The organism is Streptosporangium sp. NBC_01469 (assembly GCF_036227305.1).
GTDB lineage: Bacteria > Actinomycetota > Actinomycetes > Streptosporangiales > Streptosporangiaceae > Streptosporangium.
Window position 1 is genome coordinate 9,421,763 of sequence record NZ_CP109465.1, and the last position, 115,343, is coordinate 9,537,105.

The window sequence follows — 115,343 nt, forward strand, 5'->3', positions numbered from 1 at the left end:
AAGATGCGGTCCGCGCACCCCGGGAGCGCCGCCGCTCCGATGACCGGAACCCTCGTGCCGACCCGAGGGGGCTCCCACACGGGCGCCGACCGGCCGGCATCGCGCCTCCGAACGTTTGCGGCCAGGACCATAGCAGGATCGGGCCGGACCGTCCCGGCAACTGCCCACCTCATCTCCGTCGGGCTTGCAGGCGAGATCAGGCTACTGACTCGCCGTCAATTCGGCTCCCTGTTCGGGGACACTCGCTTACTCCACTGTTGCAGGATTCAGTCAAGACACGGGGCCAGCTTTCCATATCACGGCGCCGAGGGTTGACACTCCCGAGATAAGTTGTGGAATGAAAACGCACGTCCTCGCCGACACATCCGGGGGATGCCCCCCGGGAAACTCCGGAGGAATGCGACATCCATGCCCGTTCTTGCCACCCGCCTCGCCGGGCCTTCCGTGACGACCTTCGCCGCACCCTCAGCGCCCTCAGCGCCCTCAGCACCCTCGACGGCCCTCCACGAGCCGGTGACCTCTCACCTGGCCGCCGAGTTCCTCACGGTCCCCCTCGACACCGTCGACAGGTGCGTGGCCGAGGTCTGCGCCTGCGCCGAGCATCTCGGCATCGAGCCGACGGCCGAGGTCGTCGAGCGCGTCGCCCGCGAGCATTTGCTCGCCCTTGTCAACTCCGCGCCGCCGCCCCGCGGTCCCCGGTAGCATCGGGAGCACCCGGCCGTCTTCTACGCACCGTTTGGACCGGGAATGCGAGAAGGTTGGGACGTGAGCGAGGGAAGCGAGCGGGCCAATCAGCGCGGCGGCGGCGTCCGTGATGGGCTCGCGCGCCCGACGGGGGAGGCTGCTTGAGCCGGCGACATCGTCGAGACCCCAGGGAGAGCCAGTCCCCCGAGGCAGTCTTCGCCGAGATGTTGCTCGCCGCTCGCGAGCTACTGGCCGTACGCAGCCCGCTGGACGCCGAGCTCATGGTCTCCGACATGATCGGAGCCTGGTGGGGGCGCCGGCTGCGCCGCGGGGACGCCGAGCAGGTCCTCGGCGAGGGCCTGGTCGACTACGCGGCCAAGGCCGGCTCGCCCGCCGCGCTCACCCTGCTGATCGCGCTGGCCTATCTCGGCACGGCCCGCCAGGCCGCCAAGGCGGAGGGCGCCGCGCTGGCGCTCATGGAGCGCGACGTGGCCAGGCCCCGCTGGGCCGACCGGCTGGGCGTGGTCAAGACGACCGGCTGCTTCGTCTCCCGCGACGCGTACGGCGACCAGGACACCGTGGTGTGCACCTTCGGTTACCGGGGCACCGACAGCGTCGAGGACCGGCACGCGCTGGTGGTGATCGTCGACTACAACATGCGCGGCATCGCCCGTGACGCCTGGGTCTCCTCGCACGTCGACAAGCTGCTGGAGCAGGTCAGGGCCGAGGCCGAGGGCAACCCGATGCTCAGGTTCGGGGAGATCGAGCCGCAGCAGGCCAGGGCGCTGCTCGAATCGGCCATGAAGGCCACCGCCGAGTACGGCCAGCGCAGGACGGCCGTGCCGGTCAGCGACAGCTACAGCGCCTACCACGCCTTCGCCAGGTCCCGGATCAAGGCGCTGCCGCCCGGCAGGAAGCGGCCGGCCCCGCTGCACAGCGAGGCCCCCTACAGCCGCGACCGCCGGGCGATGCTGGCGGCCGAGTTCCTCTCCTCGGACGCGGCCGAGCACCTGTCCGACCCCTCGTCGGCCTCCCGGTGCGCCGATCACATCATCGACTACGGTTGCGACCAGGATTTCGGCCGCCCGCTCCGGGTGAGCCCGACCAAGTGCGAGACGTTCCTCCTCGACTGGCTGCCGCGCAAGGTGATGCTCAGCACCGCCGAGCAGGAGGCGGTGCCGCACGTGCTGGGCGCGTGGGCGCGGTTCGCCGCCGGCCGGACCGGGCTGCCCGACGAGGGGCTGCGGGCCACGCTCGACGCGGTCTGGGAGGCGACGGGCAAGTTCGCCGAGTCCTACCGCGACCCGACGACCTTCGGGCTCGACCGCGACCTGCTCGCCCGGCTGCTGCCGGACGGCGACCTGTCGGCGCTGGCCAGGCGGGTGTTCGCGTTCCCCTTCCTGCAGGGGACGCACGGCGAGATCAAGCTCAGCCTGCTCAACCCGGCCGACGACACCGACCGGCGGATCCTGCTGGGCATCGACCACGCGGGGGAGCTCGACCGGCGCGACTACGACGAGCACCTCGCCTGGCACGAGGAGATCGCCGCCCGGCTCTGGGAGGGCGACCCTCCGCAGCTCTGGGAGGCGGCGCAGCGGCTGCTGGACCTGGGCCACGACCGGCACGACGTGCTGCACGTGCTGATCGAGATCGCCGAGCGCATCGGGGACGACCCCGAGGAGCTGGCCATCGCCCTTGATGACATCGCGGACATTCCCGACGAGCCTCCGGTGTAGGTGAACCATGGTGATCGATCTCAACGCCGATCTGGGCGAAGGCTTCGGGATCTGGCGGCTGGGCGACGACGAGGCCCTCCTCGATGTCGTGACCAGCGCCAACGTCGCCTGCGGATTCCACGCGGGCGACCCGTTGATCATTCGCCGCACGTGCGCGGCGGCGGTCGACCGGGGAGTGGTGATCGGCGCCCAGGTGTCCTACCGGGACCTGGCCGGGTTCGGCCGCCGCGAGATGGACGTCGACCCCGAGGAGCTCTGCGCCGAGGTTCTCTACCAGCTGGGGGCGGTGGACGGCATCGCCAGGGCGATGGGCGGCCGGGTCTCCTACGTCAAGCCGCACGGCGCGCTGTACAACCGGATCTGCCGCGACCCCGAGCAGGCCGGGGCCGTCGTGGCGGCGGTCGCCGACTACGACCGGGACCTGCCGCTGCTGACCCTGCCCGGTTCCGTCGTCCACGAGATCGCCGCCGGGGAGGGGGTCACCACCGTCGTCGAGGCCTTCGCCGACCGCGCGTACACCGGCTCGGGAACGCTGGTCTCCCGCCGTTCCCCCGGCGCGGTGCTGCACGACCCCGGCACGGTCGCGCACCGGGCCGTGCGGATGGCCACCGAGCGGGTGGTCGGGGCGGTGGACGGCTCGCTGGTCCCCGTCGAGGCGCGCTCGATCTGCGTGCACGGCGACACCCCCGGCGCCGTGCTGATGGCCCGTGCCGTCCGCGACGGCCTGGTGGACGCCGGAGTGACGCTGAGGTCCTTCGCGTGAGCATCCGGCGGGCCGGGGAGCACGCGATGCTGGTGGAGACCGGCTCGCTGGAGGTCTCCCACCGGCTGGACGCCCTGCTGCGGGCCGACCGGCCCTGCGGGGTGGTCGAGATCGTGCCCGGCCCCGTCACGGTCCTCGTCACCGCGCCGGGGACCGACCCGGCGCGTCTGCGGGACGAGCTCTCCCGCCTGCTGGACACGGCGTCCGCCGCGGACGCCGCGGTGGCAGCGCCCGCGCCGGAGGTGACCCTTCCCGTCGTGTACGACGGCGCCGACCTCGACGACGTCGCCGCGCTGAGCGGGCTCTCCCCGGGGGAGGTGGTCGAGCGGCACACCGGGCGGGAACTGGTGGTGGGCTGGCTGGGCTTCGCCCCCGGGTTCGCCTACCTCACGGGGCTGGACCCGGCGCTGCACGTCCCCCGGCTGGACACCCCGCGGACCTCGGTGCCCGCCGGGGCGGTGGCGGTCGCCGGCCCCTACTCTGCGGTCTATCCCTCGGCCTCCCCCGGCGGCTGGCGGCTGCTCGGCCGCTCCGCGACGGCGGTGTGGGACGTGGCCGCCGACCCGCCCGCCCTGCTCACCCCGGGGACGCGGGTGCGGTTCCTGGCGGTCGGCGAGCCATGATCGAGGTGATCGCGCCGGGGCCGTACGCCACCGTGCAGGATCTCGGCCGGCCGGGGTACGCCCACCTCGGGGTGCCCCGCTCGGGCGCGGCGGACGAGCCGAGCCTGCGGCTGGCCAACCGCCTGGTCGGCAACCCGGAGAACGCCGCGGGGATCGAGCTGACCTTCGGCGGCGCCCGGCTGCGCTTCACCGCCGGCGCCTGGGTCGCCGTCACCGGCGCCACCTGCCTCCTGGACGTCGTACGGCCGCGCGAGGCGGCCCCTGGCGGGACGGCCCCGACCGCTCCGGGTGGGGCATCCGTGAGCGGGATGTCCATGAGCGGGGTGCCGGCGTCCACGGGCGGGGCGTCCACGGGCCAGGCCCCGCCGGGCGGGGCGTCCGTGGGCGGGGCCCCTCCGGGCGCTGCTTCTCCGGGTGGCGCCTCTCCGGGTGGGGTGATCCGGCGCATGACGGTCTCGCAGGGGATGTGCGCGCCCTTCTGGGTCCCCGCGGGCGGCGAGTTGCGCCTGGGGACGCCCGGGACCGGCCTGCGTACCTACGTCGCCGTCCGGGGCGGTGTCGACGTGCCCGCCACGATGGGGAGCCGGTCGGCCGACTCGCTGTCCGGGCTCGGGCCTCCCCCGCTGCGCGCCGGGACGGTCCTGCCCGTGGGACCGACCGGGGACCTGCCGCCGATCACCGTGGACGCGGCGCCCCCGCCGGAGTCCGGGGCGGGCGTCCTGCGGTTCCTGCCGGGTCCCCGGGACGACTGGTTCGTTCCCGGAGCCCTGGCCACCCTGTGCGCGGGGCCGTACGAGGTCAGCCAGGACAGCAACCGGGTGGGCGTGCGGATGCGCGGCGCCTGCCTGGAGCGGGCCAGGGACGGGGAACTGCCCAGCGAGGGCATGGTGGCGGGGGCCGTCCAGGTGCCGCCCAGCGGCCAGCCGATCGTGTTTCTCGCCGACCACCCGCCGACCGGCGGCTACCCGGTCATCGCCGTCCTGACCTCGGCGAGCCTCGCCGGGGCCGCCCAGCTCCGCCCCGGCGACCGGATACGCTTCCGCCGCGACTGACCGACCGGCGGACGGCCCCCGCCGGGCGTACGGCGATCCGGCGCGAGGAGCTGGCCGCGGGCGGGCTGCCCCACTTGGTCGTCACCGGACCGCCCGAGGCCCGGCTGTCACGGGCCGTACAGGCGGTGGACACCCTTCTGGAGCGGGGCTGGGAGTTCGCGGAACCGCTGTAGGGGCTGCCGGGGACCCTCGCCCCCGGCGTGCGGCGTCGCGGGCCTCGCCCGGCGGGCCCGGGTCAGCGCAGGAGCGCGGACACCCGCTCGATCTCGGCGGCGAGGGCGGCGGCGGGGACCTCCTCAAGGAGGTCGACAGTGATCTTCCTGTCCCTCGCCTCCCAGACCCCGGCCACCCTGCCCTCGTGGATGACGACCGGGGAGATCCAGCCGGCGGCCCGGCTGACCTTCGCCTTCGCCTCGGCGGGCAGGAGGGGCTCCAGGTCGCGCGGGGCGGCCAGGATGTACTGGTCGAAGCCGGGCAGGAGGTGGACCCCGGTGGCGGGCCGGGCCGCGGCCAGGTCGTCGAGGTGCTCGGCGAGCATGACCATCGGCCGGCCGTCCACCTCGATCTCGGCCAGCTCAGGGGTGAGGTCGCGGAACCAGCCGCGCAGCGTCGCCTTGCGGGTGCCCCCTCGGTAGAGCCAGCCGTCGAACGTCTCGGGGGCGCCGGGGCCGTGGGCGCCGAGGAAGGAGCGGAGCAGGCGCACCCCGCCCTCCTCCGCCGAGGGAAGCGCGTCGGGCCAGCCGGGCACCTGGTCGCGGGGGCTGACGAAGGTCACCCGGCCCTCGCGCGGCGGGCCGTAGCAGAGCTCGCCGAGGAAGCTCAGCGGCTTGAGCAGGGCGCCCCAGCCGGAGGTGAGCGCCTCCCTCAGGTGGGCGTCGCCGGTGACCTCGATGACCCTGTCGACCAGCTCCTCGCGGGTGAGGACGCGGCCCGCGAGCGCCTTGGGCACGGCGTCGAGGATGGCGGCGACCTCGGCGGCGGTGACACCTTGGCCGCGCTGCCAGGAGCCCTTCTCCCAGTTGCGCAACGAGCCGAGGACGGCGGCGTAGGAGGCCAGCTCGTCGGCGGGGACGAGGTGCAGGGTGCCGCGTGCCGTCCAGGTCTTGACCAGGCTGCGATCTCGCCACAGGGCACGGTCGATCTCACCGGGATCCGGCCGCGCGCTCCGCACGGCCACCGCCAGGGCGGCGGAGGAGGCCACCTGCGCCTGCACCCCGGTGAGCCTCCGCACGACGGACACCGCGTCGGGCCCGTCGGCCGGGTCGACGAACTGCCGCTTCAGCCGCCAGGCGAGCACCTGGGGCCAGGTCACCGAGATAGTCATGACCAACTTCTACACCCCGCCCCCGACAGAGCACGGCCCGCCCGTGACCACCGCGACGCGGACCGGCGCTCCGGCCTTCAGGCCCGACGGTGAAGGCCCGAACATGCCCCGAGCCAGGTGGTCGTGCCGCTTGACGAACCACCGCGACGCGGACCGGCGCTCCGGCCTTCGGGCCCGGGGATGAAGACACGGGCACTGCCCCGGGCCGGGTGTCGTGCCGCTCGAGGTACTCGGGAATCTCCGGCTTCCGGGGTGGAGCGCACGTCAACGGACGAAGCCGATGTCCTGGTATCTCAGGTCGTAGAAGCCCCGGGCGCCGAAGTTGGCGAGGTTGCTCTTGACCGCGACGTTCTGCGGTCGCTGGTAGAGCGTCACCACGTTGACCGCCTGCCAGATGAGCTTGTCCGCGGCGTTGGTGTCGGCGATGGCCCTGGCGTCGTCGAGGTCGGCGGTCGCCTTGTTCATGGCGGCGTCGATCTGCGGGGAGCCGATGCGGCCGAGGTTGGCGTTCCACTGCCTGGTGCCGTCGGAGCGCCTGACGGCGTCGGCGTACTGGCCGTAGGAGCTGGAGACGGGAAAGGGCGTGCCCACGTACGCGAACGCAGTGATGTCGTAATTGCCGGGAATTATGTATTTGGTGAAGTAGTCGTCCGTGGGCACCGACTGCAGGGTGACCCCGACACCGATCTGGCCGAGCATGTCCTGGACGAGCTCGGCCTCGGATTTGCCGAGCTGCAGGCCAGATGGCAGGACGAAGCGCAGGTTCAGCTCCTTTCCCCCCTTCCTGCGGGTCCGGCCCTCCAGTTTCCAGCCCGCGGCGTCCAGCTCCCTCCCGGCCCTGCCGGGGTCGTACGTGCCGATCTCACCGGCGTTGTCCCGGTAACCCTCCTGGGTGTTCATGAAGAAGTGGTTGTTGAGCAGCACGATCGGCCAGTCGAGGCCCTGGAGGTCCGACTGGGCGATGGCCTGGCGGTTGATGCCCATCGCGATGGCCCTGCGGACCTTCGGGTCGGACAGGACCGCGCTCTCGCCGTTCATCGTGATGTGCCGGAAGTCGGGTCCGGCCGCCTGCCGCACGATCGCGTCCGGGGTGCTCTTGGCCCGCGCGTAGTCGGGCGCGGACGGGCCGATGTCGAAGGTGTCCAGCTCGCCGTTGCTGAAGGCGCCGACCAGCGCGTCGCTCTCCAGGGAACGGTAGATGATCCGGTCCAGCTTGGCCCTGTCTCCCCACCAGCGGTCGTCCCGCGCGATGGTGACGGTCTTGGCGGTCGGGTCGAACGCGACGAACTCGAACGGGCCCGCGGTCACCGGGACGCGGTTCAGCCAGGCGGTGTTGAACGCCTCGGCGGTGGCGTTGGCGCTCCGGGGGTACAGCGGCGCGAACAGCGACTGCCAGTCGCCGAAGGGCTTGGCGAAGGTCACCACGACCTGGTGGTCGTCCCGGCCCCTGGCGACCTTCTCGATGTTCTGGTAGCCGGTGGTGCTCGCCACCCGGTAGTCGGCGTCGCGGCCGTTCAACGCCTGCCATTGGGCGCGGTAGTCCTCCCAGGTGATCGGGGTGCCGTCGGACCACCTGGCGCGCGGGTTGAGGGTCAGCGTGACGACCTGCCTGGGCTCGTGCGCGGTGACCCTGCCCTCGGACAGGTAGTCGGTGTTCGGGGAGATCTTCCCCTTGGCGTCGGAGCGGAAGGGGGAGGGCAGGAGGGCGTCCATGACCCTCTTGACCGTCGCCAGGTTGCCGTCGATGTGGTTGAGGTTCCAGTTGGACGGATACTCGTTGATCCCCCAGCGGAGCACGCCCCCGTCCGCGATCCGGTCTCGGGCGACCGGGTTGACGTCGTAGGCCTTGACCACCGGGGCTGGCCCGCCCGGCTTCCCGCCTCCCCCTCCCCCGCATCCGGCGAGACCCGGTGCGACGGCCATGGCCAGCGCGGCGGCGAGCGCGCCCACGCGCCGGATTGATATCACGGTGTTCCTCCCGGGGCATACGACTGGGCGTGCGGCTGGGCGTGCGAACGGCGTGCGGCCGGCCCGCTCCGGGCCTGCGGCTGGGCGTACGACTGGGCGCGAGTCTGGGCGAACGGCTGGGTCATACGGCGTCGATCCTCTCGGCGAAGTGGCACGAGACGCCGTGGTCGTCCCCGAGCCATCGCACCTGGGGCTCCTCGTCGACGCAGCGTCGCCTCGCGCTCTCGTCGAGGGCCTTGAACAGGGGGCAGCGGGTGCGGAAGCGGCACCCCGAGGGAGGATCGGCCGGGCTGGGCAGGTCTCCCTCCAGCAGGACCCGCCTCCTGGAGCGTTCCAGCACCGGGTCCGGCAGCGGGACCGCCGACAGCAGGGCCCGCGTGTAGGGGTGCATCGGGGTGTCATAGACCCCGCCGACCCGGCCGATCTCGGCGATCCTTCCCAGATACATGACCGCGACCCGGTCGGCGATGTGCCGGACCACGGCCAGGTCGTGCGCCACGAGCAGGTACGACAGGCCCAGGCGGGTCCTCAGCTCCTCCAGCAGGTTGAGCACCCCCGCCTGGATGGACACGTCGAGCGCCGAGACCGGCTCGTCCAGCACGACCAGCCGGGGCTCCAGCGCGAGGGCGCGGGCGATGCCGACGCGCTGGCGCTGGCCACCGGAGAAGTCCTGCGGGTAGCGGGCGGCGTGGCCGGGTTCCAGGCCGACCAGGTCGAGCAGCTCGCCGATCCTCGGCCCCGGATTTCGGGCGCCGTGCGCGCGCAACGGCTCGGCGAGGATGTCGTAGACGGTCATCCTCGGGTCGAGCGAGGCCAGCGGGTCCTGGAAGACGATCTGCATGTCGCGCCGCACGGCCATCCGGTCGCGGGAGCTCATCCGCGAGGTGTCGTGGCCCAGGACCGTGATCCTGCCGTGCTGCGGTGCGGCCAGTTCGAGGATCTCCATCAGGGTGGTCGTCTTGCCGCAGCCCGACTCGCCGACCAGGCCGAGCGTCTCGCCCTCGCGGACGTCGAGACTGACGCCGTCCACCGCGCGGACCGTGCCGACCCGCCGCCGCAGGAGCGTCCCCTTGACCAGGGGGTAGTGCTTGACCAGGTCCTCGACCGCCAGGACCACGTCGCGCCCGGCGCGCGGGCGCGGCGGCTCCTCGGCGGCGGGGGCGACGAGGCCGGTGGAATCGGCGGAGTCGGCGGGGCCTGCCGGGCGCGGGGCGGGACCGGCCGCGCCCCCGGCGGGGCCGCGCACGCCGTAGACCTGGGCGGGTGACCAGCCGGCCGCCTCGATCTCGCCGGAGCGTATGCACGCCGCGAGGTGGCCGGGCGAGCCCACCGGCTCCGGCTCCGGCTCGGCCTCGGCGCACGCCGGTACGGCGATCGGGCAGCGCGGCTCGAACGGGCAGCCCGGCGGCAGCGCCGCCGGTGACGGCGGGTTTCCCCCGATCGGCACCAGCGGCTGCTCCCGGCCGCGGTCGAGGCGCGGGACCGAGCCGAGCAGGCCCATGGTGTACGGCATGCGGCTGCGGTAGTAGACCTCGTCCACCGAGCCGACCTCGACGGGGCGTCCGGCGTACATGACGAGGACCCGGTCGACGAACCCGGCCACCACCCCCAGGTCGTGGGTGATGATGACGATCGCCGCGCCGGTCTCGCGCTGCGCCGTCTTCAGCACCTCCAGCACCTGCGCCTGGATGGTCACGTCGAGCGCGGTGGTCGGCTCGTCGCAGAGGATCACGTCGGGGTCGTTGGCGATCGCCATCGCGATCACCGCGCGCTGGCGCATGCCGCCGGAGAACTCGTGCGGGAACGCCCTGGCCCGCTGCGCGGCGTTGGGGATGCCAACCAGGTCGAGCAGCTCGACGGCGCGCCTGGCGGCCTGGGCGGCACTCACCCGCTGGTGGACGCGGATCGCCTCGGCGACCTGGTCACCGACCCGGTAGACGGGGGTGAGCGCGGAGAGCGGGTCCTGGAAGACCATCGAGACGGTCTTGCCGCGGAACGCGGTGAGCGTTTTCTCCGGAGCGCCCAGGATCTCCCGCCCGAGCAGCCGCACCGAGCCGGTGACGCGGGCGTGCGCCGGGAGCAGGCCCATCACGGCCAGCGAGGTGACCGACTTGCCGGAGCCGGACTCCCCGACCACGCCGAGCACCTCGCCGGGACGGACCGCGTAGCCCATGCCCCTGACCGCGCGCACCGCGCCGGGGCCCGAGCCGAAGGTGACGTCGAGATCGCGCACCTCGAGCACGGGGGCGACCTGGTCCGGCACGGGCGCGTGCCCGCCGGTCCGGCCGATCCGGGGTGTCGTGCCCGAGGGCCGCTCGCTCGTCACCGGTCACCCACTCCTGTGGGACGTGGGGTCGAAGGCGTCACGCAGGGAGTCGCCGACCAGGTTCACCGCGAGCACGGTGACGATCAGCAGGCCCGCGCAGAACCAGAACGTCCAGGGGGCGTAGAGGGCCGTCCGCGCGCCGTCGGCGATGAGGCTGCCCAGCGAGACGTCGGGCGGCTGGATGCCGAAGCCGAAGTAGGACAGGGACGTCTCGGTGAGGATCGCGGCGCTGACGTTGAGCGTGGCGTCGACGACCAGCAGCGAGGACATGTTGGGGATCACGTGCCGGAAGATGATCCTCGTCGGGGGCACGCCCATGAACCTGGCCGCGTGGATGAACTCCCGCTCCCTGAGCGAGATGGTCATACTCCGGACGATCTTCGAGGTGACCATCCAGAGGAAGAGCGCCAGCACCAGCACGAACACCGGCCACTGTCCCCCGACGAAGAGCGGGGACATGACCGCCAGGATCAGGAAGGCAGGGAGCACCAGCAGCAGGTCGGTCAGCCAGGTCAGCGTGCGGTCGGTCCAGCCTCCGAAGTATCCGGCGAAGGCTCCCACCACGGCCGCGAGCGCGGTGCCGACCACCGCGGCGAGCAGGCCGACGATCAGGGACCGCTGCAGGCCGCGCAGCGTGACCGCGTACACGTCGGCGCCGGTCTGCAGGGTTCCCCACCAGTGCTCGGCGGAGGGCGGCGCGAGGAAGGCCGTGAAATCCTTCGAAACGTACGTCCAGCGGGTGAGGTACGGCCCGGCGAAGGCCAGCAGGAAGATCAGCACGAGCAGCGCGAAGCCGGTCCTGCCCCGGCCCGAGCGCAGGAGGCGGCCCGCGACCACCCGCAGCCGCGAGGGCGCCTTGATCCTGTCGATGGACGCCCGCTGTTCGGCGAGTTCCTCGTCGGCGATGGTCATCTCCGGCTCACCCCACCCGGACGCGCGGGTCGAGGACGGCGTGGAGCACGTCGGAGGCGAGCGCGGCCAGCAGCACGGCCAGCGCGGCGAAGCAGCTGATCGCAGCGACGGTGTTGACGTCGTTGGTGGAGATCGAGTCGACCAGCTGCTCCCCCATGCCGTGCCAGCCGAAGATCTTCTCGGTGAAGGTGGTGCCGACCAGCAGCGCCCCGAAGGTGAAGGCGAAGTAGGTGACCGCCGGGATCAGCGCGGTGCGCAGCGCGTGCCGGGTCAGCGCGGCGCGGCGGCTCAGCCCCTTGGCCATGGCCGTGCGGATGAAGTCGGCGCCGAGCACGTCGAGCATCATGTTGCGCTGGTAGCGGCTGTAGACGGCGACCAGTCCGAGCGACAGCGACAGCGTGGGCAGGGCCAGGTGCCGGATCCGGTCGAGCGCGGCGGTGGCGAACCCTCCGGGGAGGCCGGGGGTCACCTCGCCGCTGACGAGGAAGATCTGAGTGCCGGCCGCCTCGTTGAGCCGGATCGCGGCGATGATCAGGATGTTGGCCAGCACCACCGTGGGGATCGCGAGCACGACGAAGGACAGGCCGGTCGCCACCCGGTCGAAGAGGCCGTACTGCCTGACCGCGGCGTAGGCGCCGATGAGCACGCCGGCGACGCTGCCGAGGATCAGCCCGCTCGTGATCAGGCGCAGGGTGACGCCGATGCGGCGCCCGAGGTCGTCGTTGACCGAGCCTCCGGCCACCGTCTTGCCGAAGTCGCCGCGCACGAGGCCGCCCGCCCAGGTCAGGTAGCGCTCGAACAGCGGGGTGCGGTCGTTCAGGTTGAGCTCGGTGAGGCGCGCGTCGACGACGGCCGGGGGAAGCGGGGGGTTGCGGCCCTCGTAGTTGGATCGCGGGTTGAGGGCGGAGGCGGCCAGCATGTAGGCCAGGCTGGTGGCCACGACGATCAGCACCAGGTAGTTGAGCAGCCTGCGGGCAAGGAATCCCGCCATCTTTCCTCCTCCGGAGCCCCGCCGCTGTCAGTGACCATCTTGCTACACTCGGCGACCGGTGGGCTGCATAGCGTACCGAATCGGAGGGATCTCGGTGAGAGACGGCGCCGTCGGGCCCGCGGGTCAGCCGGCCGGGTCCGGAGGACGGCCGGTCGCGCACCGGGAACGGCCGGCCGGGCGTTGGAGACCGTCGGCCGGGCCCGCGGTCACGTCCCGGAGGACCGGGAGCCCCTCCCGGAGAACCGCGGAGACATCTCCCGCGGGGCCCGGGGCGCCTCCCCGGGAGCCGGGGTCACTTCCCGGCGAGCTCGTCGACGGCGGCGCGCAGGTCGGCACCGGTGATGGTGGTCAGGTCGGCGGCGCTGGCGGTGGCGCCGCCGAGGGCGGCCAGGCGGACGTCCCTGCGCATCGCGGCGCGCTCGAAGAGCGAGCGCGCGAACCTGCCGTTGCCGAGGCCGTCGATCAGGCCCTCGTCGCAGACCCAGGTGAAGACCTCGGCCAGGTCGCGGCGGGCGTCGTCGTCGAACCTGTCGCCCGAGGAGTCGGCGAGCAGCACCGCGATCTCGGTGAGCTCCCCCGGCGAGTACGAGGGGAACAGCACCCGCTGGTTGAACCTGCTGCCCAGACCGGGATTGGACGACAGGAAGGTGCTCATCTCCTTCTCGTATCCGGCCAGGATGATCACCAGCCGGTCGCGGTCGTCCTCGGCCCGCTTGAGCAGCGTCTGCACGGCCTCGGTGCCGAAGGCGTCGCCGCCGCTGTAGCCGGAGTTGACCAGGCCGTACGCCTCGTCGACGAACAGCACCCCGCCGAGCGCCCGGTCGACCAGCTCGTTCGTCTTGATCGAGGTGGCGCCGAGGTGCTGGCCGACCAGGTCGGCCCGCTGGGCCTCCACCACGTCGGGCTGGGCGAGCAGGCCCAGCGCGGCGAAGATGCGGCCCAGGATGCGGGCCACGGTGGTCTTGCCGGTGCCGGGCGGCCCGGCGAAGACGAAGTGCCGCATCTGCGGCGGGGTCGGCAGCCCTCGCTCCTGGCGCATCTTGGCCACCCTGAGCTGCGCGGCGATCGCGTGCACCTGCCGCTTGACGGGCTCCAGCCCCGCCATGCGGTCGAGGTCGGCCAGCGCCTCCTCTAGGGAGGGGGCGGCCTGGTAGCCCCGATAGCGGGCGGTGAGCTCGTCGAAGGCCTTGACGACGTCGCCCTCGACCGTGGTGACCAGGTCCTCGGTGGTGGGCGCGCCGCCCGCCCCCACCACGCGCACGTCCCTGGCCTGCGCGACGGCCTCCACGAGGCTGCGGACGAACCTGGCGTTGCCCAGGTCGTCGACGATCGCGCGCCGGTGGATGTCCTCGAAGCGGGCGAGCAGGGCGGGCGCGGCCTCGGATGCCATCCGGTCGCCCCTGCGCCGCTGCAGCAGCTCGGTGATCTGGAGCAGCTCGTCGGGGGCGTAGCTGGGGAAGCGGACCCTGCTGGAGAACCGGCTGGACAGGCCGGGGTTGGACGACAGGAAGGTGGTCATCTCCTTCTCGTATCCGGCCAGGATGACGATCAGCCGGTCGCGGTCGTCCTCGGCCCGCTTGAGCAGCGTCTGCACGGCCTCCGCGCCGAACCTGTCGGGCTGGCCGTCACCGGAGTTGATCAGGCTGTACGCCTCGTCGACGAACAGCACCCCGCCGAGCGCCCGGTCGACCAGCTCGTTCGTCTTGATCGCGGTGGCACCGAGGAACTCCCCCACCAGGTCGGCCCGCTGGGCCTCCACCACGTAGGGGGTCTCCAGCAGGCCGAAGGCGTAGAAGATCTTCGCGACGGTCCTGGCCACGCTGGTCTTGCCGGTGCCCGGCGGGCCGACGAACACGAAGTGCCGCATCGGCGGCTCGGTGGAGTATCCGGCCTCCCTGCGCAGCCTGGCCGCCTCGATCGAGGCGGCGATCGAGCGGACCTGCTCCTTCACCGGGGCCAGGCCGATCATGGCGTCCAGCTCGCCGAGTGCCTCCTCCACCGAGATGGGCGGCGGCGCGTCGCGCTCGCCGGCTCCCTGGGCGGGGGCGAGATGGCCGCCCTCGCGGACCCGGAGCCCGGCCTGGCGCTGCTCCCCCGCCTCCAGCGCGACCCGCACCCTGCGGGCCTGCAGGAACCGGTGGACCAGCACCCCGGCCGCCACGGCGTACGCGGCCCAGATGGCGACGGCGGGCACGAACCCGGTGACGACCACGCCGAGCAGGACGGCCGCCAGCCCGGCGGGCACCAGTGCCATGACCGTGGTCACCCAGGGGGGGACCCAGCGGATGAGGTGGGCGGCTCCGGCGACCAGCGGGCCGAGGATCATCAGCGCGGTCGGGATCGGCGAGTTCCAGCCGGAGGCGCCCTGGACGATCAGGATCGTCGCCAGCCAGGCGAGCACCACCAGCAGGGTGGCGGCGGCGCGGGGGAAGCTGAGGGTCAGCGCCGCGAAGCCGAGCAACGCCAGCGTGCCGAAGAACGTGTCGAGGACCGACCAGCCGAGTCCGAACGCCAGCGCGACGGCTCCGACCAGCACCGCGACGTAGATCAGCCTGCGCAGGGGCGGCGAGAGCCGGAAGTAGCCCAGCCGAACCTGCTCGAACAGATCCCGTGCCGCCGCGCGCCCCGCCGGACGGGCCCTGCTGGATTCCCGCATCACGCCTCCCCGGTTCGCCCCCGGTTATACCGCAACAAGGGGACGTTTGCGCGTGCCTGAGGGGCGCGCCACGCCGTCGTACGGGCACGATCAGATATACGGATGAGAACGGATGAAACCAACGTTCGAGGCAGCAAGCTCTCCCCGCGTCGCCCCTTCGGTCACACCCTTCCCCGTGCCGTCTCCTCGCCCCGCGCACGGCGGCCCGCGCCCGCGTTCCCCGCGGGTGGTACGGCTCGGTCCCGGCCACCTCCCGCCGCCCGTCCGCGCGGGGAACCACGCCGGGGGACGGGCAGGAAAATGTCACCGCCCGGCAAGGCGGTCCACGGTCTGAGCAGCCTCCCGGCCCGGCGGCCCGCGATGCCGGTGGACACCCCGCCCGGCCCCGGCGGTTCGCGGCCCCAGCGCGGTCCCGGCGCTCGACTCCAGCACTCGGTCCCGGCACTCGGTCCCGGCGTCCGGTCCCGGCGTCCCGTCCCGCGCTCGACTCCAGCACTCGGTCCCGGCGTCCGGTCCCGGCGTCCCGTCCCGCGCTCGGCTCCGGCGCGCGGTCCAGGCACTCGGTCCCGGTGTCGACGACCGGCGGGCCGTGCTCCCGGCAAGGGCGGTCCGGCGCTCCGGGGGGACGGTTCAGCCTCGGCGGGCGCGGCCCTGGTGGCGGCCGGGATACTCGCCGACCACGACCTCCTTGGGGGTGATCCTCAGCAGGTCGGCCTCGGTGTCGCCGATGGCGATGCCGCGTACCTCGGCCCAGAATCGGCGGTCGAGCGGATCGGCGACGAAGACCGCCACCCTGGGGTCGCGTTCGGCGGCCTCCCAGGCGTCGGAGGCGGCGATCAGGCGCAGCTCGCCGCTCGGGCCGACCGAGCTGACCGCGCCGACGGCGAGCGCGCGCGGGCCGCTGGGGTCGGCGTACGCGAGCACCACCCCCCGCGCGTAGGTGAAGGCCGCGCGCACCTCCCCGCTGAGCCCCACCGGCGGCGCGGCGTCGCCGGGGAGGCGGCTCCCGCAGCCGTCGCACATGACCAGCGAGGCCCGCCACGGTCCCGGCGCGCCCCGCCACCACGCCCGCACCGACCTCGTGGCGAATATCGCCACCGGTACGGCCAGCAGGACGATCCCGGCCCGCCAGGCCCACTCCCCCACCGGGGCGAACCCGAGGACCGGCGCCGCTCCGGCCACGCCGAGCAGGACCGACGCCGAGGCGGGCAGGGCCAGCGCCGCCGCCAGCACGCGGTCAGAGGTCAGCGCACGGGTGAGGGCCGGGACCGGTCCCGCCCGGCCGCGCGCCCAGCCGAGCACGAGCGGCACGGCGAGCGCGGCCAGCGCCCAGCTCCGCTCGTCCAGGACGACGACCGCCATCACGGCCGCCATCGGCACCGACCAGACCCGGCCCGCCACCAGCCAGAGGGTCACGTTCACGTCGCGCCTGGCCGTGCGGTCGTCACCGGCGGCGGCGAACTCGGCCAGCGCCCTGCCCGGCCGCCCGCGCCACGCCTCGACGAGGACGCGCAGGACGAGCAGCACCGCCCCGTTGAGGAACACCAGCCCGGCGAGACCGGCCCAGACCACCCCCGGCGCACCCGGTACCGGGCCGTGAAGGAGTGGCGGAATCTCCGCGGGGAGGGTGGCGACGACCGCGACGTACGCGGTCACGGCGACCAGGGTGATCGAGACCGACGTGCTGAGCCAGAGATCTCGGGCGAGCATGCCCGGCACGTACGACCAGAGCCTGACCCGGTGCGCCTGCCTGAGGGTGATCGCCAGGACGGCGAGCGGTACCAGCCCGCCGCCGATCCTCGCCACGGCGGCCAGGCCGAATCCGAACTCCGCCGCGCAGACCGCGACGAGGGCGGCGGCCAGCAGGATCCGGGTCTGTCGCGACCACGTCCCCAGGGCACGCCTGGCCCGGCTCGTCTCGCGGGGGTCGACCGGCCAGGCGGGGTCGTGGTGGACACGCGGGCGTTCCCAGCGCAGCCGGGCCAGGCCGAGGTTGATCCTGGCGCCGGGGTGGTCAGGCAGGCGGCGCAGCGCCTCGCGGTAGGCGGCCTCCGCGAGGCCGTACTCGCCCCGCAGCAACGCGAGGTCACCGGCGAGGACGTGCGGGTCCGGCTCCTCCGGCGCGTAGCGTACGGCCCTGGCCGCCTGGGCCCGCGACTCGCGCCAGCGCCCCGGCACCCTGCGCAGCGCGGCTCCCAGGCGCATCCGCGCGGCCCAGGAGCCCGGTGCGAGGCGTACGGCCTCCTCCGCGGCCGCCACGGCCTCCGCGTCGCGGCCGAGCCGCTCGAACGCGAGGCTGGCGAGGCGGTATCCCCAGTCTGCGCCGGACTCGGACCGGGGATCGAGGTCCAGTGCCCTGCGGGCGGCCTCCAGCGCGGCCTCTGGCCGGTCGCGGCCCAGCCACGCGGCGGCCACGGCGCACCACTGCCGGGGGTCGGCGGGATCCCGGGGCGGCGGGACGGGCCCCGAGGCGGGGTCGTTCCCGTGCCGGGAACCGTCGGGATCCCCGGGTGGCTCGGGGACCCGGCCGGAGGCGTTTCCGGGGTCGGTGGGATCCCGCGACGGCTCAGGCATTCGGCCGGAGGCACTCCCGTAACCGGGGTCGGCGGAGTCCCGTGATAGCTCAGGCACCCTGCCGAGGGCGCTCCCGTAACCGGGGTCGGCGGGGTCACGCGGTGGCTCAGGCACCCGGCCGGGGGCGCTCCCGCGTCCAGGGGCGGCGGAGTCCCGCGGCGGCGGAACCGGGGCGGGGTCGTTCCCGCCGGGCCCGCTCACCACGGCGGCTCACGGGCCTCGCGCTGGCTCCCCACGATCGCCATGGTCCGTGCGAGATCACCTTTTGCCTAGATAGCGGTATATGCCTGTATCTCTCTAGAGAGGTCGCCCGCGGCGCCCCGGAAGGCGCGGAATATCGCCCAGCCTAGGGCGTAAAACGGACATTCCCCTGTGAATCAATCACCCAATGCCGCCCCGGGCACCGCCCGACTTCGCCTAAGCTGCGACGCATGTTCGTCCAGGCCGACAAATCCTGAGCGGCTCATGACCACCGTCATCTCCAGGCGTGCGGACGGCGACCCACGGACATCCGGGGCCGGCCGGTGGTCGGTCCTCGCCGTCCTCTGCTTCAGCCTGTTGCTGATCGCGGTGGACGCCACGGTGCTGCACATCGCGGTACCGGCGCTGACGGCCGCCCTCGAGCCGTCCTCCGTGCAGCTGCTGTGGATCATCGACGTCTACTCGCTGATGGTCGCGCCGCTGCTGCTGACCTTCGGCACGCTCGGTGACCGCTACGGGCGCAAGCGCCTGGTGCTGGCCGGATACCTGGTCTTCGGCGTCGCCTCGGCCGCGGCGGCGTTCGCGCCGACCCCGCTCGCGCTGATCTCCGCACGCGCGCTGCTCGGCCTCGGCGGAGCGATGATCATGCCCGCCACGCTCTCGATCATCCGGCAGGTCTTCACCGACCGGCACGAGCGGGCGGTCGCGCTGGGCGTGTGGAGCGCGGTGGCCGCGGCCGGGGCCGCGGTCGGCCCGATCGTCGGAGGGGTGCTCGTCGGGCACTTCTGGTGGGGCGCCGTCTTCCTGATCAACGTCCCCATCCTCGTGGTCCTGCTGCCCACCGCGGCCAGGCTCCTTCCCGAGTCCCGCAGGCGCTCCGGCCAGCCGTGGGACGCGCTCAGCGCGGCGCTGTCGGTGCTGGGCATCCTCGGGGTGGCCTTCGGCCTCAAGGAGGCGGGGACCGGGCATCCGGGCGGGGTGGCGGTGTTCCTGGGCGGGATCTGGCTGCTGGCGTGGTTCGTCCGCAGGCAGCGGCGGCTGGCCTTCCCCCTGCTGGACCTGAGCCTGTTCCGGCTGCGGGCGTTCCGCGCCGGGGTGGGCGGCGTGCTGCTGACGGTCTTCGCCCTGGTCGGGCTGGAGCTCATGCTCGCCCAGTATCTCCAGCTGGTCCTCGGCGACAGCCCGCTCCAGGCCGCCGTACGGATGCTCCCCCTCATGATCGCCTCGATCGCGGGCGGCCTGGCCGGGGCGCGGCTGCTGCGGTGGTTCGGGCTGCGCGCCACGATGGGCGGCGGGCTGGCGCTGACCGCCCTCTCCCTGGTCCCCACCCTGACCTGGCACACCGAGGGGCATCCGGTGGCCCTGACGCTCTGCTTCATCGGTATCGGCTTCGGCATCCAGGTCACCCTGCTGGCCGCCTCCGACACGATCATGTCGTCCACCCCGGAGTCCCACGCGGGCGGCGCCGCCGCGATCGAGGAGACCGCTTACGAGCTGGGCGCGGGGCTCGGGGTCGCGGTGCTCGGCACGATCACCACGGTCGTGTACGCCCCCTCGCTGCCCTCGGTCCACGGCGTCGCGCCCGCGATGATGGACCAGGCCCGCCAGTCGCTCGCCTCCGCCGCGCACGTGGCGCGGGAGATCGGCGGCGGCGTGGGGGACGCCCTGCTCGCCTCGGCCCGCGTCGCGTTCGTCTCCGGCCTGCACGCGACGGTGGCGGTGAGCGTGTTCCTGCTGGGCGCCACCGCTCTGGCGGTGACACTCCTGGTGCCCCGCCGCCCAGTCGAAGAGGGGGACGACCTCTCGTGATGGGTTTGGAAGACCCCTGCTCGGTCATTTATCGGTCAAGCATGGGCAGGAACGGGGAATCTAACCAGAATGAGGAACCGTGCGACAAACTCTTCGTGATCTCGCTTCCCTGGCGGCCAGGCTGGGCGTGGGCGGAATCTTCTTCGCCAACGGCTGGCACAAGCTCGAAGCGGGCCTGAACGCCACCGCCGAGCAGTTCACGAGTCTGGGCGCCTCCGGGCCCTACGTGTGGGCCGCCACCACCATGCTGACGGAGCTCATCGGCGGCGCGCTGCTGGTGGCCGGTCTCGCCGTACCCGCGTGCGGACTGCTGCTGTTCGCCGAGGCCCTCGCCGTGTTCGTGCTGGCCAGCGGTGAGACGGGCCTGCCGCTCACCGGTGGCGACGCCAAGCTGATCGTGGCCCTCGGGGCCGCCTCCATCCTGCTCGCGGTCGGCGGCGCGGGCCGCCTGTCGGTCGACCACATGGTGGTGATCAAGCGCCGCGAGGCCGAGGCCGCCGAGGACTTCGCCGCCGAGGCCGAGGCCGACGACGTCATCGCCGCGCTGCGCGAGCCCGAGACCCACGCGGCGCCCGCCCCCGCCCGGCCCGCCGCGGGGAAGAAGCCCGGCGAGTCCGCCCCGGAGAGGCTCACCCCTGAAGGCCCCACCTCGGAGGGCGTCACCTCCGAGGGCGTCACCGACACCGCGGAGTTCCCCGCGGCCACCCGTCCGCGTACGCGCACCCGCAAGCCCCCGTCCGGTGCCGCGACGTCCGTACCCCCCGCGACCCCCACCACCGCGCCCACACCGGTCGGGACGCCCGTGCCCGGCAAGACCGCCGACACCCTCGTGGCCGGGAAGAAGGACAAGCCCTCCCCCGGAAGCTAATAACTTAAGGCGATATATCCTCTTTTGGGGTGAAAGGCTTTTACGGCGCTTAATTCAGTTCACAAGGGGGCGCCGTACCCGCACAATGAGCGGATGCGCCTCCCCGGCTGGTTCGCGGAGCGGGTCGAACCCGCCCCGCCAGAGACCGAGCTCCGCGTCTCCACCCTCGAACTCTTCTTCGACCTGGTCTTCGTCTTCACCGTCACCCAGCTCACCGGTCTCATGGTGGACGGCCTACAGGAAGGCAGGCCCGCCGAGAGCGCGCTGCGCGCGCTGCTGGTCTTCGGCGCCATCTGGTGGATGTACGCCGGTTACGCCTGGCTGACCAACGCCGTACCGCCGACGCGGCCCGCCCGCAGGGTGCTGATCCTGCTGGGCATGGCCGGATTCATGATCGTGGCGCTGTCGATCCCCTCGGTGTTCGACGGCGACGGCATGGCGTTCGCGATCGGATACCTGCTGCTGATCGTCGTGCACGCCGGGCTGTACCTGCAGTCCACCTCGGCCTTCGCCCGGGTGCTTCCGTTCAACCTCGGCGGGGTCGCACTCATCGCCATGGCCGCCCTGGTCCCGGCGCCGTACACCTACCTGCTCTGGGCCGGCGCGGTGGCCCTGCTCTGGGGCAGCCCGTACTTCGTCGGCCAGAAGGGCTTCAGCCTGAAGGCCGGGCACATCGTCGAGCGCCACGGCCTGCTGGTGATCGTGGCGCTCGGCGAGTCGATCGTGGCGATCGGCATCGGCGCCAAGGGACTCCACGTCGGCTTCGCCCTCGGGCTGGCGGCGGTGCTCGGCCTCGCGCTGGCCGCCTGCCTGTGGTGGCTCTACTTCGGCGGCGACGACGAGACGCGCGCCGAGCACGTCCTGGAGGCGGCCGAGCCGGTGCGACGCACCCGGCTGATCCTCGGCGCCTACTTCTACGCGCACATCCCGATGCTGCTGGGCATCGTCGCGGTCGCCGCGGGCGTCAAGAAGGCGATCGGCCACCCGATCGACCCGTTGAAGTTCAGCGCGGCCCTCACCCTGGCCGTGGGCGTCGCCCTGTTCGTGGCGGGCAACGCCTGGTTCCGCCGGGTCCTCGGCATGACGGGCAACGGACTGCGGGCCGCGGGCGCCCTCGTCGCACTCCTGACGGTCGCGCTCGGCCTCTGGTCGGCCCTCGCGCAGCTCACCGCGCTGACCGCGCTGGTGATCACGGTCATCGTCCTGGAACGGCGCCGGGCCGCCGTCGTCCCCGTGCCGTAGCGCACCCGCCCTCCCCGTACGTCTCCGTTTCCCGGGCAGCCGCTCCCGTGCGGCTCCCGCGCTTCTCCCGTACGGCGGTCCGGGAAACGGATCGCGGGCCACCGCTCACGGTGTCCGCGCGCCGGGGGAAGTGCCCTCACCGGCCCCGGCCGGAGGTGCGCCGAGGAGCACGGTGACGGAGTCGGTGACGAGTCTGCGGCGTTCGGCGACGGTGTTCTTCCTGGCCACGGAGTGGTACTCGGGGGTCTGTGCGGTCCACATCGCGGCCAGGGTGAGGACCAGGGTGAGCAGGTCCGTCGGCGTGAAGCGGTCGGGGACGCGCCCGGCCTCCTGGGCCTCGGCGATGGCCGCGATCTTGTCGAGGCTGGAGTCGACGATGGACTTGATGGGCTCGTACTGCTCGGCACGTTCGAGGCGATACCAGGCGGCCAGGCGCGACACCTCGGGCATCTCCTCGTAGCCGTCGAAGAGGCGTCCGGCGTATCCGGGCAGGTCGTCGGGGTCCATCGGGACCTCCCGCGTGGTCTGCACGACAAGAGCGTCGAAGACGGCGTCGAACAGGCCCTCCTTGCTCTTGAAGTAGTGATAGATCTGAGCCTTGTTGGCTCGCGCCGCCTTGGCGATGCGCTCAGTGCGCGCACCGGCGATACCGTGCGCGGCGAACTCCCGCGCGGCGGCCTTGATCAGTCGTTCCCGTGTCGCCTGCGCATCTCCTACCATGCCGCCACCCTATCGACTAACCGGGTAGTTGAACACCGGAAGTCGACGGCCTTTCATGGCGACTAACCAGGTAGTTGATAGATTTCCACTGCTCAAAGCATACGACTAACCAGATAGTTGACACTTCAGTCTGGCTGCTGCTTCACTCTAACTACCTGGTTAGTCGATAACATCGCCTCTCCACCCTCCGCACAACAACCTTCCAGGAGTACCGCCATGTCCAACAGCGCCACGTCCACGTGGACCGATCGCGACGTTCCCTCCCAGAACGGCAAGCTGGCCATGGTCACCGGCGCCAACTCCGGCATCGGCCGCCACACGGCGCTGGAACTCGCCCGCGCCGGTGCCACCGTCCTCCTGGCCGGTCGGAGCACCTCGGCCCTCGACGAGACCGCCACCGCCATCGGCGCGGAGGTCCCCGGTGCCCGCCTGGAGACCGTCGTCCTCGACCTCGCCGACCTGTCCTCGATCGGTGCCGCCGCCGGAAAGGTCCTCGCCCTCGACCGGCCCCTGGACCTGCTGGTCAACAACGCCGGTGTGATGGCCGTCCCCGAACGGCGTACCACCGCCGACGGTTTCGAGCTCACCTTCGGCACCAACCACCTGGGGCACTTCGCCCTGACCGGCCACCTGCTGCCCGCCCTGCTGCGCGCCGGGGCCGCCCGCGTGGTCACCGTCAGCGCCATCGCCTTCCGCTGGCGCATGGGCGAGCTCGTGGACCTCAACAGCGAGCGGCGCTACAGCGCCATGGGCTCCTACGCCAAGTCCAAGCGCGCCAACGTGGTCTTCACCCGGGAACTGTCGCGCCGGGCCCACGGCACGAACCTCGTCCCGGTGGTCGTCCATCCCGGCGCCAGCCAGACCAGCCTGCAGCAGCACACGCCGCGCTGGATGCGGGCGCTCAGCGCCCCGCTCAACCGCCTCATGTTCCAGCCCACCGACCGGGCGGCATGGCCCTCGCTGTACGCCGCCACGCACCCGGGCCTCGGGGGTGGCGAGTTCGTCGGCCCCACCGGCAGGCAGGGGATGCACGGCAGTCCGGGGGTCCTGTCCCTGTCGAAGAACGTCACCGACCCCGAGACCGGCCGCGCCCTGTGGGACGCCTCCGAGCGGCTCACCGGAGTCACCTACCGGTTCTGACGGCTCTCCCCTTACCGACAAAAAACCCCACCGACCAGCAGGAGACGACCATGAGCACACACGACAACATCGCCATCGTCCGCCGCTTCGTCGACCAGGTCGTCAACAAGGGCGACCTGAGCCTCATCGACGAGCTGTGGGCCGAGGACCTGGTCTGGCGGGGCGGCAGCCTCGGCGAGGTGCGCGGCATCGCCGCCTACCGGGACATGCTGGCCGCCGCGGCTGGCAACGCCTTCACCGGCATGCGCCTGGACATCGAGCAGATCATCGCCGACGGCGACACGGTCGTGCTGCTCTTCACCAACGGCGGCACCCACGAGGGCGAGTTCCTCGGCATCCCCGGCACCGGCAGAACCGCGCGATGGTCCGGCGTCGGCGTCTACCGCGTCAGTGACGGCAGGATCGCCGAGGCCACCTTCGTCGAGGACATCCTGGCCATGCTCGTCCAGCTCGGCGTCACCGAACTCCCCTCCACCGGCTGACCCACCGGCTCACGCCCGTCCCGGCTCGTCGACGCGCCGGCCGTTGTACTCCAGCCTGCGCAGCGTCTCGGTGAGCACCTTCGTGCTGATCCCGCGCACCAGACCTTGGGACGTGCCCAGGAAGAGGGCCGCTGCCCCGCGCCGACGTCGCCGCCACCGGAGCCGCCGCTAGGAGGCGGTGACGGTCCCGGCTCGCCAGTCGCGGTAGACGGTACGGAAGGGGGAGGTCGTCCGGCTCCCGTGGAGCAGGGCACGCCAGTCGAAGTCGAAGGTCGCGGGCCGGTCGTCGGCGTCCAGGCGCAGCCGCCACTGGATCGTGGACTGCCGTTCGAGCTGTTCGGGCGTCCATCCTCCGGTGATCTCGGAGAGCTTGTCGACGACCGCCGCGGGCGCCCTGGTGGTGACGAGCTGGCCGGAGTAGAGGCGTCCATTGCGAGTGATCCGCGTGGTCTGTATGGCCAGGTCGAGGATGATGTCGACGGAGGCCGTCACGATCACCATCTCCGCCATCGACAGCGCCTCGGGAGGGTCGGCCTGGCCGTCCTTCACCCTGCGGGCGTCGAGGTAGGTCTCCTGTCGCCCCTCCTCCCACAGGACGGCCACCTTCCTGGCCTTCCCGGACCTCATGCGGACCCTCATGTCGAAACCCGTTCCGTACTGGCTGGTCTCGGCGTCGACACCGCCGTAGCCCAGCCGCCCGGTGGCGGTGCCCAGGAATTCGCTGTCGGTGAGCTGACCTTCGAAGGTGAAATCGGCGACGGGCGCGGCGAGGACCGCGCTCTCGACGGCCGCGACGAGCTCGGCCGACCTGGCAGGCGGCGGACTGGGAGGCGAGGAGGGAGCGCGGGTGCTCGGCGCGGGAGCGGAGGCGGACGCGTTGACCGCGGCAGGGGAGGCCGGGGCGGGCGTGCCTACCGCGGAGGCCGAGGCGGGCGCGGGGGTGGACGTCCCGCCGCCGAGAGTGGCGGTCCCCTGCACGGTCGGGGTGGACAGGGGGCCCGGGGGCACGGCCGTGCTTCCGGGGCTCCCCGCCCCCCACCGCCAGAGCACCCCTCCCGTCACGGCCAGCGCCGTCGCGGCGACCCCGCCGGCCAGGAGCAGCCGCCTGCGCGTCACGGAACCGTCCTCAACGGTCGCGGCGAGCCGCCCCTGTCGGAGGGCGCCGGTGACGTCACCCGGTGACGCCCTCGGCACGGTCCTGAGCGTCGAGGACCTCACCGGGTGACCCCCTCGACACGGTCCTGAGCGTCGAGAACCTCACCGGGTGACGCCCTCTGCGCGGTCCTGGGCGTCGAGGACCTCGTCGCCGTGGTCGAAGGCCCACTCGCCGAAGGCCCCGATCAGCGGCACCAGCGTCCGCCCCAGGTCGGTGAGCCCGTACTCGACCCTGGGCGGCGCCTCGGCGTAGGCCCGCCGGGAGACGAGGCCGTTGTACTCCAGCCTGCGCAGGGTCTCGGTGAGCACCTTCGTGCTGATCCCGCCGATCTCCTCGCGCAGCTCGCCGGGGCGCCGGGGACCGGCGCGCAGGGCCCAGACGACGACGGCGTTCCAGGTGTTGCCGATCAGGTCGAAGGCGAGCCGGGCGCGGCAGTCGGCGAGGAACACGCCGGGTCCTCCAGTCTCTCCGAGACGTTACGCACCGAACGGTGCCTGATGAACTTTCTATCTTCGTCCTACACCAGCAGTCGAACAGGGGAGGACGGATGCGCATCGGCATCCTCGGGGCGGGCCGCATGGCGGACGCGCTCGGAACGCACTGGGCCCGCGCGGGCCACGAGCTGACGGTGAGCGGCCGGGACCCGGCGAAGGCCGCCACCCTGGCGGGCAGGCTCGGACCCGCCGCGCGGGCGGGCACCTGGGAGGAGGCGGCGGTCTTCGGCGAGGTGACACTGCTGGCCGTACGCGATTACGCCGTCACCGAGGTCCTGGAGGCCGCCGGAGCCACCCGGGGGACGCTGGACGGGCGAGTGCTCGCCGACTGCGTCAACCCGGTCGTCCAGGGACGGTTCACCCTGGCAACCGAGGGCGGACCCTCGATGGCGCGTCGCGTCGCGGAGGCCACCGGGGCCCGCGTCGTCAAGGCGTTCAACCTGTGCCACGAGGACGTCTGGCGGATGACGCCACCCGCCTTCGACGGCGTCCCGCTGGCGGTGCCCCTCTGCGGCGACGACCCCGCCGCGCTGGCCGCCGTACGCTCCCTCGTCACCGATCTCGGGTGCGAGCCGGTCGACGGCGGCGGCCTGGAACGCGCGGGCCTGCTGGAGGCGACCGCGGCGTTCATGATCGGCCTCTGGGTCGGCGGCGCGGACGCCCAGGCGGTGCTGCCACCCCTGAAGTACGCCTTCGGCGACCCCGGCTGACCGCGCGTTCGTGCGTGTGACGCTCACCGCGGTTCCGAGACCGGTTCCGCCACGGAGGTGAAACGGTCGGCGAACGCGGCCCGGTTGGCGGAGTCGGGCGAACGGTCCCAGACCGCGAACACCACCCGTTCGAACACCGCCGCGAACGCACCTCCCGTGGTGAGGTGGGTGTGGAACGCCTCGGCGACCTCACGGGGATCGTTGCGGAACACCCCGCATCCCCAGGCACCGAGGACCAGCCGGCGCGCTCCGTGATGGGCGGCCACGGTCAGGACTCGTTCCGCTCGCTGGTGGAGCACGTGCCGGATTCGGTCCCGTACGCCCGGGTCACGGCGTAGCGCCTCTCCGGCGTTGGGGGCGGGAGAAGTCAGGAACGAGACGGGGTACGGCTCGCTCAGCAGCCGGCCGTCATCGCCGCGATGCACGGGAACATCGGGAGACCAGATGACGCGGTGACTGTAGAGCAGGTCAGGGGAGGCGCGGTGGGCGGCGTAATAGTCGGGAGCCCGCAGGAGACAGGGATACAGCAGGGCGTTGCGGCAGAGGTCCTCTTCCTGCGCCTTGGCGCCGCCGAGGTAGCCGCCTCCGGGGTTACGAGCCGAGGCGAAGTTCAAGACGGCGATCCGCCCGGCCCCGGCGAGGTGCAGCCGTCGCGCGGCCTGGAGGCTCCCCTCGGCGGTCACCTGGAAAGATGTCCGGTACCCGGCCGAGGGGTGGGGCACATCGACACGCCCGTCCGCCGGATGGCTCACGGTGCCGGAGAGCGCCGCCTTCAGTGCCGGGCCCACGACAACGACGGTGTCATCGTCGGTCAGATACTCGCCCTCGGCGATGATCCGCGCGTTGACGGCCGCGATGCCGCGTAATCTTCTGCTCACGCGTCCGCATGGTAGGTCGTGACCGTCTCACCGGCCGAATGGTTTTCGCGGCCGCGTGGTCTACCTCACCGCTGCTTCGGGGCTCCTCGCGCGGACCCGAGTGGAGGGCCTTCAGAAATCGTATGTCCGGGTGACCGCGACGAGGTCGCCGTCCTCGCGTGTCGAGGCCACCAGATCCGGCGATCTCGGCACGTAGCCGGGCACCGTGGAGAGCCCGTACGTCTCGGCGATCGCGGTGACCCGGATCCGGTCCGCGCGCGGAACGCGCAGGGTGATCTCGGCTCCCCCGGGCGGCAGGTCACGGAATCGGACCTCGCCGGGCCAGGTGCCCGCGCGGACGCCGGTGACGGTGACGGTCACCGGCCTGTTTCCCGCGACGGCCGCCGCCGCCCCGGTGATCGGGTGATCCACCCGCAGGATCACCCCGCGCACGGCACGTCCGGCGGTCACGCGCAGCGTGACGGTGTTCCCGCCGTTCCCGCCGTTCCCGCCGTTCCCGCCGTTCCCGCCGTTCTCGCCGTTCTCGCTTCGTGAGAGCACCGTCACCCGCGGCCCTCCGGCCGCGATCACCGGAGCGGGGCCGGTCCACAGCTCGCCGCGCGCGTAGCCCGCGGGCAGTTCCCCCACATCACGGCCGGACACGTACCTCCTGGTCCATCCGGCCGGACCGGCGTCGGCGCTGACCCACCGGGCCACCCGGGTGTCGGCGTTCAGCACGTACGCCAGATGCGTGCGCCGGGGGTGCCCCTCGTCAAACCTGTCCACCGCGAGCCCGAGACCGACCAGCGCCGTCGTGAGCACGACCGCGATCGAGGGCACCGCGACGGCCGCGTGGCGGCTCAGGCCACGGCGGAGAGCGGGGAACGGGAGCTCCACGAGCGGCAGCACCGTGAGACCGAAGACGGCGAACACCAGGGCTCCCGCGCCACCGAGCGCGAGTCCCATCCCGTCCAGCGCGTTCCTGGCCAGAGCCGGGAGCAGCAGCGCGGACGCGACCGCCCCGAAGGTCACCGCGGCGACCCTCCACGCCGGGAACCGCGGAAGCAGCAGCGCGGCGAGCCCGCCGAGCGCGCAGCACAGCGCCGGAAGGGTGAAGACGAAGGACGCTCCCGGCGCGGCCCACGCGCAGAGCGCACCCAGCGCGGCCGGCCACGCCAGTGCCCCGACGGCGAGTGCCGCAGGCCCGATCCGGCGGCGCAGGGGGAGGTACCAGCTCAGCAGGGCCAGCCCCGCCATGGCGGCGACGGCGGCCTGGTACGCCAGTGGACGGTGCAGCAGCCCGCCCATCGTGTCGTAGGCGGGCCGCCAGGCCACCAGCAGCTCCCACATCCCCTGCGCGAGGACCACCGACAGAACCAGCGGGAGCGTCGCGGACGCCGCACCGACGAACACCCGCGGAACGGAGACCAGCCCCCGCCGCCGCGCGAGCAGCGTCAGGCCCGCCAGGGACAGTACGGCGAGCGCCGCCAGGGGGCGGACCAGGTGGCCGGGATACGTGACCATGGTTCCCAGGAACCGGAAGTAGGTGACGTCCCCGTCGGAGACCAGGGTGGGCAGGGCGGCGTCGCCTAGGGCGCGGGTGAGCGCCAGCATGTTCGAGCCGTGGTGTTGCAGGCTGCCCCGGTCGAGGTTGGCGATCGAGTCGTCGGCGGTGTGGTAGCGCGAGGAACGCTCGATGTAGGCGAAGTTCATCCCGGTGAAACCCGCTCCGACCAGCGGGGTGAAGTCGGTGTTGTTCGGAAGCATCCGGTACAGCTCGACCATCGAGGAGTCACCGCGCGGATGCGGGACGGCCTCGGCGAACGTCTCGACCAGCCGCGCGTTGTTCCTGGACGTCTCGAACATCAGGGACGGCCCGCCGACACCGCGCGCCTCCCAGTTGAGCAGCACCCCACCCCTACGCGCCAGCGGATGCTCCCTGACGAAGGCCTCGGCCCCCAGGACCCCGTCCTCCTCGCCGTCGGTCATCAGGAACACCAGATCGTTGCGGAGGTCTCCCTGAACCCGCAACGCGCGCACGGTCTCCAGCATCGCGGCCACGGCCGCGCCGTCGTCCGACGCGCCGGGTCCCATAGCCGCGGAGTCGTAGTGGGCGGCGACCATGACCGTGCCCGTCGGGTCCCTGCCGGGCAGGGTCGCCACGATGTTGTCCACCCGTCCGAACGTCGCGAGCCCCGCGGCCGAGCGGGCCCCGACCGCCCGGTGTACCTCGACCTTCAGCCCCGCCGCGCGCAGTCGCCCGACCAGGTAGTCCCTGGCCCTGTCCGATGCCGGGCTGCCGAGCGGACGCGGCTCGGCGGCGAACCGCCCAAGGTGTTCCAACGCCCGCCCGGCGCTGAACTCCCGGTCCGGCGCCGACACCGGAAGGGGCTGCATGGTGCTCTCCCCCATCGCGGTCAACATGATCATCCCCGCCAGCACCAGCAGGCCCGCGGCCCCCGCGACGACCCGGCGGGGGACGTCGATCAACTTTTCCATCATGCCGGGAAACGCTAGGTTCGCCCGCCTGGCCGCCGGAATGATGCGCGTACCCGCATCGGGCTGCGGTTTTCCACATGGCGGCCACCAAGGCGCGGTGGCGCGGGTCCCTCCAGATCCCGCGCCACCGCACCCGTCCCTACCGGGCCCTACCGGACAGCAGCGCCGCCCAGATCGCCCGAGCCTCGCCGACCGGCCACGTGGAGGTCTCGTGGACCTCGTTGTCCCCACCCTCGAACTGGACGGTCCGCCGCAGGAACGCCCGTCCCGCGCCCTCGCACAGCTCGTAGACCGTGGCCCGGCAGAAACAGGTCCAGGCCACCGGACGCGCCCGCCCCAGCGCCGGGTACGGCCTTCGCCACCCCAGCCGGACATGCTCCCGCTGAACCATCACCACATGCGGGCTCAGGCACGCGTCCGGCACGATCACGACATGCTCTCGGCGATCAGCTCCGACAGCGGATGCGTCTCCCTCAGCTCCCGGTAGCGGAACGTGACGCGCCGAGCGGCGCGGTCAGGCTCGGTCACCGAATGCCAGGCATAGACGAACCGCCCCCGCCGAGCGTCCCAACCGGTACGCCACCAGAACCGCGCCCCGTCACACCACACCACCAACCCCACCCAGACCGACACCAGCGCCAGCCCGTACCCGTCGTGCACGTCGGAGGCGATGCCGTGTGTCTCCAGAGCCTCCTGGAGCTCCTTCGCGGCGATTACCTCCGCCGAGGGCTTCACCGCGAAAGGCGCCCACCTGCCTGCGAGATTGCCCTCACTACCCGGCTGAGGACGCACGGCATCCGGTCTATCCAGCCGTGGTTGATCAGATTTCGCGACTTGCCCGCGTATCACCGGCATGGGCTGGCCTTCCTGACAGCGAGGTGAGCTGATGTCGTCAGCACGTCAGGAGAGACCGTAAGGAGGGCGCGTCCGTGAGACCCGTACCATCGTGAAGCTAAAGAACCCGTACTGAAATGCGGGTCAGGTGATGCCCGCCCGTGCGGCCAGCCCCCGAAGCTGCGGAGTGCTCGGCCGGTGCTCGCGCTTGAGGAGCTGGGTCAGCAGTTCACGGGGACGACCGCCATAACGGACGAGCTCGGGTGAGAGCCGTTCCGCCTCAAGGAGCATGTTCACCGAGGCCGCGTCCTTGCGCTGTACGGCATAGGCCCGCGCGAGGTCGAGATGCACCTGGGCGCGCCGCCCCACGAGCCCGGCGGCCAGGTCGGCGGTGTTCAGAGTCTCACCCTTGCGTACGGCCTGACGAGCATCGCCGAACTCCACCGCCGCGGAAACCTCGTGAATGGTGACGTTGGTCAGCCCGAACGCGGTCCAGAAATCATTGCGATCCTCCCCGATGCGCTCAGCCATTCGCCTCGCCTCCGCGAGGAACGTCCGCACGGCCACCTGGTCGTACTGGGCGGCGGCCGCGGTGACCGCGACCAGGTTGAGAGCGCCGAGAACGGACAGTGATCGAGGGTCGGGACGCCGAAAGGCACGTCGCAGGGCATCGGCAGCACGCAGCACCACCTGAAGGGCCCTGTCATGTTCGCGGAGCCGTACGAAGACGTAGCCGAGCCGATAGGCGCTCACCGCGACGAGCAGCGCTTGTTCGGCCTCTTCCGCGGCGGCCAGTGAGCGGTCGGCGGCCATCCACGCGAGCTCGGCCTCTCCGACGCGGCGCAGCGTGGTGGTGGCGCAGTGATAGGTCAGCGAGCGGAGGGTCTGGTAGGCCCCACGTCGTTTCGCCGGGGCGTGTCGGCTGCCGAGCTCGGTCGCCACGATCAGGCCGGGCAGCCGTCTGCCGACCTCGTCGTAGCTTGTCGCCTGGTAGAGCCGGTTCACCACCCGGATCTCATGGCGCAGCCAGGTGAGGCTTTCCGGTGTCCCCTCGGCGTGGCGGGGGTCGATCAGCGACGACAGGCCGTCGTAGCCCATCATGGCCTGACGGATACCGGAGGTCGCCTGGTACTGCGTCATCGTGTCTGTCTTCGTCGTGGTGAGTTCATCGGCTGTCAGACCCAGGGTCTCAGCCAGAGCGCTGATCACGCTATGGCTGTCCATGGAGCGCGTGCCACGCTCGACCTGGCTGAGCCAGCTCTCGGAACGGCCGATCAGCCCGGCGAGGACGGACTGGGACAGTCCGCGACGGCGCCGCGTCCGAGCGATCCGCTGACCGATCTCCTTGCGGGCATCCACACCATCACCCCTGTAAGTCTCGCCCTTCGACAACGCTGTGTAGCTCTTCCATGACGCGTTCCCAGGATGGCATGCGCGCATCTGACGGCGCGGCGGGATCGAACAGGACCCGCACCCCCATTTCCCGGAGCGCGTCGAGGCTGCGGCCGAAGGCGAGATGGCGAGCGAGAGCCTCCTTGAGCAGCGGAACAGCCAGGATCGGAACATCGAAGCCCATCACCTCGCACAGCAGCCCGACCGCGAAGGTGTCGGCTATCCCGTTCGCCCATTTGTTGATGGTGTTGAACGTCGCCGGAGCCACGATCACCGCATCGGCCGGAGGCAGGCCCTTCGGCTCGCCCGGCATGCGGTAGGCGCTGCGAACCAGGTCGCCGGTCAGCCGTTCCAGCTCCGGGGCGTCGACGAAACGTGCGCCCATCGGCGTGGTGACCACGTGCACCCGCCACCCGGTCCCCTGAGCGAGCCTCACCAGGCGCTGAAGGTCGGCAGCCGCAGGCGCGGCACACGCGACCACGTACAAAACCCCGCGTATTCCGTTGAGGCCCTCCATACGACGTGATCCTAATCAGCCTCGGCGCACCACAGTCGGTTACGCTCACGGGAACCACTTCCCGCGCGTAACCAGAATCCGCGATACAGACCCCGGAAACGCACTCGACAGGTTCTGTACGGACTTACGGGCAGGAGAGGGCAACAATTTCTGGACGCTCATCGAGCCCCAAGACCGACAGGCGGCACTTGTCGCGATCGGCCGGGGTGGGAATCGCACTGCATGATGCCCGCCCTTTTCTCCTTCGTAAAGCACGAACCGAACGGGGCGGGGGCACGCCGTGCCCCCGCCCCGGTTCGCGGATCCGCTAGCAGTGCCCCGTTATGCTGGAGCTCTTAACGTCCTTTACTTCAATGGGATATCCGGCGCGGGTGTCGTATAGATACGCGTGCGCGTGGTATTTCTTGTTGGTCTGGACGTCGGAGCAGGGCTCGCTGGTGGAGAGCCAGTCGTATCCCTTGCGATTCCTTCCCGCGTATGCCTCGGCCACGTTGGAGTTGCCCTGCCACCCGTCCTCGCGGCGAATGATGATCTGCACCGCGTAGCGTTCGGTATTCGCACAGTTCACATCCGCGCGGGCATACATGGACCCCGGGTCCGGGCTGAGGCGGACGCTGAGACTGCAGTCGTGCGGCCTGGCCGATGCTGGTGACGCGGGCACCAGCACACCGGCGACGGCCACCGCCGTGGCGACCGACAGCCCGGCCGCCCTGAAAAATTTCCGCCCTCTACCCATTTTCTCTCCTGTTCCAAGCGTCATGGTCACGGGGTCCGCACGGAGCACCCGTCGGTGAATCGCTTCAATGGTTTTCTCTCCCGCATGACCACAGCGCCTCCGGCGGACAGCCCGGGTCGTCCCGCTTTCTGTTCGCGTGAATTGTTCCCGTGCACGGAGGATCTGCGTTCCCTGCTGGGACAAGACTGGCAGAAGAAAAGAGACGCGCCTTGTTCGTGAGCGCCAACCAGTTGCCTTTAAGCGCCTACCCGTCAGGGCGGCCTCGGCGCTCTTTGAACGAGTCCGCCGTCCTCACCCCGTACCAGATCCGGATGTTCTTACACCGCGCCCGCGGACGCGACCGGCCGCCCCCGTACGGGCGAGTGGCGGGTCAGAAAAAAAAGATCACCAGAACGGTGAGGCCGAGGCTCAGTGCCACGAACCGGAGCGTTCTGGGGTGCCGGGCGGCCTCTCTCCGTGAGGAGATCACCAGTACGGCGCCCAGGCCCAGGGCAGTCAGCAGGTGCAGGCCGTACCACCAGATACCGGGCAGTCTTCCCAGGACGGTCCCGGACAGCAGGTCGTCGACGGCCGCGTAGCCGGAGAGCACGGCGAGCAGGCCCAAGCCCAGGCCCAGCACCGCGAACGCGTACCGGAACCTGCCGAGCAGGGCCCAGACGACGGTTCCCGTGACGAGCAGGATCGAGAAGGTGTGGTGCAGTTGCCGCATGAGCAGGCCGCCGCGCACCTCGAAGCTGATCTCCAGCGCCGACCTGTAGGCGGCACTCATGGGAACACCCTGCAGTGGCGTGTAGCTGCCGTCGTAATACACGATCTGGCTGCCGGGCGTGAAGAAGAACGCCAGGAAGCCGCCGGTGAGCAGGACGATCACGAAGCAGTAGATCAGCATCTCGCCCACCAGCTGCCTCACTCGCTCCATTCGGCATATTCCACCACAAAGAGCAGCTCAAGATCGCGGCAATCGCTTACCGGACTGCGGTGAGCGGCGGCCTGCCGTGCGGGCCGTGAACGGATCAGAGTTCGAAGCGGGCCACCCGGCGGAGTTTGTTCGTGGCGTCCAGGGCGGCGACCTTGTAGGACTCGGCCAGGGTGGGGTAGTTGAAGACGGCGTCGACCAGATAGTCGACGGTGCCGCCGCAGCCCATGACGGCCTGGCCGATGTGCAGGAGTTCGGTGGCGCCGGTGCCGAAGACGTGCACCCCCAGCAGGGCGCGGGTCTCCGGGGAGACCAGGAGTTTCAGCATGCCGTAGGTGTCGCCGATGATCTGGCCCCGGGCCAGCTCGCGGTAGCGGGAGATGCCGACCTCGAAGGGGACCTGGGAGGCGGTCAGCTCGTCCTCGGTGGGACCGATGAAGCTGATCTCGGGGATGGTGTAGATGCCGATCGGCTGCAGGTGGTGGATGCCGCGCAGCGGCTCGCCGCAGGCGTGGTGGGCGGCGATGCGGCCCTGCTCCATGGAGGTGGCGGCCAGGGAGGGGAAACCGATGACGTCGCCGACGGCGTAGATGTGCGGCACGGTGGTGCGGTAGTGCTCGTCGACCTGGATGCGGCCCCGGGCGTCGGCGGCCAGCTCCGCGGCCTCCAGGGCGAGCTCGTCGGTCATGCCGTGGCGTCCGGCCGAGTACATCACCGTCTCGGCGGGAATCCGCTTGCCGCTCTCCAGCACGGTCAGCGCGCCCCGGGAGCGGCGCTCCACCGCGGCGACGGTCTCGCCGAAGCGGAAGGTCACCGCCAGGTCGCGCAGGTGGTACTTGAGCGCCTCGACGATCTCCAGGTCACAGAAGTCGAGCATCCGGTCGCGGCGCTCGACCACGGTCACCTTGGTCCCCAGGGCGGCGAACATGGAGGCGTACTCGATGCCGATCACCCCTGCTCCGACGACCACCATCGAGTCGGGGATGTCCTGAAGCTGCAGGATGCCGTCCGAGTCGATGATGGTGTGGTCGTCGAACTCCACGGTGTCGGGGCGGGCGGGCCGGGTGCCCGTCGCGATGACGATCTTGTCGGCGGTGACCTTGGTCTCGTGGCCGTGCTCGTCGACGACGCCGATCGTGTGCGGGTCCACGAAGTGTCCCAGGCCGTTGAGCGTCGTCACGTGGTTGCGCGACAGCTGGCTGCGGATCACGTCGATCTCGCGGCCGATCACGTGCTGGGTGCGGATCCCCAGGTCGGCCGCGGTGATCTCGTCCTTCACCCGGTAGCTCTGGCCGTACATGCCGCGCTGGTTGAGGCCGGTCAGGTGCAGGACGGCCTCGCGCAACGTCTTGGAGGGGATGGTGCCGGTGTTGATGCACACCCCGCCGAGCATGTTGCGCCGCTCGACGAGCGCGACACGCCGTTCAAGTTTCGCCGCGGCGATCGCGGCCTTCTGCCCACCCGGCCCGGAACCAAGAACAAGGACATCGAAATCCCACATAGGGCTCAGTGTGAGGGTAGGAGGCGGTCTCAGCCAGACTCACGCGATACCTGATCGTGGCAGTCTCGTTAACACCGCCTCACACCGTTCACGCGGATTCGATGCGCGCGGCGTCCACGGGGCGACACGCGCCGTCACCGGGCCGCCGCGCGGCGGCCCGAACCGTGAGGCTCCGCCGCCTCACACCTTCATCTCGACCCGGTCCACCAGCGCGTCCATGCCCTCCTTCCGCGCGCAGTGGGCGCAGCAGAACCAGTGGCGCCCGGCCTCGACGCCGTGCCCGACGATGCGGACCCCGCAGTGCTCGCAGACCGGCGCCATCCGCTGGATCGCGCACTCGAAGCTGTCGAAGACGTGCACCTTGCCCTGGGCGTGCACCTCGAAGCTCATGTCATAGTCGTTACCGCACGTTTCACAGTTCGCCATGTTTCCCCCCGAAAACTCGTGGCATTTCCGGTAAACGTCCTACCCAGGTATCCGCAGGTCAGACAACCCGTATCAGCGCGATCACCCCGGCCAGCAGCGCGAGCACCGCCGACACGACGAGCAGCGGGGAAAGCAGCCGGGCGAACATCCCGCGCGCCACGAGGCGGGCGCGGTCGGCCTCGATCCACTCCCCCAGGCGGGGCCAGGCGTACGGAAGCGCCTGGTGGACCAGGGTCGCCTCGTCCCCCCGGTGCGCGACCAGCCCCGCGAAGCCGCGCAGGACGCGCTCGGACCCGGCGGGCACCCTGGCCTCGCGGGCGACCGGCTGCCCGTCAGGGGCGATGGCGACGAGCCTCAGGAACACCCCGGGCGCGCGCTCCCTGTCCGCCGGGCCGAGCGCGGCGTACGCGGACTCGGCCAGCGCTCCCAGCCCGGGGTCGTCGCAGGCCGTACGGATCCCGGCCGCCACCTCGGCTCCCGACCGCAGCAGCGAGGCCACCTGCGGCCCCGCCGTCGTCACCCCCCTCGGTCCCGGGGCACCCCCGGCGAGCAGGGCGATCAGCAGGTCGCGGGCGGCGGGCCTGGCCCGGGGGTCCCTGGCGAGCGCGACGGAGGCCAGGGGCCGCAGGAGAGGGGGCAGCGGGTCCAGGTCGGGGTCGAGCGAGAAGATCCGGTGCATCGTCCCGCCCAGGCTGCCCGCCGCGAACGGGTCCTCGCCGGTCGCGGCGTACAGCACGATCCCGCCCCAGGCGAACACGTCGGCGGCCGGACCCGCCGCGCCGCCGGTGAACACCTCGGGCGCCGTGTACGACGGCACGCGCGTCCTGAGCCCGGTGGCGGTCAGCGACGTTCCCCGCCCGGGGGCCATCCCGAACCCGGTGACCCTGGGGCCGTCCCGGCCGAGGATCACGTCGCCGGGCGTGAGGCCGCGGTGCACGACCCCGGCGTCGTGCAGGGCCGTCAGCGCGGTGGCGACCGCGGTCGCGAGGCCGTGCAGGTCGTCGCCGGCGAAGATCCGCCCGGCCCGGCGCAGGCTGGGACCCTCCACGTACTCGCTGACGACGTACGGCCTGGGCCCGTCGAGATCGGCGTCCAGCACGTTCGCCGTGCAGGGCGAGACGACGCGGCGGGCGGCGGCGGCCTCGGCGGACGCGTCACGCCCCGAAGGGTCGTGCAGGACCCTCACCGCGACCCGCCCCCCGGCCGGGTCGTACCCCTCGTAGACCACACCCAGGGCGCCCGTCCCCAGCCGTCCGGCGAGGCGGTAGCCGCCCAGCCGCCACGGGTCGCCCACGATCAACTCCTGCGCCACTCTCATGCGGTGTTTGATGCGGCCCGCGGCGAAAAAGTTGCCCCTAAGCAGGGCAAACGTTGCGATAGGGAAGATCCCCCAGGTAGGTGCGCCACTCCTCGCGTGACAGGGTGCGGCCCGCGCGCCCGCAGACCGCCCGCGCCACCGCCTCCGGCTCGACCGGGTACTCGCTCAGGGTGCCGGCCCCGTCGACGGCGATCAGCCGGGCACCGTCGGGGCTGAACGCCAGCGTCTGGAGATCGCCGGTCTGGGCGACGATCGGCTGGCCGAGGCGGCGCCCGGTCGCGACGTCCCACAGCCCCACCGACCGCTCGGTCACCGCCGCGGCGATGACGTCACCGCGGGGCGAGTACGTCAGGTCGGTCCCCGCTCCCGGTTCGCCCCGGATCATGCTGCCCACCCGCTTCCTGCCCCGGGTCTCGAACACCGAGATCCGCCCGGCCTGGTCGGCGACGGCGAAGCGGGAACCCTTCTCGCCGAAGGCCAGCGCGACCGCCGGGATGCTGACGCTGAGCGAACCGTAGGTGGCGCCGAACGGCTTGCCGGTGCCCGCGTCCAGCAGCCGATGCTCACCGCCCACGACCGCGAGCGCCTTGCCGTCCGGGGCGAACACCAGCTTCTCGACGATGCCCTGGGGCCGCGACCAGCGAAGCCGGCCACTGGGCACGTCCCAGACGTGGATCTCCCCCTCGGGCTCCACCTCCGAGTCGTAGTAGAGGGTGTACGAGGCCACGGCGGTGCCGTCGGCGCTGAGCGCCACGGCGGGCACCTGGCCGCCGCGGGTGAGGGAGACGGTGGTGATCCGCTTGAAGGTGGAGGTGTCCCAGACGGTCAGCCGGGGGCTGTCCGCGCCGTTGTTGACCACCAGCCGCCCGCCGTCGGCGCTGAAGGCCATCTCGAAGTAGCCGTCGGCGCCCCCGGGCCCGATGTCCAGCGAGCCCACCCGGACGCGCCGCCGGACGTCGCGGATCACGACCTCGCTCGCCTCGCCGTCCCTGGAGGCGAGGAGCCGCCCGTCGGGGCTGAGGACCGCCCAGTCGGTACCCGGGCCCTTCAGCGTGACGGGCCTGGTCAGCGCGGAGACGTCCAGGCTCGTCACCGAGTCCTCGGTGAGGTAGCGCAGGGTGCGCCCGTCCGGGTCGAAGGCCACGACGGGGTCGTACGCGTCGATCCTCTGGGTGAGCAGCAGCCTGCCGTCCTGGACCCGCCAGATTCGCAGGGCCGTCTCCATCGCCGAGGCCAGGAAGCGCCCGTCGGGGCTGAAGACGAGTTCGCCGGTGGCGCCCGGCTCGAAGAAGCGGTCCAGCTTCGTCCCGGTGGACGCGTCGCGCAGTTCGATGGTCTTGCCCCTGCCGACGGCGATGGCCGCGCCGTCGGGACTGTAGGCCAGGCTCGACGCGCAGGCGTTGCAGCGGCTCCCCAGCGGGATCCTGCGGAGGCCGTCCAAGGTGAAGGCCGCCACCTCGCCGTTGAGGTCCCCGGCCGCGAGCCCGCGCCCGTCGGCGGAGATGTCGGTGCCGACGGCTCCCCCGAGCGGGGAGTGCTTCTCGCCGGTCACGACGTTCCAGACGGTGAACCCCTCCCCCTGCCAGACCATGAGCCAGTCCTCCGACCGCCCGAAGGACGCGCTGGTGTCGCCGCCCGCGTTCTGCCCCTGGACCTCCAGGACGGCGCCGGTCGGCCTGCCGGTCCGCATGTCCCAGATCCTCAGCCTCAGGCCGCTGATCACGGCGAGCCGGCCGCCTCGCGGGCTCAGCGCGATCCCGCGCAGGTCGCCGCCGATCCCGGTGAAGCCGCCGACGCGCCTGCCGGTCCGCACGTCCCAGACGCGCACCTCGCCGTCGCTCGCGCTGACGAGCGTGCGCCCGTCGGCGCTCAGCGCCCTGAGGGTCTGTATCCCGGTGGCCGGGTCGTGGAAGGCGGCCGTCTCCCGCTGGGCCAGCGAACCGGCCAGGCTCGCCCTGGCCTCGACCACCGGCGCCAGCCGCCAGGCGGCCACGCTGAGCAGCATGGCCCTGACCGGCTCGGCGATCCGCAGCGTGTCGGCCGTCGCGGCGAGCCTCGCGGCCGTCGCCTGGTCGCGCTGGGAGGCGATGACGGCGCTGCGCGCGTCGGCCACCCTGCTCTGCTGCACGGCGAACGCCCCGGCGGCCAGCGCGACGACGAGCAGCACGGCCAGCGTGCCGGAGAGCACCCTGCCCCTGCGGGCCCGGCGCCGGGTGAGGGCGGCGCCGGCCTCCAGGAAGTCGCGCTCGACCGGGCTGAGCGTGATGTTGCGGCGCCCGGTGGCCGCCCAGCGCATCGCGTTCTCCAGGCTGCTGCCCTGGAACAGGTCCCCGTCCCTGCGCCCCTGGACCTGCCAGCGCCGCGCGGCGGTGAGGATGCCCCGGTGCACGGCCAGGCCGTCCCGGTTCGCCCGGACCCACCCGCGCAGCCTGGGCCAGGCCTGCGGCAGCGCGGGCCGCGACAGCCAGACCTCCCGGTCGTCGTGGGTGAGCAGGTACGCGAAGACCTCCACGAGGCGCCGTACCGCGGCGGCCTCGCCCTCCTGGCGCCCGTCGAGGAGCTCGGCCCACTGCGCACGGCGTACGACCAGCTGGCCGTCGTCGGTCACGGTGACCAGCCGCAGGAAGATCTCGGGGGCCAGCTCCCGCTCGGCGGGGCCGAGCGCGACGTAGGCGTCCTCGGCGAGGGTGCCGAGCGCGGGGTCGGCCGAGGTCGCGCGGACCTGGGCCCCGGCGTCGCTGCCCACCGCGAGCAGCCTCGGCGTGTCGGGGGTGTCGAGGGCCCCGTCACCGCTGACCAGGGCGAGCAGCAGGTCCCTGGCGGTGGGCCTGGACTCGGGGTCCTTGGCGAGCGAGGCGGCGACGAACGGCCGCAGGTGCTCGGGAAGCATGTCCAGCTGGGGCTGTACCGACAGCACGCGGTGCATGATCCCGCCCAGGCTCTCCGCGCGGAACGGGTCGGCCCCCGTCGCGGCGAAGACCATGATCCCGCCCCAGGCGAAGATGTCGACGGCCGCGCTCGCACGCCGGCCCATGAAGATCTCGGGGGCCATGTACGTCGGGGTGCCCGCCACCATGCCGGTCGCGGTCAGCGACATGTCCTCGGTGCGGGCGACCCCGAAGTCGATCACCCGCGGGCCGTCCGGGCCCAGCAGCACGTTGTCGGGTTTGAGGTCGCGGTGGACGACCCCGGCCTCGTGGACGGCGGTCAGCGCGGTGGCGATCGCGGTCGCGAGACGGTGCAGGTCACCCCCGGTGAAGCGGCGCCCCTCCACGACGGCCCGGCGCAGGCTGGGACCCTCCACGTACTCGCTGACGATGTACGGCCTGGGCCCGTCGAGGTCGGCGTCCAACACGCCCGCCGTGCAGAACGAGGCCACCCGCCGGGCGGCGGCGGCCTCGCGGCCGAACCGGTCGCGCAGCTCGGGGTCGGTCCCGGCGTCGCCGTGCAGGACCTTCACCGCGACGCGCGTGCCCTCGGCGTCGTACGCCTCGTAGACCACGCCCTGGCCGCCCGCGCCCAACCGCCCGGCCAGCCAGTAGTCACCCAGCCGCTGCGGATCACCGTCGATAAGTGTCGTACTCAACTCACGCTCCGTTCGCCGGTGGATTGGACGCCCCGGAGGACGGCGAGGTTCGAGCGGTGTCACAAACTTGGAACATGTCTCGTCCTCCTTACGTGAACGGTGACGAAGCTCTCGCGGCGGAGTTCGGTGCCATCCGGCCACGGCTGGTCGGCGTGGCCTACGGCCTGCTCGGCAGCGTCGACGAGGCCGAGGACGTGGTGCAGGATGCCTGGTTCCGGCTGGGCAGGGCGGAGCGTTCGGAGATCGGGGACGTCACGGGCTGGCTGGTGGTCACAGTATCGAGACTCGCGCTGGACGTACTGCGTTCGGCGCGCGTTCGGCGCGAGGAGTACGTCGGGCCGTGGCTGCCGGAGCCGGTGGTGGGCGGGGGCGACCCCGCCGACAGGGTGACCCTGGACGAGTCGATGAGCATGGCGATGCTGGTGGTGCTGGAGTCGCTCAGCCCCGCCGAACGCACCTCCTTCGTCCTGCACGACGTGTTCGGGCTGCCGTTCGGGGAGGTGGCGCGCGCGGTCGGGCGCTCCGCCGCCGCGTGCCGGCAGCTCGCCGCCCGCGCCCGCGGGCACGTCGCGGCACGGGCGCCTCGCTTCGAGGTCGACGAGACCGAGCACCGCAGGGTGGTCGAGGCGTTCGCGCGGGTCATCCGGGGCGGGGACGGCGACGGCGACATCGGCGCGCTGACGGCGCTGCTCGATCCGGACGTGGTGCTGCGCAGCGACGGCGGTGGGGTGGTGGGAGCGGCCAGGCGGCCGATCCACGGCTCCGCGCGGGTGGCCCGCTTCCTGCTCGGCATCGCCAGGAAGATCGGCCACGCGGACCGGCTGACGGTGACCACGGTCAACGGCCGGGCCGGGCTGCTGCGAACGCCGGAGGGCGGGCTCGCCGTCTACGGGCTGACCGTCTCCGAGGGCCGGATCACCGGGATCGACATCATGAGAAACCCGGAGAAACTAAGGAGTGTTCGATGAAGCAGCGGATGGACATCGGCGAACTCGCCCCCGAGGCCTACCGGGCCATGCTGAGGCTGGAGAAGTACCTGACCGACAGCGGGTTGCCGCACACCACGAAGGAGCTGGTCAAGCTGCGGGTCAGCCAGATCAACGGCTGCGCCTTCTGCGTCGACATGCACTCTCACGACGCCAAGGCGGCCGGGGAGAGCGACGAGCGGCTGTTCTCGGTGGTGGCCTGGCGGGAGACGCCCTTCTTCAGCGACGCCGAGCGGGCGGCCCTCGCCCTGGCCGAGGAGGCCACCCGGCTCAGCGACCGCGGCGAGACGGTGCCGGACGAGGTGTGGGAGGAGGCCGCCAGGCACTACGAGCCGGAGGTGCTGGCCGCACTGGTCGTGACCATCTCGACGATCAACGCGTGGAACCGGATCGCCGTCACCACCCGTATGGTTCCTGGAGCCCTGCGTAGCCAAAGCGGTTGATCGAGAGGGGCGGGGCGGACTAGGTTTGGCTCGCACGGGCAACCGTGCGAGCCGGACGCGCGAGCGGCCGGCGGACCGGCGTCACAGGACGCGGAGCACGGCGAGCCCGGAAAGGGGGCGGATCATGCGGCGACGCACCCGGATCATCCGGCGGCGGATCCCACGCCGCCCCGGCCGCACCCCGGGCCTGGATCCGCGATCTCCCTCGGGGCACCCACTCCCCTGTTGACCTGGTCTTTACGGCAGTCTTATGCGGCGCTCTGTAGATACTTCTTATAACGGAACCATCACGCCGGGGGGCTCAATGAAGAGACTTGTGGTCGTGCCACCATATGTCGCACGGCTCAAGATCAGGGACATTCGTTCCGCGACACGCCGAGGCGTGGCCGGTGACGCCAAGGTCATCGACCTCAGCGCCTACACGGGCCGCAATGTCCTGCGCTTTCCACGGACGAGCGGCCCCACGTCCGCCGCCTGACCCGTCCGGCCTCCTCGCGAAAGACCCGCCACGGCGGGTCTTTCTCGGTTCCGCCGTCGTTCCGGCCGCGGGCTCCTCACGGATCCTTCCCGGAGCGGCCCGAACCACGGAACACCCGAACCACGGAACACCCGGCCCGCGAGTGCCCGGACTCCGGGAGACCCGAACCACGGGCGGCCCGGACTCCAGGGGACCCGAACCACGGCCCGAACTTCGAGGTGACTCGAACCGCGAAATGCCCGAACTCCGAGGTCACCTGATTGAATGTCGCCTCATGAGCGAATTGTCGGCAACCGAGCGCACCCGGCACCGGCGCCTGCGGGAGAAGGGCCGCACCGATCGCGCCGCCCTGTACGAGGTGCTGGGCGCCGGATTCGTCTGCCACCTGGGAGTGATCTCGGGCGGTGTGCCCATGGTGGTCCCCACGGTCTACGGCTTCGACACCGACCATCTCTACGTGCACGGCTCGGTGGCCAGCGGGAGCCTGACCGGCCGGGAGCCCGCGCCGCGCCCCACCGGAAACGCCGACGCCGACACGGACGGGCCGGGAGCCGCAGCGGACACGGCAGGCACAGCGGGCACAGCGGGCACAGCGGGAACGGGCATGGGAACGGTCTGCGTGACGGTCACCCATGTGGACGGCCTCGTCCTGGCCAGGTCGGTGTTCGAGCACGGCGTCAACTACCGCTCCGCCATGGTCTACGGCGTGCCCAGAGCCCTGGAGGGCGCGGAGAAACTGGCCGCGCTGCGGATCCTGACCGAGCACGCCGCCCCCGGCCAGTGGGACTACGCCAGGCGGCCCAGCCGCAAGGAGCTCGCCGCGACGACGATCCTCGCGATCTCCCTGGCCGAGGCGTCGGTCAAGGTGAGTTCGGGGCCGCCCGACGACGGCGAGGGGCCCGACGCCGGGCTGGGGATCTGGGCGGGCGAACTGCCCCTGGCCACCACCTGGCTGGCCCCGGTCCCCGACCCCCTGCTCCCGGCCGGGATCGCCCCTCCCGCCCACATCGCCACCCGTACGGGCACGCGAGCCACCTGATCCTCCGGGATCCCCGCGATCGCCGAGGCCGTCGCGAGAGGCGTCACGACGCACTCTCGATCACCTGACCAGGGTGCCAGACGGATCGGGAACTCCCCTCGCGCCGGAACCTCCCACCAGAATGGAATGCTATGTTCCGGTCGTTATATTGGCGGCATGGAGACAGCCACTCCGGGGCCGATGAACGGCCGCAGGGCCCAGGCCGCCCGTAACGACCAGGTGATCCTGGAGGCCGCGCGCGCGGTCTTCGTCGCCGATCCCGGCGCCCCGATCTCCGCGGTGGCCGAGCGGGCCGGGGTGGGCATCAGCGCGCTCTACCGCCGCTACGCGGGCAAGGAGGACCTGCTCCGCAGGCTCTGCTCGGACGGCCTGAGCCGCTACATCGCCGAGGCCGAGGCCTCCCTGACCGGCGAGCACGGCCCGTGGGACGCCTTCGCCGGGTTCGTCCGCCGCGTCGTGGAGGCCGACAACCACTCCCTGGTGATCAACCTGGCCGGGACCTTCGCTCCCGGCGAGGACCTCTACCGCGCGTCCGCCCGCGCGAACGAGCTCACCATACGGATCTTCGAGCGGGCCAGGGACGCGAGAGTGCTCCGCCCCGGCCTGGCCGTCGCCGACGTGGCGATGATCTTCGAGCAGATCGCCTGCCTCCGGCTCGGCGACGAGGCCAGAACCGCCGAGATCAGGAACCGCTACCTGACCCTGGTCCTGGACGGCCTGCGCCTGCCCTCCGCGGATCCGCTGCCCGGTCCGCCGCCCAGCGTCGAGGAGGTCAACCGGCGCTGGCAATTCGAATGAGCGCGTAGCCGAGGCGGAGCCCGGCCGGGAGATCACGCGCGGCCGATGGTCGGGCACGCCGTCAGCCTCCGTCGCCTCCGACGACGGAGCCTGGGTCACCGGCCAGGAGACCAGTTCCGGTGCCGGGTGATGTGACGACCCGGACGACGAGCCACCCCGAGACGGCCTCGGGACAACGACCACCCCGGTCGCCGGGTTCCAACCGCGAAAGCCCCGGACGCGCGGCGATTCAGCCGGCGGCGGTGTCGCGGATCCGGCCGTGGGCGTCGTGCGGCAGGTCGGCGTAGTGCCACTGGTGGTCGCGGGCGTGCTTGCAGGCCGTCTCCAGGTCGCCGCGCTCGATCACCGCCAGCAGCTCGGCGTGGTCGCGGGCGATGTCGTGGAGGTTCACGCCGGTCGCGAGCATCGTGACCGACGTGCGCGCCTCGATCTGCAGCCCCTCCCAGGAGAGTCTGAGCAGTTCGTTACGGGCCGCCTCGACGATGCGCCGGTGGAAGGACACGCTCGCCCGCATGGACGCCTCGCCGTCGCCCTCGACTGCCGCGGCCCGCATCGCCGCCACGTCGGCTCCGAGCGCCTCCACCGGAACGGTCCCGGCGAGCAGGGCCAGGCGGATGGCCGTCTCCTCCAGCGCGGCCCGCACGACGTAGCTCTCCCGGAGTGTCTCGTGGACGAAGGGGCGCACGAAGGTGCCCCTGCGCGGCTGGGTCTCCACCAGCCGCATGACCTCCAGCTCGCGCAGCGCCTCGCGGACGGGTGCCTGGCTCGTGCCGTACGTCGCCGCGAGACGTGTCTCCACCAGTCGCTCACCGGGCCTGAACTGGCCGGAGACGATCCGGCTGACCAGCGAGTCGCGGATCTGCCGCGACAGCGTCAGCCGCGGCAGCATGGAGGGCTCCTCGGTCATGGGGCGCATCCTACCGAGTGTCGATTCTCGCTCATCGATCTTCCCTTGACTCCCTCTTGACTCCGGGACGACACTCAGCCTACGGTGCCGATAATCAATTATCGATAATTAACCCGCTTGTAACGCAGGGGGTCCGGCCATGATGATCCAGGCGGTCCACGTACCCGAGTCCGCGGCGGCCGTGGCGGCCCACTCGGCGAGGGGCGGCTGGATCATGGGCGGTGGCACCGTCGTGATGCCGCTGGTGAACAGCGGGGCCGCGACCGGGAGCGAGCTGATCAGCCTGCGAAGGGCCGGGCTGGCGGGGATCGAGGTCCGCGACGGCGTGGCCAGGATCGGCGCGGCGGCTCCCCTGTCGTCCGTCGAGGAGCATCCCGGGCTCGGCTTCCTGCGTCCGGCGATGCGCACGATCGCCTCCCCGACGATCCGCAACCTGGCGACCGTGGGCGGCAACCTTTTCGTCGCGCAGCCGTACGGCGATCTGGCGGTCTGCCTGCTCGCCCTCGACGCGCTGTGCGAGATCGCGGGCCCCGGCGGGCGGCGCGACGCCCCGGTGGCCGACGTGCTCGCCTCGGGGGTCGCCGGGGGCGAGTTCGTCACGGCGGTGGTGGTGACACTGCCGGAACCGGGAACCTGGTACTACCACAAGGCCATGCGCCGCAGGCTGAACTCGGCGTCCATCGTGACCGTCGCCTCCGTGACGCGCACCGAGGACGGCGTGGTGACCTCGACCAGGATCGCCCTCGGCGGCGTCGCCCCGCGCCCGGTACGCGCGGTGTCGGCCGAGCGGCTGCTGCGGGACCGCCCGCTGAGCCCCGAGGTCCTGACCGAGGCCGGAGAGGCCGCCCGCTCCGACACGGCCCCCTTCGACGACGCCTACGCCAGCGCGTGGTACCGGGCGCGCGTCCTGCCCGTGCACCTGCGCCGGGCCTTCACCGGCTAGCACTCCCCCGCGCCCCATGTGCTCATACGCGCCCACCCCCAGAAAGGGCCGGACAATGTCGTCACAGATCGTCTCGCTCGTCGTCAACGGCGAACCCCGGGAGTTCATCGCCAGGCCGGGCACCACACTCCTGGCGACCCTGCGCGACTCGCTGGGGCTCACGTCCGCCAAGCGCGGCTGCTCACAGGGGAGCTGCGGCACCTGCACCGTGCTGGTCGACGACCGGCCCGTGACGGCGTGCCTGGTCGCCGTGGAGACGGTCTCGGGCTGCTCGGTCCGCACGCTCGAGGGGGTGGCCGTCGGCGGGGACCTCGACGAGGTGCAGAGCGCCTTCGTCGACAACTTCGCCACCCAGTGCGGGTTCTGCACGGCGGGCATGATCATGGTCGCCGAGGCCCTGCTGGACCGCGACCCCGATCCGAGCCAGGAGGACGTGGCCGAGGCGATCTCGGGCAACGTCTGCCGGTGTACCGGCTACCAGCCCATCATGATCGCGATCCTGGACGCGGCCAGACGCAGGCGCGGGGAGAGCGCGGAGCCGGGACAGCCCGTGGAAGGGACGGTGGCGCGATGACCTACCGGCTCGCCCCCATCGACAAGGGCTCCTTCGCCGCCGAGCGCGAGGACGACTTCACCGTCATCGGCTCGGTCGTCCAGCGCTCCGACGCGCTGGGGCACGTCACCGGCAGGACCGAGTTCTTCGAGGACGTCGCCCCGCGGGGAATGCTGCACCTGAAGATGCACCGCTCGGCCCGCCACCACGCCAGGATCAGGGGCGTCGACCTGACCGGCGCCCTCGCCGTGCCCGGCGTCACGCGGATCCTCACCCACGCGGACATCCCGAACAACCTCTACACCCCGCTCAAGCTGATCGGCGTCGGACCGGACGACGAGCCGATCCTGGCCGTGGACAAGGTCCGCTACCTCGGCGAGCCGATCTGCGCGGTGGTCGCCGAGTCCGAGGCGGCGGCCCTGGAGGGCGCGGCCAGGATCAGGGTCGACTACGAGGACCTGCCGGCCGTCTTCGACGTCGAGGAGGCCCTGGCGGAGGGGGCGCCGCTGGTCAACGAGTACCACGGCCGGAACTTCTTCACCTACGAGGGACACCACTGCCGGCGGATCCGGTTCGGCGACGTGGAGAGGGCGTTCGAGGAGGCCGACCACGTCTTCGAGTGGCGCTACGAGTCCGCGCCGATCGAGCAGGCCCCCACCGAGACCACCGGCTGCGTGGTGATCCCGCAGGCCGACGGGCGGTTGCGCATCCACTCCGACACCCAGGCGTGCTTCTTCACCCTCGACAACACCGCGCTGATCCTGCAGACCCCGTTCAACAAGTTGCGCGTCGTCGGCGGGACGGTCGGCGGAGGCTTCGGCGGCAAGGTCGACGTCGTCGTCGAGCCGGTCGCGTGCGTGGCCGCCATGATGACCGACCGCCCGGTCAAGTTCGTCTACGGCAGGTACGAGGAGATGCAGGTCTCCTCGCCGCGCGCGGCCGAGCGCATCTACATCAGGGACGCCGTGATGGACGACGGCCGGATCATCGGCCGCAAGGTCACGCTGTACGTCGACTCCGGCGCCTACGCCCGGCACACCCCGTACGGCACCACCAAGGCCGCCGCCCACCTGCCAGGCCCGTACTCGATCCCGAACGTGTGGGCCGACTGCCACTGCGTGTTCACCAACCGCACGCCCTCCAGCGCGATGCGCGGGTTCGGCGTGACCATCGGCGACTTCGCGCTGGAGTCGCAGATGGACCGGATCGCGAGGGCCCTGTCCATGGACCCGCTGCGGTTGCGCCTCCTCAACGCCTATCGCGACGGGGACCTCAAGGCCCACCGCAAGGTCGCCGAGGGCACCGCCCTGGTCGAAGTGATCCAGAAGGCCGCGGAGATGTCCGGGCACGAGCTGCCCGAGGCGTACCGCCGGATGTCCTCGACGACACGAGAGGGGCTGTAGGACATGGCCAGGCTGCGCGGGCGCGGGTACGCCTCGGTGAACTACCCGACCGGCATGAACCTCGGCGGCGACCCCTCACAGGCGCTGATCCACGCCACGACCACGGGCACCTTCGTGATCACGCTGTCCTCGGTGGACCTCGGCCAGGGCATCAAGACGATCGCCGCGCAGTGCGCGGCCGAGACGCTCGGCCTGCCGATCGAGAACGTCCTGGTCAACACCGCCGACACCGACACCGGCCCGCACTGCATGGGCACCTTCGCCAGCCGGGGCACCCACCGCGTCGGCAACGCCGTCATCATGGCGGCGGCCGAGGCGCGCGGCGTGATGCTGGAGGTCGCCGCCGAGGAGCTGGAGGTCGACGCCGGGGACCTGGAGACCGACGGCACCGGCGTCATCAAGCTCAAGGGCTCGGAGGAGCCGAGCATCCACATCACCGATTTGGCCCTGGCCGCGCATTTCAAGCACGGCCGCACGATCTCCGGGCGCGGCATCTTCCTCAAGGAGCCGAGCGTGCCGGTGCCCGAGACGGGAGAGATGGACCCCGACTCGTGCCAGGCGCACGCGTGCACGGTCGCCGTCGTCGAGGTGGACGACGAGACAGGGGTGGTCGAGGTGCTGGAGTTGTACAACGCCTACGAGATCGGCCGGGCGCTCAATCCGGCCATGGCGACCCAGCAGGTCGAGGGCGGGGCCTGGATGGGCATGTCGCACGCCCTGTTCGAGACCACCGAGCCCTACTATCCCCGGCGTGACCACGGGCCCCGCGACTTCGCCGACTATCTCATGCCGGGGCCGGCCGACATCCCCGTACAGCACAGCCTGTTCCTGGAACGCCCGGCGGGCAACGGCCCCTACGGCGCCAAGGGCATCGGCGAGATGACCGCCAACGCGCCGATCCCGGCCATCGCCAACGCCATCTTCGACGCCTGTGGCGTACGCGTCACCGCGATGCCCTTCACCCCCGAACGCGTCCTGCGCGGGCTGGACGCCCTGCGCGAGGTGTCCTCGCGCGGGGACGCCTGAACACCCGGCACACCCACCTGATCCGGAGGAACCGACAACCATGTTGAAAGTCGTCTCACTGCTCAAGCGCGCGGAGAACATGTCCCACGAGGAGTTCGCGAAGTGGGTCGTGGAGGACCACGTCGAGTTCGCCAGGAGGCTTCCCGGGCTGCGCAAGTACACGGTGAGCGTCAGCAACGGCGAGGACGCGCCGTTCGACTCGGTGAACGAGCTCTACTTCGACGACGAGGACGCCCGCGCCGCCGCGTTCGGCTCAGAGCACGGCAAGGCCGCCGCGGCCGACGCCGCCGCGCACACCACCCAGCGGGTCCACCTGCTCACGACCGAGCACGCCCAGCTGTGACACCCGGCGGGGCTTCCCCGGTGTCCGACGGGTTCCCCCCGGCGCCCGGCGGGTCCTTCCCGACGGCCGGGGGGTTCTCCTCGGCCGTCGGGGGGTCCTCCTCGGTCCCGACGGGCGGGAGGTCCTCGACGGCCGGGGGGTTCTCCTCCGCGCCCGGCGGGGATCCCCCGGCGGCCTGTCTCCTGGACGAGAGCGCGCTCGCCGCGGCGCTCGAACGGGAGGGGTACTTCGCCGACGAGGGACTCCGCACGGCCGTCCACCTGGCGCTGCGGCTGGGCCGGCCGTTGCTGTTGGAGGGGGAACCGGGCGTCGGGAAGACCGAGGTCGCCACGGTGCTCTCGCGCGTCGTCGGCCGTGAGCTCATCCGGCTCCAGTGCTTCGAGGGGCTGGACGCCGGACAGGCGCTGTACGAGTGGGACTATCCCAAGCAGCTCCTGCAGGTCCGGGTGGCCGAGAGCCGCGGCCAGGAGGTCGGCGACCTCTACCGCGAGGAGTTCCTGCTGCGGCGGCCGCTGTTCCGCGCCCTGGAGGCCGATCGCGGCGCGGTCCTGCTGATCGACGAGATCGACCGTGCCGACAGCGAGTTCGAGGCGTTCCTGCTGGAGTTCCTGGGCGACTTCCAGATCACGGTCCCGGAGCTGGGCACCATCAGGGCGCGCACGCCACCGGTCGTGGTGCTGACCTCCAACCGGACCCGCGAGCTGCACGACGCGCTCAAGCGGCGATGCCTCTACCACTGGATCGCCTTCCCCGAGGTCGACCGCGAGCGGGCGATCCTGCGCGCGGCCGTACCCGGCCTGGAGGAGCGGGCCGCGGAGGGGCTGGTGCGCGCCGTCCAGCGGGTACGCGGGCTGCCGCTGCTCAAACGGCCCGGCATCGCCGAGTCCGTGGAGTGGGCCAGGGGCGCGACGGCCCTGGCCGAGGGCGGCAGCCCGTGGCCCGTGGCGCTGCGCCGCGCCCTCGGCCTGCTCATCAAGGACGAGGAGGACACCCGGCTGGTCGCCGGGCACGCGGAGGAGCTGTTCCGCGATGTCTGAACCCACCGGACACGCGGAGAAGCCGTCGAGCGCCTGCGAACCCGCCGCCCTCACGAAAAAGCCGTCAGGCGATCCCGAACCCGCCGCCCTCACGAAGGAGCCGTCGAGCGCCCGTGAACCCGCCGCCCTCGCCGCCGGTCACCTGTGGGGGTTCCTGACCGCGTTGCGCGCCGCGGGCGTGACCACCGCGCTGCCGAAACAGGCCGACCTGCTGCGGGTCGTCGGCGCGTCGCCGCCGCGCGACCTGACGACCCTGTACTGGTACGCCCGGATCACCCTGCTGCACGACATCGGCGAGCTCGCCGCGTTCGACCGGGTCTTCACCGCGTGGTTCCGGCGGGGCGGCCTTCCGGACGCCGTACCGCCGCCGCCCTCCGGGGAGAGCGACGCCCCCTCCCCGCAGGGACCGGGCGAGGACGACCCCGCCCCGCGCGAGGTGCTGCCCGGCGACGGCGTCGAGGCCAGCACGCTCAGCACGTACGGCAGGCGGGACTTCGACGCGGCCGGCGACCGGTGGCGCTCGGTCACCCGCGCCCTGGAGGCCGCCTGGCCCGCCGTACTGCCCTCGGCCCCGTCCAGGCGGCGGCGCCCGGCGCGGTCCGGAGACCGGCTGGACGTGCGGCACATCTGGCGGCGGGCGCACCGGCACGACGGGGAGATCGTCGAACTGCGCCGGCGCGCCCGGCCGCCGCGCCCGCGCCGCCTGCTCATCCTGGTCGACGTCTCCGGCTCGCTGCGGCGGCACACCCCCGACCTGCTCCGCCTGGCGCACACGGCGCTGCGCGCGGCACCGGCCCGCACCGAGGTCTTCACCTTCGGCACCCGGCTCACCAGGATCACCTCCGCGCTGTCGCATCCCCACACGGGGCGGGCGCTGCGGGCGGTGTCCGAGCTGGTGACGGACGCCGACGGCGGCACCGCGATCGGGGCGGCACTGCACGAGTTCCTGGGCGTCCCGCGGTTCGTGGCGCTCGCGAGGGGCGCGCTGGTGATCGTGATCTCCGACGGGCTCGAACGCGGCGACTGCGTCCCCATGGTCCGCGCGACCGCCCGCCTGTCCCGGCTGGGCCACCGGCTCGTCTGGTGGTCGCCGCTGGCATGCTCCCCCACCTACCGGCCGGTCACGCGCGCCATGGCCGCCCAGCTCCCCCACCTCGACCACCTCGGCGGCGTGCGCGACCTGGCCACCGGCCTCGCGGAGGTCCGCCGCCTCCCGGCGGTCCTGTCCGGCCCCCGGCGCGCGGCGGCGAGGCGCCCGCACACCCCACGACCCACGAGAGCCCGTTCATGACACCCGCCACGGACAAGCCCCTTCGCGGCACCGTGCCGCGGCTCCTCCCCCGGGCCGACGCCGGGGATCTCCACGCCGGAGGCATTCGATGACCGACACCACCGCCCGTCCGGCCCCCACCGGGATCGTCGACGCGCACCACCACATCTGGCGCGCCGCCGACCTGCCCTGGCTCCGGGGAGAGATGGTCCCGCGCATCTTCGGACCCTACGAACCGATCCGCCGCGACTACCCGGTGTCGGAGTACGTCGAGGAGGCCACCGCCTGCGGCATCACCTCCGCGGTCTACGTCCAGGCCAACTGGCCGCTCGACCGCTCCCTGGACGAGGTGCGCTGGCTGCGCGAGACGCACGCCGAGACCGGCTGGCCCACGGCCGTGGTCGGCTCCGCGGACCTCTTCGACGAGGGCGCGGCGGAGGTGATGCGCCGCCAGGCCGCGCTCACCCCCCTCATGAGGGGCACCCGGCTGCAGCTGCACTGGCACGAACGGCCGGAGTTCCGGTTCGCCTCCGCCCCCGACCGCATGAAGGACCCGGTCTTCCGCCGCAACATCGCCTCGCTCGCCGACCTCGGCTGGCTGTTCGAGCTCCAGGTGTTCGCCGGCCAGATGGCCGACGCCGCGAGCTTCGTCGACGACTTCCCCGACGTCACGTTCGTGCTGGTCCACGCGGGGATGCTCGACGACTTCGAGGCGTCCCGGGTCGCGGAGTGGAAACGCGGCCTGAGGCTGCTGGCCGAGCGGCCCAACGTCGTGGTGAAGCTCACCGGCCAGGGCACGTTCGTGCACCGTGTGGACCGCGCACTGATCGAGACGGTCGCGGACACCTGCCTGGAGGCCTTCGGCTCCCACCGCTGCATGTGGGGGAGCAACTTCCCGATCGAGAAGCTCTGGACCGACCTGCCCTCGCTGGTCTCCACCTGGCAGGAGGTCCTCTCCCGCCGGTCCGCCCAGGTCGTCCAGAACGTGTTCGCCGCGACCGCCCGCCGGGTCTACCGCCTGTGAGGGCCCAGGCGGGCGCCGCCGGGGACGGCTCTCGCCACCGCGTGGAATCCAGTCATTCAAGGAAGTCGTGACCCTAGCGCCAAGCTGGCATAATTGGTTCGCATATGGGACCAATTGATCTGACCGAACAGCTGGGTCGCTGGTCGGCCGGCCGCGGGCCGCTGTACGTGCTGCTCGCGGCACGGCTGCGCCGGCTGATCAACGACGGCGGGCTGCCGCCGGGCACGCCGCTGCCGCCCGATCGGGCCCTCGCCTCGGTTCTCTCGGTGGGGCGCAACACCGTCGTCGCCGCTTACGACCTGCTGCACCAGGAGGGGCGGATCGTCCGGCGGCAGGGCAGCGGCACGCGCGTGGCGGGGTCCGCCTCGGCGGCGGCGCACGACGTCACCAGCGCGCCGGTCTTCCTGCACCTGCTGGAGCCGCGAGACGGGGTGATCTTGCTCGCGTGCGCCGCGCCGGACTCCCCTCCGCCCGAACTGGTGGAGGCGTACGAGCGTGTCCTGCCCGAGCTCGCGGCGACCACCGGTGACATCGGCTACCACCCGTCAGGCCATGTCACGTTGCGCCGCGCGATCACCGAGCACTACGAGCGGCGCGGGGTGCCCACCGAACCGGATCAGATTCTGGTCACGAACGGCGCCCAGCAGGCGCTGTCCCTGCTCGCCCGCGCCTTCGTCCGGCCGGGCGACCACGTGCTGGTGGAAGCGCCCACCTATCCCGGCGCGCTGGAGGCGTTCCGCGACGAAGCGGCCGTGCCGCGTCCCCTGCCGGTGGGGCTGTGCGGGTTCGAGGCGGCTGTCCGCGAACATCGCCCGACCCTCGCCTACTCGATCCCGAGCTTCCACAACCCCACCGGCGCGGTGCTGTCTCCGCTGTCGCGCCGGAGGCTGGCCGAGACGGCGGCCGCCGCCGACGTTCCGCTGATCGATGACGAGGTCCTCATCGACCTGGGCTTCCCCGGCGAGGAGACACCACCTCCGTTGGCCGCCTACGCGGACACGGTGATCTCGGTCGGCTCACTCAGCAAGATCGTCTGGGGTGGGCTGAGAATCGGCTGGGTGCGCGCGCCCGCACCGGTCATCACCCGGCTCGCACGGCTGCGGGCAGTGCACGACCTCGGCGGCGACATCCTCGCGCAGCTCGCCGCCGCCGACCTGCTGCCGCGCCTCGGGGCGCTGCGCCGGCGCTGGGCCGAGCAGCGAGAAGCCCGCCACGACCACCTGCTCGCCCAGCTGGCCCGGCATCTACCTGACTGGGACGCACCACCCGTTCGCGGCGGCCAGACCCTGTGGGTACGCCTGCCGTACGGTGACGGCACCTCGTTCGCGCAAGCGGCGATCCGCCACCGGGTCGCCGTGCTGCCCGGTGGCGGGCTCGACGTGTCCGGGCAGAGCGGAGCGTACGTCCGCATCCACTTCCTGGCTCCCGTGGACGAGCTGAGCGAGGCCGTCCGCCGCCTGGCCGAGGCGTGGCGCACCTACAGCCCACCGGCGAGACGCGTCACCTCACCGGCGGCGATGGCGGTCTAGCAGCTGTTCGGCGAGATCCTGGGGAAGTCCCGGGCCCGGCGTCGGGATGACCTGACGCACGTCGATCGGCCGGCCCGTCCTCGTGTCGATCACTTCGATCTCGACCGGCAGGCCCGTCTCGCGGTCACGCAGTTCAACAGGTGGCCCATCGGGATCCGTCAGCCAACGGTCTCCCCAGCGGATCATCGCGGCGAGCACCGTGAAGAAGTCGCGCCCCTTGTCGGTCAGCCGATATTCGTGACGCGTCGGCCGCTCCTGGTAGGGCAGGCGCGTGAGCATGTCCTCGTCGACGAGGCGATCAAGGCGCTGGGTGAGGACGTTACGGCTCACCCCCAGCCGCTGCTGGAACTCCTCGAAACGGCGAGCGCCGTAGAACGCCTCGCGCATGACGAGGGGCGTCCACCAGTCGCCGACGAGGTCGACGGTGCGAGCGATCGAGCACGGCCAGTTGTCGAAGCGGGTTCGGCGCATGGCATCCATGTTAGTTGTTCTACTGAACTGACGGTGTTAACGTCAGTTGCTCTAGTGAACTTACTTCCGGAGGCAGACCATGCCCATGATCGACCTCACGATGCCGAGCGGCACGCTCACGGATGACGGCAAGGCCGAGCTCATGGAGACCCTCACACGCACCCTTCTGAAGTGGGAGGGCGCGGAGCCGGGAAACAAGGCGGCCGAGTCGATCGCCTGGACCTTCCTGCACGAGCCGTCGCTGGTCACGGTGGCGGGCCGTCCCGTGCGGCAACCCCACTACCGGGTCGTGCTCGGGGTGCCGCAGGCCACGCTCGACGACGACGCCAAGGCGGGCCTGGTCGCGGAGGTGACCGAGCGGATCCTCCGCGCCGAGAAGAACGGCCGGGATCCCGCACCCGAGGACGGCTTCCGCGTCTGGGTGATCGTGAACGAGATCACCGACGGCAACTGGGGCGGCGCCGGCCGCATCTTCCGGCTGGCCGACATCCTCGCCTTCGCGGGAGCGGGCGAGAAGGAGATCGAGCGGCGCACGGCCCGGCTTCACCGACCGGACGTACCGGCAAGGAAAACTACCCCATGAGCGGGGAAGGCCAGAGGAGCGTACCGGACCGCACCGTAGCCGGCCCGGTCGCACCACATGCGACGAGAACCGAGGCTTGAACGGAAACACTGGAACAACCCCGCCATGCGAACGTCCACGCTCACGCCGACCAGGCCGTCACGACCGTCGAATGCCACGTGGAGATCCTCCGCCGTTTCCCAGGTGCGCCTGTTCGGAGGGGGCGGTATCCGGGGTCGCCGACCCGGTGCCGCCGCGTAGTGCGAGGGTGGTGGACATGTCCACGGGGAAGTAGGCCTCGACCGCGACCTCTTCGAGCGTGATGTCGAAAGCGGCGCCGAACGTGGTGATCGTGCTGAAGAAACTCAGGTCGACTCCTCGATGCCGGATCCGGACGGGCAGCGCGATGTCCGCCGGATCCGGCGGCTCAAGCTGATCGGGAACGCCGTAGGAGACCAGCTCCGCGTGGAGATCGCTCAAATGGGGATCCCCGGTCCGGTGCATCTGTCGTGCCAGCCGTGGCAGCAGGAATCCGCGTACCTGCTCCAGATTGAGCAGACGGGGTGCGAAGCCCTCGGGATGCAGGCCCAGGCGCATCATGTTGACCGGTGGTTCGAGCAGGGCGGGGGCGACGCCGTCCAGGAACACGTCGGCGGCGGAGTTGGCGAGTATCAGGTTCCAGCGGTGATCCACCACCAGCGCCGGATTCGGCTCATGCCCGCGCAGGATCTGTCGCAGGGCCTCTCGCGCCGCGGTCAGATCCGGGGCGTCCAGCGGGCGCTCCCGGAAGACCGGCGCGTATCCCGCGACGACCAGGAGCCGGTTGCGCTCTCGCAGCGGAACCTGAAGGTGTTCGGCCAGGTGCAGGACCATCCGGCGGCTGGGAGTCGTACGGCCGGTCTCGACGAAGCTGACGTGGCGGCTGGAAACCCCCGCCTGGATGGCCAGATCGAGCTGGCTCAGATGCCTACGACGGCGCCACTCACGCAGGAGCTCACCGACGGGCCGGTCCGCTGACATGAGTCGGTTCTATCCCGGCCCCGGGCCTCACCGCCATTACAAGGCATGTAATCGACGGCGACGTCCCGGCGCTGCGACCGTTGCCGACATGACAGACCCCACTGAGACGGAACACAACAGGAAGCTCGTGCTCGAAGGCTTCGCGGAGTTCGCGAAGGGCAACGTGGACATCCTGCGCACCCTGGTGCGGGAGGACTTCGTCGAGCACAGCCCGGGTAACCCCTCCGGCCGGGACGCGTTCATCGACTTCATCGCGCACAGCCCGGTGGCAGGCGCCCGGCTGGAGCTCAAGCGCGTCATCGCCGACGGGCAGTACGTGGTCGTGCACTACCTCATGATCACGTCGGACGACGAGCGCGGAACCGCGGTCGTCGACATCTGGCGGCTGGAGGACGGACTGATCGTCGAGCACTGGGACGTCGTCCAACCTGTGCCAGACCCCACGGAGATCCCCAACGGGATGTTCTGAACGCCGGTTCACGCCCTCACAACGCCCGTTTCACCGGGACCTGCTAGCGAATGCCGACAATGTGCGGCGACACGGCGTGCGCGAACCGGTCAGGCCCGGTCCGGTCCGTAGCGATCGAGTGCGGCTCGAACCCGGTTGAGCCCCTCCACTCTCCAGTACTGCCTGTCGGGAAACTGGTCGTCTCGGCGCCAGCGCCAGGTCGCGAACAACGCCCACATCACGGCGCGGCACTGGTGAATCAGATCGTGGTCAGCCCCCGGATAGTGCTCTCCAACTTCTTCGGGGGCATGGGCGAGGTCAAACTCGATCGGCCCACGGCAGCACGTCGCGAGGTCCACGAAGAGCGGCCCTCTCCTCGTCTTGAGCAGGTTGCCCGGGTGCGGCTCGCCGTGCAACAACTGCTCGGCGGCTTCCCCGCTGCTGATCGCGGCGCTCAGGCTACCGAGTGTGTCGCTGAGGAGTTCCCGGTCGGGGCCGGGCAGCGCCGGAGTCTGCTCTCGGTCGACCACCTCTCTCAGCGCGCCGGCGATTCGCTCGGTGACGTGCGGTGCCTCCAGATCGACCTTGCGTAGGGCGGCATGGTGCCGCATGAGCGCGTCTGCATAGTGGGCCGGTGCGATCTCTGATCCCACCGGTTCGTAGTAGGTCCAGAGCGAGATGGCGAAGGCGTCACGCAAATAGACTCGGGGTTCGACCCGAGGCTCAAGCTCAGCCACCGGACCGTCGACTTCGGCGAGACGGCGAGCAACCTCTACTTCGAACCGGGAGCCGGCTCGATGCGCTGAGGGTGCGACCCGAGCAAGAACATCGCAGGGGACCAGGCGCAACACGATGCGGTCCGAGTTGTTGATGACGACCACGTCGTCGACCTGAAGGCCCAGGGCGGAAGCGGTCGCCCTCCCGGCCTCAACCGCGCGACGGACTTCCGATGCCTCCATACCGTCCTCCCTCAATAGCGACACTCCCATCGTGTCCAGGTCCCAGACCTGGTGCCAGTGCTGTACGCGATCCGAAACCTGGGCTGCAGCGACCGGAAATGCGATCATCGCTCCCGCGAGGAGGATCCGCGGCAGGGCGGTACGCGGCATGACCATCCAGGCCGTCGCGGCGTACCCTGCGACACCGGCCAGGAGAAAGATGATCCCGAAGAGGCTGGACAGCCTGTCGGTGGCGCTTTGATGCCGTCGGGGTGTTCACGAGTGGGCGTGGCCTGCGGTCGAGGCCGGGTTTCAAGATCGCTTCCCTGCCGGCAAGTGATCGTTTCCCGGGCTCGCCGAGGACTCGGGCACCGAGTGCGTTGATCAACTGTCCGTCAGGAAGGCCAGGGCGTCCGGGGCGAACCGTTTGTCGGTGAACGTGCCGCTGTGGCTTCGGCCCGGGTAGACGACGAGTTGGGCGTCCGGGATGCCTTCCACCGTCTGCCGGGCCAGTTCCAGCGGGTAGACCAGGTCCTTGTCGCCCTGGATCAGCAGCGTGGTCGCCTTGATGTCATGCAGCCGTCCACGCAGGTCGAAGCCGTCCTCGGCGTCGAGGACGACGGCGGCGTCGGTGTGGTCTTCGTGGCCGCTGTCAGACAGCCACAGCAGGCCTTCGAGCAGCCTTCGGCCGATCGTCGATTCCGTGACGACCTCGGCCAGCGCGGGGCTCGGCCGCCTACCTTGGCGTGCGCGCTCGATGTAGGCGCGCTGGGCTCGCCTGCCGATGGGGCCGAGGGTGCAGGCCGTGCCGGCCAGGACGAGGCGGTCGACCAGGCCGGGATGGTCGGCGGCGAGTTGGAGGGCGATGGATCCGCCGGTGGAGATGGCCAGCATGTTCACCGGGGCCTCGAAGGTGGTTCTGATCGCCTGCGCGTAGACGGCGGCGAGGTCGGTCATCGTCGTGCCCGGTGGCAGCCCAGGTCGGCGATTGACGACGTAGACGGTGAAATGCTCGGTGAACGGTCGCACCAGCCGCATCGTGGACCAGCGCGCCAAGCCTCTCGGGTTGGCCGCTTGCGGGGTGTAGAGCGGGACGACCAGGGGTGGTCCTTCACCGGCCGACAGGTACGGCAGGTCGTTCAGCATGAGGTGAGCCCTTCTGTGACAGCATCGATCAGGCGGTCCATCACGGACGGATAGATGTCGGCGTCCAGGTGTTCGGCGTACAGCGGGGTCAGCAGGACCGCGCGCAGCACGCCGAGCAGTACCTGCGGATCGCCTTCCAGATGGGTGTCGAGGAACTGGAGCAGATCGGCCATCGGGCCGTCCTCGGCGGCGGCCATCCGCTCGGGGGTGAGCTTGGCGGCGACTGCGGCCATCTCCTCGGGGTGGGACATCAGCCGCCGGTAGAGCGGGTTGGTGTCGAGTTCGACGACCGTGGCGCGCAGGAAGCGCCGCAGGCGGTCGCGGGTGTCGGTGCCGCGGTTGAGCCCTTCGTCGATCACGCGCCGCCGCACCCCCTCGTACTGCCGCAGCATGACCTCGAAGTAGAGGTCCTCCTTGGAGTCGTAGAAGGCGTAGATCGAGGACTTGGCGATGCCCGCAGGGGTCGTCAGCTCTTCCAGTGACGTCTTGCGCAGGCCCTGGGTCGGGAAGAGGCGGGTGGCGGTGTCGAGCAACCGCTCGATGATCCGCGCCCGCTCTTCCTCGGAGAACGCCGGCGGCATAGTATCTCCATATGGACAATCTGGTTTTTTGTTCACACGATACCCTGTGGGCGCCCAGCCGGCGCAAGCCGCGACTCTCCCCCGTTCGCCCGGTCACAGGCCAGTGGCGTACTGGACCTTGAACATGGTCGCGTTTCTCCACGCGATCGCCGCGCCTTCGTGGTTGGTGGCCACGAGTTCTTCGACCCGATCGTCGACGTGGTCGAAGAGGAGTACGTGAGGACCCTACGTCAATAGCAAGGAGGTCCGGCCCAAAGACCGAACCTCCTTATAAACCCAGCATCACCGAGACCTCAACCGAAGCGTCGAGTCCCGGTTAAACCGGATGACTTCGGGGAGTACCGGGGCAGTGCACTTATTCGAGGTGTGCGCTATTCCTCGAAGGCTCGTCATCGGAGCTTGGGAGCCATCGAACCGCCGAGCCGTCGCAGCTGGCCGGAAGTCTGAAATCCGGGTAGCCCAGGCCCGGGTGTCGTGCTCACCGGATCCACCTCGCAGGCATGGTCGATGGCGATCATCCTCAGGGTTCCCCTGGTCACCATGAGCATCTTCCCCGCTCCAAGGTCTCGCAACGCGGCCACCCTGGTGACCGACGAGGACCGCTCCAGGATGTGTCCGTCAGACCGCAGGCGAAAAAGCGCACCGCCCGCGCCGGCCACCACGAACCCCTCGCCGTCTCGAACCACCTCACCGACGAGTGGCTGCCTGACGTCCACGTTCCACAACGCCGATCCGTCTTCGGGGTCGACGGCGAGATAACCGGCCCCTCGCTCTCGCAACCACACCACACCGCCGGTGAACTCGGCGGCCGAGGACGAGAGGTCGGCATCATGATGGAAGAACCGCTCGACGAGACCCGATGACAATCGAATGCTCGCGACGGATCGCGGGCCGCACGACACCAGGCACCGGTCAGGGCCGATCATGGTGAACGCCGGATGATCGTCGGTTTCGACCAATGGCTCCGGCAGCCGCCAGCGGTCCAGTTCCCTGCCGTCTCGTGGATCCATTGACCACGCTTCCGAGCCGTCTCCCAGCAGCATGCCGTCGTTCCAGGGCAGAGGACGCACCGTGGCCATGCGCCGCTGTGTCCGCCACAGAAGCCGCCCGTCTTTCAAGTTGAAGGCGAACATGGGCGTGTAACCCCGCCAGCCGCCGACGACGACCGTCTCCGCGGTGGCCACGACATGCCCGGAGTATTGCGGCAACCCGGCACGCCACACCGTGGATCCCATCGTGAGATCGAGACAGAACAGCTGGTCGGTGTCCTGCGGCAGAACCAGGCAACGATCACCGGCGACCACGACGGCACGCGGCCAGGTTCCGATCGGAACGTCCCATCGGACCGAGCAGTCGTGGCGGTCCAGGCAGACAAGCCGGGTGTGGCGCTCATGGACGACGACGAGAGCTTCCGTCACCGCCAGCGCCGAAGCGGAACCCCTCTGATGAAGCTGCCGCTCCCACAGCGTCTTTCCGATCATCTGCCGATTTCACCAGGCCGGCGCCGGCGACATCAATCACATTGAAACAGGAGGTCATATCGGCCGAAGCGAGGGTGGAACTCAGCGGGCCTCGTTTGACCAGGCATTTCGTTCCTCGGCAGCGTCGAGGACGCTGTTGCTCCTCTAGGCTCCCCCGCGCCGGTTCGTGCCGGCAGGCGTGAATGTGAAGCCGTCGGCGAAGTCGGACCCCTCGCCCCGGACGGCCAGGAGCATGGGCTCGTCGTACAGGGCGGTCTGATCCGTACACGAATCAAGGAACTCGTTCCAGAAATGGAAGCAGAGCAAAGGATCTCGAGAATGCCCCGTCGCGTATACCAGGGTCTTGGGAAAGCACGGATTCGTGCCACCGCAATAGACCGACGGCGGCCCGAACATGCCGAGGGTCTGTCCGAGGGTTCGATCGCTTTCACACCAGGCCGTGGTGACGCCGATCAGCTTGTCGTACTCGTCCCGTGACAAGGTCCGGTCCAACCGGAGCCATCCGTGACGATGGGCGAACCCGGCATAGACGGACGCGGCCATGTCATCGGTTCCGGCACCCCAGAGAGACTCGAAGGCCCCCCGCACTTCCGTGGAGAGAAAAGCCCCCCGAGCACGAAGGGAATCCCTCTCCTCACTCCAGAGCCGTTCACGATCGTCCGCGAACGCCATCGCGTCGAAGTGAATCCTGAGGGCGATCTCTCCGCCGGACATGCCCGGCCGGCGGAGAGCCACATTGATCTCAGCGAGCAGGTACTCGCGCACCTGCTCGCCCGTCCGCGCTTCCCGCCGACCGTCCGCGTCGGTCATCAACCGCCCCTTCTTTCGCCGTCACAACCTCCCGCGAACGCCGAAAGGGGACCGGACTCGACTCCGGCCCCCTTTTGTCACCAGGCACTACGCAGGCACTGCTTTTCCGCCAGGAATACTGGGGCAGTGCACTTATTCGGAGGGTGCGGTATTCGGCGTCACCGACCGGGTACCGCCACATAGTGCGAGGGCGATGGGCACGTCCGCGGGAAAGTATGCCTCGACCATGCCCCCTTCAAGCGTGATGTCCAAAGCGACGCCGAACGGGTGGTCGCCTGGAGATTCCGAAGCTTCGACAAAGTGCGACGAAAGGGCGAGATCTAGCGACGCTTTCCGGTTCGGCCAAGCAACTCGCGGGCGGTCGTTGGCCGGACATTGTCGGTGGTGGCGAGTAGTTCCGCCTCGGTCACGACGAGACTGCTGATCTGGAGCAGCACATCGCCGTATCTGGCGAACAGGGCCACGGGCCTGTCATCAATGATCCACAGGACGCGACCATCGGGCAGCGGCCGACAGGTGCCGCTGCCGGGAAAAGCCCAGGCGGGTTTCAGATACCGTGCGGCTTTCAGATACCGCGCGGCGCACGCCTGGCCGGGAGTGGCCGCCGTGGCACGGATGAACACCTGCACCTCCCACTCCTCCCGCAGATTGAAGCCGGGTTTGTAAAAGCGATGAATGATGGTGCGGGGTGCGTCGAGGAGATAGGTGAGCTCGACTGCCGGGCCTCCGTCCTCTGGATCGAGTCGCCATAAACCCGCCACGTGCCGACGGCCGGGGATGTCCAGGGAGACCAGCGACACTCCCATCGTGTCCAGGTCCCAGACCTGGTGCCAGTGCTGTACGCGATCCGAAACCTGGGCGGCAGCGACCGGAAATGCGATCATCGCTCCCGCGAGGAGGATCCGCGGCAGGGCGGTACGCGGCATGACCATCCAGGCCGTCGCGGCGTACCCTGCGACACCGGCCAGGAGAAAGATGATCCCAAAGAGCGATTCGGGCAGGCCATAGGCCTCCCTGTGGAAAGGGATAAGCGCGAACAGTCCCGAGGTCAGCGCCCCGAAGGCCGCGGATCCGGCGAGTGCCACCAGCCACCACCGGGAAACCTTGGCCGATCGCGCCAAGATCCCGCTGAGCAGAATCGGGACCACGATGATCGCGATGCCGTTGATGACGCCGCCCAGTCCTTCGGAAGGTGCCAGCTTGTTGGGCCAGACGGCACTGACGACGAAGCGGCCCAGCCCTCTGCGGCCCATTACGTCGTCGGTCCAGATGACGGCGACCACCACACCGACGACGAGCCCTATCAGGGCGCTCCTGGCAAGGAGGGCCCGACCCGATAATCCACTCATGGTCGCAACTATCGATCATGCCTGACAGGCTGCCAACCCGACGAGATAGGACACCGGAGCGTAACAAGCCCGCCCACCACATCATGGGCGGGGATCCTGCCCTTAGCGATACATCGAAGAGTCAGCCTGCTCGCCGGAAGTTGACAACTCAATCGAAAAGCGAATCGAACGTCGGGCCCGCACGGCTCGCCTAAGCAAGGCGCGCTCATCGTGGGTAGCGGAAAAGTTTGTCGAGCGGTGACGGAAGAACTCCGACGCCTCCTCCAGATCAGCGAACAGTTCACTGCCCCGGAAACACCGAAGGGGGCCGGACTTGATCCCGACCCCCTTCGTTACCAGGCACTATGCAGATTCGGCCTCTATATCCAACACCGCTTCTCTGCCCGAAATCAGCTGCAGCCGCTGGTGGAGCCGCAGCCCTCGCAGACGTAGCAGCTACCGGCGGGGCGCATCTTGGTGCCGCAGGTCATGCAGAGCGGCGCGTCGGCGGTGCGACCCTGGTGGGACTCCAGGGAGCCGACCCGAGGAGCCTCCGCGGGTGCCGCCTCGGGGCGGGGCTGCGGCTCCTCGATGGGGGCCGAGGTGGCGAGTTCGGCGATGACCTCGTCGGTGTGGATCGGGGCCGGGTCCTCACCGCGCTGCTGGGCGGCGCGCTCGGAGGCGGAGAAGATCCCGAGGGCGGCGCGGTCGTCGTAGGGCAGGTGGTCCAGGGCCAGGCGGCGGAAGATGTAGTCCATCACCGAGGCGGCGATGCGGACGTCCGGGTCGTCGGTCATGCCGGCCGGGTCGAAGCGCATGTTGACGAACTTGCCGACGTACGTCTCCAGCGGCACCCCGTACTGCAGCCCGATGGAGATGGCCACCGAGAACGCGTCCATGACGCCCGCGAGGGTCGAGCCCTGCTTGGACATCTTCAGGAAGACCTCGCCGAGGCCGTCGTCGGGGTAGGACGAGGCGGTCATGTAGCCCTTGGCGCCGCCCACGGTGAAGCGGGTGGTGGTGCTGGGGCGCTGGTTCGGCATCCGGCGCCGGGTCGGGCGGCTGATCTCCACGACCTGGATCGCCGGCTCGGCGGGTGCCTCCTTCTCCTCGGCCTTCCTGCCCGAGGCCGAGAGGGGCTGGCCGACCTTGCAGTTGTCGCGGTAGACGGCCAGGGCCTTCAGGCCGAGCTTCCAGCCCTCCATGTAGACCTGCTCGATGTCCTCGATCGTCGCGGACTCGGGAAGGTTGACCGTCTTGGAGATGGCCCCGGACAGGAACGGCTGGGCCGCGGCCATCATGCGGACGTGACCCATGGGAGCGATCGCGCGCTCGCCCATGGCGCAGTCGAACACCTCGTAGTGCTCGCGCCGCAGGCCGGGGGCGTCGACGACGTGGCCGTGCTCGGCGATGAACTCGACGATCGCCTCGACCTGCTCCTCCTGGTAGCCGAGCCGCCGCAGCGCGCGGGGAATCGTCTGGTTGACGATCTGCATGGAGCCGCCGCCGACGAGCTTCTTGAACTTGACCAGAGCGAGGTCGGGCTCGATGCCGGTGGTGTCGCAGTCCATCATCAGGCCGATGGTGCCGGTCGGGGCGAGGAGCGAGGCCTGGGCGTTGCGGTAGCCGTTCTTGTCACCGAGCCGCAGGCACTCGATCCACTGCCTGGAGGCCTCTCGGTGGATGGCCCCGTCGATCTCGTCGAACGTGCGCAGGGCGTCGTTCGCGTCGTTGTGCTTGCGCATGACCCGCTTGTGCGCGTCGGCGTTGCGGGCGTAACCGTCGTACGGGCCCACGACCGCGGCCAGCTCGGCGCTGCGGCGGTAGGAGACGCCGGTCATCAGCGAGGTGATCGCCCCGGCGACCGCCCGGCCGCCGTCGGAGTCGTAGGCGTGGCCGGTGGCCATGAGCAGCGCGCCGAGGTTGGCGTAGCCGATGCCCAGCTGGCGGTAGGCGCGGGTGGTCTGGTCGATCTTCTCGGTGGGGAAGTCGGCGAAGGTGATGGAGACGTCCATCGCGGTGATGACCAGCTCGGTGATCTTCACGAAGTTCGCGATGTCGAAGGTCTCGTCGTCCTTCAGGAACTTCAGCAGGTTGATGCTCGCCAGGTTGCACGAGGAGTTGTCCAGGTGCAGGTATTCCGAGCAGGGGTTGCTGGCGGTGATGCGGCCCGTCTCCGGGCTGGTGTGCCAGTCGTTGATCGTGTCGTCGTACTGGACACCGGGGTCGGCGCACTCCCACGCGGCCTTGCCCATCTTGCGGAACAGCTCTCTGGCGTCGATCTTCTCGATGACCTCGCCGGTGAGGCGGGCGCGCAGGCCGAACTCCTCGCCGTTCTCCACCGCGCGCATGAACTCGTCGGAGACGCGCACGGAGTTGTTGGCGTTCTGGTACTGGACGGAGACGATGTCCTTGCCGCCCAGGTCCATGTCGAACCCGGCGTCGCGGAGGGCGCGGATCTTGTCCTCCTCGCGCGCCTTGGTCTCGACGAACTCCTCGATGTCGGGGTGGTCGACGTCGAGGACGACCATCTTGGCGGCGCGGCGGGTGGCGCCCCCGGACTTGATGGTGCCCGCGGAGGCGTCGGCGCCGCGCATGAAGGAGACCGGGCCGCTGGCGGTGCCGCCGCTGGAGAGCAGCTCCTTGGAGGAACGGATCCTGGAGAGGTTGACGCCGGAGCCCGAACCTCCCTTGAAGATCACACCCTCTTCCTTGTACCAGTCGAGGATCGACTCCATCTGGTCGTCGACGGCCAGGATGAAGCAGGCGCTGACCTGCTGCGGCGACGCGGTGCCGACGTTGAACCAGACGGGCGAGTTGAAGCTGAAGACCTGGTTGACCAGGGCGTGCTTGAGCTCGTGGTCGAAGATCTCGGCGTCCTCTTCGGCGGCGAAGTAGCCGTGCTCGACCGCCGTACGCGTGTAGACGCCCACCACCCGGTCGATCAGCTGCTTGAGGCTCCACTCCCGCTGCGGGGTGCCGACCGCGCCGCGGAAGTACTTGGTGGTCACGATGTTCGCGGCGTTGACCGACCACGAGCGGGGGAACTCGACACCGCGCTGCTCGAAGTTGATCGAGCCGTCACGCCAGTTGGTCATGACGACGTCACGGCGCTCCCAGACCAGCTCGTCATAGGGGTGCACACCTGGCGTGGTGAAGATGCGCTTCATCTTCAGGCCCCTACGTGGCCTCTTGCCCCCGCGTGTCACCGCGCCGACAGTCTCCGTCATGACTTCCCCCTCCTGGGGCTCCGTGGAACCCTCGAATCGGACCACACCAACGCGCCGCCTCACCCCCGGCGCCCGGGGTCTGCATCAGTCCTGCTTGGTGGAGCGCTCCGCGCGGAGCTGCTCGATCTCCGCCTCGAAGTCGGCCAGCGTCTCGAACCCCCGATAGACGGAGGCGAACCGCAGGTACGCCACCTCATCCAGCTCGCGGAGTGGGCCCAGGATGGCCAGCCCGACCTCATGAGCCGCGATCTCGGCGCATCCGGTGGCCCGGATGCTCTCCTCGACCCGCTGGCCCAGCTGCGCCAGGGAATCCTCACCGACGGACCGCCCCTGGCACGCCCGCCGGACCCCGGCGATCACCTTGTCCCTGAAGAACGGCTCCGTCACACCGCTGCGCTTGCTCACCATGAGCAGGACGGTCTCCTGCGTGGTGAATCTGCGCCCGCACTCCGAGCACGTGCGCCTGCGGCGGATGGCCCCACCGTCCTCGGTGGCCCGGCTGTCGATGACTCGCGTGTCCAGATGGCGACAGAACGGACAATGCACGCGTGTCGCCTCCTTGACCTACCGAAGCGGCCGACCCACCTCACCTACCCATGACACGCACGCCCAGACGCTCGCGCACACATCTTCGAATAGTCGAGATGCGGTAATGGAAACACAATCTGTGGTGAAGGGTTGCGATGCAGCCACTAGATGTTGTGGTCCAACCGTAGAAGTGCTCGACCATGAACGCAAGTTGAAACGACCTTGTCGCACGAAGTCGCTGATCAGCCGTCACATTCCGGCGTGTCGCCGCCCGAGCGAGACCCCTCTCACCCCGGGCGCCCCTTCCCTCACAATCGTCCCAGCCGACCTGTCAGGCGAGGCCTCTCACGCACCTCTCCTCACACGTGCCGCCGACCGGCTCACCCCAGGGGGACGAGGCCCTCGGGGAGATAGAGCCGATCCCCCGGCCGAACCTCGGAGCCGGAGAGCCCGTTGAGGTCCATGATGCGACGGACCGCCGGGCCGGTGTCCGCCTCCTCCGTCAACGCGTCCGCTATCTCCCACAGCGTGTCGCCCGCGTGCACCGTGATCCGCGGCAGGCCCTCAAGACCCGCCCGCTCGCCCGCCGAGGCCATGTCGATGCGCCCGCCGATCCAGAGCACCGCCAGGGTGAACAGCGCGAGCACCGTCACCGCCACGATCCTGCCACGCCGGGTGAGCCGAAGTGGCCGTCGGGCGGCACCGGGACGGCGAGTGCCCACCGCGGGCGCCGTCGCCGATCTCGGCGCCCGCCTCGGCCCGTTTTCACGACCGGACCCTCGCCCCGGCTCACGGCCGGGCCGGCGCATCCGCTCGCGCCCGAACGACTGCCCCGCCTCACGGCCGGATCCCCACCCCGACTCGCGTCCGGGCCTTCGCCACGGCCGCCCCGGCTCGCGCCCGGACTTTCCCGCGGGCTCACGCCCGGACTTTCGCGACACCTGCCCCGGCTCACGGCCGGGCTTTCTCACGGACTCACGCCCGGACTCCCGTCGCGGCTCGCGACCTGACCCTCGTCCCGGTTCGCGACCTGACCCCCGCCTCGGCTCACGCTCGAACGTCCGCTCGGGCGGCTCCTGCCCGGCCCCTCGTCCCGGCTCACGCCCGAGGCGCGGCCTCGGCACAGGATCCCACCCGGACTCCCGCCCGGATTCCCGCCCTGGCCCGGCCTCGGACCTTCGCGCGGACTCCGGCGCGCAACCTGGCTCCGGCTCCGGTCTCGGGGGCGGCACGAGCCGCAGGGGCGGCGCCCCCGGTGATCGCCGCGCCGCCCGGGACCTCGGCGCGATCCTGGATCGTGGTGTCGTCGCGGTCGGTTTCACGGTGCCCCCCATCCCCTCGACCTGGCCGAACACATGTCGAAGAAAGATCGGTGAATCGAACACGATGTCGATCGAACTCCCGTACGATGTTGTACACCACGGCGTCGCCGATTTCGAGGACATTCGAACAATTGTTTGAGTCTGATCTTCGGCCAAGGTATGGTCGCTGTGTGCGACGTGTTAGATACAGACCGGGAGGCGAGGAGTTCGTATGAGCCAGCACAACGAGAACGGTTCGGCCGCCAGCGACCTGGCGGTGCGAAGGCGTGACTCCCTTGGCCTCACCCCCAGGCAGCGGAAGATCCTTGAGGTGATCCGCGACTCCGTGCAGCAGCGCGGCTACCCGCCGTCCATGCGGGAGATCGGCGAGGCGGTGCAGCTCACCAGCACCTCCAGCGTGTCGCACCAGCTGACGGCTTTGCAGCGCAAGGGCTACCTGCGGCGTGATCCGCACCGCCCCCGTGCCCTGGAGGTGCGCCTTCCCGGCGAGCCCGTGCTGTGGGTGGATCCCGACTCCGGCGACGACGAGGCTCCGGTCAGCCGTCCGACCGCCGCCTACGTGCCCCTCGTCGGCCGGATCGCCGCCGGTGGCCCCATCCTCGCCGAGGAGAGCATCGAGGACGTCTTCGCCCTGCCCAAGCAGCTTGTCGGCGAGGGCACACTCTTCCTCCTCCAGGTGACCGGTGACTCGATGATCGAGGCCGCCATCGCCAACGGCGACTGGGTGGTCGTACGCCAGCAGCCGGTCGCCGACAACGGCGACGTGGTCGCGGCGATGATCGACGGCGAGGCCACGGTCAAGACCTTCAAGCGTAGAGACGGCCATGTCTGGCTGGTCCCGCACAACCCCAACTACGACCCGATCCCCGGTGACGAGGCCACCGTGCTCGGCAAGGTCGTCGCGGTCCTCCGCAAGCTCTGACGCGAGCGTCCCGCACAGGCTCGCGACCGCCTTCCACAGGCTCTGGGACGCGGACTCCCAACCACCGAACCGCACCGTTCCGACGCGAGCTTCGAACCACGCGCTCCAACCTCCGCGCGACACGCCGGAGGACGCGCGACACGCCGGATGGGTGGTGTCCCGAGGCCGGGACACCACCCATCCGGCGTTTTTCAGGTGACGGGGTCCGGGGAAGCCTCCGCGCCGGCGGGCACGGAGCCCTCGCCGACCTCCCGTCGGCATGGTCCCGGTTCACGTGGCCGCGGGAGCCCGTCCGTTGACGTGCCTACGAAAGCCCGCCCTGACACCCGTACGGGAGCCCACTCGTTGACATGGGCAGCCCGCCTGCTGACGTCCACGCGGGAGCCTCCCGTCGACGTGGGCACGGGAGACCGCCTGTTGAGGTGGGCGCGGGGACACACCGGTCGATCCGTCGCGCTCGGGGCACCCCTTGGACGGGCGCCCCGAGTGCCCGCAGCGACCCCGAGACCACGCGGAATGGCTCCCCGGCCGCCTACGGGACGATGTTGACCAGCTTGGGCGCGCGGACGATCACCTTGCGCGGCGTGCCCGACAGGAAGGACCGGACCTTCTCCGACGCCAGGGCCAGCGACTCCAGGTCCGTCTCGGAGATCTCCGGGGAGACCTCCAGCCGGTCGCGCACCTTGCCCGCGACCTGGACGACACAGGTGACCGAGTCCTGGACCAGCAGCGCCGGGTCGGCCACCGGCCAGCCCGCGGTGGCGACCGAGGCGGCGTGTCCCAGCCGCTCCCAGCCCTCCTCCGCCGTGTACGGCGCGACCAGGGACAGCATGACCGCCAGGGTCTCGGCGGCCTCCCTGACCGCCGGGTCGGCGGCGCCGGGCCCGGAGTCGATGGCCTTGCGGGCCGCGCTCGTCAGCTCCATCATCCGGGCCACCGCGACGTTGAAGCGGTGGGAGTCGACCAGCTTGGTGACCTCGTCGATGGTGTGGTGGACGACCTTGCGCAGGTTCAGGTCTCCCGCGGTGACGTCGACGCCGGGCGCGGAGGCCGCGCCGGCCTCGGCCATGACGCGGAACGCGCGGGCCAGGAACTTCTGCGAGGCCGCCGGGGAGACGTCGGCCCAGTCGATGTCGTCCTCGGGCGGCCCGGCGAAGACGACGGTCAGCCTGACCGCGTCGACACCGTGGGCGTCGATCTGCTGCCCCAGGTCGACGCCGTTGCCCAGCGACTTGGACATCGCCTTGCCCTGGTTGATGACCTGCCCCTGGTTCAGCAGGCGGGTGAAGGGCTCGACGAAGTCGACCATCCCCATGTCGTGCAGGACCTTGGTGAAGAACCTGGAGTACAGCAGGTGCAGCACGGCGTGCTCGACGCCGCCGATGTACTGGTCGATCGGCCCCCACCTGCGCACGCGCTCGACGTCGAACGGGCCCTCGTCGTAGGCCGGGTCGACGTAACGCAGGAAGTACCACGAGGAGTCGACGAAGGTGTCCATCGTGTCGGTGTCGCGCCTGGCCGGGCCGCCGCACTTGGGACAGGAGACGTTGACCCAGTCCTCGGCAGAGGCCAGCGGGGAGACGCCCTTGGGCGCCAGGGCCTCGCCGCGCATGTCGGGCAGGGTGACGGGCAGCTGGTCGTCGGGGACGGGGACCTCGCCGCAATCGGCGCAGTGGATGATCGGGATCGGACAGCCCCAGAAGCGCTGGCGGGACAGCAGCCAGTCGCGCAGCCGGAAGTTGACCGTGAAGTGGCCGGTGCCCCGCTCGCTCAGCACCTCGATGATCTTCCGGATCGCGTCGGCCTTGGTCAGGCCGTCCAGCGGGCCGGAGTTGACCATCGCGCCGTCACCGGCGGTGGCGACGCCGGTCTCGCCGGGATCGGCCAGGCCGGTGTGCACGACCACCCGTACCGGCAGGTCGAAGGCGCGGGCGAAGTCCAGGTCGCGCTGGTCGTGCGCGGGCACGGCCATGATGGCGCCGTGGCCGTAGTCGGACAGCACGTAGTCGGCCGCCCAGACCGGCATGCGCTCGCCGTTGACCGGGTTGATCGCGTACCGGCCCAGGAAGACGCCGCTCTTCTCCTTCTCGGTGGACAGCCGGTCGATGTCGGACAGCTTGGACACCTCAACCCGGTAGGCCTCGAACGCCTCACGCCGGTCGTCGGTGACGATCTCCTCGGCCAGCGGCGCGTCCGGGGCGACCACGAAGAAGGTGGCGCCGTACAGGGTGTCGGGCCGGGTGGTGTAGACGGTGACCGGCTCGTCACGGCCCTCGATCACGAAGTTGACGTCGGCGCCCTCGGACCGGCCGATCCAGTTGCGCTGCATCGTCAGCACGCGCTCGGACCAGCCGCCCTCCAGCAGGGACATGTCGTCCAGCAGCCGGTCGGCGTAATCAGTGATCTTGAAATACCACTGGGTCAGCTCGCGGCGGACGACCTCGGCGCCGCAGCGCTCGCACCTGCCGTCCTTGACCTGCTCGTTGGCCAGCACGGTCTGGTCGTTCGGGCACCAGTTGACCAGGCCGCCCTTGCGATAGGCCAGGCCGCGCTCGAAGAAGCGGTTGAACAGCCACTGGGTCCACTTGTAGTACGAGGTGTCGCTGGTGTGCAGGCGGCGGGACCAGTCGAAGGAGATCCCGTAGCGCCGGTAGGAGTTGGCCTGGGTCTCGATGTTGGCGTAGGTCCACTCCGCCGGGTGCGCGTTGTGCTTGATCGCGGCGTTCTCGGCGGGCAGGCCGAAGGAGTCCCAGCCGACGGGGTGCAGCACGTTGTAACCGCGCTGGACCCAGTAGCGGGAGATGACGTCGCCCAGGGCGAAGACCTCGGCGTGTCCCATGTGCAGGTCGCCCGAGGGGTAGGAGAACATGTCGAGCATGTAGCGCCGCTCGCGCGGGTCGGCGGGGTCGTCGGAGGCCCGGAAGGGGTCCAGTTCCTCCCACCTGCGCTGCCACTTGACCTGCAGGGCCTGCGGGTCATAGTGCTGCTCGTCGCTCTGCATGTCGGCTCGCTCGCTCACGTCGATCTTCCTCGGGGTATGCCTGCGTGGATGGTCTGAACCCGTCCGGCCCAATGCAAAAACCCCCCGCTCACGCGGAGGGCAGCCGCATCGGCAGGGCGCTCAGGGACGGGGAAGCCGATGCGGCCCGATAAGCAGGGTCGCGGCACGCATAGGGCAAGACTATCGCAGCCCGCAAGGCGTATTCATGGCCAGGGGAAACAGGGCCGATCACGGTAAACGGGGGACAGGGTCCGGCCAGGTCAGCAGAATGGAGGTTCCCGCACTCGCCGGGACAACGAGACCCGATGGCTATACGCCTGTTGTGACCTCGTATGTCTCTCGCGTTTACTCTTCTAACCGTGGCACATTCAGTAGAGCCGGGGCAGGGCCCGGATCCGATGGAGGTCGGCCTGCCCATGCAGGATCCACCGACCGACCCCACCGGACTCCAGTTCAGGGGGGCGTTCTCCAGTTTCCCTGCGAGCCCCCCCGTCTCACGTGAGACCATGCCCAATACGCCTAATTCGGGCACCCGCGCGGGAGGTAAGGAAAGCATGGCCTCGGAGCAGTCCAGCCAGTCCCACCTGCCTCCGGCATGGCCGGAGGCTGCCGAGCCGTCGGCTCCGTGGACGAACGACCCCCTCGGCACCGGCCCCCGGCTTCCCCGCCCGCAGGACCAGCAGCAGGGCGGCAACGGCTCCTCCTGGCAGACCTCGCCCGGCGGAGGGCAGCGCGCCTCCGCCCCCCAGGCGGACTCCCCCGGCGGCGGCTGGCCCCAGAGCACCCCGCCCCAGAACGACGGCCGTACGCAGAGCCCGCAGGCCGACGGCTGGGCACAGGCATCAGGCTCGCAGGGCGACGGCCGGTCCCAGACACCGGCCCCTCAAAGCAACACCAGCTGGTCGGAGGCTTTCAGCCCGCGCAACGACGGCCGGGCGCAGGCGTCGAACTCCCCCCAGAACGAGGGCTGGTCCCAGGCGTCGAACTCCCAGGGTGACGGCTGGTCCCAGACATCCGGCACACAGGGTGACGGCTGGGCTCAGGCGTCCGGCGCGCAGGGCGACGGCTGGTCCCAGGCATCGGGCTCGCAGGGCGCCGACAACCGGCACCAGACCTCCCCCGGCAACGGATGGCCGCAGCCCTCCCAGGACGGCGACCAGCAGCACGCTCCCCCGGCGGACTCCCCCGGCGGCGGCTGGCCCCAGAGCACCCCGCCCCAGAACGACGGCCGTACGCAGAGCCCGCAGGCCGACGGCTGGGCACAGGCGTCAGGCTCGCAGGGCGACGGCTGGTCCCAGACGTCCGGCACGCAGGGCGACGGCTGGGCACAGGCGTCCGGCGCGCAGAACAACGGCTGGTCCCAGGCGTCGAACTCCCAGGGTGACGGCTGGGCTCAGACACCCGGCACACAGGGCGACGGCTGGGCACAGGCATCGGGCTCGCAGGGCGCCGACAACCGGCACCAGACCTCCCCCGGCAACGGATGGCCGCAGCCCGCCTCCTCCCAGGACGGCTGGGCGCAGGCGTCGGGCCCGCAGGCCGACGGCGACGGCCGCCCCCCGTCCTCCCCCGGCAACGGGTGGTCGCAGTCCATCTCGTCGCAGGACGGCAACGGTCAGCACACCCCGGTTCCCCCGGCGGACCCCCCCGGCGGCAGCGGCTGGGCACAGGCCACCACCCCGCCCAACGACGCCTGGCCCGGCACCCCGCCCCAGAACGACGGCCGTACACAGAGCCCGCAGGCCGACGGCTGGGCACAGGCCACCAGCCCGCAGAACAACGGCTGGGCGCAGGCGTCCAGCCCGCAGGGGAACGCGCACCGGCAGGGTTCCGGTGCGGCGGGTGAGACGTGGCAGGGTTCCGGTGCGACGGGGCACGACGCCTCCGGCCGGCCCCCTGGGGAGCACAACGGATGGTCGCCGGCACAGGCGGAGAACGCCCCATGGCCGCCTACGGCGGGCGGTGGCGCGTGGCCTCCGGCCTCCTCCTCGGGGGCGGGGGCCGCCGAGGCGCAGACCTCGACGTTCACCCCCTCCTGGGCAGGCAACGACGCCCCGGCCGCTCCCTTCGGCGGCGCCTCCCCCGGCACCGCTCAGGGTCCCCCGCCCGGCGGTTCCCCCTTCGGCGCCTCACCTGACGGCGGCGCGAACGGCGCCCCGGACGGCGGCGCGGGCAACGGAAACGCGCGGCGCAGCTACGGCGTGCCGGACAACCCCGCCATGTGGGCCCTGGCCGCGGCGAACGCGGCGGCTCCCAACGCGCCCTCACCTCAGGGAGCCCCTGCTCACCCCGGAGTCGGCCCCCAGCCGGGTCAGCCCCAGCCCGGACAGCCGGGTCACCCCGGACAGCCAGGACACCTGGGTCAGCCCGGACACCCGGGGCAGCCCGGACACCCGGGGCAGCCGGCACACCCCGGCCAGCCGGGACACTCCGGACACCCAGGTCAGCCGGGACACCCGGGTCAGCCCGGACATCACCTGAGCCGTGACCCGTCCGACCCGAACAAGCCGTTCGTCACCGCGGGCCAGATCAGCGGCCCGAAGACGCCTCCGCCGGAGCGCCAGCAGGAGCTGTGGAACACGGTCTTCGGCGACAACTACCAGGCCATCGAGGACGAGGACGATCTCGGGGAGCGGGGCCGACCGGTCTGGATCTTCGCGCTGGCCGGGTCCGTGGTCATCGCGCTGCTCGGCGCGGTGCTCTGGGCGTTCCTGGCCGGGCCGCTGGCCTCCCCCGACGAGGAGATCGCCCCCGACCCCAAGCCCTCGGCGGCGACGACCAAGAAGCCCGCCAAACCCGCCGCCATCGGCCGCCTGCCGCGCTTCGTCGGCGAGGCGTCGCCGGTGGCCGGCACGCTCACCGACCAGCAGGCGGGGATCACCCTGTCCCAGCTCGGCGCCCCCTGGCGGCAGGACCAGCGTCCCACCATGCCCGCCACCTACGGCTTCACGACCCGCCAGTATCTCCCGGCGGGCACGGACTCCACGGGCAAGACCCAGTTCGCGCAGCTGATGTCGGGCCCGCTCTCGCAGCGTTTGAAGGCCAAGTACACCTCGCCGGAGAACCTCGCCCCGGTGATCAACGCGGTGGCCTCCAGCGGGCGCAACAAGTTCTTCCCCGAGGACAACACCGCCCGCAAGACCGCCCAGCAGACCCTGTCGGTGAACGGCCTGCCGGGCCAGCTCGCCGCGTACGAGATCACCTCGGGCGACTCGAAGACGACCATGGTCGTGGCGGCCGTGAGCACCGGCGCCGACCTGCCCGCGATCGTCTACATGTCGGTGCCGGACAGCAAGAAGGAGCTGCTCCCCGACATCAACACCGTCTTCAAGTCGATCCGCGCGCTGGAGCGGTGAGCACCCCGCCGGTCCGGAAGGCCGGGGAGCCACCGAAAGCCGCGGACGGCTAGAAGGTGCACCTCATGCGCTTGATGCCGTTGATGAAGCTGGAGCGCAGGCGGTCGGGCTCCCCTTCGGAACGGATTTCCGGCAGGCGGGTGAACAGCTCGCGGAACATCACGGTGATCTCGCGGCGGGCCAGGTGGGCGCCGAGGCAGAAGTGCGGACCAGGGCCGCCGAAGCCGATGTGCGGACCCTCGGTGCGCCGGATGTCGAAGCGGTGCGGGTCGGTGAAGACGCTCTCGTCGCGGTTGGCGGCCCAGTAGTACAGCAGGACCTTCTCGCCCTCGCGGTAGCGGTGGCCGTTCATCTCGTAGTCGCGGGTGAGGCTGCGGCGCATCCAGGCGACGGGCGAGGCGAGGCGGACGACCTCCTCGACGGCACCGGGCAGGCGCCCGTCGAGGTCTTCGAGCAGCAGTGCCCGCTGGTCGGGGTTCTCGCTGAACAGGTGCAGGCCGTGCGAGATGGCGTTGCGGGTGGTCTCGTTGCCCGCCACCACCAGCAGGATGAAGAACGAGCCGAGCTCCTGCATCGTCAGCTTCTCACCGTCGATGTTGGCGCTGGTCAGGGCGGTGGTGAGGTTGTCTCCGCCCTCGGCGGCCAGGGAGACGACGAGGTCCTGGAGCCCCTGTCCCGCGCCGAGGAGCAGCTCGGCCGCGCGGCTGACGTCGGCGATGAACTCGGGGTCGCCGCCCGACAGGATGATGCTCGTGGCGTCGAAGACCGCCTGGTAGTGCTCGGGACCGATGCCCATCATGTCGCAGATGATCTTCAGGGGCAGCTTGGCGGCCACCTCGGTCACGAAGTCGCAACCGGGCCCCTTCGCGATCAGATCGTCCACGATCCGCACGGCGGCGGCCTCGACGTCGACCTCGAACTGCTTGATCATCTTTGGCGTGAACGCCCGGGAGACGATCCTGCGCAGCCTCGCGTGCCGGGGATCGTCCATGTTGATCATCGAGCCGAAGTACTCGCCGAAGTCGGGGCCGAGGTCCTGGATGGACGTCGCCCCCCGGCCCGAGGAGAAGACGTCGGGGTGGCGGCTGGCCTCGATGATGTCCGCGTGCCGTACCAAGGCGTAGTAGCCGGCCCCCGGCGGGGCGAAGGGGATCTCAGGCTCGGCGAACAGGATGGGCCCCGGCTGCGCGCGGAGCACCGCGAAGGCGGCCTCCCGCTCGGCCATCGGCCGCTCCCAGAAGGAGATGTCCGACAGGTCGATGTCCGCGAGTGAAACCGTCACGCCAGCCTCCACTAGAACCGCGTTCTGTTTATGGATCCTGCCACAGGACCCTCAGCCCAACCAGCCCGGAACGAGGTCGTCGACTTTCCCGGAGCACTCCAGATGCGGGAAGCGCCCGGCCTGGAGAACATGCTCCACCCTGGAACCCGGCGAAAGGAAGGCCGGAGCCTGGCCTAGCTGGTCCCTCCGGGTGGCCGGTACCCCGAAGGCACCCCGGCGGCCGACGCCACAACGGTCGGCGACTCAACGAGCGTCCCCGCGACCGACGACTCAGCGGTTCAACGGTTCAACGACTCAGCGGTTCAACGACTCAGCGGTTCAGCCACTCGGCGGCGATGAGGTCGGCGGCCCTTTCGGCGATCATGACGGTGGGCGCGTGGGTGTGTCCCCGGGTGATGACCGGCATGACCGAGGCGTCGGCCACCCGCAGTCCGGCGATCCCCCGGACCCTCAGGGCGGGGTCCACCACCGACCCGGGATCGTCGCCCATCCGGCAGGTGCCGACCGGGTGGTAGAGGGTCTCGCTGCGCTCGCGGATCCAGCGGACGAGCTCCTCGTCGGTCCTCGGGCCCCAGTACGGGTCCATCGGGGGGCCCGCGAGCGGCCGGAGCGCCTCGGTGGCGAACAGCTCCCCGGCCTTCCGCAGTCCGGCGACCTGCCGCCGGACGTCGGCCTGCGCCGTCAGGTAGCCGGGGTCGATCACGACGTCCCGGCCGTCCAGCGAGAGGCGTCCGCGGCTCTCCGGCCGGAGCAGGATCGAGGCGATGGTCAGGCCGTGGCCGGGCGGCGGGGTGAGGCCGTGACTGACGAAGGACCCGGGAGCGAAGATCAGCTCGATGTCGGGGGCAGGCTCCTCCTCCGAGGTGCGGATGAACGCCACGGCCTCACCGACGTTGGAGGTGAGCATCCCCCTGCCTCCGGCCAGGAAGCGCAGCAGGTTGCCGGCCGACTCGGCGCCGGCGAGGGTGATCGGCTTGAGACAGTGCAGGAAGACGCCCGAGGCGAGGTGGTCCTGGAGGTTGGCGCCGACCCCGGGCAGCTCGTGGACCGGCTCGACACCTGCGGCCAGCAGCTCGTCCGCCGGGCCGATGCCCGACAGCATGAGCAGGTGCGGCGAGCCGATCGCCCCGGCCGACAGGATCACCTCCCCGCGCGCCCGCGCCACCGCGGTGCCGCCGTCGCCGCCGCCGTACTCCACCCCGGTCGCGCGCCTGTCCTCGACGAGCACCCGGCGCACGCGCGAGGAGGTCAGCACGGTGAGGTTGGGTCGCTTGGCCGCGGGTGCGAGGTAGGCGTCCGCGGAGCTCCAGCGACGGCCCCTGCGCTGGGTGACGGGGGTCGGCGAGCAGCCCTCGTTGGAGGGGCCGTTGAGCTCGTCCAGGCGGGCGATGCCCAGCTCCTCGCAGGCCCGCAGGAACAGCGCGGTGGCGGGGTTCGGGGAGCGCAGCTCCGAGATGTGAATCGGGCCCTCCGTGCCGTACACGTCGCCGCGGTTGGAGCCCGCGCGGCGCTCGGTCCTGCGGAAGTACGGAAGGACCTCCTCGTAGGACCAGCCCGGCACGTTCCATCCGTCGTAGTCGGCGCGGTGCCCGCGCACCCACATCTGGGCGTTCATCGAGGAGGATCCGCCGAGCATCCGGCCACGCGGCCAGTAGAGTTCCCTGCCGGACAGCTCGGGCTGCCCGACGGTGGTGAAGTCCCAGTCGCGCTCGGTCTTGAACAGCCTGGCGAAGCCGGCGGGCATCCGGACCTCAAGTTTCCGGTCGGAACCGCCCGCCTCGATGAGGGCGACCCTCGTACCGGGATCGGCGGAAAGACGGTTGGCCAGCACGCACCCCGCCGACCCCGCGCCCACGATGACGTAGTCGTACTCCACGCTCACTGACCTTTCATCGCACAGACGGCCAGCTCGCCTCCCCGTAAGCGCGCTCTTATCTGCTTACTCCCCCGCGGTTTGCCCGTCAATTTGTCACCGCGTTACCTACCGGCCGGTATCCCGGGCTGCCAGTATGAGCGGGTCAGAGCTTGCTCGGAGGAGGACGCACGATGCTCAACCTGTCGATCGCACTGGAGGACAGCGCCCGGGAGGCCCCCGACCGCACCGCACTGGTCTTCGGTGACCTGCGGCTGCCGTACTCCCTGGTCAACACCGTCGCGAACCAGGTTGCCAACCTACTGGTCTCCCGAGGGATCGGTAAGGGCGACAAGGTGGCGCTGGCCTGCCCCAACCTGCCCTACTTCCCCTTCGTCTACTACGGGATCCTCAAGACCGGCGCCACGGTCGTGCCGCTCAACGTGCTGCTGCAGTCCAGAGAGATCGCCTATCACCTGGAGGACTCCCAGGCCAAGGCGCTGTTCTGCTTCGAGGGCACTCCCGAGCTGCCGCTGGGCGAGCGGGGGAGGGCGGGCTTCGAGGGGGCCTCGGCGGAGCACTTCCTCGTCCTGCCCGCCACCGCGTTCGCCACCGAGTCCGAGTACGGCGAGACACTGTGGGCGGCGCTGGACGGCGTGTCCGGCGAGTTCGAGACCGTGCAGACCGCGCCCGACGACACCGCGGTGATCCTGTACACCAGCGGCACCACGGGCCAGCCCAAGGGTGCCGAGCTCAGTCACCAGAACATGCTGCTCAACGCCATGGTCTCCGACGAGATGTTCCCCCGCACCGAGGGCGGCGACGCCTATCTTGCGGTGCTGCCGCTGTTCCACTCCTTCGGGCAGACCGTCGTCATGAACGCCGGGTTCCGGCGCCGGGGCACCATCGTGCTCGTGCCGCGCTTCGAGCCCGGCCCGGCCCTGGAGCTGATGCGCGCCGAGAACGTCACGCTGTTCGCGGGCGTGCCGACCATGTACTGGGCCATGCTGACGAAGATCCACGCCGACGGCGACGAGGTGCCCACCTCGCTCAGGGTCGCGGTCGCCGGCGGCGCCTCCTCCCCCGTCGAGGTGCTCAAGGACTTCGAGAGGACCTTCGGGATCGGCATCCTGGAGGGCTACGGCCTGTCGGAGACCTCCCCGGTGGCCAGCTTCAACCAGCTGGGCAGGCCCACCAAGCCCGGCACGATCGGCACGCCGATCTGGGGGGTGGAGATGAAGCTGATCGACGGCGACTGGAAGACGATCGAGGGCGAGGGGCCCGGCGAGATCGCGATCCGCGGCCACAACGTGATGAAGGGCTACCACAACCGGCCCGAGGCGACCGCCGAGGTGATGAGGGACGGCTGGTTCCGCACCGGTGACATCGCCACCCGCGACGCCGACGGCTACTACTCCATCATCGACCGGGTCAAGGACATGATCATCCGGGGCGGCTTCAACGTCTACCCGCGCGAGCTCGAAGAGGTCCTGATCACCCATCCCGAGGTCTCCCTCGCGGCGGTGGTCGGCGTCGCCCACGACTCGCACGGCGAGGAGGTCAAGGCGTACGTCATCCGCACCCCCGGCGCGACGGTCACCGAGGACGAGCTCATCGCCTGGGGCAGGGAGAACATGGCGGCGTACAAGTATCCGCGGATCGTCGAGTTCCGCGACTCCCTGCCGATGACCGCGACCGGAAAGATCCTCAAGCGCGAGCTCCGCTGAGGGGCCCGCATCCGCCCGGCCGACGAGGCCGCGGCGGCGGGGCCGGGTTCCGAACGGCACGCGACGTGCCATCCGGAACCCGGCCCCGAGGTGTCAGGCCTGGTAGACCTCGAACTCGGACAGCTGCGCGGCAGGCCAGCCGGTGTTTCCGGTGAAGGTCAGCCGGACGTACCGGGTGGACGTCGCGGAGAACGTGATCGTCACCGCGTTGCCGGAGGCCGGGCTGAAGGAGTGGCCCGCCGATCCGGCGAGCGTCGTGAACGACGTCCCGTTCGCGCTGCCCTGCACCGACAGCGTCTGGGTGCGGGCCTGCCACGCCGCCTGCGGCGGCAGCTTCAACACCACCCTGCCGATCGTCGCCGCCGCGCCCAGGTCGACCTGGATCCACTGCGGGAACGCGTTGTTCGCGCTCTCCCAGTAGGTGTTCGGGTCGCCGTCGACCGCGTTCTGCGGGACGAAGTTCTGGTTGTGGCTGCTCGCCGTCACCGCCTTGCCCCGCGCCAGGTTGGTGTTAGGGGCGGTGTCCGTGGTCACGGTCACGGTGTTCGACGGGGGCGAGACGTTGGGCACCGCGTCATGGGCGGTGACGGTGAAGCCGTACGCCGTCGCGGGGCTCAGCCCGGTCACCGTGTGCGTGGTGCCCTGCACGGTGGCCACGACGGTGCCGCCGCTGCGCACCTGGTAGCCGGCCACTCCCACGTTGTCGGTGGAGGCCGACCACGACAGCGACACGCTGGTGGCCGTCTTCGCGGTCACGGTGAGGTTGCCCGGTGTGCTCGGCGGCTGCGTGTCGCCGCCGGTGGCGGGCCCGTACACCTCCAGCTCACCCAGCTGCGCGGCCGTCCAGCCGGTGTTTCCGGTGAAGGTGAGCTGGACGTACCGGGTGGAGGCGGCGGGGAACACGATCGTCACCGTGTTGCCCGAGGCCGGGCTGAAGGAGTACCCGGCCGGCCCGGCGAGCGTCGTGAACGACGTCCCGTTGACGCTGCCCTGCACCGACAGCGTCTGGGTGCGGGCCTGCCACGCCGCCTGCGGCGGCAGCTTCAGCACCACCCTGCCGATCGTCGCCGCCGCCCCGAGATCGACCCGGAGCCACTGCGGAAACGCGTTGTTCGCGCTCTCCCAGTAGGTGTTCGGGTCGCCGTCGACCGCGTTCTGCGGGACGAAGGTCATGTTGTGGCTGCTCGCCGTCACCGCCTTGCCCCGCGCCAGGTTGGTGGTGTCGCCGCCTCCGCCTCCGATCTTGGGTGGGGTGGGGCGGGTGGGGGTGAGGGGGATCTGGCCCTTGAGCATTCTGCCGCCGTCGCCGGTCAGGCGTAGGTAGTAGTCGGCCGAGCAGGCGGTGCCGTCCTCGTCCAGGGCGAGCATGCCGGAGTTGGCCGGGACGTCGGCGAGGGTTTCGGCGGTCTTGGCGATCTGGTTGCCCTCGTTGTACTCGTCGAACATGGAGATGTAGATGCCTTGTGCGCCGATGCGGACCATGTTGTAGAACTGACGCCACATGAAGTCGCCGTGGCGGCGCTGGCGGGTGGTGACGTCGCCGGGTAGCACGCAGGGTTGGTAGTCGATGCCGTGGGCGTCGCAGTCGGCCTGGTCGGGCAGGTTGACGTTGGTGTGGAAGTGGTCGACGTCGGCGATGGTGCCGATGCGGCCGACCATCCAGGGGGAGATCATGTGGAAGGCGTGGTAGACGTCCAGAAAGCCGGGCCGGGAGTCCTCGACGCCGCGGCGCCAGTGGGTGGGTACCCCGCCCATCACGTAGCAGCCCTGGGCTTTGAACCAGTTGACGACCTCCAGGCAGGGGGCGGGTGCCCAGGGGCGTTTGGGGTCGTTGAAGCCGAAACCCCAGATGCCGACGACGGGTTTGCCGTTCTGCATGGCGTAGGCCGACGACGTGGTGTGGGCCTTCATCTTGTTGAGCCAGTCGGTTTTGATCTCCGGCTGCATGTTCGTCCAGTCGGTGACGTCGTACATGATGTAGTACTTGCGGCCGTTGGCCTCGGCGGCGGTGCGGACCTTGGTGGCCATGGCGTCGCGGGTGGGGCCTTCGCCGCCCATCGGGTTGAAGCGTTGCAGGGCGGCGGTGTCGATGTTGTTCTCGCGCATCCAGCGGAAGTGGGTGTCGACGGTCTGCTGGTCGTAGGAGGAGAACAGGGTGGCGGGCCGGCCGTTGTTGAGGTTGGCGTAGGCGGTGGGGTAGGTGTTGGTGTACTCGCGGGTGTCGGGCCAGCCGACGATGGTGTTGTTGGTGGGTGAGGGGCTTTGGCCCATGTTGGCGCTCCAGTGCCACCAGCCGTTGATGGGGGCGGTGTCGCCCTTGCAGGCGAACCAGCCCTGGTAGCCGACGGTGATCTTCCCGACCACGTCCCCGATCGGGCTGTCGGCGTGGGCCGCGCTGCCCAGCGCGGACAGTAGCTGCGACGACGACACCGCGGCGAGAGCGGACCCGGATGCCACGGAGGTGATGAACCTCCGACGCGAGACGGCCACGTGAACTCCTTTCGTCCGGAGCGGCCATCCGTGCTTCACCGCTCCATCCGGGGGGCGGGGGGTGCCGTGCCGGTGGGCCTGCGCGTTCGGCCCGCGCTCCCCCGCGTGTCACGGAGGGAGCGGGACCTGACCGGGCGACGGCGGCGGACCCCGGCTCACGATACGGAGATCGGTCGCCGGGTCGGCCGGGGCGAGGAGCACCACGGCCCGCTCCCTCCCGCCGGGAACACGTCCCGGGCAGGGGAGAACCGCACACCAGGGGCACGGGGCGGCACGCGTCGTCCCCGGTGCGACAGCGGGCTGCTTGCGTCATCCTGACAGGACCAGATACATAAACGCAATAGTCAGAAACGTTCGCGAAATCTACCGGCATTTCCGCGCAAAAATTTGCGTTCGCCATCCGTGCCGGACCGTTCCAGGAGGTTCCTGGACGTTCCGCGACGGGGACGGCCGACGAACCGGTGGTCGGCGGCTCTCGATCCGGCGACGGCCGACTCCCCGAGGTCTCCGTGGCGAGCTGGTCCGGCGCCACGAAGCCGTACGGCCCCCGCCGCGGGGTGTCCGCGACGGGGGCCGTACGGTCCGATGTGAACACGCCCGCGTGAGGGCCCGCGCGGATTCTCGTATAGGAACATCCCATATGAGCGTCTCCCGCGCGGGGTCCCGCGTGAGCGTGTGTCCCGGGGGTCAGGGCCAGTCGAGCGAGGGGCGGAGCGGGACGCCGGCCGTGCCGTCGTCGTTGAGCTTCACCCCGAGGACCTGATGGAGCTGGATCTTGTTGCGTTCGAAGCCGACCACGCAGGCCGCCATGTAGAGGCGCCACACCCGTGCCGTGCCCTCGCCGACCTCCTGGACCGCCTCGTCCCAGTGGTCGTCGAGGTTGGCGCACCAGAAGCGGAGGGTCTGCGCGTAGTGCTCTCGCAGGTTCTCCTCGTGGCGGATCTCGAAACCGATGTCCTCGATCTGGCGGGCCAGGTAGCCGACCGACTCCAGCTCCCCGTCGGGGAAGACGTAGCGGTTGATGAAGCCGCCGGCGTTGAGGGTCTTCTCCGTGCCCGTCGGACGGGTGATGCAGTGGTTGAGCAGCCGTCCGCCGGGGACGAGCTTGTCGTACAGGAAGCGGAAGTAGAAGGGCAGCTGGTCCTTGCCGATGTGCTCGGTCAGGCCGATCGAGCTGACGGCGTCGAACCCGGTCTCCGGCACGTCGCGGTAGTCCATGTGGCGGACCTCGGCGAGCTCGCCGAGACCGGCCTCCGCGATGGCCTTCTGCGCCCACTCCGCCTGCTGGCGCGAGAGCGTGACCCCCAGCGCCTTCACGCCGTACTCGCGGGCGGCGTGGATCACCATGCCGCCCCAGCCACAGCCGACGTCCAGCAGCCTCATACCGGGCTTGAGGTCCAGCTTGCGGGCGACGAGCTCGAACTTGGTGAGCTGCGCCTCCTCCAGCGTGGAGTCCTGCTCGGGGAAGACCGCGCAGGTGTAGGCCATGGAGGGGCCGAGCACCCACGAGTAGAACTTGTTGGAGACGTCGTAGTGGTGGTGGATGGCCTCGGCGTCGCGCTGTTTGGCGTGCCTGCTGCCCATCCGGGCGAGCATGCTGCGCCGCACCTCCTGCGGAGGCGGCGGCATCCGGGTCAGCAGCGGACGGACCCCGAGGGCTCTGATGGCCGAGAGCTTCTGCCCGACCGGGATGTCGTTGACCGTGAGCGACCACATGCGGGACAGCAGGGTGTACATGTCACCGTCGACGTCGAGGTGACCGGACACGTAGGCCCTGGCCAAACCCAGCTCTCCGGGGGCCTGTGCCAGGTACGCGACGGCCGCCGGGGTTTTCACCTCGACGCTGATGTCGGCGCCGGCCGGCCCGGCCTTGCTTCCGTCGTAGGCGACGAAGCGTACGTCCGCCTCGGGCCCCATGACCTTCTCGAAGATCTCTGCGAGCAACACAGAATCAGCCTCTCTTAACGCCCCCGAACACACTTGTCGTAGAGGTCGAGCAACCGGCCACCCCCGTCGTATGCCCGCTTGACCGGCCAGTAGGCGGTTCCGTTATAAAACCGCCAGAATTCATCCTCCGGGTAGAACGAGGTGGAGTACAGCGATTTATGTCCCTCCAGCTCGTGGACCCGGTTCTCGATCAGACGGTTGTGGTAACCGTCGAACTGCCCTCTGGGGAGCGGCACCGTCCCCCAGAAGCCGAAGTTGACGTAGAGCCGCCCCGGCTCCAGCGGGTAGAGCGGCCACTCGCCGGTGGACCTGAGCGGGCACATCCAGACCGGCGCCATCCCGACCTTGTCGTGGAAGAACTCCAGGAACTCGGCACCGCGCTCGACGGGCACCTCGATGTCCTGGATGACCGACTCCTGCACGGGCAGGTCGCGCCAGCGGTCGACCCTGGCGATCACCCCGTACTTGCGGTCGAGACCGACGAGCCTGCGGTAGACGTCCGAGCGCATCCACTTGCGCGGCATCAGGGACCGCACCAGCGCGGTCTGCACGCCGAAGGCGCGCGAGCACCAGAACCAGTCGGTGTCCCAGCGCCACAGGTAGTCGCGGACGGTGAGCCAGTCGCGGGTCCTGGTCTGGATCGACCGGTAGTAGATGCGCATCCCGGTGTAGTCGGAGAGGTACGGGGCACGCTCGGCGAAGCGGCCCACCGTGATGTAGAGCTCGCCGGGACCGAAGAACGTGCCGTCCACGAAGTCGACGCGCTCGCCCTCGTACTCGCCGCGCTCGCAGATCTCGCGCATCGCGAGCATGCACTTGTCGGCGTCGCCGAACGGGATGTGGGTCAGCTTGACGTACGGCTGGACGGGCTTGAGCTTGATCCGGATCCGGAGGGCGTAGCCGAGCGTGCCGTAGGAGTTGGGAAACGCGCGGAACAGGTCGCGGTGCTCGTTGTCGTCACGGGCCACGACGATCCGGCCGTCGCCGGTGAGGATCTCCAACTCCTCCACCGACTCGTGCGGCAACCCGTCCCTGAAGCTGGTGGACTCGATGCCGAGCCCCGTCACCGCCCCGCCCAGCGTGATCGTCTTCAGCTGCGGCACGACGTACGGCATGAACCCGTGGGCGAGCGTGGCGTCCACCAGGTTCTCGTAGGTCGTCATCCCCTGGACCTCGGCGGTCATCGTCACCGGGTCGACCTCGATGACCTGGTCCAGGTCCCTGGCCGACAGCTTCGCCGACCGGGTGCCCTCCCTGAACCGGAACAGGTTGGTGGTGGCCTTGGAGAGCCGGGGCACCGCGTCTCCCGGGATGGCGGCGTAGGAATCCCTGATCTGTTCCACCGCTTGCCGGTGCGCCGACATCTCTGTCATCTGTCGCACGGTAATCACCCCCATGACCTCGTTGGAAAGATCGCCCCTAGGCACGTTATATCTCGGATGTCTCCGGAGCCAGGTGGGGCGCGTTAAACACGGGAAAACTCTACGACCGCCCTTCTCGCGATCTTCGACCGACCACCGTATCGACCCCGTTGATCACGTTCGCCACCGGGCGGCCCTCGATCGCGGCCTCCAGGTTGTCCAGCACGCACCGGATCAGGCGGCCGGTCGACTGCGGGGTCACCCCGGCCACGTGCGGCGAGAGCAGGACCCGGGGACTGGCGCGCAGCGGGTCGTCCGGCGGCGGCGGCTCGGTGTCGAACACGTCGAGCGCGGCGCCGCCCAGGTGCCCCGACTCCAGGGCGGCCAGCAGCGCCGCCGAGTCGACCACCTGCCCCCTCGCCGCGTTGACGAGCAGCGAGCCCGCGGGCATCAGGGAGGGGTCGATCAGCCCTCTGGTCTCCTGCGTCAGCGGGATGACCAGGACGAGCACGTGGGAGCTCGAGACCAGCTCGCCGAGCTCCCGGTAGGCGTAGGGCACCTCGCGCGGCGTGCGGGTCCAGTAGGAGACCTCGCATCCGTGGGCGGCGAACATCCGGGCGGCGGCCTCGCCGATCGGGCCGAACCCGACGATGCCGACGCGCGAGCCGTACAGCTCGGCGGGCCCGAGATCCAGCTGCGGCCAGTGTCCCGCGCGGACCGCGGCGTCGGCGTCGAGCAGCCGCCGCGACAGCGCGAGCGCGGCGGCGAGACACCACTCGGCCACCGCGACCGCGCTCACCCCCGCGGTGTTGGCCAGCGGCACGCCCGCCGCGGCGAGCGCGGCGAGGTCGTGGCCGTCCACTCCCACCGAGGGCTGCTGCACGAACGCCAGGTCCGGCGCGGCCCGGACGGCCTCGGCGTCCATGACGAGCCCGCCGCTCCAGTCGCCGACCACGATCTCGGCGTCGCCGAGGGCGGCGAGCAGCGACTTTCGGTCACGGGCCGCGGGAACCGACACGCTGACCCGGTCGCCGAGCGAGCCGAGCAGGTTGCGCACCGCCTCCTCGGGGAGCGGCGGCAGCGCGAGCACCCTCCAGGGCATGTCACTCGCCTCCGCGGGGATGGTGGCCGCCTGGCGCGCGGCCCGAGCGTCCTGCTGTCATGTCACTCGCCTCCAGGGGCTTCGGGGGAAGCGGGCCGCCGGTCCAGGGGGCTTCGGGAAAAAGCGGGCCGCCGGTCCGGGGAGCTTCGGGGAAGGCGGGCCTCCGGACACGCGTCCCGGCCGCCCTCCGGTCATGTCACTCGCCTCCACGGGGGTGGAAGCTGTCGAACACGCGGGTCATGAGGGCCTGCTGGGCGCCCCAGTCGGCGTCGTGGGTGGTCCAGCTGAGCACCATGACCGAGTCGCCCACCTCGACGAACCTCCGCACCTCGTGGTAGGTCACCCCGGCCTTGGCCCAGGGCGCTCCCCCGCCGTCCTTCATGCTCCAGGTGAACTCCCACTGGAGCCCGGCGCCGTAGGCGAGGGGGATGTTGGCCGTGTCCTCGGAGTGGATCTCGCTCCACTGGGCGACGTTCTCCTTGACGGCCTCCTGGAGCGGCTCCAGGCCGTCGGCGGTTCCCTCCAGCGGCTCCACCGACAGGTGGGCGGCCCCGTCGCGGCGCAGCCACTGGGTGTAGCCCGTCTCGGCCGCCCAGTCGCCGTTCCACCCGGCCGGGTAGCCGATGGACCAGTTCTCCGGGGGACGGGCCCGCCACGCCTTCAGCCCTCCGGCGGGCGCCGCCGTCCTGGTCCTGCTGGGAGTCGGGGTGGGGGTCGGGGTGGGGGTCTCCGACTCGGTCTCCTCCACCGGCTCCGGCACGGTCTCGGCGACCGTGGGCACGGAGCGCGCCACCGGCCGCTGGTCGGGCTGCGACATCGCCACGGCCGCCGCGGCGCCCCCCGCGGCCAGGACCACGACGGCCCCCACGATCAGCGGGAGCCGCCCTCCCCGGCGGCGGCGGCGGCCGGACGCGGCCGAGGTGCCGGTGCCGCGCCCGTCCCGCTCCCCGCCGTGGTGGGGTGCCTTGCCGATGCGGCTGAAGCTCTCGTCGGTCCGGGTCGGGGTCCCGCCCGTACGGCGGCCCTGGGCCTCTCCCGTCCGGCGGACGGCGGTCTCCCCGGTGCGGCGGGCCGCCGCCGACGGGTCGTTGATGACCTCCGCCAGCATGGCGTCGGCCTGCTGCGCGGTCAGCCGGTGGGCGGGCTCCCGCTGGAGCATGCCGGTGAGCACCGCGCGCATCTCCTGGGGCACCCTGCCGAAGTCGGGCTCCTCGGTGAGGAGCGCGCCGAGGGTGGAGATGGCGTCGCGACGCTCGAAGGGGCCCTGGCCGACCATGGCCGCGTAGAGGGTGGCCCCGAGCGCCCACAGGTCGGACCAGGGGCCGGCGTCGGTGCCGGTGGCGCGCTCGGGCGGCAGGAAGCTGGGCGAGCCCGTCACCATGCCGGTCTGGGTCAGCGAGGTGTCGCCCTCGATGGTGGCGATGCCGAAGTCGGAGAGCACCGCGCGGCCCTCGGCGTCCAGCAGGATGTTGCTCGGCTTGACGTCGCGGTGCAGGATCCCGGCCTCGTGGGCCGCGCGCAGGGCCGACAGGACCTGGCGGCCGATGTCGGCGACCTGGCGCACCGGCAGCGGGCCGACCTCGTCCAGCCCGCGCGCCCTGACCAGCTCCATCACGATCAAGGGGCGGCCGTCCTGCTCCACCACGTCGTAGATCGCCACGATGCCCCGATGGTTGAGCCTGGCCGCGGTCCTCGCCTCGCGGGAGGTGCGGGTCAGCTGGACCTGGTGCTCGGCCGGGGAGAGGTTGGGCGGCAGGAGCACCTCCTTGACGGCGACCGAGCGGTTCAGGAGGGTGTCGTAACCCTCCCACACGACGCCCATCCCGCCCCTGCCGAGCTCTCGCAGCAATCGATAGCGCCCAGCGACCACCCGTTCACTGTGCGGATATGTCATCGCAAAACCCCTAGGTCCCATTCGGAGAGGGCGCAAGTTTCCCATACGCGCGCGGGCGCCACGCGACTCCTCGCGATGTGTCTTGCCCTGGAAAGCCGAATGTTGTTCTACTTGGGCGGGAGGGACGGCGGCGCTCGTCGCCGAGCGGGTGCTCGCGTACGCCGTACCCGACGAGAGCCGAACCACACCCGAGGAGAATGTCGATGGAGCGCGTGACCAGGAAGGGCCCGCTGGCCGGAGTCCGCGTGCTCGAACTGGCGGGGCTGGCCCCCGGGCCGTTCGCCGGGATGATGCTGGCCGACCACGGGGCCGAGGTGCTGCGCGTCGAGCGCGCGAGCGTCGTCGCCGGGGCCGGGGACAGGCCGCGTCCCGACGTGATGGACCGGGGCAAGCGGACGGTCGGCCTGGACCTGAAGTCCCCCGAGGGGGTCGCCGCGTTCAAGGAGCTGGCCCGCCACGCCGACGTGGTCGTCGAGGTCTTCCGGCCGGGGGTCGCCGAGCGCCTCGGCATCGGCCCGGCGGACCTGCACGCGGTCAACCCACGCCTGATCTACGGGCGGATGACCGGCTGGGGCCAGGACGGCCCGCTCGCGCCGACCGCCGGGCACGACATCGACTACATCGCCGTCTCCGGCGTGCTGTCGATGCTGGGCCGCGCGGGCGAGCGCCCCACCCCGCCGATCAACATCCTCGGCGACTTCGCCGGGGGCGGCCTCATGCTCGCGTACGGCGTGCTGCTGGCGCTGATCGAACGGGAGCGGACCGGCGAGGGCAGGGTGATCGACGCCGCCATGGTGGACGGCGCGGCGACGCTGTTCGCGATGTTCCACCACGGCGTGCAGACCGGCGGCTGGGGCCCGCGCGGCACGAACCTGCTCGACACCGGCGCGCCGATGTACGACACCTACGAGACCGCCGACGGCCGGTACGTGGCCGTCGGCGCGCTGGAGCCGCAGTTCTGGGCGGAGATGACCACCCTGATGGGCCTGGAGGACCTGCCCGACCGCGACGACAGGTCTCAGTGGCCCGCGCTCCGCGAGCGGCTGGCCGAGGCGTTCCGGTCCAGGACCCGCGCCGAGTGGGAGGCGGTGTTCGACGGCTCCGACGCCTGTGTCTCCCCCGTGCTGGAGGGGGGCGAGGCCGCGGACCACCCGCACAACAAGGCCAGGGGCCTGTTCGTCGAGGTCGGCGGGGTCAGGCAGCCCGCGCCCGCGCCGCGCCTGCTCGGCGTGCCCGAGCAGGACCTCTCCCCCTCCACCCGGCTGGCGGACCTGTCCTCCTGGGGCCTGCCGGAGGAGGCCGCCGCCAGGCTGCGCGCGGCGGGAGTGCTCGCCTGACCTGATCGTCCCATTTCAAGGGCGGTACACCTGGCACAGGTGTACCGCCCTTTGTCGTAGAGGTTGTGTGCAATGTAGTAGATGTACTACATTCATACACATGAGTACTGCGATAAGCGTTCGCGGGCTGCGGATGACATACGGCGCGGCCGAGGTGTTGCGAGGGGTCGACCTCGAGATCGAGCACGGGGAGATCTTCACGCTGCTCGGCCCCAACGGAGCGGGCAAGACCACCACCGTCGAGATCCTGGAGGGCTTCAGGAACAGGTCGTCCGGCGAGGTGAGCGTGCTGGGGACGGACCCCGCACGCGGCACCGACGCCTGGCGGGCCAAGCTGGGGATCGTGCTGCAGAGCTGGCGCGACCACCCCCGGTGGAGCGCCAGGGACCTCCTGGCCCACCTCGGCGAGTTCTACGACGACCCTCGCGACCCGGACGAGCTGCTGAGCGCGCTCGGCTTGGCCGCGCAGGCCGGACAGCGGGCGAGCCGCCTGTCGGGCGGCCAGCGCCGCCGGCTGGACGTCGCCCTGGGCATCGTGGGTCGCCCCCGGCTGCTGTTCCTCGACGAGCCGACGACCGGGTTCGATCCGGAGGCACGTAGGGAGTTCCACCTGCTGATCAGGAAACTCGCCGCCGACGAGGGCATCACGGTGCTGCTGACCACGCACGACCTCGCCGAGGCGGAGAAACTGGCGCACCGGACCGCGATCCTGGTCGGCGGGGAGATCGCCGTGTGCGGGACCCCGTCCGAGCTGGCGCGGGCCGTACAGGCGCAGTCACACGTGCGCTGGTTGGAGGACGGCCGGGAACAGGTCCTGACCACCGAGGACCCGTCCCGGGCCGCGTGGGAGCTGCACCGGAGGTTCGACGGCCCGGTGCCCGGCCTGGAGATCCGGCGTCCGTCGCTGGAGGAGAACTACCTGAGCCTCATTGGGAGGGCGGCATGAACGTCAGAGCACTCCGGATCGGCCTGCGACGAGGCTGGGCCGAGCACCTGCACCTGATCAAGGACCGCAAGGAGCTGTTCACCACGGTGATCGGCACGGTGGGGACCTTCGCCCTGCTGATGCTCTTCATCGGCGACGGCTCGGTGAAGGGGACGGACGCCTCCCAGGGCACGTTCATGATGATCGGTTTCCTGGCCTTCACCGTCTTCTCCAACGGCCTGATGACCCTTCCGATGGCGATCGCCGCCGACCGCGAGGAGGGAACGCTCCTGCGGCTGCGCACCGTCCCCGGCGGGATCCTCGCCTACCTCACCGGGCGAGGGGTGACCATCATGTGCCAGATCGTCGTGCAGAGCGTGCTGATCGTGGGCACGGGCGTCGCCCTGGGCGGGGTCACGCTCCCTCGCGACTGGACGACCCTGATCTGGGTGACGGTGCTGGGCACGATCGCCGTCGTGCCGCTGGGGGCGGCGATCGGCTGCCTGACTCCCGGCCCGAAGGCCGCGGCCGGGATGCTGGGGCTGCCGATGATGGTCCTGATGATCACCTCGGGGGTCATGGTCCCCGTCACGTACATGCCCGAGTTCGTCCAGTGGATCTCGCAGGCGTTCCCGCTCTACTGGCATGGACTCGGCCTGCGCGCGGCGTTCATGCCCGACTCCGTGCTGGCCGTCGAGATCGCCGGGAGCTGGCGCCTGCCCTGGGTGGCCGCCGCGCTCGCGGTGTGGGCGGTCGTGGGGATGCTGCTGGCGCCGAAGCTGATCCGCCGGGTCACCCGGCGCGAGTCCGGATCCCGGCTCGCCGAACGGCAGCTCGCCGCGCAGGGGTCGTGAATGCTGGGAGACTGCTGGGATGTCTGCGGAAGCCGTGTACAACCGGATCCCGGTGCTGAGAGCCGAGCGCGGCGTCTCACGCAAGGACCTGGCGGCCGCGCTGGGGGTCCACTACCAGACGATCGGCTATCTGGAACGCGGCGAGTACAGCCCGAGCCTGTTTCTCGCCCTGCGCATCGCCGAGTATTTTGAAGTACCGCTGGAGGTCGTCTTCTCCCTGAAGCCGTTCCCACGACTGGGCAGTGAGGTGAAGTGATGGGTGAGCTGACTCCCGAGCGGCTGGAGACCCACCACCGCGACTGGCCGCCGCGTTCCTGGTACGCCACCCGCCGGCGCCGGCGGATCCTCGTCGGCGCCGGCGCCGGATCCGCCGGGATGATCTGGATCAGCGCGATCGTGTGCTGGTACCTGGCGCCGAGCGACGTCGCCATGTGGACCACCTTCGCCCTGATGGGGGCCGCACTGGTGATCTACGTCGTGGTCTGGTCGGCGCTCGTCACGGCCACCCGGGGCGTGGTCGGCCTCGCCGACCGCTACCTCGACGAACGCCAGTCCCGCGAGCGCCAGAAGATCGAGGCGGACGCCCGCCGGGGGACCACGGTGGTCCTCTTCGCTCTCGGCGTAGTGCTCCTGGCCGCCTCGCGCGAGGACGCCAAGGTCGTCCAGGTCCCGGCGGCGGCGATCGTCATGCTCATGAGCGCCGTGATCACGACGCACCTCATCCTGCCGGCGCTCATGGCGGGCTGGCAGATGTCCGACCCGCCGCCGGACGACGACGAGGACGACGAGCCGGGCGACGGGGGCGGGCACGACCGGGGCGGCGAGGCTCCCGGCCTCGCCTCGGACGGTCAGCCCATCGAGGGGAACACCGCCGCGTAGATGTCGGCGCCCCCCGGGTGGTGCACCTCCAGATCGGTGGTGAAGGCCCGAACCGGGGTGCCTCCCGACTCGGTGTGCTTCCACAGCCGCTGCCACGCCTCCCGCAGGGCACCCGGCATCGGCCCGTGGGCCTCGATCTTCAACGACGGCACCCCGGGCACCCGTACCGCCACCATCCCCTCGGGCAGCGCCGCCGCGCTGCGCACGGCGACCCCGACGACCTGGGTGTAGGCGCCGTGATGGTCACTCTCATAGTCGGTGAGCACCGCGTAGATGTTCTCGTCGACCCGTCCCGGCACGTGGGCGAAGGCACCCGGGGATCCCGCCCGCGCCCAGAGCGCGCCGAGCCTCCCCCGGCCCGGCTCCATCTCGTCGGCGTTCGACGTCCGTACGGCATGGCCTACGACGAGCATCTCGGGCCGATCAACCACGATCACAATGCCTCCTCATGGCCATCCACTTATTCGCGCAAACCGGATCTTAGCCTCCGGCCCGAGCCTCCGTTCCTCTTCGGAGGCCGGGAAAAGGGGAACGCTCAACTCTGGCAATTCACGGGATAAGGTGGATCAACGTGAGATTTCTCAATGAGATGGCACCGGCCTACGACCTGACCTACAGCGACGTCTTCATGGTCCCGTCGCTCTCCTCCGTCGGCTCGCGGCTCGCCGTCGACCTCTCCAGCCGGGACGGCACCGGAACCACCATCCCCGTCGTGGTCGCCAACATGACGGCGGTGGCGGGACGGCGGATGGCCGAGACCGTCGCGCGGCGGGGCGGGATCACCGTGATCCCTCAGGACATCCCGATCGACGTGGTCGCCGACGTCGTCGACTGGGTCAAGAAGCGCGACCTGGTGCACGACACGCCGCTGACGCTCACCCCGCACGACACCGTCGGAGAGGCGCTCAACCTGCTGCCCAAGCGGGCCCACGGCGCGATCATCATCGTCGACTGGGACAACCGCCCGGCCGGTGTGGTCACCGAGAGCGACTGCTCCGGCGTGGACATGTACACCCAGCTCTCCCAGGTGATGTCCGACCACCTGCTGACGCTGCCCGCCGGGCTCGACCCGCGCGAGGCCTTCGACCGCCTCCACGAGGGCCGCCACCGGCTCGCCCCTGTCGTCGACGCGGACGGCCGGCTGGTCGGCATCCTGACCAGGACGGGCGCGCTGCGCGCCACCCTGTACCGGCCCGCCGTCGACGGCTCGGGCAGGCTCCGCGTCGCGGCGGCCGTCGGGGTCAACGGCGACGTGGCCGCCAAGGCCAAGGAGGTGCTCGACGCCGGGGTGGACTGCCTGGTCGTGGACACCGCCCACGGCCACCAGGAAAAGATGATCAGCGCCCTGAGGGCGGTCCGCGCGTTCGGCCCGGACGTACCCGTCGCGGCGGGCAACGTCGTCACCGCCGAGGGCGTACGGGATCTCGTCGAGGCGGGGGCGGACATCGTGAAGGTCGGCGTCGGCCCGGGGGCCATGTGCACCACCCGGATGATGACCGGCGTGGGCCGCCCGCAGTTCTCCGCCGTGCTGGAGTGCTCCGCCGAGGCCCGCGGGCTGGGCCGCCACGTGTGGGCCGACGGCGGCGTCCGCCATCCCCGCGACGTGGCCCTGGCCCTGGCCGCGGGGGCGTCCAACGTGATGATCGGCTCGTGGTTCGCGGGCACCTACGAGTCGCCCGGCGACACCCGTACCTCCGCCGACGGGCGCAAGTACAAGGAGAACTTCGGCATGGCCTCGGCCCGCGCGGTGAAGCTGCGCACGGCGGAGGACTCCCCCTTCGACCGGGCGCGCAAGGCGCTGTTCGAGGAGGGCATCTCCACCTCCAGGATGTATCTCGACCCGGCCATGCCCAGCGTCGAGGACCAGATCGACGCCATCGTGGCCGGTCTGCGCTCCTCGTGCACCTACGCGGGGGCCTCCACCCTGGAGGAGTTCCACGAGCGCGCGGTGGTCGGCGTCCAGAGCTCGTCCGGCTACACCGAGGGAATGCCGCTCCACCAGAGCTGGTGACACCCGCCCGAGGGAGCGTGGCGCCGCCGTGCGCGTGGCGCCCGCTCCCGCCGGCGTCGTCTCGCGAGGCTCCCGGCGGCAAGCCCTTGGCGATGTCCGAATTTTTGGGAGTCGCCCCCCGCCGTAAGATCCCGGCGGGCACGCGCATCCTCCCACCGCCACGGGGTAGTCGGCTCCTCGAGCCATCTCCCACCCCCGAAAGGCGAGCGGACATGAATGGAACGCCCACCGGCCTGGACACGCAGGTCGTCGTGGACCGGAGGGTCCTGGCAGGCTACGACAACTACCTCGCGGCGCAGCGAACCGTGGACGGGCTCTCCGACGCGGGATTTCCCGTCGAGAACGTGGCGATCGTCGGCAGCGACCTGAGACTCGAGGAGACCGTCACCGGCAGGATGACCAACGGGCGGGCCGCGCTCACCGGAGCCGGGAGCGGCGCGGCCTTCGGCGCCGTGGTGGGGATGTTCCTCGGCCTGTTCACCTCGACCACGATGTCGTTCTTCGTGCTCGTGCTCTGGGCGGCCCTGTGGGGTGCCGTGATGGGCGCCGCGTTCGGGTTCGTCAACCACGTGTTCACCGGCGGCAAGCGGGACTTCGCCTCGCGCAGCGCGATCGTCGCCGGTCGCTACGACGTGCTGGTCGCGGCCTCGCACATGGACCACGCGCGGGCCGTCCTGGAGTCGGCCCCCGGCCCCGCCGACACCATGGTGGTCGAGGTTCCCCCGTCGGCGGGCCTGTACGACCCGGCCGCCGCCGGAGCCACCTCCCCGGGCCACACCGTCCCCCCGCAGCCGACCGCCCCCGACATCTCCGGCCGTCCGGTCACCTCCGACCTGCCCCCGCAGCCGGTCGTCCCCGACCACGCCGCGCGACCGGTCACCGCGGACCTTCCCGCGCCCGCGCCCGCGGACGACCCGGCCCCGGCGAGCCCCGTCAGCCCCACGCCTTCGGGCGCCGAGGACCGACCCGAGCCGGTGCGGCCCGGCACCGCCGAGCACCAGGTCCCCGCGCAGCCGGCCTCTCCCGACCGCCCCGCCACCACCGCCCGGTCGGCCGGTTCCGAGCGGCCCGCCTCCTGAGGCGCCTCACGCGAGGTGCCGGGAGAACGCCCGGCGGGCGCCCCGGTCCGGGGCGCCCGCCGGGAGGTGGACGCGAGCCGGGCACAAGGGTCGCGGCGCGGTGAAGGAACGCGTGCGGGAGAAGGAGCGCCGTAGCGGGTCGGGCGTCTGCGTGTAGAGTCTCTGGCTCGACAGGGGGAGACCGGAGAGGTGCGCGGTGCGGGTTTTTCGAGTGGGGCTGGCGGTGGCTCTGCTGACGGCGGTGTGCGGGTGCGCGGCGACCGGTCGGGGCGAGCGTCCACAGGCGGCCGAGAGCACCACCGTGGCCACGCCCTCCCCGAAGGAGGCCCAGAAGCCCGCCGACTCGCGCACTCTCTACCTGGAGTCGCTGCGGCAGCAGGCGCTGCAACCATCGGTCAACCTGGTGCAGGAGTACTACTGGCAGAAGAAGTTCTATCCCGGCGGCAGCCGTAGCGTCGTGGTCTCGGGGGTCGACTACCGGACCAAGGACGTGCGCCTGGAGAATTCCCAGGTGACCGTGGCAGGTGGAAGGACCTGGACGGCGTGGGCGACCTGGTGCCGCGGCAAGTCGGAGGAATGGTTCTGGACCGGTGAGGGCGACTGGGAGATGAAGTCCTCCACCCGGTGCCCGAGCCTCCCCTCCCAGGTTTGGCTCAACGACGGTCTCGGCGTCGGCGGGCTGACCAAGGAGCAGGCCGACGTCTTCGTCGGGCAACTCGACAGCTATCAGGGGTTGATCAGCGGCCGTGGGATGAGCGTCGTCAAGCGGAACGGCAAGCCGTACATGCGCCTCGAGATCAGCGTGAAGCCGCAGCGGTTCGGCTCCGGGAGACCGGTTGGCGCGGGCATGTACCTGGACGCGTTCAAGTACGTCGAACTCGACGCGCTCATCCACCCATACGGCTTGCTGCCCAGCGTCAGGTCCGCCATGGACATCGTCCGTTACATCGACCCCGAGACCCGGCTGCCCGTTTACTCGGAGATGCTGGAGACCGACAAGGACACCGGGCGGTGGAGGATGCACCGGGTCGTCTACGAATTCGGCGGCCCGGTGGGCGAGAGCGCCCCCCTTCCCGCCACACCTGGCATCACCCGGCTGACATGGCGGCCGGAGAGGACCTGACGGGAACGTCCGCCATGGAGGTCGGCACCGGCCTTGGCCCGGCCGCTCCACCTGTAGCGGAGGTGGGCGAACGGGCGGCCATGGTCCTTGGAGTCCTCGTCGATGCGCTGGTGAAGGGCGCCCGCCGGGGCGCGGGCGTCAGCCCTTGACGCTTCCGGCGAGCAGACCGCGGACGAAGTAGCGCTGCATCGACAGGAACACGAGCAGCGGGATGACCAGCGAGACGAACGCTCCCGAGGTCAGGCGCTGCCACTCGTTGCCCTTGGTGCCGGCCATCTGCGCCAGCCTTACCGTCATCGGGGCGCTCTCCGGGGTGCCCCCGGCGAAGATCAGGGCCACCAGCAGGTCGTTCCAGACCCAGAGGAACTGGAAGATCGCGAAGGTGGCGAGCGCGGGCCCGACCAGCGGCAGGACGATCGTGCGCAGGACCTTCCCGTGGCTGGCCCCGTCGACCCTGGCCGCCTCCATCAGCTCGCCGGGAAGCTCGGACATGAAGTTGTGCAGCAGGAAGACGCCCAGCGGCAGCGCGAAGCAGGTGTGCGCGAACCAGACCTGGACGAACCGGGCCGGGCCCTCCAGGTCCCAGGCGGGCATCAGCTGGAGGCCGAAGACGGACACGCCCTCGGAGAAGAACGACAGCAGCGGGACGAGCGCCATCTGCAGCGGCACGATCTGCAGCGCGAAGATGCCGATGTAGATCCACTCACGCCCGCGGAACGGCAGCCAGGCCAGCGCGTACGCGGCGAAGGTGGCCAGGGCGAGCGGGAAGAGCACCGACGGGATCGTGATGACGATCGAGTTGATCAGGAAGCTCATCATCTGGCCGGAGGACGAGGAGGTGCCGAACAGGACCTCCTGGTAGTTCTCCAGGGTGAGCTGCGGGCTGGAGAAGAACGTCCACCAGCCGCTGGACTTGATCTGGTCCTCCGGGCGCAGCGAGGACAGCAGCAGACCGAAGGTCGGGGTGGTCCACAGGACGGCGATGACGATCGCGACGGCACTGGCGACCCGGCCGCTCAGCCTCCGCCGTACGCGCTGCGGCGCGGTCGTCGCCTCGGGCCGCACCACGGTCTGGGTCAACGTGGCCATGTGGACTCCTTCACCCGCCGCGTGCTCGCGGCGCCCTGCAGGCCTGCTCGCCCGGTCACCTGACGGCCTCTCTGCGCTGGCGGATCTGGTAGATCACGATCGGGGTCACCAGGACGAACAGGAAGACCGCGAGGGCCGCGCCCTTGCCCGTCTCGCCGTACCGGAATGCCTGGTTGTACATCTCGTTGGCGATGACGCTGGTGTCGAACTGGCCGCCGGTCATGGTGCGGACGATGTCGAACAGCTTGAGCGTGCCGATCGACTGCGTGACCAGCACCACGATCACGGCCGAGCGGATGGACGGCAGCGTCACCTGGAAGAACATCTGCAGCGGGCTCGCCCCGTCCAGCCGGGCGGCCTCGACGATCTCGGCGGGGATCCCCTTGATCGCGGCGGAGAGCACCACGGTGGCGAATCCCGCCTGGATCCAGACCATCACCACGATCAGGAACAGCGTGTTGAGCGGCGCCTCCTGGAGCCACTGCTGCGGCTCGCCGCCGAAGGCGACCGTGATCTGGTTGAGCAGGCCGATCTGGTCCTGCTCCTCGGAGCGGTAGGCGTAGACGAAGCGCCAGATGATGCCCGCGCCGACGAAGGAGATCGCCATCGGCAGGAAGACGAGCGACTTGGCGAGCGACTCGAAGCGGGTGCGGTCGACCAGGACCGCGTAGACCAGCCCGACCGAGGTCACCAGGATCGGGACGAGCAGCACCCAGACGAGGGTGTTGCGGAGTACGGTCACCGCCTCTGGCTGGGTGAACATCCAGGCGTAGTTGTCCAGGCCGACCCACTCCTTGCCGTCGCCGCTCAGGAACGACAGCAGGGTGGTCCGCACGGCCGGCACGACCAGGCCGATGGCGAGGAACAGGAGGGCGGGCAGGAGCAGGATCGTGGCGTGGATCCACGCGCGCCGCCGCATCGGAGCGCGGTCGACCAGCAGCAGGATCACCGCGACCACCACGAGGAACGCGGCGACGCCGATCAGCAGCTGGACGAGTTTGGGCAGTTCGGCGGCGAAGTCGAAGTCCATCGGAGGATCTCCCGGAAGGATCGGGCCGGGCGGACGACGGTCCGGTCCCGCGTCACGCGGGACCGGACTTATCGGTATATATCAGGACTTAGGCCAGGACGCTTCGATGTAGTCGAGGACCGTCTTGGTGTCCTTGCCGTTGATCCAGTCGGTCATGCCCTTCCAGAACGTGCCCGCGCCGACCGCGGCCGGCATCAGGTCCGAGCCGTCGAAGCGGAAGACCGTGCTCGGGTCCTGGAGCATCTCCATGGAGAGCTTGTCGATCGGGTTCTGGGCGTTGGCCGGGTCGACGCCCTTGCGCGCGGTGACGTAGGTGGCCAGCTTCATGCGGGTGGTGGGGAACTCCGCGCCGGCGAGGTAGGCCTGGACGGCCTGGACCTCGGGACGGTCGGTGAAGGCCGCCACGAACTCGCCCGCGCCGAGCACCGGCTTCTTGGCCGGGTCGTTGCCCGGCAGGTAGAAGGCGAACACGTCGCCGTCCTCGGCGACCTTGGTGCCCTCGGGCCAGAAGTTGGCGTAGAAGGACGCCTGGCGGTGCAGGGCGCACTTGCCCTCGGTGATCGGGACGCCGCCCTCCTGGAAGGCGGTGCTGGCGATCGACTTGACCGGGCCGTAGCCGCCGTTGACGAACTTCTCGTTCTTGAGGATCGCGCCGACCTTGTCGACCGCCGCGGTGACCTTGGGGTCGTTGAACGGCGTCTTGTGGCTCACCCAGTCGTCGTACCCCTCGGGACCGGCCTCCCTGAGCATGAGGTCCTCGATCCAGTCGGTGGCCGGCCAGCCGGTCGCGTCACCGGACTCGATGCCCGCGCACCACGGCTTGACGCCGGTGCCGGCGATCGTGTTGGTGAGCGTCATGAGCTCGTCCCAGGTCTTGGGGACGGCCCAGCCCTTCTCCGTGAACATCTTCGGCGAGTACCAGACGAAGGACTTCACGCTGGCGCCCAGCGGGGCGCCGTAGAAGACGCCGTCGACGGTGGAGTACTTGGCCCAGTCCTCCGACCAGCCCTCGGCGGTGAGTTTCTTGACCTCCTCGGAGGCGGGCTTGAGCTTCCCGGCCTTGGCGAAGCGCTCCAGGAGACCCGGCTGGGGGAAGAAGGCGATGTCGGGAGGGTTGCCGCCGTCCGCGCGGACCTGGATCTGGGCCTCGAACTCGCCGGTACCCTCGTAGGTGATCTTCATCCCGACGCAGTCGGCGAACGGCTTCCACGCCTGCTCGAAGAGGTCGGCCTCGGTGTCGCGGATCGGCGAGTAGATGCTGACGGTCTTGCCCTCGTGCTTGCCGTACTGGCTGAAGGCGGCGCATTCGGGAGCCGCGCTCGCGCCGCCGCCCGCCGATGGCTTGGGCTCGGTGGACCCACAGGCGGTGACGACCAGCGCCAGCCCCATGGTGCCCGCCACAAGGGCGGTACGCCGAGGCCGAGAGAGGAGTGACATGGAACCTTCCTCCATATACACAATTGCCGGGGAGTGTGAGAGCGCTCTCTGGAAGAATTGTCTGCCCACAACGCGATGTCAAGAACTGTGATATTACGGTTACAGTCTCAATTTTCTTGACACGATTCTTGCGATACCGTGATGCTCCAGAGAGCGCTCTCACGTGAACAGCCGAGCAGAATGAGGCGGTGAGGACATGACCATGTCCGCCGAAAAGTCCTACGACCTCCAGGACTCCGGCGTGCTGAGGTTTCCCGAGGGCTTCGTCTGGGGCGCCGCCACCGCGGCCTACCAGATCGAGGGCGCCGCCCGGGATGACGGCAGGGGACCCTCCATCTGGGACACCTTCTCCCGGACCCCCGGCAAGGTTCACGCGGGCCACACGGGTGACGTCGCGTGCGACCATTACCACCGCTATCCCGAGGACGTCGCGGTCATGCGCGACCTCGGCCTGCACTCCTACCGCTTCTCCGTCTCCTGGCCCCGCGTGCAGCCCGACGGATCCGGCCCGGCCAACCCGCGCGGCCTGGACTTCTACGACCGCCTCGTCGACGAGCTCCTCGGCAACGGCATCACCCCCATCGTGACGCTCTACCACTGGGACCTGCCGCAGACCCTGGAGGACCGCGGCGGCTGGACCCACCGGGAGACCGCCGCGCACTTCGCCGACTACGCCGCGATCGCGCACGGCAGGCTGGGCGACCGGGTCGAGACGTGGACCACCCTGAACGAGCCCTGGTGCTCGGCCTTCCTCGGCTACGCGTCGGGCATCCACGCTCCCGGCCTCGCCGAGCCCGCGCTGGGCTTCGCCGCCGCCCACCACCTGCTGCTCGGCCACGGCCTGGCCGTCCAGGCGCTGCGTGCCTCGGGCGCCGCCACGGTCGGCATCACGCTCAACCTCGCCCCCGTGATCGGCGACGACACCCCGGCGGCCGAGCTCGTCGACGGCCTGCAGAACCGGATCTTCCTGGACCCGGTGCTGCGCGGGGAGTATCCCGCCGACGTCGTCGAGCGGGCCCGGCGCTTCACCGACTGGTCCTTCGTCCACGACGGGGATCTGGAGATCATCAGTCAGCCGATCGACCTGCTGGGCGTGAACTACTACCACCCGCAGACCGTGACCGCCCGCACCGGCGAGCCCGCCAACCCGGTCTACCCGGGCAGCGAGGGCATCGCCTTCGGCGGAGCCGACGCGCCGCAGACCGCGATGGGATGGCCGGTCCAGCCGTTCGGCCTGACCGACCTGCTCCTGCGGCTGTCGCGCGACTATCCGGGCACCCCACTGATCATCACCGAGAACGGCGCCGCCTTCGACGACGTCGTCGAGGACGGCGAGGTGCACGACGTCGGCCGTCTCTCCTACCTCGACGGGCACCTGCGCGCGGCGCACGCGGCCATCGAGGGCGGCGCCGACCTGCGCGGTTACCTCGTCTGGTCGCTCCTGGACAACTTCGAGTGGGCCGAAGGCTACCGCAAGCGATTCGGCGTCGTACACGTCGACTACGCGACGCAACGCCGCACCCCCAAGGACAGCGCGCTGTGGTACAGCGAGGTCGTACGCCGGAACGGCCTGTGAGGGCCCGTCCCACCCTGGAGAAGGTGGCCGCCCGGGCCGGTGTGTCCCGGGCGACCGCCTCTCGCGTGGTCAACGGCTCCACGCGCGTGGCACCGCAGATCCGCGAGGCGGTCAACCGCGCCGTGGAGGAGCTGGGCTACGTGCCCAACCAGGCGGCGCGGAGCCTGGTCACCCAGCGGGCCGACTCCATAGCGCTCGTCTTCCCCGAGCCGGCGACCCGCGTCTTCTCCGACGACCCCACCTTCGCCGGGATCATCCGCGGGGTCAGCATGGAGATCGAGGAGGCCGACAAGCAGCTCGTGCTGATGCTCACCGGCATGACCGGCGGCTACCAGCGGGTCGAGCGCTACGCCACCAACGGCCACGTGGACGGTGTGGTCATCGCCTCGATGCACGGCACCGACCCGCTGCCGGGCATCCTCGCCAGGCGCGGGGTGCCAGTGGTCTGCAGCGGCCGGCCGACCGTGCCCAGCAGCCTGCCGTACGTGGACATGGACAACGCCGGCGGCGCCGAGCGCGCGGTGCGGCACCTGATGGAGCGGGGCAGGCGGCGCATCGCCACCATCGCCGGACCGCAGGACATGATCGCCGGGATCGACCGGCTCAACGGCTACCGCGCCGTGCTGCGCGACTCCGACCGCCGCTCCATCGTGGCGGTCGGCGACTTCACCCGCGAGTCGGGGACGTCGGCGATGCGGCAGCTGCTGGCCGACGACCCGGAGATCGACGCGGTGTTCGTGGCCAACGACATGATGGCGCTGGGCGCGCTGCCCGCCCTGCGCCAGGCGGGCCGGCGGGTTCCCGACGACGTCGCGGTGGTCGGCTTCGACGACATCCCGGCCGCGTCCTACACCGAGCCCCCGCTCACCACGGTCAGGCAGCCGACCGTCGAGATGGGACGGAGGCTCGCCCGGATGGTCCTCGACCTGGAGGAGAAGGCACAGGTGATGCTCCCCACCGAGCTGGTCGTCCGGGAGTCCACGGCGGCCAAGGCGTCCACGGTGTCCTGACCACCGGCCGGTCCCGCCCGCGGGACCGGCCGTCCCCGTGCCCGCGGCGCCCCGGCGGCTCCGCGGCACGGCCCACGGGGCTACGAGGAGGCCCGCACGACCAGATCGGTGGTCACGATCATCGGTTCGGCGGGACCTCCGTCGAACAGCGAGAGCAGCAGGCGGACCATCGCCGCGGCCTGCTCGGCGTGCGGCGTGTGGATGGTCGTCAGCGGCGGGTCGGTGTAGCGGGCGGCCTCTATGTCGTCGTAGCCCACGATCGCGACCTCGTCGGGGATCCGCCGGCCCGCCTGGCGGAGCGCGTGCATCGCGCCGATCGCCATCAGGTCGTTCGCGGCGAAGACCGCGTCGATCTCCGGGTCGTCGGCCAGCAGCTGCCGCATCGCGATCGCCCCCGACTCGCGGGTGAAGTCGCCGACCGCGATGATCGAGCGGCGGTCGGAGTCGCGGAGCACCTCGCGGTAACCGGCCAGCCGGTCCTGCCCGCCTATCATGTCCAGCGGCCCGGCGATGGTGGCGATGCGCCGCCTGCCCCGCTCCAGCAGGTGCCGCACGGCCGTGGCCGCGCCGTCGACGTTGTCGTTGTCGACGTACGGCATCGCGACCGGCACGGCGGGCCTGCCGTAGGAGACGACCGGGACGCGCAGCCGGGTGAGCGCGACCGGCAGCGGGTCGGCCCCGTGGCTGGACACGAGCATGACGCCGTCGACGTGGCCGCCGGCGATGTAGTGCTCCACGCGGGCGTGGCTCTCCGGCGACCCGGCCAGCAGCAGCACGACCTGCTTGTTGACGGCCTCCAGCTCCAGGCTGGCAGAGCGTATGACGGTGGAGAACATCGGGTCGTCGGAGAACACCCGGTTCGGCGACTCCGAGACGACCAGCGCGACCGAGTTGGTCCGCTGGGTCACCAGGTTCCTCGCCGCCCCGTTGGGGACGTAGCCGAGCTCGTTCACCGCGCGCATGACCAGGTCCCGGATGTCGGCGGTGACCGTGGTCTGGCCGTTCACCACCCGGGAGACGGTCGACCGGGAGACCCCGGCACGGGCGGCGACCGCCTCCAGGGTGGGTCGTCTCATCGTGTTCTTCCCCTACAGTCGATTACAGTCCGTTACGCGCGATGACATCGCGGTACCACAGCGCGCTGTCCTTGAGCAGGCGCCGCTGGGTGGCGAAGTCGACGTGCACGATTCCGAACCTACGCCGGTACCCTTCGGCCCACTCGAAATTATCCAGCAGTGACCAGACCAGGTAACCACGCACGTCCGCCCCGTCGGCGATCGCGGCGTGCACGGCGCGCAGGTGGCCGTCCAGATACTCGGTCCTGCGGGTGTCGTGGACGTGGCCGTCCTCCACGACGTCGTCGAAGGCCGCGCCGTTCTCGGTGATGATCAGGCCGACCTCCGGATAGTCGTCGGAGAGCCGCACCAGCAGGCGGGAGAGCCCGTTCGGCACGATCGGCCAGCCCATCGCGGTGGCGGGCACGCCGTCCGCGGGGCAGAACCGGATGTCCTCGCTGCCCGGCCACGCCGCGTCGGCCGCCTCACCGGGACTCGCCTCCACGACGCACGGGTTGTAGTAGTTGATCCCCACCAGTTCGATCGGCTGGTTGATGGTCGCCAGGTCACCGGCCTGGATGTGGTCGACGCCGCCGTTGCGCCCGACGATGTCGAGGAACTCCGCGGGATACTCCCCGCGCAGCGCCGGCTCGATGAACTGCCTGACCAGCAGGGTGTCGATCCGGCTGACCGCCTCCGCGTCCGCCTCCGAGGTCTCGGCCCCCGGGTCGTCCACCTGGGCAGGGGTGATCACCGGTGACAGGTTCAGGACCAGCGAGATCTCCTCCGCGCCGCCCTCACGGAGCGCCCGCGCCGCCATCCCGTGCCCCAGCAACAGGTGATGGGCCGCGCGGAATGCCGCCGCGGCGTCGGTCCTGCCGGGCGCGTGCACCCCGTTGCCGTAGCCGAGGAAGGCCGCGACCCACGGCTCGTTGAGGGTCGTCCAGTTGCGGACCCGGTCCCCCAGCCGCGCGTGCACGGCCGCCGCGTACTCCTCGAAGCGGTGGGCGGTGTCGCGCTCGGGCCAGCCGCCCGCGTCCTCCAGCGCCTGCGGGAGGTCCCAGTGGTAGAGGGTGGCGTACGGCGTGATGCCCGCCTCGAGCAGCCTGTCCACCAGGCGGCTGTAGAAGTCGAGGCCGCGCGTGTTGACGGGCCCCTTGCCGTACGGCTGGACCCTGGGCCAGGCCACCGAGAACCGGTACGCGGCCAGGTTCAGCTCGGTCATCAGCCGGATGTCGTCGGCGTGGCGGAAGTAGTGGTCGCACGCCACGTCGCCGGTGTCACCCCCGACGACCTTGCCCGGTGTACGAGAGAAGGTGTCCCAGATCGAGGGCTCGCGGCCGTCCTCCTTCACGGCTCCCTCGATCTGGTAGGACGCGGTGGCCGCGCCCCAGACGAAACCGGTGGGGAAGTCCGCACGCCCTTCCGTAAGGGTGGCCCCCCGAGTGCCGACGACGGTCATCCCTTCACCGCTCCCTGCATGATTCCTCCGATGATCTGTTTACCGAGTAGAGCGAACACGATGACCAGTGGCAGCGTGCCGAGCGTGGTACCCGCCAGGCCGAGCACGTAGTCGTTGACGTATCCGCTGGCCAGTGTGGACAGTGCGACCTGGACCGTCGGATCCTCCGGGGTCAGGACGACGAGCGGCCAGAAGTAGTCGTTCCAGACCGACATGAAGGTGAGCATGCCGAGCACGGCCGCCGCCGGGCGGGCGGCCGGGAGCACGACGTGCCAGAACAGGCCCCAGGTGCTGCAGCCGTCGACCCGCCCCGCCTCGAGCAGCTCGGTCGGCAGCGCCCGGGAGAGGTACTGGGTCATGAAGAACACGCCGAACGCGTTGACGAGCGCGGGCACGATCAGCGCGTACATGGTGCCGGTCCACTCCAGCTTCACCATCAGCATGTAGAGCGGGATGATGCCGAGCTGGGTCGGCACCATCATCGTCGCCACGGTGAGCAGGAGCAGGGCGTTGCGCCCGCGGAAGCGCAGCTTGGCGAAGGCGAACCCGGCCAGCGTGGAGAAGAACATCACCGCGAGCGCGACGGAGCCGGAGACGATGACGGAGTTGAGCATCGCCAGGGCGAAGGGGACCGTGTCGAAGACGCGGGCGACGTTGGCGAAGAAGTTGCCGCCGGGTATCAGCGGCGGCGGGACGTCGGCCAGGGCGGCGTTGTCCCGCGAGGCCACCACGATGCTGTAGTAGAGCGGCAGCATCGAGAAGAACGCCACCGCGGTCAGCGTGAGGTAGGTGAGCCTGCGGGCGGCGCTGCCGGAGCGACGGGCCGCGGCGACGGCGGTGTGGGCGCTCACGCCAGCCCTCCCTTCCCGCGACGGGTGAGCAGGTAGTTGATGCCGGCGACCACCACGATGAAGACGAACATCATCCAGGAGATGGCCGAGGCGTAGCCGAAGTCGAGCTTGGTGAAGTTCTCGTAGATGAACAGCGAGAGCGTCTGGTACTGCCGGTCCACCCCGCCGGTGATGATGTAGGAGCTGAACAGCAGCGGCTCGGCGAGGATCTGCATCGCACCGATCGTCGAGGTGATGACGACGAAGATGATCGTGGGCTTGATCATCGGGATGGTGATCTTGCGGAGCTGGGTCATCCCGCTCGCACCGTCGATGGTGGCCGCCTCGTACAGCTCGCGCGGCACGGCCTGCATCGCCGCCAGGAAGATCAGGGCGTTGTAACCCGTCCACCGCCACATGATCATGGTGGAGATGGCGAAGTGGGAACTCAGCACCCCCTCGTTCCAGGCGACGCCGTCAACGCCGACCAGCGAGAACACCCAGTTGATCATGCCGAAGTCCCGGCCGAACAGCTGGCTGAAGATGACCACCACCGCGACCACACTGGTCACGTTGGGCAGCAGCAGCGTGATGCGGAAGAAGGTCTGCGCCCGAAGCGGCCGGTTGAGCAGGTGGGCCAGCCAGATGGCCAGCAGCAGCTGCGGCGCCGTGGACAGCACCCCGATGGACAGGGTGTTGAAGGTGGCGTTCCAGAAGTAGTCGTCGGCGAGCAGCGTCCTAAAGTTCTCCAGGCCGACGAAGGGGTGCTCGTCCTGGAGCAGCGTCCACTCGTGCAGGCTCACCCAGGCGGTGTACGCCAGGGGGAACAGCCCGAAGGCGGAGAACAGCAGGAAGAACGGGGCCACGTAGGCGTACGGCGAGCCCTTGACGTCGAGTTGGTGAACCAGATGACGGCGGAGGCGGCGGCGAGGTCCCACCGGCCTGTTCGGTGGGACCGCCGCCAGGCGATCGGGCGCGCGGGTGGCCATGGCAGCTCCTTTCGGCGATTCGTTGGACGGTGTTCGTCAGACGGTGTTCGTCGGACGGCGCTCGTCGGACGGCGTCCGTCGGACGGCGGGAGGCATGCGACCCGTCGTGGGAGCCACGCGGCTCACCGGCACGGGACGCACGCCGCTCACGGGGACAGGGGCACAAGCAGGTGGCCGACCGGTGCGAGACCAGCCGGCCGGGGGCGACTACTTGATCCTGCTGACGTCCTTGAGCGCCTGCGCCCAGGCCTCCTCGGCGTTCTGCTTGCCCTGGTCGACCCGCTGGAGGCCGTTGCCGATCGCCTGCAGGACGTCACCGGCCTTGGGGCCGACGGGCTGCGGCTTGAGCGCCTTGGCGGCGTCGGTGAAGATCTTGCCGATCGGCGCGTTGCCGAAGTACGGGTTGACGAAGTCCTTCACCGCGGGGTCGTCGTACAGGGCGGGCAGCGAGGGCAGCGCGCTGGCCTCCGTGAAGAGCTTGATCTGGCTCTCCTTGTTGGTCAGCAGGTCGATCAGCGCCGCTGCCTCCTTGGGGTGCTTGCCCTGCTTGGGCAGCATCAGGTGGGTACCGCCCTGGTTGCCGCCGCCACCGGGCACCGCGGCGATGTCCCAGGTGCCCTCACCGGGCTTCTGGTCCTTGATCGTGCCGGTCTTCCAGGCCGGGCAGACCATGGTGGCGAAGGTGCCCTTGGCGATGCCGGTGTTCCACGGCGGCGAGAAGGCCGCGAGGTTGGCCGACAGACCGGCGTCGATCATCTGCACGCCCGTGTCGTACGCCTTGCGCACGTCGGGGTTGGTGGCGGCGACGATGTTGTACTGGGCGTCGTAGAAGCCGATGGGGGCCTGCTCGACCATGGCGCGGAAGTGCTCACCGGGGCCGTCGGTGAACTTGGCGCCCTCCACCTTGCCCGCGACGAACTTCTTGCCCGTCTCGATGTAGGCGTCCCACGTCGGCCAGAGCGCTCCGACCTCTTCGCGGTCGGTGGGCAGACCGGCCTTCTTGAACAGGTCGGGGCGGTAGCACATGGCCAGGCCGCCGACGTCGGTGCCCAGGCCCAGGAGCGAGGAGCCGTCGTTGGAGACGCCCAGCTTCCACTTCCAGTCGAGGTACTCGCTCTGGCGCTTGTCCAGGCCGTATTCCTTGAGGTTGTGGAACTTGTCCGGCACGGGGGTGAAGGCGCCGATGTAACCGCCCTCGACGGCGACCACGTCCGCGGCGCCCGCGCCGGTGGTCAGCTGGGTGATGAGGTTGGTGTGGTGGTCGTTGAACTGCGCGCGGCGCTCCACGATCTCCACGTTGGGGTGGGTCTTCTTGAACTCCTCGTACAGCGGCGCGTAGTGGAAGTCGCTGAACAACCCGACGGTCAGCTTGATCTTCTCGGCCGGCTGGGAGGCCGTCCCGCCACTCCCGGCGGTTTCCGCGTCACCGCCGCCGCAGGCGGTGAGGCCGAGGGCCAGGGCGGAAACGGCGACCATCGGGGCGAGGAACCGGTGGCGTAACTTACGCATGGAACCCTCCTAGGGTCCTCATAAGTGATCATGGAGAGAGCGCTCCCTGAGCAGATTGATGCCCAGCGGGTTACGTGTCAACGGCCCCCCCGGCGCCGATCGGAGCCTGGCGATCAGCTTTTTACGGAGAGCGCTCTCCCAGGCTTTTGAATGTTTCCGCAGGTCAGAAGGATTTCACGGCCGAATTTTTCGATGAATGGAGCGTTCCCACCGCGAAAGGTCACATTAAGGTCGCGTTTCCGACATGTTCCATGACGCCGCGCCGAGCTCTTGACACTCCCCGCGGAGCGGGTCACTCTCTTTCTCAGAGAGCGCTCCCCAGTGACTCTTCTCATGGCTCCACGCGCCGCGGGCACCCGCGGCGCCGATGACCGCCGCCCGTGCGCGAAGTGATACCCGGGCGGCGCGTCTCGCCGCCCCCGTGCGCGAGTCCACCCTCCCCGCTCCCTGGGAAGAACGACGCGGAAGCCGTCCCTGCCCCCCATGTCTCTCGTGGCGGCTCCGGAACCCGTAGAGTCGTGCGGCCGGTCGGAAATCGACCGGCGCGTATCCAACCAAGGAGAACCACGTGGCACTGGAGAAGCCGGAGATCGACTTTCCGGAAGGCGCCCCGCCCTCGGAGCTGGAGATCGTCGACATCGTCGTAGGGGACGGCCCGGAGGCCAAGCCGGGACACCAGGTCACCGTGCACTACGTCGGCGTGGCCTTCTCGACGGGCGAGGAGTTCGACGCGTCGTGGAACCGCGGCGACACCTTCCAGTTCCCGCTGGGCGGGGGCCGGGTCATCGCGGGCTGGGACCAGGGCGTCGCGGGCATGAAGGTCGGCGGCCGCCGCCGTCTCACCATCCCGCCGCACCTCGGCTACGGCAGCGCCGGTGCGGGCGCCCGCATCAAGCCGGGCGAGACGCTCATCTTCGTCGTGGACCTGCTCGGCGTGAGCTGACAACCGGGGCGAGACGGCACGGGCGGGCGGGCCTCACCGGCGACGGGCGGCCCGCCCGACGTGTCCTGTCACATCCCGGTGTCCGGTGGCCTCCGCGTCTCTGGCTCCGCGTCCCCCTGTCCCCGGTGTCCTCCGCGTCTTCCCGCCCTCCTCGTCCGTCCCGTCCCCCGTGTCCACCGGCGTCCCCCGCGTGCCTTAACCGGGCGGTCATCTCACGTTCAGTGGGGTTCAGGGGAAGGTTCCCTCTCCCGAAAACGCGATGACTCCGAAAAGCAGCGCTTCACCTCACCGAAATGCCGCTTGTAGCTCTTAAGCTGGCCATTGTGTTGTTGATCGACCTCGCGCGCACCTCGGCGGCCGTGACCGCCAGCTCCGCCCGGCTGGCAAAGACCGCCCACCTCGCGGAGCTGCTCGGCAGGGTCGAGCCGGACGAGGCGGAGATCGCCATCGCCTACCTCTCCGGGGAGCTGCCGCAGCGCAACGTCGGGGTGGGCTGGACGAGCCTGCAGGACCCGCCCGAGCCCCGGCTGGCCGCCACCGCCACCCTGCGCGGGGTCCACGACCTCCTCGACCGGATCAAGGCCCTGGCCGGTCCCGGGTCGCAGGGCGCACGCAGGACGCTGGTCTCCGAGCTGTTCGGCGCCCTCACCCGCCAGGAGCAGGTCTTCCTGTCGCGGCTGCTCCGGGGCGAGCTGCGCCAGGGCGCGCTTGAGGGAGTGATGGTCGAGGCCGTGGCGAAGGCGGCCGGGGTGCCGGCCGCCGAGGTCAGGCGGGCGCTGACGCTGCGCGGCTGGCTTCCCGCCGTCGGCGCCGCCGCCCTGGACGGCGGGGTCGAGGCGCTGCGCGCCTTCCACCTGGAGGTCGGCCGCCCTGTGTCGCCGATGCTCGCCCAGAGCGCCACCTCCATCGCGACCGCGTTCGGCAAGCTCGGCGGGCCGGTCGCCGTCGAGTGGAAGCTCGACGGCGTCAGGGTCCAGGCACACCGCTCGGGCGACCGGGTCACCGTCTTCACCCGCGCCCTCGAGGACATCACCGCGCAGGTGCCCGAGCTGGTCGAGGCGATGAGCGTCCTGCCCTCCCGCGACCTGGTCCTCGACGGCGAGGTCATCGCGCTGCGCGCCGACGGCCGCCCCGAGCCCTTCCAGGTCACCTCGGGCCGCGTGTCCAGCCGCACCGACGTGCCGCGCGTGCGCGAGAGAACCCCGCTGAGCGTCTTCTTCTTCGACGCGCTGCGGGTCGACGGCGCCGACCTGCTCGACCTGCCGGGTGAGGCGCGCCACGCGGCCCTGGCCGCCGCCGTGCCCCCGGAGCTGGTGACCCCCCGCCTGGTCACCGGCGACGTCGCGGACGGCGAGGCGTTCTTCAAGGACGTGATCAGGAGCGGCCACGAGGGCGTGGTGGTCAAGTCCCTCCTGACGCCCTATGCCGCCGGGCGGCGCGGCGCCGGGTGGATCAAGGTGAAGCCCCGGCACACGCTCGACCTCGTCGTCCTGGCCGCCGAATGGGGCCACGGCCGCCGCGAGGGCAGGCTCTCCAATCTGCACCTGGGTGCCCGCGACCCGCTGACCGGCGGGTTCGTCATGCTCGGCAAGACCTTCAAGGGCCTGACCGACGAGTTGCTCGCCTGGCAGACGGACCGCTTCCTCGGTATCGCCGAGGGTCCCACCGACGGCTGGACGGTCACCGTCCGCCCCGAGATGGTCGTCGAGATCGCCTTCGACGGCGTGCAGCAGTCGAGCCGCTATCCCGGCGGCATGGCGTTGCGCTTCGCCAGGGTCATCCGCTACCGCACCGACAAGACCGCGGACCAGGCCGACACCGTCGACATGGTCCGCTCCCTCATGCTCTGACGTCCCGCCGCGCGGATGTCACATCCTGTGCGGGTGTCACATCCCGCGCACGTCGTTTCGCACGGGTGTCGCCTCACGAGACACCGCGGCTGTCGCCTCACGAGGCACCGCGGGTGTCCTCTCGCGGAACGCCGCGGGTGTCATTTCACGAGACGCAGGGTGAGGGGGTATCGGAAGTCGCCGTCGCCCGCCGCGGCCACGGCGCCGACCACGGACAGGACCACGCCGCCGATCCAGAGCAGGGGTGTCAGGACGAAACCGATGACCGTGATCGCCAGCACGATGGTGGCCGCGAGCATCGTCAGCTGGAAGTTGAGGGCCTCCACCGAGTGCGCCCGGACGTAGGGCGACGTCCTGCCCGCGGTGAGCATCATGACGGCCGGGCCGATGACGGGAAAGCCGACCAGCGGGAGCAGGTGCGACGCCACCGCGCCGAGACGCTCGGCTCCGGTCTCACCCCGCCTGTCGGCGGACGCGTGGTGACCGTACGCGACCCGGCCCGCGACGGGCGGGTAGGGCGCGAGCCTGGCCGGGTGGGTGCCGTACAGCTCGTTCATGATCGGGACGAGGTCTCCGTGGACGCGGGCCGTCATGGCCCGTTCCAGCCTGTCGTCGAACTCGGTCTTGTCGAACCTGCCCTCCGCGTAGGCGGTCTGGACGTGCTCGACCACCCGCTCGCGGTCCTGGTCGCTGACCCGAAGCCCCGCGTGACCGGGCTGGGGGCCTGCCGCCGGCACTCTCCCGTATTCCGGGCCCGCTGGTGTCGCTGTGCCTGCCATGAGACCGATACCCTTTCGTCGCCGCTTCGACCTCAATGCTCGTCCAGATTGTCGGCCCCGTATATCAGGATGAACCCCCATAAGCCCCTGAGACCCATCCCTGGCCTTCCGCCATGGAACGAGCAGGAGAGGTATACAAGGAAATATGAGATGGCGAGATCGCTATGGGTTGAGGCGGCTGCGCGGGCCGAAGATCGCCAAGTTCGACCGCGCCACGACCGACGCCGACATCGAGGCGCTCATCGCCTTCGCGAAGTCACGCCGTGGTGTCGAGTTCTACGTCGAGCCCGAGACCTTCGCGACGAACACCACGGCGGTGGCCGTCGCCGACGACGGTGAGTGGACCCGGCGCCGGGTCGGCTCCCCCGCGGTGATCCGCAAGGTGGCCCGCGACCTGGCCCTGCCCGTCTACGACGTGCAGCTGACCGGCTATCCCCCCCGGATGAGGGCCTACAACGAGCGTCAGAAGCGCGCGGAGGGCTGATCCGGAAGACCTGCCGCCCCGCGTGTCACCGGACCGGAGAGGTCCCGGACGACTCCGGGGCGCTCAGCGGCGCCGCCCCTCCTCACCGGAAGCGGGGAGGTCCCGGACGACTCCGGGAGGGCGTTCGGCGGCGTCGCCGATCCCGCCGACCCGCGTCACCGTAACCGGGGAGAACCCGACCACCCGGTGACGCGGGAAGCGGTGGCTGCCGGCGCCGGGCAGCATGCCCAGTATCCACGCCGTACGCGCGGACGGGCGGTGCCGATCGGCGCGCACAGGATCCATGCCGTGCGCGCGGACGGGCGGTCGGCGCCGGTCGGTACCGGTCGGCGCGTCCAAGGTCCAAGGTCCAAGGTCCAAGGTCCAAGGTCCAAAACCCAGGGTCCATGCCGTGACGCGACCCTCCCGTCGCGCACGACGCCCCTGGTCGGAATGATCGACCGGGGGCGATCACGACACGCGTTGGTGAACGCCGCACTGGAGTTCGACTGCCCGGGAGCACCGGCCGCGTAATCTTTTTCTTCCCTTTAGGTGAGTACCCTCCGAAGTTGCAGCCCGCGATCATGAGTCGCTATGTAAACACAGATTTATACGCATTTGTACGGTTCATGTTGGTGCATGGTATGCGCTGAAGAGTGATGCCGATGGATTTCAAGATTCTTGGACCGATCGAAGTGCGGACGGCCAATGGACAGCCGATCGCACTTGGACGACGCAAACAGCGGGTGTTGCTCGCCGCCCTCCTGCTCAATGCCGGTAAGGCGATCCCCACCCATCGGATGCTCGACTGGCTGTGGGGTGAACACGCTCCCGCCAACGCCGAGTCGAACCTCTACACCTATATCTCCGCGCTGCGCCGGGTGCTCGGTTCGCCTTCCCGGATCGAGGCGGGTTCAAACGGGTATGTGCTCCGGGTCGCCCCCGGTGAAATAGACGTGAGATTGTTCGAAGAACTCGCCGCTCAAGGACGCCTGATGTTATCCGAAGGGCGAAATGACGTCGCACTCGAACGGTGCACCCGGGCTTTGGGCCTCTGGCGCGCCGAGGCGGTTCTGGAGGGGTTGTCCCTGCCCGAGCCGTTGCGGGGCGAGGCGGCGCGGCTGGAGCGGCTGAGGACGACCGTCATGGACGCCTCGCTGGAGGCCCGTCTGGCGCTGGGCCAGCACGGCGAGGCGCTTCCCGATCTGGAGGCGTTGACCCGCAGGGACCCGCTGAACGAACGGCTCCGGGCACAGCTCATGCTCGCCCTGTACCGCTCCGGCCGCCGGGCCGACGCGCTCGCGGTGTACCAGCGCGCGCGGGAGATGCTCGCCGCGGAGCTGGGCGTCGATCCCGGCCCGGACCTGATCCGCATGCACCAGCAGATCCTCGTCGACGACTCCGCGCTGGCGGCACCGTCACCGTCGATCGTCGCCCGAAGGGTTTTCGCCCCGGCCGAGCTCCCGATCGACTCGGCCGCCTTCACCGGGCGCGCCGCCGAGGTCTCACGGCTACGGACGGC

The 115,343-nt window shown here is 70.7% G+C and carries 97 protein-coding genes (1 of these 97 cut by a window edge); 44 read left to right on the plus strand and 53 right to left on the minus strand.

The genetic code is table 11. The features are described from left to right. Positions 1–408: 408 nt before the first annotated feature. The 5 genes from OG587_RS41070 to OG587_RS41090 all read left to right on the plus strand — a co-directional run bounded on the left by OG587_RS41070 (position 409) and on the right by OG587_RS41090 (position 4,858). Positions 409–702, plus strand: coding sequence for a hypothetical protein (locus OG587_RS41070; RefSeq protein ID WP_329084245.1), 294 nt, complete (start codon positions 409–411; stop codon positions 700–702). Between the two features lie 206 nt (positions 703–908). Beyond that, entirely contained in the window at positions 909–2,420 is a 1,512-nt protein-coding gene (locus OG587_RS41075; RefSeq protein WP_329094162.1) for a hypothetical protein, read from the plus strand. A 7-nt stretch (positions 2,421–2,427) separates the two neighbouring features. Beyond that, the gene (locus tag OG587_RS41080) at positions 2,428–3,183 is read left to right on the plus strand and encodes a LamB/YcsF family protein (protein ID WP_329084246.1); all 756 of its coding nucleotides are present in this window, start codon (positions 2,428–2,430) and stop codon (positions 3,181–3,183) included. Then, positions 3,180–3,806, plus strand: a complete 627-nt coding sequence (locus OG587_RS41085) for a 5-oxoprolinase subunit B family protein (protein ID WP_329084247.1) — start codon at positions 3,180–3,182, stop codon at positions 3,804–3,806. Before OG587_RS41080 ends, OG587_RS41085 begins: the two co-directional genes overlap by 4 nt. Beyond that, positions 3,803–4,858, plus strand: coding sequence for a biotin-dependent carboxyltransferase family protein (locus tag OG587_RS41090; protein ID WP_329084248.1), 1,056 nt, complete (start codon positions 3,803–3,805; stop codon positions 4,856–4,858). Before OG587_RS41085 ends, OG587_RS41090 begins: the two co-directional genes overlap by 4 nt. 235 nt (positions 4,859–5,093) lie before the next feature. On the opposite strand, the gene OG587_RS41095 is transcribed toward OG587_RS41090, so the two are convergent. From OG587_RS41095 to OG587_RS41125, 7 genes are all read right to left on the minus strand, one after another. After that, the gene (locus tag OG587_RS41095) at positions 5,094–6,182 is read right to left on the minus strand and encodes a winged helix DNA-binding domain-containing protein (protein WP_329084249.1); all 1,089 of its coding nucleotides are present in this window, start codon (positions 6,180–6,182) and stop codon (positions 5,094–5,096) included. 264 nt (positions 6,183–6,446) lie between these two features. Further along, on the minus strand, positions 6,447–8,132 hold the full coding sequence (locus OG587_RS41100; RefSeq protein WP_329084250.1) for an ABC transporter family substrate-binding protein: 1,686 nt from the start codon (positions 8,130–8,132) through the stop codon (positions 6,447–6,449). Positions 8,133–8,271: 139 nt separating this feature from the next. Continuing rightward, complete coding sequence (locus OG587_RS41105) at positions 8,272–10,413, minus strand: ABC transporter ATP-binding protein (RefSeq protein WP_329094165.1); 2,142 nt, start codon at positions 10,411–10,413, stop codon at positions 8,272–8,274. Positions 10,414–10,479: 66 nt separating this feature from the next. Beyond that, complete coding sequence (locus OG587_RS41110; protein ID WP_329084251.1) at positions 10,480–11,388, minus strand: ABC transporter permease; 909 nt, start codon at positions 11,386–11,388, stop codon at positions 10,480–10,482. Positions 11,389–11,395: 7 nt separating this feature from the next. Beyond that, the gene (locus tag OG587_RS41115; protein ID WP_329084252.1) at positions 11,396–12,379 is read right to left on the minus strand and encodes an ABC transporter permease; all 984 of its coding nucleotides are present in this window, start codon (positions 12,377–12,379) and stop codon (positions 11,396–11,398) included. Between the two features lie 292 nt (positions 12,380–12,671). Further along, positions 12,672–15,035, minus strand: a complete 2,364-nt coding sequence (locus OG587_RS41120; RefSeq protein ID WP_329084253.1) for an AAA family ATPase — start codon at positions 15,033–15,035, stop codon at positions 12,672–12,674. 630 nt (positions 15,036–15,665) lie between these two features. Beyond that, positions 15,666–17,609 (minus strand): tetratricopeptide repeat protein, encoded by a 1,944-nt coding sequence (locus OG587_RS41125; RefSeq protein WP_329084254.1) that lies wholly within the window; start codon positions 17,607–17,609, stop codon positions 15,666–15,668. A gap of 465 nt (positions 17,610–18,074) precedes the next feature. On the opposite strand from OG587_RS41125, the gene OG587_RS41130 reads away from it, so the two are divergent. The 3 genes from OG587_RS41130 to OG587_RS41140 all read left to right on the plus strand — a co-directional run bounded on the left by OG587_RS41130 (position 18,075) and on the right by OG587_RS41140 (position 21,729). Then, complete coding sequence (locus OG587_RS41130; protein ID WP_329084255.1) at positions 18,075–19,619, plus strand: MFS transporter; 1,545 nt, start codon at positions 18,075–18,077, stop codon at positions 19,617–19,619. A 79-nt stretch (positions 19,620–19,698) separates the two neighbouring features. After that, positions 19,699–20,487 (plus strand): DoxX family protein, encoded by a 789-nt coding sequence (locus OG587_RS41135; protein ID WP_329084256.1) that lies wholly within the window; start codon positions 19,699–19,701, stop codon positions 20,485–20,487. A gap of 93 nt (positions 20,488–20,580) precedes the next feature. After that, positions 20,581–21,729 (plus strand): low temperature requirement protein A, encoded by a 1,149-nt coding sequence (locus OG587_RS41140; RefSeq protein ID WP_329084257.1) that lies wholly within the window; start codon positions 20,581–20,583, stop codon positions 21,727–21,729. A 105-nt stretch (positions 21,730–21,834) separates the two neighbouring features. Here the strand turns inward: OG587_RS41140 and OG587_RS41145 are convergent, their stop codons facing one another. Beyond that, a complete protein-coding gene (locus tag OG587_RS41145; RefSeq protein WP_329084258.1) occupies positions 21,835–22,449 on the minus strand; it encodes a TetR family transcriptional regulator in 615 nt (204 codons plus the stop codon). A 216-nt stretch (positions 22,450–22,665) separates the two neighbouring features. Between OG587_RS41145 and OG587_RS41150 the strand changes: the two genes are divergently transcribed. Both OG587_RS41150 and OG587_RS41155 read left to right on the plus strand, forming a co-directional pair. Continuing rightward, a complete protein-coding gene (locus OG587_RS41150) occupies positions 22,666–23,589 on the plus strand; it encodes an oxidoreductase (RefSeq protein WP_329084259.1) in 924 nt (307 codons plus the stop codon). 50 nt (positions 23,590–23,639) lie between these two features. After that, positions 23,640–24,071 carry an ester cyclase gene (locus OG587_RS41155; RefSeq protein WP_329084260.1) on the plus strand — a complete coding sequence of 144 codons (432 nt, stop codon included), beginning with the start codon at positions 23,640–23,642 and terminating at the stop codon, positions 24,069–24,071. Positions 24,072–24,239: 168 nt separating this feature from the next. Here the strand turns inward: OG587_RS41155 and OG587_RS41160 are convergent, their stop codons facing one another. Continuing rightward, positions 24,240–25,265 carry a hypothetical protein gene (locus OG587_RS41160; protein WP_329084261.1) on the minus strand — a complete coding sequence of 342 codons (1,026 nt, stop codon included), beginning with the start codon at positions 25,263–25,265 and terminating at the stop codon, positions 24,240–24,242. Positions 25,266–25,328: 63 nt separating this feature from the next. Then, entirely contained in the window at positions 25,329–25,676 is a 348-nt protein-coding gene (locus OG587_RS41165) for a winged helix-turn-helix transcriptional regulator (protein WP_329084262.1), read from the minus strand. Between the two features lie 98 nt (positions 25,677–25,774). On the opposite strand from OG587_RS41165, the gene OG587_RS41170 reads away from it, so the two are divergent. Beyond that, positions 25,775–26,431, plus strand: coding sequence for an NADPH-dependent F420 reductase (locus tag OG587_RS41170; RefSeq protein ID WP_443075339.1), 657 nt, complete (start codon positions 25,775–25,777; stop codon positions 26,429–26,431). Between the two features lie 23 nt (positions 26,432–26,454). On the opposite strand, the gene OG587_RS41175 is transcribed toward OG587_RS41170, so the two are convergent. The 12 genes from OG587_RS41175 to OG587_RS41230 form a co-directional block, all read right to left on the minus strand. Continuing rightward, positions 26,455–27,309 carry a TIGR02452 family protein gene (locus tag OG587_RS41175; RefSeq protein WP_329084264.1) on the minus strand — a complete coding sequence of 285 codons (855 nt, stop codon included), beginning with the start codon at positions 27,307–27,309 and terminating at the stop codon, positions 26,455–26,457. A gap of 111 nt (positions 27,310–27,420) precedes the next feature. Next, the gene (locus OG587_RS41180; RefSeq protein WP_329084265.1) at positions 27,421–29,790 is read right to left on the minus strand and encodes a M20/M25/M40 family metallo-hydrolase; all 2,370 of its coding nucleotides are present in this window, start codon (positions 29,788–29,790) and stop codon (positions 27,421–27,423) included. A gap of 136 nt (positions 29,791–29,926) precedes the next feature. Next, on the minus strand, positions 29,927–30,217 hold the full coding sequence (locus tag OG587_RS41185; RefSeq protein ID WP_329084266.1) for a hypothetical protein: 291 nt from the start codon (positions 30,215–30,217) through the stop codon (positions 29,927–29,929). Further along, complete coding sequence (locus OG587_RS41190) at positions 30,214–30,522, minus strand: hypothetical protein (protein WP_329084267.1); 309 nt, start codon at positions 30,520–30,522, stop codon at positions 30,214–30,216. The genes OG587_RS41185 and OG587_RS41190 overlap by 4 nt, the downstream gene beginning before the upstream one ends. A gap of 243 nt (positions 30,523–30,765) precedes the next feature. Beyond that, entirely contained in the window at positions 30,766–31,980 is a 1,215-nt protein-coding gene (locus OG587_RS41195) for a helix-turn-helix domain-containing protein (protein WP_329084268.1), read from the minus strand. Between the two features lie 4 nt (positions 31,981–31,984). After that, complete coding sequence (locus tag OG587_RS41200) at positions 31,985–32,530, minus strand: flavoprotein (protein WP_329084269.1); 546 nt, start codon at positions 32,528–32,530, stop codon at positions 31,985–31,987. A 307-nt stretch (positions 32,531–32,837) separates the two neighbouring features. After that, positions 32,838–33,266, minus strand: coding sequence for a hypothetical protein (locus OG587_RS41205; protein WP_329084270.1), 429 nt, complete (start codon positions 33,264–33,266; stop codon positions 32,838–32,840). Positions 33,267–33,636: 370 nt separating this feature from the next. Continuing rightward, on the minus strand, positions 33,637–34,185 hold the full coding sequence (locus tag OG587_RS41210; protein ID WP_329084271.1) for a hypothetical protein: 549 nt from the start codon (positions 34,183–34,185) through the stop codon (positions 33,637–33,639). A 94-nt stretch (positions 34,186–34,279) separates the two neighbouring features. Continuing rightward, positions 34,280–35,683, minus strand: a complete 1,404-nt coding sequence (gene sthA / locus OG587_RS41215) for a Si-specific NAD(P)(+) transhydrogenase (RefSeq protein WP_329084272.1) — start codon at positions 35,681–35,683, stop codon at positions 34,280–34,282. A gap of 180 nt (positions 35,684–35,863) precedes the next feature. Then, positions 35,864–36,109: a hypothetical protein gene (locus OG587_RS41220; protein WP_329084273.1), complete on the minus strand. Its 246-nt coding sequence runs from the start codon at positions 36,107–36,109 to the stop codon at positions 35,864–35,866. Positions 36,110–36,167: 58 nt separating this feature from the next. Next, positions 36,168–37,427, minus strand: a complete 1,260-nt coding sequence (locus tag OG587_RS41225; RefSeq protein WP_329084274.1) for a protein kinase domain-containing protein — start codon at positions 37,425–37,427, stop codon at positions 36,168–36,170. 37 nt (positions 37,428–37,464) lie between these two features. Then, positions 37,465–41,013 (minus strand): serine/threonine-protein kinase, encoded by a 3,549-nt coding sequence (locus OG587_RS41230; RefSeq protein ID WP_329084275.1) that lies wholly within the window; start codon positions 41,011–41,013, stop codon positions 37,465–37,467. A gap of 74 nt (positions 41,014–41,087) precedes the next feature. On the opposite strand from OG587_RS41230, the gene sigJ reads away from it, so the two are divergent. The 5 genes from sigJ to OG587_RS41255 all read left to right on the plus strand — a co-directional run bounded on the left by sigJ (position 41,088) and on the right by OG587_RS41255 (position 44,757). Beyond that, the gene (gene sigJ, locus OG587_RS41235) at positions 41,088–41,981 is read left to right on the plus strand and encodes an RNA polymerase sigma factor SigJ (protein ID WP_329084276.1); all 894 of its coding nucleotides are present in this window, start codon (positions 41,088–41,090) and stop codon (positions 41,979–41,981) included. Beyond that, positions 41,978–42,442, plus strand: a complete 465-nt coding sequence (locus OG587_RS41240) for a carboxymuconolactone decarboxylase family protein (RefSeq protein WP_329084278.1) — start codon at positions 41,978–41,980, stop codon at positions 42,440–42,442. Before sigJ ends, OG587_RS41240 begins: the two co-directional genes overlap by 4 nt. 322 nt (positions 42,443–42,764) lie before the next feature. Continuing rightward, entirely contained in the window at positions 42,765–42,920 is a 156-nt protein-coding gene (locus OG587_RS41245; protein ID WP_329084279.1) for a hypothetical protein, read from the plus strand. Positions 42,921–43,194: 274 nt separating this feature from the next. After that, positions 43,195–43,959, plus strand: a complete 765-nt coding sequence (locus OG587_RS41250; protein ID WP_329084280.1) for a pyridoxamine 5'-phosphate oxidase family protein — start codon at positions 43,195–43,197, stop codon at positions 43,957–43,959. 156 nt (positions 43,960–44,115) lie between these two features. Beyond that, positions 44,116–44,757 carry a TetR/AcrR family transcriptional regulator gene (locus tag OG587_RS41255; RefSeq protein WP_329084281.1) on the plus strand — a complete coding sequence of 214 codons (642 nt, stop codon included), beginning with the start codon at positions 44,116–44,118 and terminating at the stop codon, positions 44,755–44,757. Positions 44,758–44,986: 229 nt separating this feature from the next. Here OG587_RS41255 and OG587_RS41260 read toward each other — a convergent pair whose 3' ends face one another. Next, the gene (locus tag OG587_RS41260) at positions 44,987–45,664 is read right to left on the minus strand and encodes a GntR family transcriptional regulator (protein WP_329084282.1); all 678 of its coding nucleotides are present in this window, start codon (positions 45,662–45,664) and stop codon (positions 44,987–44,989) included. Between the two features lie 139 nt (positions 45,665–45,803). Between OG587_RS41260 and OG587_RS41265 the strand changes: the two genes are divergently transcribed. From OG587_RS41265 to yczR, 9 genes are all read left to right on the plus strand, one after another. After that, positions 45,804–46,607, plus strand: coding sequence for an FAD binding domain-containing protein (locus tag OG587_RS41265; RefSeq protein WP_329084283.1), 804 nt, complete (start codon positions 45,804–45,806; stop codon positions 46,605–46,607). Positions 46,608–46,662: 55 nt separating this feature from the next. Then, a complete protein-coding gene (locus tag OG587_RS41270; RefSeq protein ID WP_329084284.1) occupies positions 46,663–47,181 on the plus strand; it encodes a (2Fe-2S)-binding protein in 519 nt (172 codons plus the stop codon). Continuing rightward, positions 47,178–48,563, plus strand: a complete 1,386-nt coding sequence (locus tag OG587_RS41275) for a xanthine dehydrogenase family protein molybdopterin-binding subunit (RefSeq protein WP_329084285.1) — start codon at positions 47,178–47,180, stop codon at positions 48,561–48,563. Before OG587_RS41270 ends, OG587_RS41275 begins: the two co-directional genes overlap by 4 nt. A gap of 3 nt (positions 48,564–48,566) precedes the next feature. Beyond that, on the plus strand, positions 48,567–49,589 hold the full coding sequence (locus OG587_RS41280; protein WP_329084286.1) for a xanthine dehydrogenase family protein molybdopterin-binding subunit: 1,023 nt from the start codon (positions 48,567–48,569) through the stop codon (positions 49,587–49,589). Positions 49,590–49,629: 40 nt separating this feature from the next. After that, positions 49,630–49,932, plus strand: coding sequence for an EthD family reductase (locus tag OG587_RS41285; RefSeq protein WP_329084287.1), 303 nt, complete (start codon positions 49,630–49,632; stop codon positions 49,930–49,932). Positions 49,933–49,952: 20 nt separating this feature from the next. After that, a complete protein-coding gene (locus OG587_RS41290) occupies positions 49,953–50,969 on the plus strand; it encodes an AAA family ATPase (RefSeq protein WP_329084288.1) in 1,017 nt (338 codons plus the stop codon). Beyond that, the gene (locus OG587_RS41295) at positions 50,962–52,260 is read left to right on the plus strand and encodes a vWA domain-containing protein (protein WP_329084289.1); all 1,299 of its coding nucleotides are present in this window, start codon (positions 50,962–50,964) and stop codon (positions 52,258–52,260) included. The genes OG587_RS41290 and OG587_RS41295 overlap by 8 nt, the downstream gene beginning before the upstream one ends. A gap of 88 nt (positions 52,261–52,348) precedes the next feature. Next, positions 52,349–53,263 (plus strand): amidohydrolase family protein, encoded by a 915-nt coding sequence (locus OG587_RS41300; RefSeq protein WP_329084290.1) that lies wholly within the window; start codon positions 52,349–52,351, stop codon positions 53,261–53,263. A 104-nt stretch (positions 53,264–53,367) separates the two neighbouring features. Beyond that, positions 53,368–54,792, plus strand: a complete 1,425-nt coding sequence (yczR, locus tag OG587_RS41305) for an aminotransferase-like domain-containing protein (RefSeq protein WP_329084291.1) — start codon at positions 53,368–53,370, stop codon at positions 54,790–54,792. Here the strand turns inward: yczR and OG587_RS41310 are convergent. Beyond that, the gene (locus tag OG587_RS41310; protein WP_329084292.1) at positions 54,769–55,272 is read right to left on the minus strand and encodes a winged helix-turn-helix transcriptional regulator; all 504 of its coding nucleotides are present in this window, start codon (positions 55,270–55,272) and stop codon (positions 54,769–54,771) included. The two genes, yczR and OG587_RS41310, sit on opposite strands and share 24 nt — an antisense overlap. Before the next feature lie 70 nt (positions 55,273–55,342). Between OG587_RS41310 and OG587_RS41315 the strand changes: the two genes are divergently transcribed. Beyond that, the gene (locus OG587_RS41315) at positions 55,343–55,846 is read left to right on the plus strand and encodes a tautomerase family protein (RefSeq protein WP_329084293.1); all 504 of its coding nucleotides are present in this window, start codon (positions 55,343–55,345) and stop codon (positions 55,844–55,846) included. Between the two features lie 138 nt (positions 55,847–55,984). Here the strand turns inward: OG587_RS41315 and OG587_RS41320 are convergent, their stop codons facing one another. After that, positions 55,985–56,845: a helix-turn-helix transcriptional regulator gene (locus OG587_RS41320; protein ID WP_329084294.1), complete on the minus strand. Its 861-nt coding sequence runs from the start codon at positions 56,843–56,845 to the stop codon at positions 55,985–55,987. A gap of 88 nt (positions 56,846–56,933) precedes the next feature. On the opposite strand from OG587_RS41320, the gene OG587_RS41325 reads away from it, so the two are divergent. Continuing rightward, on the plus strand, positions 56,934–57,314 hold the full coding sequence (locus OG587_RS41325; RefSeq protein ID WP_329084295.1) for a nuclear transport factor 2 family protein: 381 nt from the start codon (positions 56,934–56,936) through the stop codon (positions 57,312–57,314). A gap of 89 nt (positions 57,315–57,403) precedes the next feature. Here the strand turns inward: OG587_RS41325 and OG587_RS41330 are convergent, their stop codons facing one another. From OG587_RS41330 to OG587_RS41370, 9 genes are all read right to left on the minus strand, one after another. Further along, the gene (locus OG587_RS41330; protein ID WP_329084296.1) at positions 57,404–58,402 is read right to left on the minus strand and encodes a phosphotransferase; all 999 of its coding nucleotides are present in this window, start codon (positions 58,400–58,402) and stop codon (positions 57,404–57,406) included. A 213-nt stretch (positions 58,403–58,615) separates the two neighbouring features. Further along, on the minus strand, positions 58,616–59,377 hold the full coding sequence (locus OG587_RS41335) for an alpha/beta fold hydrolase (protein ID WP_329084297.1): 762 nt from the start codon (positions 59,375–59,377) through the stop codon (positions 58,616–58,618). Then, a complete protein-coding gene (locus OG587_RS41340; protein WP_329084298.1) occupies positions 59,371–59,958 on the minus strand; it encodes a TetR/AcrR family transcriptional regulator in 588 nt (195 codons plus the stop codon). The genes OG587_RS41335 and OG587_RS41340 overlap by 7 nt, the downstream gene beginning before the upstream one ends. Before the next feature lie 389 nt (positions 59,959–60,347). Then, entirely contained in the window at positions 60,348–61,439 is a 1,092-nt protein-coding gene (locus OG587_RS41345) for an outer membrane protein assembly factor BamB family protein (RefSeq protein WP_329084299.1), read from the minus strand. Positions 61,440–61,583: 144 nt separating this feature from the next. Further along, positions 61,584–62,249 carry a hypothetical protein gene (locus OG587_RS41350; protein WP_329084300.1) on the minus strand — a complete coding sequence of 222 codons (666 nt, stop codon included), beginning with the start codon at positions 62,247–62,249 and terminating at the stop codon, positions 61,584–61,586. A 320-nt stretch (positions 62,250–62,569) separates the two neighbouring features. Beyond that, entirely contained in the window at positions 62,570–63,598 is a 1,029-nt protein-coding gene (locus OG587_RS41355; protein ID WP_329084301.1) for a hypothetical protein, read from the minus strand. A gap of 389 nt (positions 63,599–63,987) precedes the next feature. Then, positions 63,988–66,807: a vitamin B12-dependent ribonucleotide reductase gene (locus OG587_RS41360; protein WP_329084302.1), complete on the minus strand. Its 2,820-nt coding sequence runs from the start codon at positions 66,805–66,807 to the stop codon at positions 63,988–63,990. Positions 66,808–66,891: 84 nt separating this feature from the next. Then, positions 66,892–67,353, minus strand: a complete 462-nt coding sequence (nrdR, locus tag OG587_RS41365) for a transcriptional regulator NrdR (RefSeq protein WP_329084303.1) — start codon at positions 67,351–67,353, stop codon at positions 66,892–66,894. 362 nt (positions 67,354–67,715) lie between these two features. Further along, entirely contained in the window at positions 67,716–67,988 is a 273-nt protein-coding gene (locus OG587_RS41370) for a LysM peptidoglycan-binding domain-containing protein (RefSeq protein WP_329084304.1), read from the minus strand. Between the two features lie 880 nt (positions 67,989–68,868). Between OG587_RS41370 and lexA the strand changes: the two genes are divergently transcribed. Continuing rightward, complete coding sequence (gene lexA / locus OG587_RS41375; RefSeq protein ID WP_329084305.1) at positions 68,869–69,579, plus strand: transcriptional repressor LexA; 711 nt, start codon at positions 68,869–68,871, stop codon at positions 69,577–69,579. Positions 69,580–70,111: 532 nt separating this feature from the next. On the opposite strand, the gene leuS is transcribed toward lexA, so the two are convergent. Then, positions 70,112–72,580 carry a leucine--tRNA ligase gene (gene leuS, locus OG587_RS41380; protein WP_329094166.1) on the minus strand — a complete coding sequence of 823 codons (2,469 nt, stop codon included), beginning with the start codon at positions 72,578–72,580 and terminating at the stop codon, positions 70,112–70,114. Between the two features lie 554 nt (positions 72,581–73,134). Here leuS and OG587_RS41385 point away from each other — a divergent pair. Then, positions 73,135–75,936, plus strand: coding sequence for a hypothetical protein (locus OG587_RS41385; RefSeq protein ID WP_329084306.1), 2,802 nt, complete (start codon positions 73,135–73,137; stop codon positions 75,934–75,936). Between the two features lie 49 nt (positions 75,937–75,985). On the opposite strand, the gene OG587_RS41390 is transcribed toward OG587_RS41385, so the two are convergent. Then, on the minus strand, positions 75,986–77,218 hold the full coding sequence (locus tag OG587_RS41390; protein WP_443075341.1) for a cytochrome P450: 1,233 nt from the start codon (positions 77,216–77,218) through the stop codon (positions 75,986–75,988). A 310-nt stretch (positions 77,219–77,528) separates the two neighbouring features. Then, positions 77,529–79,094, minus strand: a complete 1,566-nt coding sequence (locus tag OG587_RS41395) for a GMC family oxidoreductase (protein ID WP_329084307.1) — start codon at positions 79,092–79,094, stop codon at positions 77,529–77,531. Positions 79,095–79,264: 170 nt separating this feature from the next. Here OG587_RS41395 and OG587_RS41400 point away from each other — a divergent pair, with 170 nt between their 5' ends. Continuing rightward, on the plus strand, positions 79,265–80,797 hold the full coding sequence (locus tag OG587_RS41400) for a long-chain-fatty-acid--CoA ligase (RefSeq protein ID WP_329084308.1): 1,533 nt from the start codon (positions 79,265–79,267) through the stop codon (positions 80,795–80,797). Between the two features lie 93 nt (positions 80,798–80,890). On the opposite strand, the gene OG587_RS41405 is transcribed toward OG587_RS41400, so the two are convergent. The 5 genes from OG587_RS41405 to OG587_RS41425 form a co-directional block, all read right to left on the minus strand. Continuing rightward, positions 80,891–83,287: a discoidin domain-containing protein gene (locus tag OG587_RS41405; protein WP_329084309.1), complete on the minus strand. Its 2,397-nt coding sequence runs from the start codon at positions 83,285–83,287 to the stop codon at positions 80,891–80,893. Between the two features lie 687 nt (positions 83,288–83,974). Continuing rightward, entirely contained in the window at positions 83,975–85,234 is a 1,260-nt protein-coding gene (locus tag OG587_RS41410; RefSeq protein ID WP_329084310.1) for a cyclopropane-fatty-acyl-phospholipid synthase family protein, read from the minus strand. Positions 85,235–85,248: 14 nt separating this feature from the next. After that, entirely contained in the window at positions 85,249–86,598 is a 1,350-nt protein-coding gene (locus OG587_RS41415) for an FAD-dependent oxidoreductase (protein WP_386264593.1), read from the minus strand. 118 nt (positions 86,599–86,716) lie between these two features. Then, positions 86,717–87,697 carry an NAD(P)-dependent oxidoreductase gene (locus tag OG587_RS41420; RefSeq protein ID WP_329084312.1) on the minus strand — a complete coding sequence of 327 codons (981 nt, stop codon included), beginning with the start codon at positions 87,695–87,697 and terminating at the stop codon, positions 86,717–86,719. Between the two features lie 196 nt (positions 87,698–87,893). After that, positions 87,894–89,591 (minus strand): serine/threonine-protein kinase, encoded by a 1,698-nt coding sequence (locus tag OG587_RS41425; RefSeq protein WP_329084313.1) that lies wholly within the window; start codon positions 89,589–89,591, stop codon positions 87,894–87,896. A 203-nt stretch (positions 89,592–89,794) separates the two neighbouring features. On the opposite strand from OG587_RS41425, the gene OG587_RS41430 reads away from it, so the two are divergent. The 5 genes from OG587_RS41430 (at position 89,795) to OG587_RS41450 (ending at position 93,586) form a co-directional block, all read left to right on the plus strand. After that, on the plus strand, positions 89,795–90,928 hold the full coding sequence (locus OG587_RS41430) for a CaiB/BaiF CoA transferase family protein (RefSeq protein WP_329084314.1): 1,134 nt from the start codon (positions 89,795–89,797) through the stop codon (positions 90,926–90,928). Between the two features lie 100 nt (positions 90,929–91,028). Beyond that, positions 91,029–91,874, plus strand: coding sequence for an ABC transporter ATP-binding protein (locus tag OG587_RS41435; protein WP_329084315.1), 846 nt, complete (start codon positions 91,029–91,031; stop codon positions 91,872–91,874). Then, the gene (locus OG587_RS41440) at positions 91,871–92,707 is read left to right on the plus strand and encodes an ABC transporter permease (protein ID WP_329084316.1); all 837 of its coding nucleotides are present in this window, start codon (positions 91,871–91,873) and stop codon (positions 92,705–92,707) included. Before OG587_RS41435 ends, OG587_RS41440 begins: the two co-directional genes overlap by 4 nt. A 19-nt stretch (positions 92,708–92,726) precedes the next feature. Beyond that, positions 92,727–92,963: a helix-turn-helix transcriptional regulator gene (locus OG587_RS41445; protein ID WP_329084317.1), complete on the plus strand. Its 237-nt coding sequence runs from the start codon at positions 92,727–92,729 to the stop codon at positions 92,961–92,963. Beyond that, positions 92,963–93,586 carry a hypothetical protein gene (locus OG587_RS41450; protein ID WP_329084318.1) on the plus strand — a complete coding sequence of 208 codons (624 nt, stop codon included), beginning with the start codon at positions 92,963–92,965 and terminating at the stop codon, positions 93,584–93,586. The genes OG587_RS41445 and OG587_RS41450 overlap by 1 nt, the downstream gene beginning before the upstream one ends. Here the strand turns inward: OG587_RS41450 and OG587_RS41455 are convergent. Further along, positions 93,556–94,023, minus strand: coding sequence for a GyrI-like domain-containing protein (locus tag OG587_RS41455; RefSeq protein WP_329084319.1), 468 nt, complete (start codon positions 94,021–94,023; stop codon positions 93,556–93,558). The two genes, OG587_RS41450 and OG587_RS41455, sit on opposite strands and share 31 nt — an antisense overlap. A 134-nt stretch (positions 94,024–94,157) precedes the next feature. Between OG587_RS41455 and OG587_RS41460 the strand changes: the two genes are divergently transcribed. From OG587_RS41460 to OG587_RS41470, 3 genes are all read left to right on the plus strand, one after another. Then, a complete protein-coding gene (locus tag OG587_RS41460) occupies positions 94,158–95,597 on the plus strand; it encodes a GuaB1 family IMP dehydrogenase-related protein (protein ID WP_329084320.1) in 1,440 nt (479 codons plus the stop codon). A gap of 212 nt (positions 95,598–95,809) precedes the next feature. Beyond that, on the plus strand, positions 95,810–96,676 hold the full coding sequence (locus OG587_RS41465; protein WP_329084321.1) for a general stress protein: 867 nt from the start codon (positions 95,810–95,812) through the stop codon (positions 96,674–96,676). A gap of 196 nt (positions 96,677–96,872) precedes the next feature. After that, on the plus strand, positions 96,873–97,799 hold the full coding sequence (locus tag OG587_RS41470) for a hypothetical protein (RefSeq protein WP_329084322.1): 927 nt from the start codon (positions 96,873–96,875) through the stop codon (positions 97,797–97,799). Positions 97,800–97,937: 138 nt separating this feature from the next. Here the strand turns inward: OG587_RS41470 and OG587_RS41475 are convergent, their stop codons facing one another. From OG587_RS41475 to OG587_RS41485, 3 genes are all read right to left on the minus strand, one after another. After that, positions 97,938–98,888 carry a carbohydrate ABC transporter permease gene (locus OG587_RS41475; protein WP_329084323.1) on the minus strand — a complete coding sequence of 317 codons (951 nt, stop codon included), beginning with the start codon at positions 98,886–98,888 and terminating at the stop codon, positions 97,938–97,940. A gap of 55 nt (positions 98,889–98,943) precedes the next feature. Then, positions 98,944–99,918, minus strand: coding sequence for a carbohydrate ABC transporter permease (locus OG587_RS41480; RefSeq protein WP_329084324.1), 975 nt, complete (start codon positions 99,916–99,918; stop codon positions 98,944–98,946). An 81-nt stretch (positions 99,919–99,999) separates the two neighbouring features. Then, a complete protein-coding gene (locus OG587_RS41485) occupies positions 100,000–101,355 on the minus strand; it encodes an ABC transporter substrate-binding protein (protein WP_329084325.1) in 1,356 nt (451 codons plus the stop codon). Between the two features lie 196 nt (positions 101,356–101,551). Between OG587_RS41485 and OG587_RS41490 the strand changes: the two genes are divergently transcribed. Both OG587_RS41490 and OG587_RS41495 read left to right on the plus strand, forming a co-directional pair. Then, the gene (locus tag OG587_RS41490) at positions 101,552–102,931 is read left to right on the plus strand and encodes a GH1 family beta-glucosidase (protein ID WP_329084326.1); all 1,380 of its coding nucleotides are present in this window, start codon (positions 101,552–101,554) and stop codon (positions 102,929–102,931) included. After that, on the plus strand, positions 102,928–103,941 hold the full coding sequence (locus OG587_RS41495) for a LacI family DNA-binding transcriptional regulator (protein ID WP_329084327.1): 1,014 nt from the start codon (positions 102,928–102,930) through the stop codon (positions 103,939–103,941). Before OG587_RS41490 ends, OG587_RS41495 begins: the two co-directional genes overlap by 4 nt. An 80-nt stretch (positions 103,942–104,021) precedes the next feature. Here the strand turns inward: OG587_RS41495 and OG587_RS41500 are convergent, their stop codons facing one another. From OG587_RS41500 to OG587_RS41520, 5 genes are all read right to left on the minus strand, one after another. Beyond that, the gene (locus tag OG587_RS41500; RefSeq protein WP_329084328.1) at positions 104,022–105,017 is read right to left on the minus strand and encodes a LacI family DNA-binding transcriptional regulator; all 996 of its coding nucleotides are present in this window, start codon (positions 105,015–105,017) and stop codon (positions 104,022–104,024) included. Between the two features lie 22 nt (positions 105,018–105,039). Further along, positions 105,040–106,458: a GH1 family beta-glucosidase gene (locus tag OG587_RS41505; protein ID WP_329084329.1), complete on the minus strand. Its 1,419-nt coding sequence runs from the start codon at positions 106,456–106,458 to the stop codon at positions 105,040–105,042. After that, positions 106,455–107,309, minus strand: a complete 855-nt coding sequence (locus tag OG587_RS41510; RefSeq protein ID WP_443075343.1) for a carbohydrate ABC transporter permease — start codon at positions 107,307–107,309, stop codon at positions 106,455–106,457. Before OG587_RS41510 ends, OG587_RS41505 begins: the two co-directional genes overlap by 4 nt. Beyond that, on the minus strand, positions 107,306–108,277 hold the full coding sequence (locus OG587_RS41515) for a carbohydrate ABC transporter permease (RefSeq protein WP_329084330.1): 972 nt from the start codon (positions 108,275–108,277) through the stop codon (positions 107,306–107,308). Before OG587_RS41515 ends, OG587_RS41510 begins: the two co-directional genes overlap by 4 nt. Positions 108,278–108,484: 207 nt before the next feature. Further along, positions 108,485–109,786 (minus strand): ABC transporter substrate-binding protein, encoded by a 1,302-nt coding sequence (locus OG587_RS41520; protein WP_329084331.1) that lies wholly within the window; start codon positions 109,784–109,786, stop codon positions 108,485–108,487. A gap of 568 nt (positions 109,787–110,354) precedes the next feature. Here OG587_RS41520 and OG587_RS41525 point away from each other — a divergent pair. Together OG587_RS41525 and OG587_RS41530 are read left to right on the plus strand one after the other, a co-directional pair. Beyond that, positions 110,355–110,729, plus strand: coding sequence for an FKBP-type peptidyl-prolyl cis-trans isomerase (locus OG587_RS41525; RefSeq protein WP_329084332.1), 375 nt, complete (start codon positions 110,355–110,357; stop codon positions 110,727–110,729). 323 nt (positions 110,730–111,052) lie between these two features. After that, positions 111,053–112,579 carry an ATP-dependent DNA ligase gene (locus OG587_RS41530; RefSeq protein ID WP_329084333.1) on the plus strand — a complete coding sequence of 509 codons (1,527 nt, stop codon included), beginning with the start codon at positions 111,053–111,055 and terminating at the stop codon, positions 112,577–112,579. 140 nt (positions 112,580–112,719) lie between these two features. On the opposite strand, the gene OG587_RS41535 is transcribed toward OG587_RS41530, so the two are convergent. After that, a complete protein-coding gene (locus OG587_RS41535) occupies positions 112,720–113,316 on the minus strand; it encodes a DUF1707 and DUF4870 domain-containing protein (RefSeq protein WP_329084334.1) in 597 nt (198 codons plus the stop codon). 187 nt (positions 113,317–113,503) lie between these two features. On the opposite strand from OG587_RS41535, the gene OG587_RS41540 reads away from it, so the two are divergent. Beyond that, positions 113,504–113,842, plus strand: a complete 339-nt coding sequence (locus OG587_RS41540) for a hypothetical protein (protein ID WP_329084336.1) — start codon at positions 113,504–113,506, stop codon at positions 113,840–113,842. Positions 113,843–113,905: 63 nt separating this feature from the next. Here the strand turns inward: OG587_RS41540 and OG587_RS41545 are convergent, their stop codons facing one another. Continuing rightward, positions 113,906–114,127 (minus strand): hypothetical protein, encoded by a 222-nt coding sequence (locus OG587_RS41545; protein ID WP_329084337.1) that lies wholly within the window; start codon positions 114,125–114,127, stop codon positions 113,906–113,908. 359 nt (positions 114,128–114,486) lie between these two features. On the opposite strand from OG587_RS41545, the gene OG587_RS41550 reads away from it, so the two are divergent. Next, positions 114,487–115,343, plus strand: partial view of an AfsR/SARP family transcriptional regulator gene (locus OG587_RS41550; protein WP_329084338.1) — the beginning only. Its footprint extends 1,693 nt past the window's final position; the window shows 857 of its 2,550 coding nt (coding positions 1–857); its start codon is at positions 114,487–114,489; its stop codon lies beyond the right edge, outside the window.

Coding starts and splice junctions, on each gene's coding strand:
- OG587_RS41070 (WP_329084245.1), top strand. CDS start 409: ATGCCCGTTCTTGCCACCCGCCTCGCCGGGCCTTCCGTGACGACCTTC.
- OG587_RS41075 (WP_329094162.1), top strand. CDS start 909: ATGTTGCTCGCCGCTCGCGAGCTACTGGCCGTACGCAGCCCGCTGGAC.
- OG587_RS41080 (WP_329084246.1), top strand. CDS start 2,428: ATGGTGATCGATCTCAACGCCGATCTGGGCGAAGGCTTCGGGATCTGG.
- OG587_RS41090 (WP_329084248.1), top strand. CDS start 3,803: ATGATCGAGGTGATCGCGCCGGGGCCGTACGCCACCGTGCAGGATCTC.
- OG587_RS41095 (WP_329084249.1), bottom strand. CDS start 6,182: ATGACTATCTCGGTGACCTGGCCCCAGGTGCTCGCCTGGCGGCTGAAG.
- OG587_RS41110 (WP_329084251.1), bottom strand. CDS start 11,388: ATGACCATCGCCGACGAGGAACTCGCCGAACAGCGGGCGTCCATCGAC.
- OG587_RS41115 (WP_329084252.1), bottom strand. CDS start 12,379: ATGGCGGGATTCCTTGCCCGCAGGCTGCTCAACTACCTGGTGCTGATC.
- OG587_RS41120 (WP_329084253.1), bottom strand. CDS start 15,035: ATGCGGGAATCCAGCAGGGCCCGTCCGGCGGGGCGCGCGGCGGCACGG.
- OG587_RS41125 (WP_329084254.1), bottom strand. CDS start 17,609: ATGCCTGAGCCGTCGCGGGATCCCACCGACCCCGGAAACGCCTCCGGC.
- OG587_RS41130 (WP_329084255.1), top strand. CDS start 18,075: ATGACCACCGTCATCTCCAGGCGTGCGGACGGCGACCCACGGACATCC.
- OG587_RS41140 (WP_329084257.1), top strand. CDS start 20,581: ATGCGCCTCCCCGGCTGGTTCGCGGAGCGGGTCGAACCCGCCCCGCCA.
- OG587_RS41145 (WP_329084258.1), bottom strand. CDS start 22,449: ATGGTAGGAGATGCGCAGGCGACACGGGAACGACTGATCAAGGCCGCC.
- OG587_RS41150 (WP_329084259.1), top strand. CDS start 22,666: ATGTCCAACAGCGCCACGTCCACGTGGACCGATCGCGACGTTCCCTCC.
- OG587_RS41155 (WP_329084260.1), top strand. CDS start 23,640: ATGAGCACACACGACAACATCGCCATCGTCCGCCGCTTCGTCGACCAG.
- OG587_RS41170 (WP_443075339.1), top strand. CDS start 25,775: ATGCGCATCGGCATCCTCGGGGCGGGCCGCATGGCGGACGCGCTCGGA.
- OG587_RS41180 (WP_329084265.1), bottom strand. CDS start 29,790: ATGATGGAAAAGTTGATCGACGTCCCCCGCCGGGTCGTCGCGGGGGCC.
- OG587_RS41200 (WP_329084269.1), bottom strand. CDS start 32,530: ATGGAGGGCCTCAACGGAATACGCGGGGTTTTGTACGTGGTCGCGTGT.
- OG587_RS41205 (WP_329084270.1), bottom strand. CDS start 33,266: ATGGGTAGAGGGCGGAAATTTTTCAGGGCGGCCGGGCTGTCGGTCGCC.
- OG587_RS41210 (WP_329084271.1), bottom strand. CDS start 34,185: ATGGAGCGAGTGAGGCAGCTGGTGGGCGAGATGCTGATCTACTGCTTC.
- sthA (WP_329084272.1), bottom strand. CDS start 35,683: ATGTGGGATTTCGATGTCCTTGTTCTTGGTTCCGGGCCGGGTGGGCAG.
- OG587_RS41220 (WP_329084273.1), bottom strand. CDS start 36,109: ATGGCGAACTGTGAAACGTGCGGTAACGACTATGACATGAGCTTCGAG.
- OG587_RS41225 (WP_329084274.1), bottom strand. CDS start 37,427: ATGAGAGTGGCGCAGGAGTTGATCGTGGGCGACCCGTGGCGGCTGGGC.
- sigJ (WP_329084276.1), top strand. CDS start 41,088: ATGTCTCGTCCTCCTTACGTGAACGGTGACGAAGCTCTCGCGGCGGAG.
- OG587_RS41240 (WP_329084278.1), top strand. CDS start 41,978: ATGAAGCAGCGGATGGACATCGGCGAACTCGCCCCCGAGGCCTACCGG.
- OG587_RS41250 (WP_329084280.1), top strand. CDS start 43,195: ATGAGCGAATTGTCGGCAACCGAGCGCACCCGGCACCGGCGCCTGCGG.
- OG587_RS41255 (WP_329084281.1), top strand. CDS start 44,116: ATGGAGACAGCCACTCCGGGGCCGATGAACGGCCGCAGGGCCCAGGCC.
- OG587_RS41260 (WP_329084282.1), bottom strand. CDS start 45,664: ATGACCGAGGAGCCCTCCATGCTGCCGCGGCTGACGCTGTCGCGGCAG.
- OG587_RS41265 (WP_329084283.1), top strand. CDS start 45,804: ATGATGATCCAGGCGGTCCACGTACCCGAGTCCGCGGCGGCCGTGGCG.
- OG587_RS41270 (WP_329084284.1), top strand. CDS start 46,663: ATGTCGTCACAGATCGTCTCGCTCGTCGTCAACGGCGAACCCCGGGAG.
- OG587_RS41275 (WP_329084285.1), top strand. CDS start 47,178: ATGACCTACCGGCTCGCCCCCATCGACAAGGGCTCCTTCGCCGCCGAG.
- OG587_RS41280 (WP_329084286.1), top strand. CDS start 48,567: ATGGCCAGGCTGCGCGGGCGCGGGTACGCCTCGGTGAACTACCCGACC.
- OG587_RS41285 (WP_329084287.1), top strand. CDS start 49,630: ATGTTGAAAGTCGTCTCACTGCTCAAGCGCGCGGAGAACATGTCCCAC.
- OG587_RS41295 (WP_329084289.1), top strand. CDS start 50,962: ATGTCTGAACCCACCGGACACGCGGAGAAGCCGTCGAGCGCCTGCGAA.
- OG587_RS41300 (WP_329084290.1), top strand. CDS start 52,349: ATGACCGACACCACCGCCCGTCCGGCCCCCACCGGGATCGTCGACGCG.
- yczR (WP_329084291.1), top strand. CDS start 53,368: ATGGGACCAATTGATCTGACCGAACAGCTGGGTCGCTGGTCGGCCGGC.
- OG587_RS41310 (WP_329084292.1), bottom strand. CDS start 55,272: ATGGATGCCATGCGCCGAACCCGCTTCGACAACTGGCCGTGCTCGATC.
- OG587_RS41315 (WP_329084293.1), top strand. CDS start 55,343: ATGCCCATGATCGACCTCACGATGCCGAGCGGCACGCTCACGGATGAC.
- OG587_RS41320 (WP_329084294.1), bottom strand. CDS start 56,845: ATGTCAGCGGACCGGCCCGTCGGTGAGCTCCTGCGTGAGTGGCGCCGT.
- OG587_RS41325 (WP_329084295.1), top strand. CDS start 56,934: ATGACAGACCCCACTGAGACGGAACACAACAGGAAGCTCGTGCTCGAA.
- OG587_RS41330 (WP_329084296.1), bottom strand. CDS start 58,402: ATGCCGCGTACCGCCCTGCCGCGGATCCTCCTCGCGGGAGCGATGATC.
- OG587_RS41335 (WP_329084297.1), bottom strand. CDS start 59,377: ATGCTGAACGACCTGCCGTACCTGTCGGCCGGTGAAGGACCACCCCTG.
- OG587_RS41340 (WP_329084298.1), bottom strand. CDS start 59,958: ATGCCGCCGGCGTTCTCCGAGGAAGAGCGGGCGCGGATCATCGAGCGG.
- OG587_RS41345 (WP_329084299.1), bottom strand. CDS start 61,439: ATGATCGGAAAGACGCTGTGGGAGCGGCAGCTTCATCAGAGGGGTTCC.
- OG587_RS41350 (WP_329084300.1), bottom strand. CDS start 62,249: ATGACCGACGCGGACGGTCGGCGGGAAGCGCGGACGGGCGAGCAGGTG.
- OG587_RS41355 (WP_329084301.1), bottom strand. CDS start 63,598: ATGAGTGGATTATCGGGTCGGGCCCTCCTTGCCAGGAGCGCCCTGATA.
- OG587_RS41360 (WP_329084302.1), bottom strand. CDS start 66,807: ATGACGGAGACTGTCGGCGCGGTGACACGCGGGGGCAAGAGGCCACGT.
- lexA (WP_329084305.1), top strand. CDS start 68,869: ATGAGCCAGCACAACGAGAACGGTTCGGCCGCCAGCGACCTGGCGGTG.
- leuS (WP_329094166.1), bottom strand. CDS start 72,580: ATGCAGAGCGACGAGCAGCACTATGACCCGCAGGCCCTGCAGGTCAAG.
- OG587_RS41385 (WP_329084306.1), top strand. CDS start 73,135: ATGGCCTCGGAGCAGTCCAGCCAGTCCCACCTGCCTCCGGCATGGCCG.
- OG587_RS41400 (WP_329084308.1), top strand. CDS start 79,265: ATGCTCAACCTGTCGATCGCACTGGAGGACAGCGCCCGGGAGGCCCCC.
- OG587_RS41415 (WP_386264593.1), bottom strand. CDS start 86,598: ATGTCGGCGCACCGGCAAGCGGTGGAACAGATCAGGGATTCCTACGCC.
- OG587_RS41420 (WP_329084312.1), bottom strand. CDS start 87,697: ATGCCCTGGAGGGTGCTCGCGCTGCCGCCGCTCCCCGAGGAGGCGGTG.
- OG587_RS41425 (WP_329084313.1), bottom strand. CDS start 89,591: ATGACATATCCGCACAGTGAACGGGTGGTCGCTGGGCGCTATCGATTG.
- OG587_RS41430 (WP_329084314.1), top strand. CDS start 89,795: ATGGAGCGCGTGACCAGGAAGGGCCCGCTGGCCGGAGTCCGCGTGCTC.
- OG587_RS41435 (WP_329084315.1), top strand. CDS start 91,029: ATGAGTACTGCGATAAGCGTTCGCGGGCTGCGGATGACATACGGCGCG.
- OG587_RS41440 (WP_329084316.1), top strand. CDS start 91,871: ATGAACGTCAGAGCACTCCGGATCGGCCTGCGACGAGGCTGGGCCGAG.
- OG587_RS41445 (WP_329084317.1), top strand. CDS start 92,727: ATGTCTGCGGAAGCCGTGTACAACCGGATCCCGGTGCTGAGAGCCGAG.
- OG587_RS41450 (WP_329084318.1), top strand. CDS start 92,963: ATGGGTGAGCTGACTCCCGAGCGGCTGGAGACCCACCACCGCGACTGG.
- OG587_RS41465 (WP_329084321.1), top strand. CDS start 95,810: ATGAATGGAACGCCCACCGGCCTGGACACGCAGGTCGTCGTGGACCGG.
- OG587_RS41475 (WP_329084323.1), bottom strand. CDS start 98,888: ATGGCCACGTTGACCCAGACCGTGGTGCGGCCCGAGGCGACGACCGCG.
- OG587_RS41480 (WP_329084324.1), bottom strand. CDS start 99,918: ATGGACTTCGACTTCGCCGCCGAACTGCCCAAACTCGTCCAGCTGCTG.
- OG587_RS41485 (WP_329084325.1), bottom strand. CDS start 101,355: ATGTCACTCCTCTCTCGGCCTCGGCGTACCGCCCTTGTGGCGGGCACC.
- OG587_RS41490 (WP_329084326.1), top strand. CDS start 101,552: ATGACCATGTCCGCCGAAAAGTCCTACGACCTCCAGGACTCCGGCGTG.
- OG587_RS41500 (WP_329084328.1), bottom strand. CDS start 105,017: ATGAGACGACCCACCCTGGAGGCGGTCGCCGCCCGTGCCGGGGTCTCC.
- OG587_RS41505 (WP_329084329.1), bottom strand. CDS start 106,458: ATGACCGTCGTCGGCACTCGGGGGGCCACCCTTACGGAAGGGCGTGCG.
- OG587_RS41515 (WP_329084330.1), bottom strand. CDS start 108,277: ATGGCCACCCGCGCGCCCGATCGCCTGGCGGCGGTCCCACCGAACAGG.
- OG587_RS41520 (WP_329084331.1), bottom strand. CDS start 109,786: ATGCGTAAGTTACGCCACCGGTTCCTCGCCCCGATGGTCGCCGTTTCC.
- OG587_RS41540 (WP_329084336.1), top strand. CDS start 113,504: ATGAGATGGCGAGATCGCTATGGGTTGAGGCGGCTGCGCGGGCCGAAG.
- OG587_RS41545 (WP_329084337.1), bottom strand. CDS start 114,127: ATGGATCCTGTGCGCGCCGATCGGCACCGCCCGTCCGCGCGTACGGCG.